100 protein-coding genes (1 of these 100 only partly in view) are annotated in these 114,913 nt (G+C 69.8%); 49 read left to right on the plus strand and 51 right to left on the minus strand.

The window, feature by feature from the left end; all coding sequences use genetic code 11:
• On the minus strand, positions 1-770 hold the start of the coding sequence (locus FCH28_RS07400; protein WP_246102564.1) for a sensor histidine kinase. Its footprint begins 1,624 nt before the window's first position; the window shows 770 of its 2,394 coding nt (coding positions 1-770); its start codon is at positions 768-770; the stop codon falls past the left edge of the window.
• Positions 771-1,296: 526 nt separating this feature from the next.
• Between FCH28_RS07400 and FCH28_RS07405 the strand changes: the two genes are divergently transcribed.
• Positions 1,297-2,433, plus strand: a complete 1,137-nt coding sequence (locus FCH28_RS07405; RefSeq protein ID WP_136738872.1) for a substrate-binding domain-containing protein — start codon at positions 1,297-1,299, stop codon at positions 2,431-2,433.
• Positions 2,434-2,570: 137 nt separating this feature from the next.
• Here the strand turns inward: FCH28_RS07405 and FCH28_RS07410 are convergent, their stop codons facing one another.
• From FCH28_RS07410 to FCH28_RS37960, 3 genes are all read right to left on the minus strand, one after another.
• Complete coding sequence (locus FCH28_RS07410) at positions 2,571-3,998, minus strand: amino acid permease (protein ID WP_136738873.1); 1,428 nt, start codon at positions 3,996-3,998, stop codon at positions 2,571-2,573.
• A gap of 166 nt (positions 3,999-4,164) precedes the next feature.
• Positions 4,165-5,559, minus strand: coding sequence for an APC family permease (locus FCH28_RS07415; RefSeq protein WP_136738874.1), 1,395 nt, complete (start codon positions 5,557-5,559; stop codon positions 4,165-4,167).
• 283 nt (positions 5,560-5,842) lie between these two features.
• The gene (locus tag FCH28_RS37960; protein ID WP_169314079.1) at positions 5,843-5,992 is read right to left on the minus strand and encodes a hypothetical protein; all 150 of its coding nucleotides are present in this window, start codon (positions 5,990-5,992) and stop codon (positions 5,843-5,845) included.
• Between the two features lie 143 nt (positions 5,993-6,135).
• Here FCH28_RS37960 and FCH28_RS07420 point away from each other — a divergent pair, with 143 nt between their 5' ends.
• Positions 6,136-8,094, plus strand: coding sequence for a LuxR family transcriptional regulator (locus tag FCH28_RS07420; RefSeq protein ID WP_136738875.1), 1,959 nt, complete (start codon positions 6,136-6,138; stop codon positions 8,092-8,094).
• Between the two features lie 170 nt (positions 8,095-8,264).
• Here FCH28_RS07420 and FCH28_RS07425 read toward each other — a convergent pair whose 3' ends face one another.
• The gene (locus tag FCH28_RS07425; protein WP_136738876.1) at positions 8,265-8,681 is read right to left on the minus strand and encodes a hypothetical protein; all 417 of its coding nucleotides are present in this window, start codon (positions 8,679-8,681) and stop codon (positions 8,265-8,267) included.
• Positions 8,682-8,701: 20 nt separating this feature from the next.
• Positions 8,702-9,388: an alpha/beta fold hydrolase gene (locus tag FCH28_RS07430; protein WP_136738877.1), complete on the minus strand. Its 687-nt coding sequence runs from the start codon at positions 9,386-9,388 to the stop codon at positions 8,702-8,704.
• Between the two features lie 182 nt (positions 9,389-9,570).
• Between FCH28_RS07430 and FCH28_RS07435 the strand changes: the two genes are divergently transcribed.
• Positions 9,571-11,907, plus strand: a complete 2,337-nt coding sequence (locus FCH28_RS07435; protein WP_136738878.1) for an ATP-binding protein — start codon at positions 9,571-9,573, stop codon at positions 11,905-11,907.
• Between the two features lie 74 nt (positions 11,908-11,981).
• A complete protein-coding gene (locus FCH28_RS07440; RefSeq protein ID WP_246102501.1) occupies positions 11,982-13,025 on the plus strand; it encodes a TAXI family TRAP transporter solute-binding subunit in 1,044 nt (347 codons plus the stop codon).
• Between the two features lie 28 nt (positions 13,026-13,053).
• Here FCH28_RS07440 and FCH28_RS07445 read toward each other — a convergent pair whose 3' ends face one another.
• From FCH28_RS07445 to FCH28_RS37965, 8 genes are all read right to left on the minus strand, one after another.
• The gene (locus FCH28_RS07445; protein WP_136738879.1) at positions 13,054-14,439 is read right to left on the minus strand and encodes a sensor histidine kinase; all 1,386 of its coding nucleotides are present in this window, start codon (positions 14,437-14,439) and stop codon (positions 13,054-13,056) included.
• The gene (locus FCH28_RS07450) at positions 14,436-15,137 is read right to left on the minus strand and encodes a response regulator transcription factor (RefSeq protein WP_136738880.1); all 702 of its coding nucleotides are present in this window, start codon (positions 15,135-15,137) and stop codon (positions 14,436-14,438) included. The genes FCH28_RS07445 and FCH28_RS07450 overlap by 4 nt, the downstream gene beginning before the upstream one ends.
• A 146-nt stretch (positions 15,138-15,283) precedes the next feature.
• Entirely contained in the window at positions 15,284-16,648 is a 1,365-nt protein-coding gene (locus tag FCH28_RS07455; protein ID WP_136738881.1) for an MFS transporter, read from the minus strand.
• A 225-nt stretch (positions 16,649-16,873) separates the two neighbouring features.
• Positions 16,874-17,290: a winged helix-turn-helix transcriptional regulator gene (locus FCH28_RS07460; protein ID WP_136738882.1), complete on the minus strand. Its 417-nt coding sequence runs from the start codon at positions 17,288-17,290 to the stop codon at positions 16,874-16,876.
• Between the two features lie 50 nt (positions 17,291-17,340).
• A complete protein-coding gene (locus FCH28_RS07465; protein WP_136739169.1) occupies positions 17,341-18,612 on the minus strand; it encodes a vWA domain-containing protein in 1,272 nt (423 codons plus the stop codon).
• 29 nt (positions 18,613-18,641) lie between these two features.
• A complete protein-coding gene (locus tag FCH28_RS07470) occupies positions 18,642-19,934 on the minus strand; it encodes an AAA family ATPase (RefSeq protein WP_136738883.1) in 1,293 nt (430 codons plus the stop codon).
• A gap of 59 nt (positions 19,935-19,993) precedes the next feature.
• On the minus strand, positions 19,994-21,514 hold the full coding sequence (locus FCH28_RS07475; RefSeq protein ID WP_136738884.1) for a hypothetical protein: 1,521 nt from the start codon (positions 21,512-21,514) through the stop codon (positions 19,994-19,996).
• Between the two features lie 184 nt (positions 21,515-21,698).
• Positions 21,699-21,854: a hypothetical protein gene (locus FCH28_RS37965; protein WP_169314080.1), complete on the minus strand. Its 156-nt coding sequence runs from the start codon at positions 21,852-21,854 to the stop codon at positions 21,699-21,701.
• A gap of 484 nt (positions 21,855-22,338) precedes the next feature.
• On the opposite strand from FCH28_RS37965, the gene FCH28_RS07480 reads away from it, so the two are divergent.
• Both FCH28_RS07480 and FCH28_RS07485 read left to right on the plus strand, forming a co-directional pair.
• Positions 22,339-24,201: an ABC transporter ATP-binding protein gene (locus FCH28_RS07480; RefSeq protein ID WP_136738885.1), complete on the plus strand. Its 1,863-nt coding sequence runs from the start codon at positions 22,339-22,341 to the stop codon at positions 24,199-24,201.
• Positions 24,198-25,124, plus strand: coding sequence for a serine/threonine-protein kinase (locus tag FCH28_RS07485; RefSeq protein WP_136738886.1), 927 nt, complete (start codon positions 24,198-24,200; stop codon positions 25,122-25,124). Before FCH28_RS07480 ends, FCH28_RS07485 begins: the two co-directional genes overlap by 4 nt.
• A 39-nt stretch (positions 25,125-25,163) precedes the next feature.
• On the opposite strand, the gene FCH28_RS07490 is transcribed toward FCH28_RS07485, so the two are convergent.
• Both FCH28_RS07490 and FCH28_RS07495 read right to left on the minus strand, forming a co-directional pair.
• Positions 25,164-25,910 (minus strand): zf-HC2 domain-containing protein, encoded by a 747-nt coding sequence (locus FCH28_RS07490; RefSeq protein ID WP_136738887.1) that lies wholly within the window; start codon positions 25,908-25,910, stop codon positions 25,164-25,166.
• Positions 25,903-26,487, minus strand: coding sequence for an RNA polymerase sigma factor (locus FCH28_RS07495; RefSeq protein WP_136739170.1), 585 nt, complete (start codon positions 26,485-26,487; stop codon positions 25,903-25,905). Before FCH28_RS07495 ends, FCH28_RS07490 begins: the two co-directional genes overlap by 8 nt.
• A gap of 200 nt (positions 26,488-26,687) precedes the next feature.
• Between FCH28_RS07495 and FCH28_RS07500 the strand changes: the two genes are divergently transcribed.
• A complete protein-coding gene (locus FCH28_RS07500; protein WP_246102502.1) occupies positions 26,688-27,188 on the plus strand; it encodes a cupredoxin domain-containing protein in 501 nt (166 codons plus the stop codon).
• Positions 27,189-27,224: 36 nt separating this feature from the next.
• On the opposite strand, the gene FCH28_RS07505 is transcribed toward FCH28_RS07500, so the two are convergent.
• Positions 27,225-28,187 carry a beta-propeller fold lactonase family protein gene (locus FCH28_RS07505; protein ID WP_246102504.1) on the minus strand — a complete coding sequence of 321 codons (963 nt, stop codon included), beginning with the start codon at positions 28,185-28,187 and terminating at the stop codon, positions 27,225-27,227.
• Positions 28,188-28,690: 503 nt separating this feature from the next.
• On the opposite strand from FCH28_RS07505, the gene FCH28_RS07510 reads away from it, so the two are divergent.
• The 3 genes from FCH28_RS07510 to FCH28_RS07520 all read left to right on the plus strand — a co-directional run bounded on the left by FCH28_RS07510 (position 28,691) and on the right by FCH28_RS07520 (position 34,513).
• Complete coding sequence (locus FCH28_RS07510) at positions 28,691-30,085, plus strand: condensation domain-containing protein (protein WP_136738889.1); 1,395 nt, start codon at positions 28,691-28,693, stop codon at positions 30,083-30,085.
• Positions 30,082-31,491 carry a condensation domain-containing protein gene (locus tag FCH28_RS07515; RefSeq protein WP_136738890.1) on the plus strand — a complete coding sequence of 470 codons (1,410 nt, stop codon included), beginning with the start codon at positions 30,082-30,084 and terminating at the stop codon, positions 31,489-31,491. The genes FCH28_RS07510 and FCH28_RS07515 overlap by 4 nt, the downstream gene beginning before the upstream one ends.
• Before the next feature lie 94 nt (positions 31,492-31,585).
• The gene (locus FCH28_RS07520) at positions 31,586-34,513 is read left to right on the plus strand and encodes an AfsR/SARP family transcriptional regulator (RefSeq protein ID WP_136738891.1); all 2,928 of its coding nucleotides are present in this window, start codon (positions 31,586-31,588) and stop codon (positions 34,511-34,513) included.
• A gap of 44 nt (positions 34,514-34,557) precedes the next feature.
• On the opposite strand, the gene FCH28_RS07525 is transcribed toward FCH28_RS07520, so the two are convergent.
• Entirely contained in the window at positions 34,558-35,316 is a 759-nt protein-coding gene (locus FCH28_RS07525) for a PE-PPE domain-containing protein (RefSeq protein ID WP_136738892.1), read from the minus strand.
• Positions 35,317-35,442: 126 nt separating this feature from the next.
• Positions 35,443-36,048, minus strand: coding sequence for a TetR/AcrR family transcriptional regulator (locus FCH28_RS07530; protein WP_136738893.1), 606 nt, complete (start codon positions 36,046-36,048; stop codon positions 35,443-35,445).
• Positions 36,049-36,123: 75 nt separating this feature from the next.
• On the opposite strand from FCH28_RS07530, the gene FCH28_RS07535 reads away from it, so the two are divergent.
• From FCH28_RS07535 to FCH28_RS07545, 3 genes are all read left to right on the plus strand, one after another.
• Entirely contained in the window at positions 36,124-36,816 is a 693-nt protein-coding gene (locus FCH28_RS07535; RefSeq protein WP_136739172.1) for an NAD(P)-dependent oxidoreductase, read from the plus strand.
• On the plus strand, positions 36,813-37,217 hold the full coding sequence (locus FCH28_RS07540) for a pyridoxamine 5'-phosphate oxidase family protein (protein WP_136738894.1): 405 nt from the start codon (positions 36,813-36,815) through the stop codon (positions 37,215-37,217). The genes FCH28_RS07535 and FCH28_RS07540 overlap by 4 nt, the downstream gene beginning before the upstream one ends.
• Before the next feature lie 106 nt (positions 37,218-37,323).
• Positions 37,324-38,196, plus strand: coding sequence for a haloalkane dehalogenase (locus FCH28_RS07545; RefSeq protein ID WP_136738895.1), 873 nt, complete (start codon positions 37,324-37,326; stop codon positions 38,194-38,196).
• Between the two features lie 13 nt (positions 38,197-38,209).
• Here the strand turns inward: FCH28_RS07545 and FCH28_RS07550 are convergent, their stop codons facing one another.
• The gene (locus tag FCH28_RS07550; protein ID WP_136738896.1) at positions 38,210-39,082 is read right to left on the minus strand and encodes an NAD(P)H-binding protein; all 873 of its coding nucleotides are present in this window, start codon (positions 39,080-39,082) and stop codon (positions 38,210-38,212) included.
• Between the two features lie 213 nt (positions 39,083-39,295).
• Between FCH28_RS07550 and FCH28_RS07560 the strand changes: the two genes are divergently transcribed.
• The 3 genes from FCH28_RS07560 to FCH28_RS07570 are packed head-to-tail and all read left to right on the plus strand — an operon-like array spanning position 39,296 to position 40,657.
• Positions 39,296-40,036, plus strand: a complete 741-nt coding sequence (locus tag FCH28_RS07560; RefSeq protein ID WP_136738898.1) for a helix-turn-helix transcriptional regulator — start codon at positions 39,296-39,298, stop codon at positions 40,034-40,036.
• A gap of 47 nt (positions 40,037-40,083) precedes the next feature.
• Positions 40,084-40,266 (plus strand): hypothetical protein, encoded by a 183-nt coding sequence (locus FCH28_RS07565; protein WP_136738899.1) that lies wholly within the window; start codon positions 40,084-40,086, stop codon positions 40,264-40,266.
• Positions 40,238-40,657 carry a GNAT family N-acetyltransferase gene (locus FCH28_RS07570; protein WP_136738900.1) on the plus strand — a complete coding sequence of 140 codons (420 nt, stop codon included), beginning with the start codon at positions 40,238-40,240 and terminating at the stop codon, positions 40,655-40,657. Before FCH28_RS07565 ends, FCH28_RS07570 begins: the two co-directional genes overlap by 29 nt.
• A gap of 1 nt (position 40,658) precedes the next feature.
• On the opposite strand, the gene FCH28_RS07575 is transcribed toward FCH28_RS07570, so the two are convergent.
• A complete protein-coding gene (locus FCH28_RS07575; protein ID WP_136739173.1) occupies positions 40,659-41,780 on the minus strand; it encodes a protein kinase family protein in 1,122 nt (373 codons plus the stop codon).
• 359 nt (positions 41,781-42,139) lie between these two features.
• Here FCH28_RS07575 and FCH28_RS07580 point away from each other — a divergent pair, with 359 nt between their 5' ends.
• Positions 42,140-42,523, plus strand: a complete 384-nt coding sequence (locus FCH28_RS07580) for a hypothetical protein (RefSeq protein WP_136738901.1) — start codon at positions 42,140-42,142, stop codon at positions 42,521-42,523.
• 136 nt (positions 42,524-42,659) lie between these two features.
• On the opposite strand, the gene FCH28_RS07585 is transcribed toward FCH28_RS07580, so the two are convergent.
• Both FCH28_RS07585 and FCH28_RS07590 read right to left on the minus strand, forming a co-directional pair.
• Positions 42,660-43,568 (minus strand): hypothetical protein, encoded by a 909-nt coding sequence (locus FCH28_RS07585; protein WP_136738902.1) that lies wholly within the window; start codon positions 43,566-43,568, stop codon positions 42,660-42,662.
• A gap of 145 nt (positions 43,569-43,713) precedes the next feature.
• Positions 43,714-45,120, minus strand: coding sequence for an amidase (locus FCH28_RS07590; RefSeq protein WP_136738903.1), 1,407 nt, complete (start codon positions 45,118-45,120; stop codon positions 43,714-43,716).
• A 458-nt stretch (positions 45,121-45,578) separates the two neighbouring features.
• Between FCH28_RS07590 and FCH28_RS07595 the strand changes: the two genes are divergently transcribed.
• Positions 45,579-47,048 (plus strand): hypothetical protein, encoded by a 1,470-nt coding sequence (locus FCH28_RS07595; protein ID WP_136738904.1) that lies wholly within the window; start codon positions 45,579-45,581, stop codon positions 47,046-47,048.
• Positions 47,049-47,221: 173 nt separating this feature from the next.
• On the opposite strand, the gene FCH28_RS07600 is transcribed toward FCH28_RS07595, so the two are convergent.
• Genes FCH28_RS07600 through FCH28_RS07620 form a run of 5 tightly spaced genes read right to left on the minus strand, consistent with a single transcriptional unit; the run spans position 47,222 to position 52,959 of the window.
• Positions 47,222-48,196 carry an ABC transporter ATP-binding protein gene (locus FCH28_RS07600; protein ID WP_136738905.1) on the minus strand — a complete coding sequence of 325 codons (975 nt, stop codon included), beginning with the start codon at positions 48,194-48,196 and terminating at the stop codon, positions 47,222-47,224.
• Positions 48,193-49,275 carry an ABC transporter ATP-binding protein gene (locus FCH28_RS07605; RefSeq protein WP_136738906.1) on the minus strand — a complete coding sequence of 361 codons (1,083 nt, stop codon included), beginning with the start codon at positions 49,273-49,275 and terminating at the stop codon, positions 48,193-48,195. The genes FCH28_RS07600 and FCH28_RS07605 overlap by 4 nt, the downstream gene beginning before the upstream one ends.
• Positions 49,275-50,261, minus strand: a complete 987-nt coding sequence (locus tag FCH28_RS07610; protein ID WP_136738907.1) for an ABC transporter permease — start codon at positions 50,259-50,261, stop codon at positions 49,275-49,277. Before FCH28_RS07610 ends, FCH28_RS07605 begins: the two co-directional genes overlap by 1 nt.
• The gene (locus tag FCH28_RS07615; protein ID WP_136738908.1) at positions 50,258-51,202 is read right to left on the minus strand and encodes an ABC transporter permease; all 945 of its coding nucleotides are present in this window, start codon (positions 51,200-51,202) and stop codon (positions 50,258-50,260) included. Before FCH28_RS07615 ends, FCH28_RS07610 begins: the two co-directional genes overlap by 4 nt.
• A gap of 14 nt (positions 51,203-51,216) precedes the next feature.
• Entirely contained in the window at positions 51,217-52,959 is a 1,743-nt protein-coding gene (locus tag FCH28_RS07620; RefSeq protein WP_136738909.1) for an ABC transporter substrate-binding protein, read from the minus strand.
• A gap of 131 nt (positions 52,960-53,090) precedes the next feature.
• Between FCH28_RS07620 and FCH28_RS07625 the strand changes: the two genes are divergently transcribed.
• From FCH28_RS07625 to FCH28_RS07670, 10 genes are all read left to right on the plus strand, one after another.
• On the plus strand, positions 53,091-54,464 hold the full coding sequence (locus tag FCH28_RS07625) for an aminopeptidase P family protein (protein ID WP_136738910.1): 1,374 nt from the start codon (positions 53,091-53,093) through the stop codon (positions 54,462-54,464).
• A gap of 58 nt (positions 54,465-54,522) precedes the next feature.
• Entirely contained in the window at positions 54,523-55,680 is a 1,158-nt protein-coding gene (locus FCH28_RS07630) for an NAD(P)/FAD-dependent oxidoreductase (RefSeq protein WP_136738911.1), read from the plus strand.
• A gap of 111 nt (positions 55,681-55,791) precedes the next feature.
• Positions 55,792-56,106 carry a (2Fe-2S)-binding protein gene (locus FCH28_RS07635; protein ID WP_136738912.1) on the plus strand — a complete coding sequence of 105 codons (315 nt, stop codon included), beginning with the start codon at positions 55,792-55,794 and terminating at the stop codon, positions 56,104-56,106.
• Positions 56,087-57,628, plus strand: a complete 1,542-nt coding sequence (locus FCH28_RS07640) for an FAD/NAD(P)-dependent oxidoreductase (protein WP_136738913.1) — start codon at positions 56,087-56,089, stop codon at positions 57,626-57,628. Before FCH28_RS07635 ends, FCH28_RS07640 begins: the two co-directional genes overlap by 20 nt.
• Before the next feature lie 73 nt (positions 57,629-57,701).
• Positions 57,702-58,610, plus strand: a complete 909-nt coding sequence (locus tag FCH28_RS07645) for a dihydrodipicolinate synthase family protein (protein WP_136738914.1) — start codon at positions 57,702-57,704, stop codon at positions 58,608-58,610.
• Positions 58,611-58,625: 15 nt separating this feature from the next.
• Positions 58,626-59,630 (plus strand): proline racemase family protein, encoded by a 1,005-nt coding sequence (locus tag FCH28_RS07650; protein ID WP_136738915.1) that lies wholly within the window; start codon positions 58,626-58,628, stop codon positions 59,628-59,630.
• A complete protein-coding gene (locus FCH28_RS07655; protein ID WP_136738916.1) occupies positions 59,627-61,009 on the plus strand; it encodes an aldehyde dehydrogenase family protein in 1,383 nt (460 codons plus the stop codon). Before FCH28_RS07650 ends, FCH28_RS07655 begins: the two co-directional genes overlap by 4 nt.
• Before the next feature lie 46 nt (positions 61,010-61,055).
• Positions 61,056-61,796, plus strand: a complete 741-nt coding sequence (locus tag FCH28_RS07660; RefSeq protein ID WP_136738917.1) for a GntR family transcriptional regulator — start codon at positions 61,056-61,058, stop codon at positions 61,794-61,796.
• 205 nt (positions 61,797-62,001) lie between these two features.
• Positions 62,002-63,273: an alpha/beta fold hydrolase gene (locus FCH28_RS07665; RefSeq protein WP_136738918.1), complete on the plus strand. Its 1,272-nt coding sequence runs from the start codon at positions 62,002-62,004 to the stop codon at positions 63,271-63,273.
• An 86-nt stretch (positions 63,274-63,359) separates the two neighbouring features.
• Positions 63,360-64,586 carry a M6 family metalloprotease domain-containing protein gene (locus FCH28_RS07670; protein WP_136738919.1) on the plus strand — a complete coding sequence of 409 codons (1,227 nt, stop codon included), beginning with the start codon at positions 63,360-63,362 and terminating at the stop codon, positions 64,584-64,586.
• Here the strand turns inward: FCH28_RS07670 and FCH28_RS07675 are convergent, their stop codons facing one another.
• A complete protein-coding gene (locus tag FCH28_RS07675) occupies positions 64,587-65,462 on the minus strand; it encodes a glycoside hydrolase family 26 protein (protein WP_136738920.1) in 876 nt (291 codons plus the stop codon).
• Between the two features lie 427 nt (positions 65,463-65,889).
• On the opposite strand from FCH28_RS07675, the gene FCH28_RS07680 reads away from it, so the two are divergent.
• Positions 65,890-66,450, plus strand: coding sequence for an HAD family hydrolase (locus FCH28_RS07680; RefSeq protein WP_136738921.1), 561 nt, complete (start codon positions 65,890-65,892; stop codon positions 66,448-66,450).
• Positions 66,451-66,610: 160 nt separating this feature from the next.
• Here FCH28_RS07680 and FCH28_RS07685 read toward each other — a convergent pair whose 3' ends face one another.
• Positions 66,611-67,939, minus strand: coding sequence for a serine hydrolase domain-containing protein (locus FCH28_RS07685; RefSeq protein ID WP_246102505.1), 1,329 nt, complete (start codon positions 67,937-67,939; stop codon positions 66,611-66,613).
• Positions 67,940-68,447: 508 nt separating this feature from the next.
• Here FCH28_RS07685 and FCH28_RS07690 point away from each other — a divergent pair.
• Complete coding sequence (locus FCH28_RS07690; protein WP_222852395.1) at positions 68,448-70,028, plus strand: phosphodiester glycosidase family protein; 1,581 nt, start codon at positions 68,448-68,450, stop codon at positions 70,026-70,028.
• 126 nt (positions 70,029-70,154) lie between these two features.
• Here FCH28_RS07690 and FCH28_RS07695 read toward each other — a convergent pair whose 3' ends face one another.
• Together FCH28_RS07695 and FCH28_RS07700 are read right to left on the minus strand one after the other, a co-directional pair.
• Positions 70,155-70,562, minus strand: coding sequence for a hypothetical protein (locus tag FCH28_RS07695; RefSeq protein WP_136738922.1), 408 nt, complete (start codon positions 70,560-70,562; stop codon positions 70,155-70,157).
• Between the two features lie 110 nt (positions 70,563-70,672).
• On the minus strand, positions 70,673-71,902 hold the full coding sequence (locus FCH28_RS07700; protein WP_136738923.1) for a serine hydrolase domain-containing protein: 1,230 nt from the start codon (positions 71,900-71,902) through the stop codon (positions 70,673-70,675).
• A 275-nt stretch (positions 71,903-72,177) separates the two neighbouring features.
• Between FCH28_RS07700 and FCH28_RS07705 the strand changes: the two genes are divergently transcribed.
• From FCH28_RS07705 to FCH28_RS07725, 5 genes are all read left to right on the plus strand, one after another.
• Positions 72,178-72,912, plus strand: a complete 735-nt coding sequence (locus FCH28_RS07705) for a GbsR/MarR family transcriptional regulator (RefSeq protein WP_136738924.1) — start codon at positions 72,178-72,180, stop codon at positions 72,910-72,912.
• Positions 72,913-73,058: 146 nt separating this feature from the next.
• The gene (locus FCH28_RS07710; RefSeq protein WP_136738925.1) at positions 73,059-73,871 is read left to right on the plus strand and encodes a YqjF family protein; all 813 of its coding nucleotides are present in this window, start codon (positions 73,059-73,061) and stop codon (positions 73,869-73,871) included.
• Positions 73,872-74,092: 221 nt separating this feature from the next.
• Positions 74,093-74,491: a luciferase domain-containing protein gene (locus FCH28_RS07715; protein ID WP_136738926.1), complete on the plus strand. Its 399-nt coding sequence runs from the start codon at positions 74,093-74,095 to the stop codon at positions 74,489-74,491.
• Between the two features lie 115 nt (positions 74,492-74,606).
• Complete coding sequence (locus tag FCH28_RS07720; RefSeq protein WP_136738927.1) at positions 74,607-75,734, plus strand: PP2C family protein-serine/threonine phosphatase; 1,128 nt, start codon at positions 74,607-74,609, stop codon at positions 75,732-75,734.
• Positions 75,735-75,870: 136 nt separating this feature from the next.
• Positions 75,871-76,500, plus strand: a complete 630-nt coding sequence (locus FCH28_RS07725; RefSeq protein WP_136738928.1) for a hypothetical protein — start codon at positions 75,871-75,873, stop codon at positions 76,498-76,500.
• A 236-nt stretch (positions 76,501-76,736) separates the two neighbouring features.
• Here the strand turns inward: FCH28_RS07725 and FCH28_RS07730 are convergent, their stop codons facing one another.
• Positions 76,737-77,120: a hypothetical protein gene (locus FCH28_RS07730; protein WP_136738929.1), complete on the minus strand. Its 384-nt coding sequence runs from the start codon at positions 77,118-77,120 to the stop codon at positions 76,737-76,739.
• A gap of 30 nt (positions 77,121-77,150) precedes the next feature.
• A complete protein-coding gene (locus FCH28_RS38635; RefSeq protein ID WP_342781583.1) occupies positions 77,151-77,849 on the minus strand; it encodes a DUF6191 domain-containing protein in 699 nt (232 codons plus the stop codon).
• 248 nt (positions 77,850-78,097) lie between these two features.
• Here FCH28_RS38635 and FCH28_RS07735 point away from each other — a divergent pair, with 248 nt between their 5' ends.
• Positions 78,098-78,736 (plus strand): S1 RNA-binding domain-containing protein, encoded by a 639-nt coding sequence (locus FCH28_RS07735; RefSeq protein ID WP_342781584.1) that lies wholly within the window; start codon positions 78,098-78,100, stop codon positions 78,734-78,736.
• Between the two features lie 173 nt (positions 78,737-78,909).
• Here the strand turns inward: FCH28_RS07735 and FCH28_RS07740 are convergent, their stop codons facing one another.
• Positions 78,910-79,296, minus strand: coding sequence for a MarR family winged helix-turn-helix transcriptional regulator (locus FCH28_RS07740; RefSeq protein ID WP_136738931.1), 387 nt, complete (start codon positions 79,294-79,296; stop codon positions 78,910-78,912).
• An 85-nt stretch (positions 79,297-79,381) separates the two neighbouring features.
• Between FCH28_RS07740 and FCH28_RS07745 the strand changes: the two genes are divergently transcribed.
• From FCH28_RS07745 to FCH28_RS37970, 3 genes are all read left to right on the plus strand, one after another.
• Positions 79,382-80,914 (plus strand): MFS transporter, encoded by a 1,533-nt coding sequence (locus tag FCH28_RS07745; RefSeq protein WP_136738932.1) that lies wholly within the window; start codon positions 79,382-79,384, stop codon positions 80,912-80,914.
• Positions 80,915-81,267: 353 nt separating this feature from the next.
• Positions 81,268-81,918 carry an HAD family hydrolase gene (locus FCH28_RS07750; protein ID WP_246102506.1) on the plus strand — a complete coding sequence of 217 codons (651 nt, stop codon included), beginning with the start codon at positions 81,268-81,270 and terminating at the stop codon, positions 81,916-81,918.
• A 270-nt stretch (positions 81,919-82,188) separates the two neighbouring features.
• Entirely contained in the window at positions 82,189-82,356 is a 168-nt protein-coding gene (locus FCH28_RS37970) for a hypothetical protein (protein ID WP_169314081.1), read from the plus strand.
• Positions 82,357-82,786: 430 nt separating this feature from the next.
• Here FCH28_RS37970 and FCH28_RS07755 read toward each other — a convergent pair whose 3' ends face one another.
• Both FCH28_RS07755 and FCH28_RS07760 read right to left on the minus strand, forming a co-directional pair.
• Positions 82,787-83,686 (minus strand): alpha/beta fold hydrolase, encoded by a 900-nt coding sequence (locus FCH28_RS07755; protein ID WP_136738934.1) that lies wholly within the window; start codon positions 83,684-83,686, stop codon positions 82,787-82,789.
• 97 nt (positions 83,687-83,783) lie between these two features.
• On the minus strand, positions 83,784-84,185 hold the full coding sequence (locus FCH28_RS07760; RefSeq protein ID WP_136738935.1) for a winged helix-turn-helix transcriptional regulator: 402 nt from the start codon (positions 84,183-84,185) through the stop codon (positions 83,784-83,786).
• 64 nt (positions 84,186-84,249) lie between these two features.
• Between FCH28_RS07760 and FCH28_RS07765 the strand changes: the two genes are divergently transcribed.
• Complete coding sequence (locus tag FCH28_RS07765; RefSeq protein ID WP_246102507.1) at positions 84,250-85,065, plus strand: NADPH-dependent F420 reductase; 816 nt, start codon at positions 84,250-84,252, stop codon at positions 85,063-85,065.
• Positions 85,066-85,227: 162 nt separating this feature from the next.
• Here FCH28_RS07765 and FCH28_RS07770 read toward each other — a convergent pair whose 3' ends face one another.
• The gene (locus FCH28_RS07770) at positions 85,228-86,748 is read right to left on the minus strand and encodes an adenosine deaminase family protein (protein WP_136738936.1); all 1,521 of its coding nucleotides are present in this window, start codon (positions 86,746-86,748) and stop codon (positions 85,228-85,230) included.
• A 331-nt stretch (positions 86,749-87,079) separates the two neighbouring features.
• Complete coding sequence (locus tag FCH28_RS07775; RefSeq protein ID WP_136738937.1) at positions 87,080-88,075, minus strand: isopenicillin N synthase family dioxygenase; 996 nt, start codon at positions 88,073-88,075, stop codon at positions 87,080-87,082.
• A gap of 190 nt (positions 88,076-88,265) precedes the next feature.
• Between FCH28_RS07775 and FCH28_RS07780 the strand changes: the two genes are divergently transcribed.
• Positions 88,266-89,282, plus strand: coding sequence for an Lrp/AsnC family transcriptional regulator (locus FCH28_RS07780; RefSeq protein ID WP_187363775.1), 1,017 nt, complete (start codon positions 88,266-88,268; stop codon positions 89,280-89,282).
• Between the two features lie 17 nt (positions 89,283-89,299).
• Here the strand turns inward: FCH28_RS07780 and FCH28_RS07785 are convergent, their stop codons facing one another.
• From FCH28_RS07785 to FCH28_RS07805, 5 genes are all read right to left on the minus strand, one after another.
• Entirely contained in the window at positions 89,300-90,454 is a 1,155-nt protein-coding gene (locus FCH28_RS07785; protein ID WP_136738938.1) for a substrate-binding domain-containing protein, read from the minus strand.
• Entirely contained in the window at positions 90,451-91,497 is a 1,047-nt protein-coding gene (locus FCH28_RS07790; RefSeq protein WP_136738939.1) for an ABC transporter permease, read from the minus strand. The genes FCH28_RS07785 and FCH28_RS07790 overlap by 4 nt, the downstream gene beginning before the upstream one ends.
• A 17-nt stretch (positions 91,498-91,514) precedes the next feature.
• Positions 91,515-92,984: a sugar ABC transporter ATP-binding protein gene (locus FCH28_RS07795; RefSeq protein ID WP_136738940.1), complete on the minus strand. Its 1,470-nt coding sequence runs from the start codon at positions 92,982-92,984 to the stop codon at positions 91,515-91,517.
• Positions 92,985-93,239: 255 nt separating this feature from the next.
• Positions 93,240-96,137, minus strand: a complete 2,898-nt coding sequence (locus tag FCH28_RS07800) for a SpoIIE family protein phosphatase (protein WP_136738941.1) — start codon at positions 96,135-96,137, stop codon at positions 93,240-93,242.
• 215 nt (positions 96,138-96,352) lie between these two features.
• On the minus strand, positions 96,353-97,378 hold the full coding sequence (locus FCH28_RS07805) for a cyclase family protein (protein ID WP_136738942.1): 1,026 nt from the start codon (positions 97,376-97,378) through the stop codon (positions 96,353-96,355).
• A 144-nt stretch (positions 97,379-97,522) separates the two neighbouring features.
• On the opposite strand from FCH28_RS07805, the gene FCH28_RS07810 reads away from it, so the two are divergent.
• The 4 genes from FCH28_RS07810 (at position 97,523) to FCH28_RS07825 (ending at position 102,470) form a co-directional block, all read left to right on the plus strand.
• Positions 97,523-98,731 (plus strand): aminotransferase class I/II-fold pyridoxal phosphate-dependent enzyme, encoded by a 1,209-nt coding sequence (locus FCH28_RS07810; RefSeq protein WP_136738943.1) that lies wholly within the window; start codon positions 97,523-97,525, stop codon positions 98,729-98,731.
• Between the two features lie 449 nt (positions 98,732-99,180).
• Positions 99,181-99,519, plus strand: a complete 339-nt coding sequence (locus FCH28_RS07815; protein ID WP_136738944.1) for a hypothetical protein — start codon at positions 99,181-99,183, stop codon at positions 99,517-99,519.
• Between the two features lie 93 nt (positions 99,520-99,612).
• Positions 99,613-100,290, plus strand: a complete 678-nt coding sequence (locus FCH28_RS07820; protein WP_246102508.1) for an ABC transporter ATP-binding protein — start codon at positions 99,613-99,615, stop codon at positions 100,288-100,290.
• A complete protein-coding gene (locus tag FCH28_RS07825) occupies positions 100,287-102,470 on the plus strand; it encodes a hypothetical protein (protein WP_136738945.1) in 2,184 nt (727 codons plus the stop codon). The genes FCH28_RS07820 and FCH28_RS07825 overlap by 4 nt, the downstream gene beginning before the upstream one ends.
• A gap of 38 nt (positions 102,471-102,508) precedes the next feature.
• Here FCH28_RS07825 and FCH28_RS07830 read toward each other — a convergent pair whose 3' ends face one another.
• Both FCH28_RS07830 and FCH28_RS07835 read right to left on the minus strand, forming a co-directional pair.
• Positions 102,509-104,506 (minus strand): hypothetical protein, encoded by a 1,998-nt coding sequence (locus FCH28_RS07830; RefSeq protein WP_136738946.1) that lies wholly within the window; start codon positions 104,504-104,506, stop codon positions 102,509-102,511.
• Positions 104,503-105,408 carry a leucine-rich repeat domain-containing protein gene (locus tag FCH28_RS07835; RefSeq protein ID WP_136738947.1) on the minus strand — a complete coding sequence of 302 codons (906 nt, stop codon included), beginning with the start codon at positions 105,406-105,408 and terminating at the stop codon, positions 104,503-104,505. The genes FCH28_RS07830 and FCH28_RS07835 overlap by 4 nt, the downstream gene beginning before the upstream one ends.
• 455 nt (positions 105,409-105,863) lie before the next feature.
• On the opposite strand from FCH28_RS07835, the gene FCH28_RS07840 reads away from it, so the two are divergent.
• Positions 105,864-107,309: a glyceraldehyde-3-phosphate dehydrogenase gene (locus FCH28_RS07840; RefSeq protein WP_136738948.1), complete on the plus strand. Its 1,446-nt coding sequence runs from the start codon at positions 105,864-105,866 to the stop codon at positions 107,307-107,309.
• A gap of 716 nt (positions 107,310-108,025) precedes the next feature.
• Here FCH28_RS07840 and FCH28_RS07850 read toward each other — a convergent pair.
• Complete coding sequence (locus FCH28_RS07850) at positions 108,026-109,267, minus strand: DUF418 domain-containing protein (protein ID WP_425471896.1); 1,242 nt, start codon at positions 109,265-109,267, stop codon at positions 108,026-108,028.
• A 255-nt stretch (positions 109,268-109,522) separates the two neighbouring features.
• On the opposite strand from FCH28_RS07850, the gene FCH28_RS07855 reads away from it, so the two are divergent.
• Positions 109,523-109,951, plus strand: a complete 429-nt coding sequence (locus FCH28_RS07855) for a nuclear transport factor 2 family protein (protein WP_136738950.1) — start codon at positions 109,523-109,525, stop codon at positions 109,949-109,951.
• A gap of 75 nt (positions 109,952-110,026) precedes the next feature.
• On the opposite strand, the gene FCH28_RS07860 is transcribed toward FCH28_RS07855, so the two are convergent.
• The gene (locus FCH28_RS07860; RefSeq protein WP_136738951.1) at positions 110,027-110,938 is read right to left on the minus strand and encodes an alpha/beta fold hydrolase; all 912 of its coding nucleotides are present in this window, start codon (positions 110,936-110,938) and stop codon (positions 110,027-110,029) included.
• 188 nt (positions 110,939-111,126) lie between these two features.
• Between FCH28_RS07860 and FCH28_RS07865 the strand changes: the two genes are divergently transcribed.
• Entirely contained in the window at positions 111,127-111,744 is a 618-nt protein-coding gene (locus FCH28_RS07865; protein ID WP_136738952.1) for a TetR/AcrR family transcriptional regulator, read from the plus strand.
• A gap of 80 nt (positions 111,745-111,824) precedes the next feature.
• On the opposite strand, the gene FCH28_RS07870 is transcribed toward FCH28_RS07865, so the two are convergent.
• Complete coding sequence (locus FCH28_RS07870) at positions 111,825-112,277, minus strand: hypothetical protein (protein ID WP_136738953.1); 453 nt, start codon at positions 112,275-112,277, stop codon at positions 111,825-111,827.
• A gap of 699 nt (positions 112,278-112,976) precedes the next feature.
• Between FCH28_RS07870 and FCH28_RS39050 the strand changes: the two genes are divergently transcribed.
• Positions 112,977-113,108, plus strand: a complete 132-nt coding sequence (locus FCH28_RS39050; protein WP_246102566.1) for a PDDEXK family nuclease — start codon at positions 112,977-112,979, stop codon at positions 113,106-113,108.
• A gap of 53 nt (positions 113,109-113,161) precedes the next feature.
• On the opposite strand, the gene FCH28_RS07880 is transcribed toward FCH28_RS39050, so the two are convergent.
• Together FCH28_RS07880 and FCH28_RS07885 are read right to left on the minus strand one after the other, a co-directional pair.
• On the minus strand, positions 113,162-113,668 hold the full coding sequence (locus FCH28_RS07880) for an SRPBCC family protein (protein WP_136738954.1): 507 nt from the start codon (positions 113,666-113,668) through the stop codon (positions 113,162-113,164).
• Entirely contained in the window at positions 113,649-114,551 is a 903-nt protein-coding gene (locus FCH28_RS07885; RefSeq protein ID WP_136738955.1) for an RNA polymerase sigma-70 factor, read from the minus strand. The genes FCH28_RS07880 and FCH28_RS07885 overlap by 20 nt, the downstream gene beginning before the upstream one ends.
• Between the last annotated feature and the right edge of the window lie 362 nt (positions 114,552-114,913).

A 114,913-nucleotide genomic window follows, 5' to 3' on the forward strand; every position in this document is an offset into this window, starting at 1 on the left:
TGGAGCTCCGCGAACTGGGCCTCGACGCCGTTCTCCTCGGCGGCTCGCTCGATCCCGCCCAGGCGCAGGACCTGGTCGGGGTCGGCGATCCTGCCGAAGCGCTCGGTCTGCTCCTCGTAGAGCTTGTGGGCGCCGACCGCGCGGGTGTACTCGGTGAGCGCGTTGGCATCCCGGGTCTGGGCGGAGAACACCCCGCTCTCGAAGGCCGCGTGGGCGGCGTCGGCACGCAGTACCGCGTCGAGAAGACGGGTGACCGAGGACGACGAGGTGCCGACGAAACGATCGAGGCCGATGCCGTCGATCAGGTAGCCGACCGCGGCGGCGTACGCGGGGTCGATGCCGGCGGCCGGCACCGAGCCCCGCTCGACCTTGTCGCGCAGCACGGCAAGGCCCCGGATGTACTCGAGGGCCTGTGCTTCCTTCTTCGGCAGGCCCGCCCCGAACGCCGAATGCACCGCGTTGACCTGCTCGTCGGTGTCCTGCTGCGTCCGACGGTAGTCGGCGGTGGACGGCAGCGCGGTGCCGGGCCTGGCCGACTCCTGCTCCACGGACAGCAGCAGCGCCTGCCGGTGTTCGGCCTGGACGTCGTTGATCAGCCTGGTGACCTGCTCGCTGTCGCGCACCAGCTCCGCGGTCCGCCTGGCGTCCAGGGCCTTGTCCACCTGGGTGTTGACGCCGATGCCGAGCAGCACGGCGACGACCGCGACGGGCGCGATCACCAGAACGTTGAGTTTCCGTCGGAACGGCCATCGGTCCAGGACGGCGCCCATCCGCTCACTGAACCGCGGCCGCAACGGTGAACGCCCGGACGGGTCCGGTTCGTGTGGTGGCGGGTCCACTGTGTCCACGGACACCCAGGCCTCCTTGCGATGTGCTTCTGAGCGGTGACCGAGGTGTGGTTGCCGACCGCCGACGACGGGGGAGTGACGCATGCGAAGTTCGCCGCAAATGCGAGCGAATAGATCACGCCACATGCCCGACCGGCCGCGAACATTACCGCTTGTGCATGCGCATGCAACACATGACCAGCAACGGTCCAGTGGTATTCAACTCTTTGTCACCTTTGGCCCATTGCCCCCATTGGATGTGCCATGCCGGCATTGGGGCGGTGTCCGTGGGGGAGCGGGGTGGTGTCCATAGGGGAGTGGGGCGCAGGTGGCTTGTTCCTCACCCCGGTTCGGCGCCGGAGACGTACGCGGTCCCTTCCGGAGGCCGATGCTCCGCTCCGCCTCGGCACCCGTAACCTGTCTCCCCCACCCCAACCCGTAATCCTCAACCTGCCCTGCGAGGAGACCCGTGCATCCCAACCGCAAGGCGGTCGCGACAACCGCCGCACTCCTGCTCATGGCCACCGCCGCCTGTGAACCCGGCGCCGGCTCCACCGCATCCCACACCAGCTCGTCCAAGCCCGGATGCCCCACCGTCCTCGCCAGGGCCAAGCACGCCGTCAAGAAAGCCGAGGAGGCCAACGCCCCCTGGAAGGGCCCCACGACCGGGCCCCAGGCCGTCCACGGCAAGTCCGTCGTCTTCATCGCCCAGACCCTGACCAACCCCGGTGTCGCCGGCGTCGCCCAAGGCGTCCAGGAAGCCGCCAAGATCGTCGGATGGCACGCCCGCACCATCAACGGCCAGGGCACGCCCAGGGGCATCCGGGCCGCGTTCAAGCAGGCCATCGGCCTCAAGCCGGACGGCATCGTCATCGGTGGCTTCGATCCCGAGATGGCCGCCGAGGAAGTCAAAAAGGCCAACAAGGCCGGGATTCCACTGATCGGCTGGCACGCCACCGCAGCTCCCGGCCCCAGTGAAGATCCGCGACTCGTCAGCAACATCACCTCCCGCGTCGAGGACGTCGCGAAGATCAGCGCCGACTGGATCATCGCCCGGTCCAACGGCCGCGCGGGCGTCGTCCTGTTCACCGACGCCTCGATACCCTTCGCGAAGCGCAAGTCCGATCTGATCAAGAAGGAACTCGCCACCTGCTCCGGCACCAAGCTGCTGAGCTACACCAACATCCCCATCCCTCAAGCCAGCAGCCGCTCCCTCAAGGAAGTCCGCTCGCTGCTCTCCCGTTTCGGCCGCAAGTGGACCTATTCCGCCGCCATCAACGACCTGTACTTCCGCGCCGCCGCCCCCGCCCTGGGCGCCGCGGGCAAGGACGGCGCCGGCGCCCCGTTCAACATCGGTGCCGGTGACGGCGACCCGTCCGCCTTCCAGCGGGTCAACGGCAAGGAGTTCCAGGCCGCCACCGTGCCCGAGCCGCTGTCCGAACAGGGCTGGCAGATCGTCGACGAGTTCAACCGCGCCTTCGCCGGCGCCCCGGACAGCGGATACGTCGCCCCGGTCCACATCGCCACCGCCGCCAACAGCGGTGGTGCGGTGTCCTGGGACTCCGAGGGCTACCGCCAGGCCTACCGCAGGATCTGGGGCGACTGACGTCATGAGGGTGCGCTGCGGTCAACCGGTAATGCTGTCCAGGTAGCTGAGGACTGCCAGGACCCGACGGTGCCCGCCGTCGGCGACCGGCAGTCCCAGCTTCACGAAGATGCCTCGGGATCCTGCTCTCCGGACCCTTACGCGGTTTTTGCGGCCCGCCGGTCGCGGCGCTGCTTGAGATGGCCTGCGGCGGCCAGCGCCGTCACCACGGCGGCCGTGCCGGCGAGTTGGTGACGGCCGTCGGGGCCGGCGGCCATGACGGCGAACACGCCGAGGATGGCGGTGAACGCGAGCCAGGTCAGGTAGGGGAACCCCCACATCCGCACCGAGAGCAGTTCGGGTGCCTCGCGCTCCAAACGGCGGCGCATCCTCAGCTGGGTGAGGCAGACGATGGACCAGACGACCAACACCGAGCAGCCGGCGATGTTCAGCAGCCAGGCGAACACGGTGGTCGGCCACACGATCCCGGCGACCACGGCCGCGAAGCCGAACACGCAGGACGCCAGCACCGCCGCCGCCGGCACGCCCCTGGTGACCCTGCCCAGAATACGAGGGCCCTGGCCCCGGTTGACGAGCGAGTACGCCATGCGCGACGAGCCGTAGATATTGGCGTTCATCGCGGAGAGCAGTGCCACCAGCACCACGATCTGCATGATCGTGCCGGCTGCCGGGATGCCGAGCCGGTCGAGCACGGCGACGTACGGGCCGTCCGTGGCGACCTTCGGGTTGTTCCACGGCACCAGGGTGACGACCACGGTCATGGAGCCGATGTAGAAAACGGCGATACGCCATACGGCGGTTCGCACGGCGCGGGCCACGTTCCGGCTCGGCTGGTCGGACTCCGCCGCCGCGATGGTGACGGTCTCCAGACCGGCGAACCCGGAGATGGTGGTCAGCAGCCCCGCGGCGAGACCGGCGGCGCCGGTCGGGAAGAAGCCGCCGTGGCCGGTGAGATGACTCGTACCGGGCGCGTTGCCGAACACCCCGAGAATGCCGAGCACACCGAGCACCAGAAAGGCGACGATCGTGGTGACCTTGATGGCGGCGAACCAGAACTCGAACTCGCCGAAGTTCTTGACCGCGGTCAGATTGCTGGCGCAGAAGAACGCCATGAAGATGGCCACCCAGCCGTAGGCGGGGATGAACGACACCCAGGTGTGCATGATCGCGCCCGCCGCGGTCGCCTCGGCGGCCACACCGGCGCAGAGCATCAGCCAGTACATCCAGCCCGAGGTCGCCCCTGCCCAGGAGCCGAGTTCCTCCTCCGCATGCACCGAGAACGAACCGGTGGAGGGCCGGGCGGCGGACATCTCACCGAGCATCCGCATGATCAGCATGACCAGCGCGCCGGCACCCACGAAGAGGAGGACGATGGCCGGCCCGGCCGCCGCGATGCCGGCTCCGGAGCCGACGAAGAGGCCCGCGCCGATGACGCCGCCGAGCGCGATCATCGACAGATGGCGCTGCTTGAGGCCGTGCGACAACACGGACTCGTCGTGCTGCACGGCCTGCGAGGGGGCGTGGGGTGACCGGGTCTGAGGTGACCCGGTGGTTGTCCGACTCATGGTCGTGCCTGTTCATTTGAGACGTTCGTAAGCCGCACGAGTCTGCGGGGAGGTGTGGCCCGTATGGCGTTAACGCCCGCTATTCGGACGAACCGTTCACACATGGTGAAGGAGCTGACACGTATGGAGATGTCAGATCTGAGGGGGAGTCAGCGCCGCCGTCGGATCAGTCCGCTTCGGCCTGGGCTTCGACGTCCTCGACGCCCCTGGGGCGTCCGGCGCGGGCCCATCGGACGTAGAGGGCTCCGGCGATGAGCAGGGTGGCGGCGAGGGAGAGCATCGGCCAGCCGCGCAGCAGGTTCACGACGAGGGTGAACGCGACCGCGGCCGCGGCGAGGGCGTTGACCCAGGCCAGGGCCGGTTTCTTTTCCGTGCGGGCGAAGCGGGCCATCGCCACCAGGCCGACCAGGAAGCTGACGAAGACGGCGACCGCGTAGAACAGCACCAGTTCCTGCTCCTGACCCGCCGCGGCCATGATGATCACGCCGGCGGCGAGCAGGTAGACGACGACGGACCAGTACGGGGTGTGGTGCCGGTTCGTACGGCCCAGGACCGGCGGCAGTACCCCGGGCGCACCGGCCGTACCGGCCAGGGCCTTGAGCAGACCGGGGCCCGCCTGGAACGAGGAACTGGCGGCGGCGAGCAGCAGCAGGGAGCTGGTCAGCTGGAACGCCCCGTAAAGCCAGCCGGGTCCGGCGGCGGAGCGTGCGATGTCGGAGATCTGGGTGGATTCGGCGACCGGGATGCCGATGTGCAGACGCAGCGCGAGGACGGTGAGCGCGATCGTCAGCCCGCCGACGATGACCAGGAGCAGGGCGAGGGTGCCGCGGCCGAACCGGCGGCGCCGGGCGTCGTCGAGCTGGCCGAGCTGGGCGATGGCGGTGGAGGGCGCTTCGACGCCGGTGGCCAGGGCCATCGCGACGGGGAAGGCGAGGACGACGGCCAGCGCGGCAGGCCGGCCCGCATCGGTACCGGCCGGGGCGTGGCCGATCTCGTGCGGACCGACGAAGCCGAGGACCAGGACGGCGACGGAGACCGCCACGAACAGCAGGGTCATCGCAGCGAACAGCAGACGACCGCCGTGCCCGAACCAGGTCAGCCCGCCGACCAGCACCAGCAACACCAGCGCCAGCGGGACACGGGCACCCGCGAGTGCGGGAAAGAGCGCGATCGCCGCACTGGCCGCGGCCGAGATCGAAATACCGATGGTCAGCACGAAGTCGACCACCAGCGCGCCGATCGGCAGGAAGGTCCACCGTGGCCCGAAGGCCCGCCCGGCCGCGGCGGCCGCGCCGCCACCCTTGGGGAAGCGGCGTACCAGCTGCCAGTAGTTGGCGGTCACCACTACGACCAGGCCGACCACCAGGGATATGGTGGGCAGCAGCAGCGCCAGGTCACCGTGGAGCGCGCGCAGGGCGGCCTCGATGGCGTACGCGACGGAGGAGACCGGATCCGCGATCACCGCGAACGCGAAGGCGATGAAGAGCACGGAGGTGCGCGGCCCGCGGCGGGACCGCACGGGCGGGGTGGCCGCGGCCACATCGGCCTGGGGGAGAGTCATACCAGGAAGGCCTTTCACGGCGGACGACGAGGACGAAGTCACTTCGTGCCGACCAGACTTCCCGGCTCACCTGGTGTCAACGATACGTCAGCGGATCGCTATGAATGCGCTGAGGAAGCGTCAAGATCGAGGGGGGAAACGGGCGGCTCCGCCGCAGGCAGGCGGGCCCAGTGGGTGGTGAGGTCCCCGTGGCTGCGGGTGCCGTGCGCGGTGGCCAGAGTGTGGACGATATCCATGCCGCGGCCACGCTCGTCCCGGTCGCACGAGGCCGCCCACGCCCCCTTCAGCGTGGCACCGAGGCGGCCGCGTCCTCGGCGAGCTGCCAGCAGTGCAGCAAGGACCCGACGATCTGGCGGGCGTGCCGGACCGCCTCCGGACGGTGCGCGAGCCGACACGACGTGTGGTGGGGGAGAGACGGGTGCGGGATTTCCATGATCGTCTGCCGAGGGTGGGGGCGCGGGTGAGCGAACACATCCAGCCTGCACAGCGCCGCCCGACGACACAGGCGGGGATATACGCGGACCACTACCCGGATCCTCGCTACCTGCCCCCGACCGGACGAGTGGTCGGTGCCTCATGGGTATCCCGCGAGCGCGTATCCGTACGGGTAGTTCTCCCCTCACAGGATTCGGGCCCGGCACGCATGATCGCGGACATCGCCGCCGGTGCCGCCGAGCGCATCGGGCTCACGACGCCGGCCACCCGCCCAACCGAGGGGGAATCATCAACGCGCCCGATCTGCCCGACGGATCCTGCTCGCCCTACCGGGCTGCCCGGCTGCTGCACGACCAGGACGGTCCGCTGGAGGAGGTCGCCGGGCATCTGCTCGCCGCCGAGCCCGCCGGCAGGGCATGGGTCGCCGGCGCATTGCGTGCCGCCGCACGCCTGGCCACCGCGGATGGTGACACCGAGACGGCCGTGACGTACCTACGGCGCGCGGTGCGCGAACTGCCCGCGGCAGGGCGGGGCGCGCTGCTGGCCGAACTCGGACGGACCGAGGCACCGGCCCACCCGGCAGCAGCGGTCCGCCACTTGTACGCCTCGCTGGACGAGCTCACCACCCCGTCGGCCCGCCTGGAAGTCGTGCCCGTACTCGCCGACGCGCTGGCACGAGGACAGCGCGGCTGCCAGGCAGGCGAGCTCCTCGAACGCGAGGCCCGGCTGCTGGACGCAGCCGATCCACCGCGCGGCGGCGCCGCGTTCGGCCTGCGGCTACGGCGTGCGCTGATCGAACTGAACGATCTGAACAAGCGGCCGTGGCCGACCGAGAGGCTGACCGAGCTGACGCCCGACGGCGATCACGACGGTGCGGGCGACCGCGCATGCGAACGGGCGGTGCAGGCGCTGCGGGCGGCTCTGGCGGTCGGCCGTCCCGCCGACGCGGCCACCGTCGCCAGGTGCGCTCGGGACGCGCTGGACGCGCTGGACGCCGCACAGCCGCACGACGACGCCTTCACGGCCGCGACCGGCCTGGCCGCCCTGGCCCTGGTCTGGTGCGACCGGCCGGCGGAGACGACGGACTTCCTCGACCGCCTGTCGGAACAGAGCCAATGGCACGACTGCGCTCCGGCGCAGAGGCTGCTCGCGATGGGCCGGTGCGAGGTGGCCTACCGGACCGGACGCCTTGCTGCCGCCCTCGACGCGGGACGCCGCTGGCTCTACCTGACCTCGGCCGTCCGCGGAGACGCCATGGTGCCCCTCGCGGCCGCCGGTGTCGTGCGGGTACTGCTGGAGACGGGCCGGCACACGGAGGCCGAGACGCTGCTCCTCGATGCCGACCCCAAGCGGTACGGCGGCGTGTGGCAGTGGGCGCACCTGCTGGAGGCGCGTGCGCGGCTGCGTCAGGCGCACGGTGACCACCAGCGGGCTCTGGAGGACCTGCTGGAGTGCGGGCGTCGTCAGATCGCCTGGCAACGCGACAACCCCGCCATCCTCCCGTGGAGATCCCTCGCCGCCCTCGCCCACCTCGCACTGGGCCGCCCAGGGCAGGCCGCACGCCTGGCGCACCAGGAACTGGAGCAGGCCCAGGACTGGGGCACACCGCGCACCCTCGGCATCTGCCTGCGCGCCGTCGGCATGACGACGCGCGGCCGGGCCGGCCTGAAGCCGCTGGAGGAATCCGTCGGCCTGCTCGAAGAAGCCGGCGCCACCCTCGAACAGGCACGATCGCTCGTCGAGTACGGGACGTTGCGCTTCGAGGCCGGGCACGCCCGGCTGGCCCGTGAGGTGGCCCTGCGCGGGCTGGTCCTCGCCCGGCAGTGCGGGGCCGTCGGCCTCGCCGACCTGGCCCGTGACCGACTGCGTGCCTTCGGCGCACGGCCCCGCAGAGCACATCTGGTCGGCGTGGCGGCGTTGACCGACGGCGAACGCCGTGTCGCCGTGCTCGCCGCCCGGGGGCTGACCAACCGGGAGATCGCCGAGACCCTGTTCGTCACCCGGCGGACCGTCGAGAACCATTTGACCAGTGCCTTCCGCAAGCTCGGTATCGGCGGCAGACGCGAGTTGGCGCCCTTGCTCGACAGCGGCGGGTCGTGACCGGGCGGCAGATCTCCGTCGGCGGCCGGGGGCTGTCACTGCCGGGGTGGCGGGCCCGTTTCCGTGTCACGGGCCGTTTCTGTGGGACGGTCCGTTTCTGTGACACGGTCCCGCCACCCCGCCCGTCGCCGACGGCCTCAACGGCCGTCGGGGCAGGGCCGGTTGTCGGCTTACCTGGCCCGCCCCAGCCCCGCGTACTGCATCGCGCCGAACACCATCACGGCGAGGCCGATGAGGCCGACGTAGGCGTCGCCGAGGACGGTGATCGGAAACCATGCGGGCCCGGCTGCGATGATCGCTATGCAGCCCACCGCCCATATCGCGTTGAGGACGACGGCGCCGGCGGCGATCCACCGGATGACGGCTGGGCGGGTGCCCGCGTACCAAAGCCCTGCGGCATAGACCGCCAGGAACCCGCCCTGGGCCCAGTGCAGCCACGACGGCAGACCGAGCAGCGGGTCCAGCGCCCTGGCGCCCAGCAGACTGAGCGCTGCGACGAGTCCGGAGACGGTGCCGTCCAGCTTGAGGGCGAAGCGCAGCAGCGCATCGTTGTTCGCCGCCCCCCGCGTGCCGGATCGCTTGATCACGTCAACCATCTGACGCCCCATCAGGCCGTGCTGACCGCGGCGCGGGTGATGAGGTCGGCGACCTCCCGCGCACGGGAATGCGGCGCGGAGTGGCTGGCCGGCACCGACGTGGTCACCGCCCCCATCCGCTCGGCCATGAAGCGCTGGGCCACCGGCGGCAGGGCACGGTCCTGCTCGGCCACCTGGTACCAGGAGCGGATCGAGCGCCATGCCGGCTCGCCGGAGGAAGTCTCCAGACACGTCAGAGCGGAGGGCTTCTGCACCGCCGCCAGCACCTCGGCGCGCACCGCCGGCAGGTCGGCAGCCCACACCTCCCGGTAGCGGTCCGGATCCAGCCCGCAGAGCCCGTCCTCGTACGGCTGGACCGCCTCGCCCACCGTGGCCCCGAAGTTCTGCAGGATCTGGAAGCTGCTCTCGCCCTTGTCCGGAGCGAAAGCCGCCACATACACCAGCGCCGACACGTTGGACGCCGCCACCGCGGCGTTGGTGATCACCGTGCCGCCGTACGACCAGCCGGCCAGGACGACAGGACCCGACATCCGCTCCAGCACCCGCCGGGTCGCCACCACGTCGTCCTCCAGGGAGGTCAGCGGCAACTGCACCGCCACCACCCGGTGCCCGGCGTCGTGCAGGAACGGGATGACCTCGCTCCAGCTGGATCCGTCGGACCACAACCCATGTACCAGCACCACATCTGCCACGGTCATCGATTCCTCTGTTCGTCTACGGACGGCCCCCGTCACCCGGCGGGAGAGGGGGCTTCTCACGAGGAACAAGACTGCCGAGACCAACGCCCCCGTGGATCACGGAAACACCGTGAGAATTGGCCTCCCCGTGGGCCGGTCGGCGGGAGATTGCCTGGTCCGCGGCGGACGTCTACGGTGTGGGCATGGGCGGCAATGTCCGGGGCGCCGGCACGCTGCCGGTTGAGATGACCCGTTTCATCGGGCGACGGCATGAGCTCTCACAGGCCAGGACGTTGCTGTCGCGCGGGCGTCTGGTGACGCTGACCGGGCCGGGCGGGATCGGGAAGACCCGGTTGGCGCTGCGGGTCGCCGCCGAGGTGCAGCGGTCCTTCCCCCGTGGAGTGTGGCTGGTGGAGCTGGCCGCGCTGGAGGACGGGAACCGTCTGACGCAGACCGTGGCGGCACGCCTGCGGCTGGGCAACGAAGCAATCGGTGATCCGCTCGCCAGGCTCGTGGACCATGTGGCCGGCGAACGGATGCTGCTGGTGCTGGACAACTGTGAGCATGTGCTGGACGCCAGTGCGGCGCTGGTCGCCACCTTGCTGACGGCGGCTCCGGACCTCCAGGTGCTGGCGACGAGCCGTCAGACGCTGGGGGTGGCCGGGGAGCAGGTGCTGCCGGTGCCCTCGATGGTGCTGTCCGGAAACGGCGGCCCGTCCCCCGAACTGTGCGACGCGGTGGCCCTGTTCGCCGACCGGGCGGCCGCCATGCGCCCCGACTTCGCCCTCACCGGGGAGAACACCTCCGTCATCCACGAGATCTGCCGTCGGCTGGACGGCGTTCCCCTGGCCATCGAACTGGCGGCGGCCCGGCTGCGGGCCCTGTCGGCGCAGGAGATCCTGCTGCGCCTCGATGACCGGTTCACCCTGCTCACCGCGGGATCCCGGGCCGCACTGCCCCGTCAGCAGACGCTGCGGGCGGCGATCGACTGGAGCCACGACCTGTGCACGGACCAGGAACGCCTGTTGTGGTCGCGGCTGTCGGTGTTCTCCGACGGCTTCGACCTGCCGGCGGCCGAGCGGGTCTGCAGCGGAGACGGCATCCGGCAGCGGGACGTACTCGACCTGGTCATCGGCCTGGTCGACAAGTCCGTCCTGGCCGGCGAGGAGCGCGGGGCGCGGATGCGGTACTGGCTGCCGGACACACTGCGCCAGTACGGGCGGGAGCGGCTGGCCGCGTCGGGTGAGGAGCAGAAGCTGCGGGAGCGGCACCGCGACCACTACCGGGCGGTCGCCGAGCAGGCCGAGGCCGAATGGTTCGGCCCCGACCAGTTGGCCTGGTTCACCCGGCTGCGAGCGGAACACCCCAACCTGCAGGCGGCGTTGGAGTTCAGTCTCGGCGAGCACGGGCAGGGGCGGGAGGCGATGGGCTTGGCCGCCTCCATGTGGATCCACCGGCTCGGCTTCGGATCCTTCGACGAGGGCCGCCAATGGCTGGGCCGCGCCCTCGCGATCGACGAGGAGCCGAGCCCGCAGCGGGCGAAGGCCCTGTTCGTCGACGGTCTGCTGGCCGTACTGCAGGGAGATATCAGCGCGGCCGACAGCCGGGTACAGCAGTTTCGGGTGCTCGAAAGCGCCCTGGGGGAGGACCCGGACCTGATCCGCGCCAGGGTGACGCTCGCCGGGCTCGTGGCACTGTTCCAGGGAGCCTTCGGCCAGGCCGTCCCGCTGCTGGCCGAAGCACTCACCAGACATCAGGCGGCCGAGGACGCCGGTAACGCCGCGGTCACCTCCTTCATGCTCAGCACCGCCTGCCCCGATCCCGACGATCCCGCCGGCACCGTCCACGCCGAGCGGTGCCTGGCACTGTGCGAGGCCCACGATGCCCAGTGGTCGCGCACCCACGCGCTGTGGGTCCTGGGGCTGGATCACTACCGGCACGGCCGTCACCGGCGGGCCGGCACGCTGGTCCGGCATGCGCTGAAGGACAAACCGCTCTCCCACGACCAGTGGGGTGTGGCCCAGTGTCTGGAGGTGCTGGGCTGGTGTGCGTCCTCGGCGGACCGCGCCGAACGAGCCGCCACGTTGCTGGGCGCGGCCGACGCGACCTGGCGGGTCGCCGGGTCCGCGCTCACCGGGCTCGGCCATCTCCAGGCCGGCCACCAGCAGTGCGAGGCCGCCCTGCGCAGCGAACTCGGCGACACCGCCTACGCCGCGGCAGTCGAAGCGGGCGGGCGGCTCACCCTGGAGCAGTCCGTCGCCTATGCCCTGGAAGAGTCCTCGGCCCCCACACCGCCACCGCCCGCCGACGAGGCGTCGGCGCCGCTGACCCGCCGCGAACGCCAGGTCGCCGGGCTGGTCGCGCAGGGCATGACCAACAAGGAGATCGCCGCCGAGCTGACGATCTCCAGGCGCACCGCCGAGGGACACGTCGAGCACATCCTGACGAAACTCGGCTTCACCTCACGGGCCCAGATCGCCGCCTGGGCCGCCAGGAACCACGGATCCGACGCCCACGACAGCGCTCCTACCGCTCCGTGACCGCGACGCAGCCGCCCGTTTCCGCCGCCCCGGAGCCATGGCCGCGTGGTGCGACCCGCGGTTACACTCCGGCCGTGACCAGCGCAGACGCGGCGCGGACAGCGTCACCCGGCGCACCGGCTCCGAGGGAACCCGAGAGGTGGGCCGGGGCGGAACCATGCCGGGGGCTCGACCGCCGGAGTCTGCTGGGGCTCGGCGTCGGCGGGCTCGCCGCCGTCCTGACCGGATGTTCGGCGGAGTCCGACCCCGTGCGTCGGCTGCGGTTCGCCACGGGGCCACCGGGCGGGCCGTACCACGCCTTCGGCCGGGCGTTGGCAGCGGCCGTCGGCAAGAGCGGTCACCGGCTGGAGATCGTTCCCGTAACCACCTCGGCGAGCGTCGACAACCTGCGCAGGCTCGAACGGGGTTCGGTGGAGCTGGCACTGGCGATGGCCGACGTCGCCGAGGACGCGGCGCACGGCCGGGCGGAGTTCTCCCGGCCGGTCCCGGTCAGGGCGCTGGCCCGGGTCTATGTGAACTACACTCACCTCGTCGTCCCCGCGCACGGACCCGTGCGAACGGTGCGGGATCTGGCCAGGCGACCGGTCGCCGCCGGGGCGGCGGGGTCGGGTGTCCAGGTGCTGGCCGGCCGGCTGCTGAAGGCGGCCGGGCTGACGGGTGACAGAGCGGTGCGCGAGCTGCGGCTCGGCCTCACCGAGTCGGCGCGGGCACTGCGTGAGGGCACGGTCGACGCGCTGATCTGGTCCGGAGGCGTGCCGACTGCCACGCTGTCGGAGCTCGCACGGACCATGCCGTTGCGCTTTCTGCCGCTGGACGGCTTCGTGGCCCCGCTGCGCGAGCGCTACGGCCCGGTGTACACGACCGTCACGCTTCCGGCAGGGGCGTACGGACTGCGGGAGCCCGTGGGCACCATCGGTGTCGGCAACTACCTGACGGCGCGGGCCGATGTGCCGGCAGATGCGGTGCAAGAACTGCTCCAGGTGGTGTTCGACCAATGGCGCGACCTGCTGCGGGACGTGACGGCGGGGGCGCGGCTGGAGCCCCGTTACGCCATCTCCACCGGCGGCGTGCCGCTGCACAAGGGCGCGGTCGCCTACTACCGCTCCGCGTACGGTTAGGGCCCTGCCCTGACCCATCGGACACGCCCTAGGCCCGCTCCTTGCCCTCCGGCAGCAGCAGTTCCACCGCGAGGCCCCGTGGAGTGTTGCGGCCGACGGAGAGCCGGCCGCCGCTGACACGGGCGATCTCGTCGGCGATGGCCAGCCCCAGCCCGCTGCCGGGCGTGTTCTGGTGCTGGGCGCCGCGGACGAAACGCCTCAGCAGCGTGGGCAGTTGCTCCTCGGGCACTCCGGGGCCGTCGTCGGCGACGGACACGACGACGTCACCGTCCCGGAGCGCGGCGCGCACCTCGACGCGGCCGCCCGGCGGTACGAACTTGGCGGCGTTGTCGAGCAGTGCGTCCAGTACGCGGCCCACCGCGTCGGGCAGGACCCGCACGCGCAGGCCGTCGCCGACGTCCTCCGTCAGATCGATACCGGCCTTGCGGAAGACGGAGCCCCAGGCCGTCACCCGCTCCCGTACCGCCGCCGACACGTCCTGGTCGGCCAGTTCGGCGGTGCCGGACTCCACCCGGGCCAGTGCGAGCAGTCCGTCGAGCAGTTCCCCCAGCCGTTCGGCCTCGTCGAGTGCGCGGGAGAACTCTGCCTGTCCGGGGCCGGGGCGAAGGTGCGGCTCGATGTTCTCCAACTGGAGCACGAGGGTCGCCAGCGGGTTGCGCAGCTGGTGGGAGGCGTCGGCGACGAAGTCACGCTGACGGCTGAGGGAGTCGGCAACGGCCTCCGCCATGCTGTTGAAGTGCCGCCGCAGACGACGTAGTTCGGGCGGTCCGGTATCGGAGGCGGCCCGCGCCTGCAGGCTGCCGGCGGCCAGGCCCTCCACGGCCCGGTCCAGGTCACGCACCGGACGCATCAGCCAACGGGTGATCCCCACCGCGACCAGCGCCGCCGTGGTGAACGCGGCGATCGCGCCCACCGCGATGAGCGTCGAGCGGACGGCCACATCCCGCCGCGCCGCGTCCGTGGGCGCGGCCAGCACAACGGCTCCGCTCACCCGCTCGTCCTGGCCCACCGGTTCGGCCAGCACCACGCTGGACGGGCCCCAGGGCCAGATCGTCGGCAACTGAGCCGTCGGGCGGCCGGTCAGTGCCTGGTTGCGGGCGTCCACCGCCAGGGCCGCGGCCGCCGCCCTGGCGCCCGGCCCGGCCCGCGCGACCGGGTGCCCCACCGCGTCCACGACCAGCACACCCGCCCCGTACAGCTCGGCGTACCGGCCGATTTCGGCGGACAGCTCGGAGCGGTCGGTCGCGGTGCGCACCCGGTCGGCGAGATCGGCGAACCGCGCCGCGTCGGCACGCCGCTGGAGCAGCAGACGCTCGGTCCTGCTCTGCGCGAGAGTGCCGGCCAAGGGCACGGAGAGCAGCAGCACCGCCGCTCCCATGAGCACGATCAGCACGGCCAGCAGTCTGCGCCTCATGGGCCGTCGTCCTGGTCTGCCGCGCCGAGCTGGTAGCCGAAGCCACGGACCGTACGGATCAGGCCCGGTCTGCCGGTCTTGGCGCGGACGCCCGCCACATGGACGTCCAGCGAGCGCGAGGCGGTCAGGTACACATCGCCCCAGATGCGGTCCAGGATTTCCTCGCGGGAGTGCACCTCGCCCGGCCGCGCGGCCAGGAACGCCAGCACGTCGTACTCCCGGCGGGTCAGCCGTACCTCGGCCCCCGCCACCGTGACGGTACGGGCGGCCGGGTCGATCTCGACGTCACCGGTGCGCACCGGCCCGCCGGTGTCCCCTCCGCCGATGTCCTTCCCGCCGGAGGAGGGGTCCGTGCGGCGGCGTACGGCGTCGATACGGGCCATCAGCTCGACCGTCCGGAACGGCTTGACCACGTAGTCGTCGGCGCCCGCGCGCAGCCCCTGCACGATGTCGCGCTCCCCGCAGCGTGCCGTGACGACGATCAGGGGCGCGTCGCAGACAGCGCGCAGTCGGCGCAGCAGCTCAAGTCCGTCCAGGTCGGGCAGCCCCAGGTCGAGCAACACGAACTCGGCCTCGTGCGCATGCTGCAGCGCGTCCGAGGCCCGGCCGACCCTGCGGACGGTGTGCCCGCGCTGAGCGAGAGCGGTGACGAGGGCGTGGGCCATACGGTCGTCGTCCTCGACGAGAAGTGCATGCATGCGACCCCTGTCATCCCCCTGTCACCTGGGACAGGTGTGCCTTCTGGCATATCCCATCGGCGGGCGTTGCGGAAGAGGCGGACGTGCCCGCAGGCTGCGGCACGGTCGGCGCCGCGCCACAGCCTGCAACCGCAGTCGCTGAAAGATCAGCTCTTGGCTTCTTGCAGGGGAGAGCCCGGCTCGACGGCCGATCCGGCCTCGGCCTCGGCCTCGGCACGGCTGAGCGCGACGTTGCGGGTGTCCGGCATCAGGACGTACGTGATCAGGGAGACCAGCGCACACCCGGACACGTACCAGAAGAACATGCTCTCGTGGCCCGCGTCCTTGAACCACAGCGCCACATACTCCGCCGTACCGCCGAAGAGCGCGTTGGCGATCGAGTAGGGCAGTGCCACGCCCAAGGCACGGACCCCGGTGGGGAACAGCTCCGCCTTCACGGCCGCGTTGATCGAGGTGTAACCGGTGACGATCACCAGGGCGAGCAGTGACAGGCTCAGCGCCGACCAGTACGACGACGCGGACCGCAGCGCGGTCATGATCGGGTACGTGCCGACGGTGCAGCCGACCGCGAAGGTGATCAGCAGCGGGCGGCGGCCTATACGGTCGGACAGCGCCCCGGCGAAGGGCTGCAGTACGGCGAAGACCGTCAGCGAGGTGAAACTCACCAGCGTCGCGGTGGACTTCTCCATGCCCGCACTGCCGATCAGGTACTTGGTCAGATACGTGGTGTACGTGTAGTAGGCCACCGTGCCGCCGAGGGTGAGCGCCATCACCAGGAACGCCTGACGGCGGTGCAGCCACAGCGCCTTCAGCGTGCCGCGCGAGTCGTCCCGCCGGCCACCGCCCGCCGACATCTCGGCGAACGCCTCCGTCTCCTGCAGACGTCGCCGCAGCCAGAAGACGACCACCGCGAAGAGCGCGCCCAGCACGAACGGGATCCGCCACCCCCAGCTCTCCAGCTCGTCCTTGCTGAGGGTGTGCTGCATGGTGATGAGGATGCCCAGACCGAGCAGCTGGCCGCAGGTCATCGACACGTACTGCATCGACGACCCCAGCCCCCGGCGCCCGCGGGCCGACGCCTCGGTCAGATAGGTGGCGCTCGCAGCGTATTCGCCGCCGATGCTCATCCCCTGCAACAGCCGGGCCAGCAGCAGGACCAGCGCGCCGAAGTAGCCGGCCTGCCCGTAAGTGGGGGCGACGGCGATGAGCAGGGCCGCCAGCGACATCATGGCGACGGTGAGGGTGAGCGCGCTCTTCCGCCCGTGACGGTCGGCGGCACGTCCGAGGATCCAGCCACCGACCGGACGCATCAGAAAGCCGACGGCGAAGATGCCTGCCGTGTTCATCAGCTGCGTGGTCGGGTTGTCGCCGGGGAAGAAGGAGTCGGCGAAGTAGATCGCGAAGGTGGCGTAGACGAACCAGTCGTACCACTCGACGAGATTTCCGAGCGACCCACCGATCAGGGCGAGACGGCGTTTCGCGCGCTCACCGTCGGGTCGTGTTTCGCGCATGCTGGCGGACGGTGACATGGCGGCTCCCGATGAGAAGACCCCTGGTCGGAGGGGTGATGACGTGCCCAGAGCATGCGCGCGTAAGGATGCCGTAACAAGGCCGTTCGGGCAGATCTAACATCCCGTTAAGAAAGGGTGTGAGGGAGCCAGGTACCCGCGTCAGGCCCCGCTGGTTGTCCGCGCAGCCCCCGCTGGTTGTCCGCGCAGCCCCTGCCGGTTGTCCGCTCAGCCCTCGGCCCAGGCTTCTTCCGCCTCGCGCGCGGCGTCGTAGGCGCGACGGGCGGCGGAGACTGCCGGGAGATGCGCCTCGGACCAGTCCGTGATGGCACGGAAGAGCGGCGACAGGGTGCGGCCCAGACCGCTGATCTCGTACTCCACCCGCGGCGGGATCTCGGCGTGGTAGGTGCGGATGACCAGGCCATCGCGTTCGAGCTGGCGAAGGCGCTGGGTGAGGACTTTGGGGGTGATGGTCGGCAGGTGCCGCTGCAGCTCGTTGAAGCGCAGCCGGCCGTGGTGTTCGAGGACCCACAGGATGGGAGTGGTCCAGCGGCTGAACACCAGGTCCACCACCGGGTTGATCGGGCACGCCTGCTCCACGGGGTCGGCCACGGCCGCCTCCTTCCGCTCCTGGCCCGCGATCATCGAGATCCGACAAGGGCACTTCCCTGCCGAAAACCACTATATCGAGGAAACTACCCCGCAGAAGTCGAGCCGAGGGGAGTCGAACCGATGGTCACCACTCGTGCCCAGGCGGGAGGCGAGTTCGGGATGTAGTCGGGGTTGTCCTCGTTCCACGACCGGGACTGCCGAGGGAACAGGCCCACCACTGTCCGGCACGCTGGTTGTCTGCTCGGCCAGGGCGTCTGTCCGTCCGTCAGGACCACGATGACATCCGGTCCAGGCCGCGCTCGGAGCGCCCTGGCGAAGCCCGTACGGAGATCCGTACCCCCACCGCCGATCAGCGGTATGCCCTCGGCACGGCACAGCGGGTCCGCGATCCTGGCCGCCGCGTCGCACGACAACACGGTGACCAGGTCGCGGCGGCCGCCCACCGCACGGGAGATCGCGGCGACCTCGAGGATCGCGCTGCCCAGTTCGGTGTCACTGACCGACCCGGACGTGTCGATGACCACGGACACCCGAGGCGGCCTGCGCCGCAGGCTCGGCAGCACCACCCCGGGCACCCCGGCCGAGCGCCGCGACGGCCGGCCGTAGGAGTAGTCCTCGCCCGCACCGGGGCCGGAGGCCGCCGAGCGGACCGCCGCTCCCAGCAACTCCCGCCACGGCTGCGGCGGATGGAACGCCTCCTCCGCCCACCGCCGCCACCCCTTCGGGGCGTTCCCCGGGCGGCCGTTGATGCCCTGCGCCACCCGGAACCGGACCGCGTCCCGTTCCTGCTCGCTGAGGCCGTGCGCGCCGTCCGGCCCCAGGTCCCAGTCCCGTTCCAGTCCGTCCGCGCCACTGCCGCAGTCCAGCCAGGCCAGGCTCTGCGTATACGGGCCGAGCCGGAACTGGCGCAGATAGTCCTCCATGAGCTCACCCGTGGGCAGCCCCAGGGACTCCGGATCGACAGCGCCTTCGGGCCGGGCCAGCCCGTCCCCGAACACATCGTCGTTGATCTCGAAGTCCGCGGCGATGTTCATCCGCAGGCGTTCCCCCGGGCCGGTCAGCCCGCGCTCGCGTGCGACCCGGTCACTGCGTCCGTGATGGTCGCGCAGCAGATGGGACACCTCGTGGACCCATACGCCCGCCAGTTCCTCCACCGGCATCTGGTCCACGAACGTCGGCGAGACGTAGCACCGCCAGTGCTGGTCGACGGCCATGGTGCGTACCCGCTGCGACTCCACGGGGTGCAGGGCGAACAGCGCGGTCGCCAGGTAGGGCCGGACCCGGGCGGCGTGCAGCCGGGCGGCGAAGAGCTTGTCGAGGTCCAGTGTCGGCGTCTCGGGTGCGTCCGCGGTCATCGGGCGAGGACCTCCATCGGTGTCCGTGGTCATCGGCCCACCTTCTGTCCGGCCCTCGTGCCCTGACCGGCCTTCGCGGTGACCGAGGTCCGGGCCGCCGCGTCGTCCGCCCGCCGGGACAGCGACACCACTCCGGCGAGCCGCTCGATCGATGCCGGAACGTCCCAGTCCGCACGACGCAGGCTGGCGAGAGTGTTCGCGGGCACGACCACCAGGTCGGGGGCTCCGGTCTCCACCGCCCGGACCAGAATCGCCCACGCCGCGTCCCACCGGGGCCTCTCGGGGCGCTTGCGGACGGCCTCCACCACACCGTCCAGCACGGCCTGGCGCAGATCCCCGCGCTCGGGCAGGTCGGCACCCGCCGGGTCGGCGAGCAGCACCTCGGGGTCCGGGAGATCCATCCGGTCCAGGCTCGCCAGCAGCTCCAGCCCGGGACCGTCTCCCACCGTGCCTCTGACCAGCAGGGAAAGTACGTCCCGGGAGGAGCCCGCCGCGGTCGCGAAGGCGATCAGGCGCAGGGTCATCTCCCAGCTGCGGGGGGACGGCCAGGCACCGCCCCGGCGGGCTTCGCTGCTGGGCAGTTGATGCACGAGTTTGGGGCGGGCGCCGAGGAGCCCGCACACCGCGCGGCGGGCGAAGTCCACGGCCTCCGGCAACTTCTCCGGGGCGAGCCGAGGCAGGGTCGCCCGCGGCCAGGTCCCACCCAGACCACGTACGACGACGTCGTGGTCATGGGCCCACTGAAGGTGAACGAACCGGTTGGCCAGCGGCGGACTCAGCTCCCAGCCGTCGGCTGCCGAGGAGCGCGGGTTGGCGGCGGCCACGATCCGGACCCCGGGCGGCAGTTGCAGGGCGCCGATCCGTCGCTCCAGCACCAGGCGGAGCAGGGCGGCCTGCACGGCCGGCGGTGCCGTGGACAGTTCGTCGAGGAACAGCAGCCCCCGGCCGGCTCGTACGAGTCGCACCGCCCAGTCCGGCGGGGCCATCGGGACACCGTGTTCCGCTGGATCGTCTCCGACGATCGGCAGCCCCGAGAAGTCGGACGGTTCGTGCACACTGGCGATCACCGTGGTCAGCGGAAGGTCCAGGGCCGCGGAGAGTTGTGTCAGTGCCGCGGTCTTGCCGATTCCCGGCTCACCCCACAGGAGCACGGGCAGGTCGGCGGCCACCGCCAGCGTCAGCGCCTCCAGTTGGGTGTCGGGGCGCGGTTCCGTGGTGGCGTCGCTCAGCAGGGTCAACAACTCGTCGGCGACGTCGAGTTGGGAGGCGGTGGCCGGGGCGGAGGCGGTGTCGGCCGGGGCGGACGGAGTGCATGTGGGCATGTTTGATCACCTGTGGGTTGGTGGGGAAAGTGAAGTGGGTTGCGGGGGAGGAGCCCCGGTCAGCTGAAGGTGGCGCGGCGTGGGCGTGAGCGGCGGTCACGGGGGCGGCGACGGTCAGGGTGGACGATGCGGCCGGGCGCAGGTCCGATCAGGCCCGCTCTGAACAGTCCGTAGGTGATGCGCCGCTGCGCGGCCGCCTCCAACTCGTCCCGGAGCGCACCGTTGCGCAGCAGCGCGTCGGGGCCCAACAGACCCTCGACGACGGCCAACGCACCGGCTGTGTCGCCATGGTCCAGGCGTTCACGTACGTCGGTGAGGCACTCCGGATGGCGGTGCGCTTCGTCGATCGCCTGTAGGCAGGGCACTGGAGTTCCGGTCAGAGCGGCCAGCAGTTCCTCCCGCCGGATCTCGGCCGGGTCGTGATCCAGCGGGGCCAGTACGCCGTTCACCAGGCCGATCCGATGCCGAGCTCCCCGGCACTCCACGAGGTGTGGTTGTCCTGCCCGATCCGCAATCCGGGGCGAGCCGGCCGGTGAGTGGTCCGGTGAGTGCTCTGGCGAGTGGTCCTGTGAATGGTCCGGTGAGTGGTTCGGGACGAGTGCCGAGGCGACCAGCGGGTGCAGCCGATCGACCTCGATCGAACCAGTGCGGAGCAGTTCCAGATCGGGCAGCACCCAGGTCGCCGCGTCGGGCAGTACGGGCAGCGCGGGCAGCGCGGAGACAACGCCATCCGCGGACGCCGCCGAGAGCCGCAACGCGGGCGGCCCCACACCGTCGTTGTCCGCGACCAGGTCCAGCACCAGCCGATGCCGGGCCCCGAACCGTACGAGGAAAGTGCCCTCGGACCGTCCCTCGGCGCGGAGCAGAATGCGCGCTTCGGCGGCCCAACGGTCAACGGCACAGCGACGCCCCGGCGGCACCATCCCCAACACCTCTGGGTCCACTGGCAGTTCCGGGTCCGTCGGCAGTTTTGGGTCCACCGGCAGTTCCGGGTCCGTCAAAAAACCGCCGTTGTCTTCGGCCGGCCGATCGGCCCCGGACCGGATCCGCAGTTCATCGGTCCTGCGTACGTCCCACAAGTGGCGGTGCAGGTCGAGGCGGAACCGCCGGTTGGGGCGGGGATGCGGATGGCGGCGGTCGCCGGCCTCGGAGTGGGATCCGTCCCACAGCGCGAGGCTGATCCGCTGACCGGCATCCGCCCAAGCCGGCGGAGTCCGGGCCACGAGGTGTACCGCGCATGTGCCATCACGCCCTGGAGCGTCGTACCGAGCCAGCGAGAGGGTAAGACCCGGGCGCAGCAGCCCGTCAGGAGCGATCCTCGGCATGTGCCAGCGCAACAGATCAGGAGCCAAATGGCGGAGATCGGCCCGGACTTGCGCTGCCAGTTCCTGGCCGTGGCTACGCGCCACGGAACGCAGATTGAAGTCGATATCGATGCCTGCGGCGGCACATGCCCCCGCCCAGTCCCCGGCACATCGGCGGGCGGTCGCAGTCTCGATCATGGAGGGCGGCACGGCGAACTCGCGCACGCGCAGCCAGAAGGAATAGCGGGAATCCCCAGTCGCGGTCTGAGTGAGCATCAGCACTCACCTTGCGCGGACGGGGCCCCCAATCTCACAACAGAAGGAGTCGTCATCGGTGTGATCATAACCATCCTCGCCTGGATGTGCCAGGGCCCCCGTTGTGCGCCACATCGTGAAGCGATGAGACTCACGGTGGGAGGAGGGAAGACGCCGAGGTGACCAACCGTCAGGCGATCGCCGACTACAGGGCGGGGAGTCCCCCCAGTGCGGGAATGATGCCGGCGTTGATTTCCGGACCTTCGTTGAAGGGCTGGGCCGGTGCGGCGAGGGCGACGCTTCCCAGGGAGAGCAGAACGGCGGTTGCCAGGACGGTGAAGGAACGGCGAATGTGCTTCATTGAGTCCTCTCGCTGCGTGCGCACTGCGCCAGTACGCACGGCATGTGGTTTCGGTTGAGAGGCCCCGGGGCTAGCGGAGCGACCGCCAGGAGGGTTTCCCTCACTCCACCTGCGCAAACGCACAGTCACTCGGGTGATGCAGAGGGTGAGGGAAGAGTGCGGGGGACCGCAGGCCCATCGGAAGAATTTCGCGGAAGCGCCATCCATTAGCCGCTCTCAGACGTATCTCCACACGGGGGGATGGGTTCAGGAGGGAAGCTCATGGCGATTTTCCATCACCTTATTCCCGCGAAACACAGGCACCACAGGAAGGACTTCTTCACCTCAAGCGGCAGTGACACCAGTGACCGTCGCCGTCGTCGTCGGCGCCGCCGTCGTCGTCGCCGTACCTCTCACGGCCGCTGGTAACCGTGTATGACGGCTGAGCGGGCCGGAGCCCGGAGTTCCGGCCCGCTGGGCCGCGATCTCTGAGGAATGCATGCCCATGGTGCGTGTCCCGCGGCATGTCCTGCGGCGTCTGCTCTCGGTGGGCGAGGATCCCGACGCCATCGTCGCCGCCGCCCCACCGGTGCCCCTGCGTGCGGTTTTCCGGCGTTTCTGGCCTTACACGCGCGGTGGTCGGCGCTGGATGGTTCTCCTCCTCTGCTTCAGCGTGATCGGGCCCGTGCTCGACGGTGCCGAGATCTGGCTGTTCAAGCTCGTGGTGGACGATGTGCTCGCGCCGCGCGATCTGAGCCCGTTCCTGTGGATCGCCCTGGCCTACCTGGGGCTCGTCGTCGGATCCGGCGTGCTGGGGTTCGCCGACGACGTGCTGTCCACCTGGGTCAGCGAGCGGTTCCTGCTGGCCCTGCGGGCGGATGTGTTCCGGCATGTCCAGAGTCTCTCGCTCGGGTTCTTCGAACGGCGCCGGCTGGGGGACGTGCTGTCGCGGGTCACGGGCGATGTCGACGCGGTGGAGACGTTCCTGCTCTCAGGCGTGGCGAACGCCCTCTACTACCTGATCCAGGTGGGCGTGTTCCTCGGCCTGCTCTTCTACCTGCAGTGGGACCTGACCCTCCTCGCACTCGTCATCGTGCCGCTGTTCTGGAGGGCGGCCCGCCACTTCTCCCGGCTGATCAAGGACGCCTCACGGGAGCGCAGACGCCGCAGCGGCTCGATCAGCGCGATCGCCGAGGAGTCACTCGGCAATGTCGCACTGGTCCAGGCGTACAACCGGCAGGGCTGGGAGCAGCGCCGCTTCGAACGCGAGAGTGTGGGCAAGTTCCGGGCGGCGATGACGTCGGCCCGGATCCGTGCCGTCTACGGGCCGATCGTCGAGGTCGTCGAGGTGAGCGGCGCACTGGCCGTCATGGCCTTCGGGACGTGGAAGCTGGCGCAGGGCCAGCTCACGCTGGGCGGTCTGCTGGTCTTCCTCGCGCTCATCAGCAAGCTCTACAGTCCGCTGCGCGATCTGTCCCGCCTCAGCAACACCTTCTACGCGGCGTCCGCCTCCGCCGAGCGCATCATCGAGTTGCTGGACCAGCGCCCCCAGGTCGTCGAGGCCACCGGCGCCCGGCGGATCGGGCGCGCCCGCGGCGATGTGGAGTTCGACGGTGTCTCCTTCCGCTATCCGGGCACATCCCGGTGGGCACTGTCCGGAGTCTCGTTCCACGCGGCGCCCGGCGGGACACTGGCCCTGGTCGGGGCGAGCGGCGCCGGCAAATCCACGGCCGCCAAGCTGCAACTGCGCTTCTACGACCCGGATCGGGGCGCGGTCCGCCTCGACGGTGTCGACCTGAGGGACCTGCGGCTGTCGGAGCTGCGCGAGAGCGTCGCGGTGGTACTCCAGGAGACGCTGGTCTTCCACGGCACCGTGCGGGAGAACATCGCCTACGGCCGCCCGGAGGCGACCGAGGCGGACATCGTCGCCGCGGCCCGCGCCGCCGATGCGGACGAGTTCATCCGGCTGCTGCCTGAGGGCTACGACACCATGGTGGGCCAGCGTGGCCGGATGCTGTCGGGCGGGCAGCGCCAGCGACTCGCCATCGCCCGCGCGATGATCAGGGACGCGCCCATACTCCTGCTCGACGAACCGACCACGGGGCTGGACGCCCAGTCCGGTCGGCGGATCATGGAACCGCTGCGCCGTCTCATGGCCGGCCGCACCACCATCGTCATCTCGCACAACCTGCTCACCGTCCGCGACGCCACCTGCATCGTGGTGCTCGACCACGGCCGGGTCATCGAGTGCGGCACACACGAAGAACTGCTCGCGCACGGTGGGGCCTACGCCCGGCTGCACCGCCTGACCGCGGCGACAGCTCCCACGCCTGTCGGCACGCCACCCATGGGGAAGGTGCTGTCATGAGCCGAACCATCGCACCGCCCGCACCGCCGGCCGCACCCCTGGCGCCCGGAACCCGACCCGTGCCGGGCTACGAGGTCCTGGTGCACCTGGCGCGGACCGGCTGGCTCGACCTGTACGACGCCTGGAGCGAGGAACGGGACTGCCGGTGCGTGGTCAAGGTCCTACGCCCCGACCGCCGCCACGAGGAACGGCTGCGCGCGCAGCTGCTGCGTGAGGGCCGCTGGCTGCGGGCCTTCACCCATCCGCACTTGGTCCGTGCGTACGAGACCTTCGAGTCGCCCGAGCCGCTCGTCGTGCTGGAAACACTGACTGGCGAGACGGTGTCCCACCTCATCGACCGATTGCGGCGCCGCCCGTCCGCCGAGGACATCGCCCTGCTCGGTGTGCACCTGTGCTCCGCGATCCACTACCTCCATGGGCAGGGCCTGCTGCACCTCGACCTCAAGCCGTCCAACGTCGTGGTCGACTGCGGGCACGCCAAGGTGCTGGACCTCAGCGTCGCGCGGCCGCCCGGTATCGCTCCGGCGGGCGTCGGTACGTTCTGCTATCTCGCTCCTGAGCAGGCGCGCGGTGGAATGCTGACGGCCGCGGCCGATGTGTGGGGCATCGGTGTCACGTTGTACGAGGTCGCCACCGGAGACCCGCCGTTCGACTGCGGTGAGGTGGTGGACGAGACGGGGGAGGGGACGGGGAGCGGCGACGTCACCACCGGCGATGACCCGACCGGCCGGGACGACTGGTATCCGCAGCTGGAGGAGAGTGCGCCACCGGTCGGGTCGCGCCGGCGCCTCCCGCGTGATCTCGCGGCGGCCATCGACGGCTGTCTGCGGCCCGATCCGGCGGCCCGGCCCACGGTCCGGGAACTCGCCGCCGCCCTCGACGCGATCCTGCCATGGCAGCGGCGCCATGTGGCACCTGCGTGACGGTTGGGCGTTCCCGAGTGACGGTCGCGGGTTCCCGGACTACCGTGCCGTTTCGAAGTGTGCGGTGGCGAGGAGAGTGCCGTCGGCGGAGGTCAGGCGAGCGCCCGAGATGGTGGACGGGTCGACCGGCACCGGGGCTCCCCAGTAGCCGTAGCCGTCGTGGAGCGCGAACGTCCCGACTCGCACGGTGGTGCCGTTCGTACGCTCCAGCACGCAGGTGACCTTCCCGCTGTAGGAGATCCCGGCCTCGTCGAGGTCGACGGACATGTACATCCAGGCCGGTGATTCGGTATGGACGAAGACCTCACCGCCCGCCTGCCGATCGGTACCGGCCACCGTCAGATCGCCGCGCAGCAGGCCCGAACCGACCACGACGGACCGCGAGGGGGACGCCAGGTTCTCGATCGCCGTGCCGACGGCCCAGCCACCGAACCCGAAGGCCAGCGCGAAGGCGGCGAAGGCGGAGGCGACCTTCAGCCGTACCCGCCCACGGGACCGCTTGCGCGCGCGACCGGGCCCGCTCGGGTGCCGACGGCCGTCGCGTGCCGCCGCGGACTGGGCCAGTGACCGAGCCACCCGGGTCTCGAACCCGACCGGGGGCTCGCGGTCCGGCAGCAGGCCGAGCAGCCCATCGCCGACAAGCGTCAGCTGCCCCACGTACTCCCGGCACTCCGCGCAGCGGTCCAGATGCGCGACGGCCTCCGCCCGCTCGCGCCCCGGCAGCACTCCCAGAGCCAGCTCGGCGCCGATCTCCATCAGCTTTTCGCAGGTCACGTCCTTAGCCATGGTCGCCTCGCTTCGGAGACGTGAGCGTGGTCCGCAGTTTGCCCATCGCCGTCCTGATGCGCGTCTTGGCCGTGCCCAGCGGGACCTGCTCCCAGTCGGCGATCTGCTGAGCCGTCATTCCGTAGATGCCCGCCATCACCAGGGCACGGCCCTGTTCGCGCGGCAGTTGTGCCACGGCCGCCCGGAGTGTGGACGACGCTTCGTCGGCGAGCGCATGCTCCTCCGGGGTCTCGCTCACCACACCGAGGAGCGCGTCGAGGTCTTCGGGTGCCACCGGCTCCGGCCGGCGCGAGCGCATGGCGTCGATGGCGAGGTTGTGCGCGATGGTCGTCAGCCAGGTCGCCACCGAGCCTCGCCGGGAGTCGTAGACCTGCGCGTGCCGCCAAGCTCGCTCGAACGTCTGCTGCGCGATGTCCTCGGCGAGCTGTGTATCGCCGAGGACGGCGAGGGCGACACCGAAGACCCTGTGCTGGAACCTTCGTACGAAGGTCACCGCGAGTTCCGGGTCACCGGTGGCCAGACCGGACAGCAGAGCTTCGTCCGGGAGGCGGCCCACTGGGAACCCAAACGCCTGCATACCCATATATACGGACCGTCCCGGCCAGCGGATTGCCTGGCGACGGCGAGAGCTCACCTCCCTATTCTCCTCCGGTCCCACCGCCCAATCCATGCGGCTCGGCGCTCCGTATCCCGTACGAGCCGTGCGAGTCGTACGAGCCGTATGAGTTATGCGAGCTATTCGAGCTCCACATGGGACAGAGCGCTTCGGAGGCCGAGATGCCAAGGACAACTGCCCGGACCCGGACCCGGACCCGAACCCGGATCGTGATGGGACTGACGGCCGGGGTACTCACCGGTGTGCTCGCCGCCTGCGGCGGCGGGGCGTCGACCGGCGGCGGGACGGCGCAACACGACGGATCGGCCGAGAAGCCGAAGGCCAGTGGTCGGCCGGCGGTGACGAAGGTCGACGTCACGCTGGCCGACTTCCACATCACGCTGTCGAAGAAGACCTTCACCGCCGGACACTACGACTTCACCGCCAGGAACAGCGGTCAGCATGTGCATGCACTGGAGATCGAGGGCCCCGGCGGCGAGCAGCGCACCCGGGCACTGAAGCCGGGGGAGTCCGCGAGCCTCGACGTGACCCTGAAGCCGGGCACGTACAAGGTGTACTGCCCCGTGGACGGGCACAAGGACCTGGGCATGCAGACGAAGATCACTGCCGGGGACGGTGGCGGGTCGACGAGCAACGGCACAAAGAACGGCGGTGGTTACTGAAGGTGGTCGGCTGATGGGGCATGGGGCATGTCGGGTTCATCGCGGAGTGATGGCGATGCCTTCGGGCTCGTGTCCGGTGGGCAGGGTGTCGCGGACCTCGGGTGCGAAGGGATCGATGACGGACACGGTGTCGGATTGTTCGTTGGTGACCCACACCCGCCGACCGTCAGGGGTGACGGCGACGCCCTGCGGCTGGACGCCGACATGAACGTGGGCGATGACGTGGCGGGTGGGAATGTCGATGATCAGCAGGCAGTCCTTGGCCGAATCGGCGACGTAAAGGCGCCTGCCGTCGGGGCTGACCGCGTTTCCCAGCGGCGCGTGGCCGCCCGGCAGAGTAGCCACCACGGCGTCCTTGCTGGTGTCGATGACCGACACCGTGCCGGATCCGGTGTTGGAGACGTACACCCGGTGGCCGTCGGGCAGCGAGCTGATCCCGCTGGGGAAGTCTCCCACCTCGATCTCGCGGATCGCATGCGAATGCGGGTCGAGCACGGTGACCGCACCATCGCCGTTGTCGGTCACATACGCGCGTCCGTCCGGCACCGTGGTGATGCTGTGCGGCAGCCGCCCCACCGGCACGGTGTCGACCACATGCGGGTCGGGATCCTGGACGTTGATGACCGAGACCGTGTCCGCGCCGAAGTTGGCCACCAGCACACGGTCGCCGTCGCGGGTCGGCATCGCCGCGAAGGGCCGGTGCCCGACCCGTACGGTGTCCGTCACCAGCCGGGAGGCGGTGTCGATGAAGGAGACGGTGTCGGCTCGGCCGTTGGCGACATAGACCTCGTCACCGTCCGGAGCCGCTCCTACGCCGGTCGGGCCGCGGCCCACTTGGACGGCACCGATCCGGCGTTCCAACCGGGTGTCATAGGCCGAGACGGTCGTCGAGCCGCTGTTGGCCACGTAGGCGCTGACCCGCAGGGGGTAGTGGCCCAGCTGCCGGGTCGTCGGGGTCGCCGGAGTGCCCGCCGCGACAAGTAACCAGGCCAGCAGCATGGCGGTGGCCGCGCTCCAAGCGAGGCGACGCCTACGGCGGGACCGTGGCGGTGTGCTCGGACCGTACTGGCAACGTGCCTTGCCGGGAGGGGCGCCGGCCAGGGGGAATCGATGCATGGCTCTCCTGGATCAGTAGTGATCATTGTGGCTCCACAAGATCAGGGATCTTGGGATCCCGCGGCGTGCTACCGGCCAGCCAGCCCTCGTCGGTACCCCGGGCGAGTGAATCGTCCCTGGGTCGTTGCTGCGGGCATCCACCTGGCCGGCCACCGGCAGTCGGCGGCCGGCCGGGCCACCGCCGAGCGGTCCGCGCCGCCCCGGTGGCCCCTTGTGCCGACCCGTATGGCCATGCCCCTTGAGTGCGTTTTCATCGCCCTTTCATTGGCCCTCGCCAGGCTGCACCTGTCCCGGGCGACTGCCCGGACTTTTCTCGCAGCCGTGACGCAGCGCGCGCCAAGTGATGCCGCGACGGCGGCTACCGGAATGCAAGGAAGCACCAGCACATGGAATTCACCGACATACCCGAACTGAGGGTCCGGCCAGGGCAGTTGAGCATCTGGCGCCCGGTGCCCGGCGAAGGTCGCGAGTCGTCCTGGTTACCCGATGCGCGGCCCCCGTCCTACGTCCAGGAAGCGCATCTCACCCGTCGGCCGGCGACGTCCCCTGCCGCACCGTCCTGGATCGCCACCACCTTCGAACTCCCGGGAGCCCTGAACACCCGGGCCCTGGAGACCGCACTGCTGGCGTGGATCGACCGGCACGAGTCGCTGCGCAGCCGCCTCCTGCCCTACGGGCCCCACCTGCGCCGGGCCACGCTGGAACCGGGAGCGGTGGCCATCCGGCGGACCGTGGTCGGCGGCCATCTCACCGGTGACGCGCTGTCCCGCCGTATCGAGGCGCTGTTCGACGGCGAAACGGACCCGCTGGCCTGGCCCTCGTACCTCTTCGCCACCGTGACACACGCCGACTCCAGCACGCTCTACCTGGGCTTCGACCACTCCAACGTGGACGGCTACTCGCTGGCTCTCGCCGCGTACGAGATCCGTCAGCTGTACGCGGCCGCGCTGCACGGGGTGCGGCCCGACCTCGACGACGTCGGCAGCTACCTGGACTTCGCCGCGTACGAGCGCCGAGCGGCCGTGCAGGTGGGCAGCGATCACGAAACGGTCGTCCGGTGGCGGGAGTTCATGACGGCGGCCGGCGGTGAACTGCCGGCCTTCCCCACACCGGTCGGCGGGGACGACGCATCCTGCTTCCCCCAGCTCAACGGCCTGGAGTGGCTGCTCGACGCGGCGCAGACGACCGCCTTCGAAGTCTCCTGCCGACAGGCCGGCGGGAGTTTCTGCGCCGGATTGCTGGCCTGCCTGGCCGGCGCGGGCGAGAAGAAGACCGAACTCACCACGGAGCAGGGGCAGTTCAGTGCCCTCATGCCGTTTCACACCCGCAACCAGGCGCGGTGGGCATGGTCGGTGGGGTGGTATGTGGGTCTGGCGCCGCTTCGGTTCACCGTGCGCGCCGAGGACGACTTCGCCGCGTTGGTGGGGCGTGCCATGACAGCGCTCAAGGCGGCCCGGCCGATGGCGGAGGTACCCATCACCAGGGTCACCGAACTGCTCGGAGTGCCGCTGGAACCACGGTTCGTGGTCTCGTACATGGACTTCCGGCACGTCCCCGGAGCCCGGCAGTGGGCCGAGTGGAAGGCCGCCATGGTGCGCAGCCGCCGCATCCATCCGTACGAGGTCTATCTGTGGATCAACCGCTCGCACGAGGGGACCTATGTGAGCTTCCGATACCCGAACACGGAACGCGGCAGGGAGACCATCCCGCGCTACGTCGACACCATCCGCCGGGCCATGGTGAACGTCGTCGCCGACGACCAGGAGGAGGCAGCCGCATGAGAATGATGGAGATAGCCGACTACATGCCTCGCCCCGGCGAACTGGTCGAGTTCCGGGCCGTCGGCGCTGCCGTGGCCGCCGCGGCCGCGGCGCCCGTGCACCCGGCCCCGCCCTCACATCTGCAGGAGAACCACATCCGCCGGATCCTGGCCAACCAGGCCGCCGGCAGAACCCACTCGCCCTGGGTCGGCGTCGTCTTCGACGTGCCCGGCAGACTCGACAGCGCCGCCATGGCGAGGGCCCTCGCCAAGTGGGCACGGCGCCATCCGACGCTGCTCACCTGGTTCACGCTGGACGACGACCGGCTGATCAGGCACGCCGTACCGGCGGACACCTTCGCCCTGGAACCCGTCCCGTGCGGGACGTACGACTCCGGCGCAGCGCTCCGGGAGCAACTCCTGACGCGCTTCACTTCGGGTACGCACCCCCTGCGCTGGCCGTCGTTCGTGGCGGGTGCGGTGCTGAGGGAGGAGGACAACGCGTCGACCGTCTGGTTCGGCGTCGATCACACCCACTCCGACGGATACTCCGCGACACTGGTCTTCCCTGAGCTGCGCGCTCTGTACGAGGCGGAACTCAGCGGCGGCGAGGCACACTTGCCGGCCGCCGGCAGCTATGTCGACTACTGCACCCTGGACCGGCAACGCACCGCGCTGATCGGGCCCGACGACCCGGGCGTGCGCCGCTGGGCGGACTTCTACCGTGCCGGGCCCGCCCCCGGGTTCCCGTTGGACCTCGGCACGGAGCCAGGTGTCAGCTACCCCGGAGTCCCCTTCGAAATGGATCTGTTCGACGCGACGGAGGCGGAGGCGTTCGCGGCGGCCTGCAAGCGCCGGGGAGCAGGAGCCATGGCGGGGATGCTCGCCGCGCTCGCCATCACCGGACACGAGCTCGGCGGTGTCGAGGACTACCGGGGGCTGAGCGTCATCCACACCCGGACCGAGCGGCGTTGGCAGCGCACCCAGGGGTGGCTCGTCAATCTCGTACCGGTCGAGTTCCCGGCCACGGACGGCTTCGGGAAGGCCGCCATCGGAGCGCAGCAGGCGATCGTGGCAGCGAAGGACCTCGTCGGGGTGACACCGATGAGAGTCATGGAGCTGGCGGCCGACCTGGCCGACACCGTGCAGTCCGACACCGCCGCCGCCTACCCCATGGTTTCCTACCTGGACGGCCGGCACGTGCCGGGCTCACGCGACTGGACCGCCGCGAACTGCAACGGTCTGGAGGGCCCTGCCACCAGCAGGGAGGTGCATCTGTGGATCAACCGGCTGTGGGACCGCACCTATCTCAAGACCCGCTACCCGGACACGCCCGACGCCCGGCGGAACGTGCCCCGCTTCCTGACCCATCTGCGCCGGGTGCTCCGTACGGTCGCGCGGACGGGAGACTGGCCGCCGTCCGGGTAACCGGGCCGCGGCGGGCCATGTCTCGGCGGACCAGGTTTCGACGGACAAGTGGAAACCGGCCGCATGCCCCTGGTGCGGCCATATACTCCTCTGCGTGTCGTCAACGGGGGCGCTGTCCAAGGGAGTTCACCAGCTCCGATTCACTGTGCTCGGTCCGCTCCAGGCATGGCGCGACGACGAGCAGCTGGAGCTCGGTCCGGTTCGCCAACAGGCCTTGCTGGCTTCCTTGTTGCTGCGACCGAACAGGACCGTAAGCCGGCAACAACTCCTCGACGGGGTATGGGGTTCGGAGCAGCCCGGCACGGGTGCCAAGGTGATTCCGGTCTATGTGCACCAGCTGCGCAGACGGCTGGGCGCCGGGGGAGAGGCCACGGGCGACTCCTTGATCGTCACCGATCGCGGTGGATATCGCTTCGTCCCACGGAACGTTCGGGTGGACGTGGCGCGATTGGAGGAGACCGTCGCCGAAGCCCGTTCGGCGAGGGAATCCGGCGACCTGGACGCCGCGGTCGACGCCTGGTCCACGGCGCTGGAGCTGTTCCGAGGTGATCCCCTGGCCGGAATCCCCGGCCCGTTCGCACAGGGGGAGCGGCTCCGGCTGACGGAACGCCGGCTCGCGTTGGCGCAGGACAAGCTGGCGTGTCAGCTCCGGCTGGGCCGGCACATCGAGGCGCTGGGCGAACTGTCCGCTCTGACCGCGACCCACCCCTACCACGAGGCACTGGCCGCCCTGTTGATGCGCGCCCTCTACCTCGGCGACCGGCAGTCCGATGCGCTGGACGTCTTCGCCGAGGTACGCGGTCGTCTGGTGCGGGAGCAGGGGGCGGAACCGGGCAGCGAACTGCGACGGGTGCACGAGGCGGTGCTTCGTGGCGATGACGCGTTCCTGCTCGGCTCCGCCGTACGACCGCACCGGCCGACGGATCAGCGGCCCGCGGCCGCACGCCGGAAGCGCCGGGTACGCAATGAACTGCCGGCCGACGTCGGCAACTTCACCGGCCGGGACCGCGAGCTCGAACTCCTCCTCGCACCGGCCGATGACCAGGTGGTGACGGTCCGCGCGGTGGACGGCATGGCGGGGGTCGGCAAGACCGCGCTGGCGGTGCGCGCGGCACGGGCGCTGCTGGAGCAGTGCCCGGACGGCTGCCTCTTCGTCGACCTGCACGGACACCGCGAGGGCCGGGAAACGGCGGTGGCACAGCGCGTGTTGCGCCGGTTGCTGCGGGCGGTCGGCGCCGATGAAGGCGACGAGTCGGAGGATCTGGACGAGTTGGCCGCGTCCTGGAGGACCGCGACCGCATCGCTTCGGCTGCTGCTGGTCCTCGACGACGTTTCGGGTGCCGAGCAGGTGCGCCCGCTGCTGCCCGCCGGTGCCGGCAGCATGGTGTTGGTGACGAGCCGTCAGCGTCTGCCCGGCCTGGACGTCGACCGCAGGATCTCGCTGGCGCCGCTCGACATCGACCAGGCGGTGGGCCTGCTGACCCGCATCGTGGGTGGTGAGGGGTCCGACGACGAGCGGGCGGCGGTGCGCGAACTGGCCCGCCTGTGCGATCAACTGCCGCTGGCCCTGCGCATCGTCGGAGCCCGGATCCAGAACCGTCCGCTCTGGGCGGTGGAACGCATGGCGGCCCGGCTGGCGGACGACGAGCGTCGGCTCGGCGAGCTCACCGTGGAGGACCGCAGCGTGGAGGCGGCCTTCCAGGTCTCCTACGACCAGCTGCCGGCTGCCGAGCGCCGTGCGTTCCGCGCACTGGGCCTGTCGCCGACCGTCGAGCTCGACCGGCTGACGCTGGCCGCCATGCTCGACCGGACACCGTCCGAAGCCCAACGCGCCCTGGACAGCCTGGCCGATACGAGCCTCGTACAGCAGGTGGCCGCCGACCGCTACCGGATGCACGACCTGGTGGCGGTCTACGCGCGGCGCGTCGCGGGCGCCTACCCCGACGAAGTCGCCACCTCCCGGGCCGGCGTGTTCCGGCTGTACGTCGTCGCCGCCCGCCGGGCGAGCGACTGGAGCCGCACCGCCTTCCCGACCGGTCCGCAGCCGGGCGACGCGCCCTTCGCCGGCTGGGCGGAGGCGTCGGCCTGGCTGGATGCGGCGGGCAGTGAGCTGGTCGACGTGGTGGGCCACGCGGCTGCCGCGGGCCACCTGGACGAGGCCTGCTGGATCGCCGAGGCCCTCTGCGACTACCTCACCCGGCAGGGCCGGTACCACGAGTGCCGTACCGCCATCGAGATCGCCCTGCCCCTGGTGGAACAGGCCACCGACCGGCGGATGGTCTCCACACTGCGCACCTGCCTGGGCATTTCACACGGAATGCAGGGCCACTACGCACAGGCACACACCTGGCTGGAAGACGCCCTGAAGCTCAGCCGCCGTGCCGGAGACCGTCTTGAGCAGGCTCGCGCCTTGGGCTGCCTCGGGATCTTCGCCAATGTGGTGGGGCAAACGACCGACGCCGCGGGCCACTTCGGCCAAGCGGCAGAGCTGATCCAGGGGGTGGACGACGACTGGCTCAACGTGCTCTACCTGGCCAACGTCGGCGCCATCCACCACCAACTGGGAGAGCACGAGGACGCGCACAACTGCTACGCGACAGCGATCATCCTCGCCGAGAAGATCGAAAGCCCCCGGGCACTGGGCAAGACACTGTTCCGCATGGGGGCGCTCCAACTCGACAGCGGCCGGCACGACGCCGCGGCCGACGTGCTCGGCAAGTCCGCCGAAATCGCCGAGCGCATCGGGGACGTCCCGCTGTACGCGGCTGTCCTCGGCAGACTGGGCACTGCCCAGGAACGCCTGGGCAACCTGGACACGGCGCTCGAACTCCGCCGCCGGGCACGCACAGTGATCAGCGAACGCAGCAGCTCCAGAATGAAGATCGAGATCCGCAACCTGCTCGGCTGGAGCAGCGCTGCGGTGGAGGACATCACCCGGGCCCGCGACCACTTCGAACTTGCCATCGCCCGACCCGAGAACGACGGCAACGGCCCGGCCGTGCATCGCCGGCCGGGCCGATAGCGCCACCCCCACCCCCGCGGGGCGCGGCGGTGCCTGCTGTCAGATCAGGACGCGTCGTACCAGAAGACCCCGTCATCGCCGTCGTGGCCGATGGTGCGGGCCATGATGCCGCCCTCCTTCGGATAGGCCGGGTGCTGGGCGAAGAAGCCGCCGACCGACTGGAGCGATGTCGCGTCGCAGACCGCGTCGGTGCGGATGCAGAACCGCGCCACCGGAACACCGGGGAACTTCTCCGGGCCCGCGCCGGTGGAGGTGAACCCCAGCGCGCTCAGGCCCTTCGGCGTACGGGCCCAGATACCGGTACCGGGCTGCATGGGGTCGGCGTAGAGCATGCCGTTCACCTGCTCGCGCGGAATGCTGGTCTCGTTGTTGGCGATCTTCTGGAGCACATGGTCGGCCGCCTGCGCACCTTGCGAGTAGCCGACGATGGTGAACTTGGCGCCCGGGTCGCGGCGGTAGGTGTCCTCCGCGGCGGCCAACAGACGCTCGTACCCCTCCTTCACGCTGGCGTCGAAGCTCGGTGCGTTCAGGTCCGGGACGTTCTGACCGTTCAGCCATGGCCCGGCGCTCGCCGGATAGCAGACCGGAACCGGGATACCACCGTCGAGGTGCTGGTTCGCGTACCCGAAGGTGATGCTGCAATCGGGCGCCGACGCCGCGGCGCCCGTGCCGCCGATCTCGATGTAGTAGTGGTGCACGGAATCGGCGTGCGCGACGGTGGGTGCGACGGCGGCAGCGGCCACCATGGCCGCCGTCATGGCCACAGCGGTGACCGCCCGCTTGAGCCTGCTGGGTCTCGACATTGCCCTGGGATCCCCTCGCGTTGAGGCACGCATGGTGGGACATGCGTGCACTTGACGGCGACGAAGCTAGCCACGGCCGTTGATATCGCGCTCACAAAGCGATGAATGCGCTGGTGGCGGGGGGGATCAGGGCCTGGTCCCGACCCGTCGTACAGGCCCCAGTGCCGCGCGCAGCGCCGGCGTGAGGACGCGGCGGGTCTCGGACGGAGTGAGGGCGGCCGGGGTGGGGAGGGGATTGAGGTAGCGGGTGTAGATGAGGCCGCCGAGGATCGTCACCACTGCCGTGGCGCGGGCGGTCGCGCCCCGGCCGCCGAGAAATTCAACAAGCCGGGTCAGCAGCTCGCGTTCCAGGTATTCGCGGATCACCTCGGCGGCCTCCTCGCCCCGGGTGGTCAGCTGCCGGAAGTCCGCGTCCTCCCACAGGCCCGTCACCGCGTCGATCAGCCGGTCGGGGAGGGTGGCCGGATCGCCGCCGAGAACAGCGTCCACCGTCAGCGCGTTCGCGCACTGGAACTGCATCACGTCCGCGAACAGGCCCTTCTTCGACCCGAAGTGGTACGCGATCAGCGCCGGATCGACCCCGGCGGCCCTGGCCACCGCGCGCAGGGTGGTGCGCCGGTAGCCGTGCTCCAGGAACAGCGCATGGGCCGCGGAGACGATGGACTCGCGGGTCTGCGGGTTGCCTCGGGGGCGGCCTCGGGGGCGGGCGGGGGCAGGGGCGGCGTTATTCATCAGCGTTGAGCCTGCGATTCATGATCGGCACAGTCAAGGGCATTCCGGGAACCACACGAAGGGATGACCGACACCATGCGTATCGCCGTCTTCGGCGCCAACGGACCGACCGGCCGTCAGCTCACCGACCAGGCCCTCGCCACCGGCCACGAGGTCGTCGCCGTGACCCGCCGACCCCGCTCGATCCCCGCACGGCCCGGCCTCACCGTAGCCGTCGCCGACGCCACCGATCCGGAGGACGTCGACGCCACGATCGGCGGCACGGACGCCGTCCTGTCCGCGCTGGGCGCGCGCTTCAGCAAGGAGACCATCACCACCTACTCGGCGAGCGCCACGGCCATCACCGGGGCCATGGCCCGCCACGGCATCAAGCGCCTGCTCACCGTCAGCTCCAGCATCGCCGACCCGAACTGGCGCCCCTCCGGCGCCCACTTCTTCAACCACGTACTCGACCCGCTGGTGAACCGACGCCTCGGCCGTACCCTCCACGAGGACATGCGCCGTATGGAGGCCGTGATCCGTCGTACGGACCTCGACTGGACCCTCGTCCGGCCCTCGGGCCTCTTCGACCACTCCGCCGTCACGACCTACCACACCGCCGAGGACAGCGCCGACGGCGTCTTCACCGCCCGTACCGACCTCGCCGCGAGCATGCTGCACGAGATGGCCGAGCAGCGATATGTCCGTACGGCCATGGGCGTCATCACCACGGCCGTGAAACCGAACATCGCCAAGCTGATCTGGAACGAGGGCGTGAAGAAGAAGTGAGCCGGGCGCGCACCGAACTCGCCGCCGCCGCAAGGGCATTCCTGGCCCGCCCCCACACGGCCACCCTCACCACCCTCCGCCCCGACGGCACCCCGCATGTCACCCCCGTCCGCTTCACCTTCGATCCGGCCTCGGGCCTGGCACGGGTGACCACCCGGGCCGGAGCCCGCAAGGCCCGGAACGTGGCGTCCGGGGGCCCGGCGGCCCGCGTCGCGCTCTGCCAGGCGGACGGCTTCCGCTGGATCACCGTGGAGGGTTCGGCCGTGATCAGCGACGACCCCGAGCGCCTGGCCGAGGCCGTCCGCCGCTACACCGGCCGCTACCGGGTGGCGCCGCCCGCCCCGCCGGACCTGGTCGTCCTCGAAATCACCGTCGACCGCGTCCTGAGCCTCAACCTCTGACTCCCCGTAACGAGTCTGGATCCCCGCACCGCATCTGGATCCCCGTACCGAACCTGCATCCCCATACCGAATCTCCATCCCGTACCGAAAGCGATGTGACACCGCGATGCCCACCACTCCGGTCCTCGACTCCACCCTCCACCACCGTGAGTCAGGCGACCCCGACGGGCTGCCGTTCGTCTTCCTGCACGGCAACCCCACCTCCTCCCACCTGTGGCGGAACGTCCTGCCGGGCGTGGCCGCGCCCGGCCGCCGCCTACTCGCCCCCGACCTGATCGGCATGGGCGACTCCGGCAAACCCGACCTCGCCTATTCCTTCGACGACCACGCCCGCTACCTCGACGCCTGGTTCGACGCCCTCGGCCTCGACGAGGCCGTCCTCGTCGGCCACGACTGGGGCGGCGCCCTCGCCTTCGACCGGGCCGCCCGCCTCCCGGGCCGCGTCCGCAGCGTTGCCTTCACCGAAACAATCATCAAGCCGCTTTACGGTGACGAATTCCCCGCGGCGGGAAGGGAGTTGTTCACCCTGCTGCGCACCCCCGGCGTGGGCGAGGCCATGATCCTGGAGAAGTCGCTGTTCATCGAGGGGCTCCCGGACACGCTCGCCACCCCGCTCGACCCCGCCGACCTGGACGTCTACCGCCGCCCTTTCCCGACCCCGGAGAGCCGCCGCCCGGTGCTGGCGTGGACGCGCATGATGCCGCTGGACGCCGAGCCCGCCGATGTCGTGGCCCGCGTCGAGCACTACGATGCCTGGCTGGCCGCCAGCCCCGAAGTGCCCAAGCTGCTGGCCGCGTTCGAGCCGGGCCCTGGCGCCATGACCGACCAGAGGGCCGTGGACTGGTGCGAGGAGAACATCGCGGCACTGGAGATCTCCCGCCACGGCCTCGCCGGCCACCACACCCCGGAGGACCGTCCCGAGGAACTGGCCGCGGCGATCAACGCCTGGGCCGACCGCCATGGACTGGCGCGCCAGTAGGCGCTGACGACGCCTACGCCATCTGGTGCCGGAGATGGTCGTAGGCCCAGGCGGCGAGGGTGGTCGGGGTGGTGGTCCGGAGGGTGCGGCGCTGTTCGGGGACGAAGTTCTCGCGCAGTCCGGTCGACATTCCGAGCACCGCCTCGACCAGGCTGTCGGCCATGCCCGCCTGCTGAAGCCGGGTGCGCATGGCGTCGTCGGTGATCCGCTCGACGCTGATCTGCCGACCCGTAGCAGCGGTGAGGGTCTCGCCGACCTGTCGCCAGGTGAGGTCGGCGGGCCCATGAACCGCCTGCACGCACCGTCCGGACCAGGCCGGAGAGAGCAGACGGGTGACGGCGACCTCGGCGATGTCGCGAGGCGCCACCCAGGCCATGGGCTGGTCGAGCGGGAGGATCACCTGGAGGGTCCCGGCGCGTAGCGCATCGAGTTGAAGTTCCAGGTTGGTGAAGAAGTAGCCGCAGCGGAGATGGGTGACGTCGACGCCGGTGCCGTCCAAAGCGGTCTCGGTGTGTGCCAGACCGTCGATCTCGCCGGCACCGTGGCGTTTCTCGGCGCCGACGCTGCTCTGGAAAACGACGCGGCCGATCCGGTTCTCGGTGACGGCACGTACCACGCTGCGGGTGGCACGGGCGCAGTCGGCGAGGGGATCCGCACTGCCCGTGGTCGGGTCCACCCAGAACAGCGCGTCAATGTCGCCGGTGGCGGCCACCACCGCGTCGGCATCGTATTGGTCGACCGGCACGGCATACACCTCGTCCCGTACGTCGGGAGCCAGGCGGCGGGGGGCGCGCAGCAGGACGCGCGGCCGGACCCCGGCGCGGACCAGCGTGGCGACGACATGGCGGCCGACGTTGCCGGTCGGGGTGGTGACAGCGATCCGCACAGTTTCTTCCTCTCGTTCAATGGCTCGCCTGCAGACGGTGGCTCGCCTGCAGACGGTGGCTCGCCTGCAGACGGTGACTCGCCTGCGGACGGTGACTCGACTGCAAGTGGTGACTCGCCTGGATGTGATGGCTCGCCGGGCTGTGGTGGCCCGAATGCAGGTTAGGAGCCAAGGCGGCCTGAACCTGTCCGCCTCTCCTGGGACGCTGAGGGCATGGACCTCGACCCGACGATCAGGACCTTGACCCTGCTGACCCTGCTGCAATCGGGCGGCGAGTGGACGGCCGCCGACCTGGCCGAACGGCTCGGCACGAGCGCCCGCACGGTACGACGCGACACCCAGCGGCTACGCCGCCTCGGGTACACCGTCGAGGCCCGCCCGGGACCGGGCAGCGCCTACCGGCTGAGCCCCGGGGTCAAGGTCCCGCCACTGCTGTTCACCGCCGACGAGATCACCGCACTGGTGGCCGGGCTGCACCTGATCCGTGCCTGGCTCCCCAACGAGGCGGTCGCATCGAGCGCCCTGCTCAAACTGGACCAGGTACTGCCGCGCCCGCTGCGCCGCCGCGCGGCCGCCACCGACCTCGCCACCGAGGTGCTCCAGCAGCCCGGCGCCATGGTCGCGGCAACAACCGTCGGCGTGATCGCCGACGCGGTGGCCGAGGACGGCAGGCTCCGGTTCCGCTACACCGACCAGCACGGCCGGCCGTCAACCCGTCTGGTCGAGCCGTACCGCCACTTCCTACGCGCCGGCCACTGGTACCTCGTGGCGTTCGACATCGACCGGGACGACTGGCGCACGTTCCGCCTCGACCGGATCACGGACATCTCCCGGGTGGCGGGCACCTACCGCCCCCACGCATTCCCTGACGCGTCCATCGAACACTGGCTGACCACCGACTTCGGCCGCACCACTGCTCCCTCGTCAGGCTCTGCCGCCAAGCCCGCCCGCTGATGTCGTCGGTCGCGAACGAACCACCCGGCCATCAACGTCATGCGCCCATGTCCGACGACCTGTTGCTCGTGCGCGCCCGGGAGATGTGGGTGGAACTGGCGGGCACACCTGTCGAGTTCTGTCCCTCGGGAGGGGTAGGGGAGTTCTCCCACGAAGAACTCGTCGACGTCGCTCGTCTGCGTGCGGTGCTGCCTGTGCTCGATGTCCTCGGGCCGGCATCGCTCTTCTAGGTTGCCGGTCGGTGGCGATAGCAGTGGCTTGTCCGCACTACTCGTCCTGTCCGGGGAGGAGGAGGCCGCCGAGAGCGGTCTTGCGGACATCTCCTCTCCCGCGTTCCTGCTCCGCCAGGGCGACGAGGTGGTGGCCGCAGCCGGGTACCGGTCCTGGCCTCGGTCGGTAGCCCACCTGAGTGTGCTGGTTGCCCCGCGCAGTCGGGGGCGACACCTTGCTCGGGCCGTGGCGTCCGCAGCAGTGGCACATGCCCTCGACGCCGGGCTGCTGCCCCAGTGGAGAGCACGGCTCCGCACCTCGCAGCGTGTGGCGGCAGCTCTGGGGTTCCAGGAGCTGGGTACCCAGCTCAGCGTCCGCCTTGGCGACACTCCAGTCGACCGGCACCACTGATTTACGTTCCGACACTTCCCGAAGGCCAAGCCAAGCCCCTGGCTCCGTCAGTAATGGAGGAGCTGTACATCCCGCCAAGCTGGTGGATCTCTTCCAGCGGGTACGGGGTCTGCCTGCTCTGACCCTGGAACTTGCGGTTGAAGTCGGACATCGCTGTGGCGATCGGCGAGTGCCGGGCGATGATCGCCGCGGCCTCCTCCGGGATTCCTGTGGGGCGCTTGCCCTCTGCGTAGGCATGCACCAGCGCGTAGCGGCCCTCCCGGTCCTCCCTCTGGTACCCGTACAGAGCGGTGACCAGCCAGTTCACCAGATACGTGGCGGTGTAACAGCGGTCGTAGGTCTGGTGCCGGTCGAAGAAGTCGGCCTCGTCCTGCGACAGCTCGAACCCGGAGGATAGGGCGAGGCCGTAGTCCGCGAAGTAGAGGCGCTGGCCGTCGGTCAGGATGTTCTCGAAGTGCGCGTCGAAGTGCAGGAGCCCGCGGCTGTTCATGAAGGAGGTGCCGGCTGCCAGTTCCCCCTCCACCATGGCACAGGCTCGGTTGGCGGTTTGGTCTCCTGCTTCGACCTGGGTGCCCAGCCACTGGTGCAGGTTCTGCGGGATGTACTCCAGGAACAGTGCGACGCTCGCCGAGGACTGCTGGAGAGCCTGGATCCGGTTGCGCACCTGCGATCCGCCGCCCCAGTAGGCGACGGCCCGTTCGATGTCGGCCAGTTCCTCGGGCAGGGGCGTCGAGTCGGGCAGTACCCGCCAGTGGTACATCAGGGGAAAGCTCTCGTATTCCGCCGCGAGCACCCAGTTCGTCGTCATGGCGTGCACGGCGAGTTCCCTCCAGGCCCCGAAGCCCGGCCCGCCTATGGTGCCGATGCCGTACTGGCAGAAGACGGGGAGATCGAACAGATTCGAAGTGGACCGGACGTGCTCAGGTTGCCTCTCCGGATCGGTGAGGGGCACCCGTTTCACGAAGACCGGGGTACCGGCGACCTCCAGCAGGGCCGACTTCCCGCCGATGCCGGATCCGATCGGCACGGCCGCGTCCACAAGCTCGCGCAGGGTGCGATCACTGCACAAGGCCAGGGATGTCGAGACAGCGCTATGGGCGGTCAGACGCGCACCGCGCGACATGTCAGGGCACTTCACTGCGGCCTCCACCTTGGTTCCGACCTCGACTCTGCAATGGCTACGCAGTCCCGTCGAGCGCAACGACGCCGGCTCTGCGGTACGGCCTCCGGAGCGAGCAGAGGGCGCCGCGCCCAAGATCCGTGTGTGACGACAGACCTGAACACCCTCCTGACCGCACTCTACGTAAAGATCGACGACGAAATTTTCTGGGCGATGTGTCACGCCCGCACACATCCGCGCCCCAAAAAAGTCCGGCGCGGTGTCATACAGACGGGCCTCGTCGTTCGTGTGGGGAGTGTCCGGCCGGACGCAGAACAGACCGTGTACTCGCCAACCTGAATCACCAAGAACGGGAGAACGAGATGACGAAGACCCGTGCCCGGATCGTCGGCACACTGTCGGTGTTGATGCTCACCGGCTCGCTGTTCGGCGCCGGTTCGGCCGCCGCCGCGGACGGTGCGGAGGCCAATGGCGCAGCCGACTGCGGAGCGAACGAGATCTGCTTCTGGGCCGACAACGACATGCCGGGGGCGCCGACTTGGCGCTGGTCGCCGGGCAGCGGCACCCTGAACCTGCCGCCCGAGCTGCACGACAACGTCGGTTCCTTCCAGGCCAACGCCGCCGGCTGTTTCATCGACACCGACCCGTCCGAGAAGCGCGGTGTGATCGTCGGTGATTACTCCAATGCCTACAAGGACGACGGCAAGTTCGGCAGCCGCATCGACCAGGTGGCACCCGGCTGCTGATCCGCGGAGTGTGACTTCGGTCCGGGGGGTGTCCCGGTGGTCCGGGCGGTGTTGAGGCAGAACCGGTGACGCCGTGGACAGAACGGCGGCGCAGACTTCATGAAGTCTGCGCCGCCGTTTCGGGATGCGGTGCGTGTCAGCCGGCGGAGCCGCTGCGCATCGCCTTGCGCAGGTCGCTCGTCTGCTGCGCGAGCGTCTTCAGGTCGACCTTCTTGAGGGAACGCGAGGACGCGTCGCCCACCCCGATCACGTCGCCGACCGAGGTGCTGTCGGCCCAGACGCACAGCGGTACGTAGAAGCCGTCGCCCTTGGAGATCCCGCAGCGCAGGACCGCTCCCTTCGCGTCGGGGTCCTGGAGATCGAAGTCCTTCGGCGCGACGGCCATGTCGTTCGGGGCGAACGCCGCCTGCACCCGCTGCGCGGGGTTGGACACCGTACCGGCGGCGGTGTGGACGCCCAGGGTGACCGAGGGGTTGTTCTTGGGGTGGTACGCCGAGTCGACCTGGGGCAGGCCCTTGAACTCCGGGTACAGCGAGGGGTCCCGCTTTTCCGGCGGATACATCTCGGCCGTGGCCTTCGCGTCGTAACGGAGTTCGGCCGGCGTCGACTTCACCACCTTGGGGGTAGTCAGCTTCACGCCCTTGGGAGCGTCCTGCCCCTGGCCCTTGTCCTGCCCCTGGCCCTGGTCCTTCTCTTGGCCCGGTTCCCGTTCCTGGCCCTGCTCCTGCCCCTGTCGCGCCTCGGTGTCGTCCCCACCGCCGAGGTTCGAGAACAGCAGAAAGCCGCCCCCGGCGAGCAACACGACGACAACCAGGACGACGGTCACTATCAGTCCGGTGCGGCGCTTGGGCGGAGCCGGGGGCTGCGGAGCGAAGCTCCCGCCTCCATAGTTCGGCAGTCCGACCGGCGGCGTCGGGCCGTGCTGCTGCGGCGTCGCCCCGTACGGCGGCGTCGCCCCGTTCTGCGGCGGAACCGGTGCGCCGGGATATGGCGGCTGCGGGGCGCCCTGTCCCGGCTGAGGCATCTGCGGTGGCTGGTGGGTCACGGTTGCTGGTTCTCTCACTTCATGGGTTGCAGGAGCCTGGACATCCTTCCTCATCCCACGAAACCGCAGGCGCCGGGGTGCTGGTGCGGGAAACCGGGCAGGCACCGAGGCCGGGGGCGGGACCGTTTTCGTCTGCCGGGTTTGTCTATCGGCGGCGAGGATCTATCGGTGCAAGGACGCCGAACCGGTCCTCGATCACCTCGGCGGCCTCCAGGCACAGGTCCTCGCGGTACATCTGCCCGATGAGCTGAACACCCCGCGGCATACCGTCCGCAAATCCGCAGGGCACGCTCACCGCGGGCACGCCGACGAAGGAGGTCGCCGTGCACAGGGCCAGCGGCAGCATCGCCTGGGCATGGCTCTCGGTGTCGTCGAACCGGACCGCCACGGGGACCGGCTGGGTGCTGGTCGCCGCGAGGAGCAGCGGGTAGTCGGCCTGGAGCCGGGACCAGTCGCGCTGGATCCCGAGGCGGACCGCGGTCTGCCGGACGTACTCGGCGAGTTCGGTGTGCGGGACACGTTCCAGGAACAGGTCGATGTGCCGGCGGCCTTCCTCGGAGAGCAGCTGCCTGGTGCGGTGCCAGTTCAGGCCGAACTCGGTCATGATGAGCTTGCCGTAGCCCTCCAGCGTCTCTGCCAGGCGGGGAATCTCCACCTCTTCCAGGACGTATCCCGCCGCTTCCAGCGCGGTGGCGGCCTCGTCGATTCCGGCGCGTATCTCCGGGTGGACGCCGGCACCGACCGGGTCGATCACCACACCGACCTTTACGGGTGTGGCGAGCTGGGGCCCGGCAAGCGGTGCGGGGACCGCCCGCGGGTCCTCCGGGTCGGTACCCGCGAGCGTCTCGAAGGCGGCCCGGAGATCGGCCACCGTACGGGCGAGCGGGCCGTCGACCGGGATGAGCTGGGAAGCGAGCGTGGGCTCCTGGCCCCTGACGCGGTGGTCGGCGGCGAAGCGGCCGTAACTGGGCTTCAACCCGGCCACCCCGTTGAAGGACGCGGGCAGCCGGACGGACCCGCCGGAGTCGTTGCCGAGGCCGAGCGCCGCCATGCCGACCGCCACGGCGACGCCGTCTCCGCTGCTGGTTCCGCCGGGAGTCTTCTCCGGGGCCCAGGGGTTGTACGTCTTGCCGTAGAGCTGGCTCGCCGGGTCCGAGGAGAGCGCCAGGTCGGGCATGTTGGCGTGGCCGATCGGAATGGCACCCGCGTCGCGCAGCCGACGCACCGGCGGGGAGTCGGCCTCGGGCACATGGTCGCGGAGCTTCTCCACGCCGTGGGTGGTCGGCCAGCCGGCCACGTGGATGTTCTCCTTGACGGTGAACGGCACTCCGGCCAGCGGTCCGAGCCGCTCGCCCGCCGCCCGGCGGCGGTCGGTCTCGCGCGCGGCCATGCGGGCGTCGTCCGCCATGAGTTGGGTGACGGCGTTCACGGCCGGATTCACCTCAGCGATACGTGCCAGGTGGCTCTCCACCACCTCGGCCGCGGTGACCTCGCCGCGGGTGACCTCCGCGGCCAGTTCAGTCGCCGTCGACTTCCAGAGTTCAGTGTCCATGGCTTCGTCGGGGTCCGGGCCCTTCGGCGGGCGTGCGACCCCTGCGCCCCCTTCTGTGCGTGGGCTCGGCGAGTTCCGATGCAAGTGCATCACATCGCATTCCGGGAAGCGATGTAAGCGCATCGCTATGTGGGCATGTGCCAGGGGCTGGTAGAGGGCGGCCAGTTGGTCGCGGAGCACGTCGAGAGGTGGGTGGCGGAAGCGCGCGGGGCGGCGGCAGAGCAGGACGGCCCCCCGACCACCGTCATGTAGGCGCAGCCCCCGGCGGCATGGCATGATCACGCAGTCGACCGCTCTCGAGCCAACCGCCGGGAAACGGCCGACCTCTTGTGCGTTCTTGTTCGTCCCCTTTGTTTGTTCCCTCTTTGTCCCGATGACGTGTGACGCGGACTCAACATCACCTTGCCCGTGGTGCCTTGCGGTCCGTCCCCACCTCACGCCCCCGAGGATCAGCCAACGTGCCCCACATATCCAGAACAGCCTTACTGCCGACGCTCACCGCCCTGGCGCTGCTCGCCGTCGGCTGCTCGGCGACCGGAACATCCGAGCCGTCCGACGGCGAAAAGCCCGCCGCGCGGTCCACGACCTCCGCCCAGGACGTCCCCGACTCGTCCGCGGCCGGGCAGCTCACGGTCGGCAGGGCGCCGGCCGCGTCGGCCACCCCGACCGCCGTCTCCCAGGCCGCGGTTGGCGGGCGCCGCGCTCAGAAGTCCTCGCTGAAGATCACCTCGTTCGACCGGCGCAGCGGCCGGGCCGTCGTCTCCGCCCCCGCCCGTTCGGAGAAGGCCACCCCCTCGGGCCGGCCCAGCCGGACCCCCGGGGCCGGCGGCGGAGCGGACGACCAAGGCCCCCTCGCGGTCGGCGACGTCGTCGCGAGCGGGCCCGCGCCCGGGGCCCCCGACGGTGTCCTCGCCAAGGTCACCGACGTGCTGGGCACGACCGAGCACAACACCGAGGTCCAGACGGCCCCGACCACCCTCAGTGCCCTCCTCGGCAGCCGCAAGGCTGCCGGCAAGGTGCCCGTCGACCCCGCGTCCGTGCAGGTCGAGCCGCTGGTCAAGGGCGTCAAGGTGTCCTGGTCGAAGAACGGCGGCGTGCACTCGGGGCCGCGCGGTACCAGCGTTCCGCTGGGCAACCTGCGGTTGGACGTCGGTGCCGCGATCGCCACGGCCCCGGATGCCCCGGCTTCCGCGGCCGCGTCGCTCTCGGGCTTCGTCCAGCTGGCGCCCGAGGTCGAGTTCTCCTACAACGGTGCCGACGGCGCCGGTTCGCCAGGGGGCGCCTACCTGGGGCTGTCCGGCGACTGGTCCTCGCAGTGGCAGCTGAAGGGCCAGGCCGCCGCACACACCCCGGACGGCAAGCCGCTGCGGCTGCCCTTCGCCAAACTGCACGCCGACCCGGTCATCCAGGTCGGGCCGGTCCCGGTCGTGGTCAACCTCGACCTCACCTGCTACGCCCAGGTGGATGCCGACGGCCGGGTCAGCGTCGAGGTCAAGGAGGACCTCAAGGGCGACTTCCGGGTCGGCGGCAGCTACAGCCGGGCCAAGGGCTGGCAGGCCATCAGCGAGTCCGACATCAAGGCGTCCCCGGTCAAGGCCACCGTCGCGGCGGCGGGCAAGGTCAAGGCCGCGCTCGGCGCCGAGGCGACCCTCGGGCTGTACGGCGTCACCGGAGTGACCGCCGAACTGACGCCGTATCTGCGTGGCGAGGCCGAGGGCAGCGCCACCGGAGCCGGCGACGGCAGCGGTTCGGCGGTGGGCCACTGGCTGGTCGCCGGCGGGGTCGATCTGTCCGGTGCGCTGCTGTTCCATCTGAAGATCTTCGGCACACCGGTCTTCGAGAAACGCATCCCGCTGGGCGCCCTCCACCGGGAGTGGAAGCTCGCGGAGGGCGGCGGATCGGCCTCGTCCGGCAAGCGCGGACGCTGACCGGCAGCGGCGGACGGCGGCGGAGGAGCGTCGCCGCCGTCCCCGAGCCCCTGGTGTCCCGAAGGTGATGGTGCCCCGGCCCCTCCAAGAGGAGCCGGGGCACAACCATGTCCGGGGCACAACCATGTCCGGGGCACAACCATGCCCGGGGCACAACCATGCCCCGGGGCGCTTCAGGCCGCTTCGGGGAAGTGGCACGCCACCTGCCGCGCCGCGCCCGGTTCCATGCGCCGCAGTGCGGGTGTCCCGGTGCGGCAGACCTCCTGGGCCTTGGGGCAGCGCGGATGGAAGGCGCAGCCGGGCGGGGGAGCGGCCGGGCTGGGCAGGTCCCCGTGCAGCGTGATCCGCTCGCGGGCCCGTTCGGCCGCCGGGTCGGGCAGGGGTACCGCCGACAGCAGCGCGCGGGTGTACGGGTGGGCCGGGGCGGCGTACACCCTTTCCTTCGGGCCGATCTCGACGATCCGGCCCAGGTACATCACGGCGACCCGGTCGCACACCCGCTTGACGACCGACAGGTCGTGGGCGATGAAGAGGTAGGCCAGACCGAGTTCGCGCTGGAGCCGGTCCATCAGGTTGACGATCTGGGCCTGGACGGAGACGTCGAGGGCGGACACCGGCTCGTCGGCGACGACCAGGCGGGGGCCGGTGGCCAGCGCGCGGGCGATGCCGATGCGCTGGGCCTGCCCGCCGGAGAACTCGTGCGGATAGCGGTCGATGTGCTCGGGGATGAGCCCCACCAACTCCATCAGCTCGGCGACCCGTTTGCGGGCGTCGGCCGCCGAACCGCCCTGCACCAGCAGCGGATCGGAGATGATCCGGGCCACCGTCTGGCGGGGGTTGAGCGAGGAGTGCGGGTCCTGGAAGACCATCTGCAGGTCCTGGCGGAGCGGTTTGAGTTCACGTTGCGAGAGATGGCTGATGTCGCGTCCGTCGTAGGTGACCGAACCGGCGGTGGGTTCCAGGAGCCGGACGATCATGCGTCCGGTGGTGGACTTGCCGCAGCCGGACTCGCCGACCAGGCCCAGTGTCTCGCCGGCCGCCACATGGAAGGTGACGCCGTCGACGGCCCGGACCGGCGCGGATCGCCGACGTCCGGGGAATGTCATCGTCAAGTCCACTACGGACAACAGGGGTTCGGTGAACGTCATGGAGCCACGCCTTCGTATGCGGGGAAGTGACAGGCGACCATGGGGGTCCCCCCTGTGCATGGGGGTCCCCCCTGCTCGAACGAAGCTGAGAGCTTGGGGGAGGAGTCGAGAACTTGGGGGAGCCCGGCCGGGCCGTCGAGGAGCGGAAGTTCGGTCTCGCAGCGTGCGCGCTCCTGGGCGGGGGCGTCGGCGAGCCGGGGGCAGCGGGGCGCGAACGCGCAGCCGGGGGCCGGGGCGAGCAGGGACGGCGGGCTGCCGGGGATCGCCCGCAGCGGTTCGTCGTCACTGTCGTCGAGGCGGGGCAGGGAGTCGAGCAGGCCGCGGGTGTAGGGGTGGGCCGGGACCGCGAACAGGGTGTCCACGTCGGCCCGTTCGACGGCTCTGCCCCCGTACATCACCAGGACCTCGTGGGCGACGCGGGCGACCACGCCCAGATCGTGCGTGATCATGATGACGGCCAGTCCCCGCTCCTCCTGGACCCGCGCGATGAGCTCCAGGATCTGGGCCTGGACGGTGACGTCCAGGGCGGTGGTCGGCTCGTCCGCGAGGAGCAGATCGGGTTCGCAGACCAGGGCCATGGCGATCATCACGCGCTGGCGCATGCCGCCGGAGAACTGATGCGGGTACTCGCGCGCCCGGCGTCGCGGGTCGGGGATGCCGACCTCGGCCAGCGCTTCCACGGCCCGCTCACGGGCGGCCTTTCTGCCGCTGCCGAAGTGCACGCGGTGGTGCTCGGCGATCTGTTCGCCCACGGTGTAGTACGGATGGAGGCTGGAGAGCGGGTCCTGGAAGATCATCGCCATCTTCCGCCCGCGCAGCCGGTTCAGCTCGCGCTCCGGGAGACCGGTCAGCTCCCGGCCGCCCAGGGAGATGGATCCGCTGACCGAGGCGCCGGTGTGCAGCCCCATCACCGCCAGGGAGGTGACGGACTTGCCGGAGCCGGACTCGCCGACGATGCCGAGGGTCTCGCCCCGCCGCACGTCGAAGCCGAGGCCGTCCACGGCCCGCACCGGACCGTGCGGGGTGGGAAAGGTGACCGTCAGGTCCCGTACCGAGAGCACGGGTTCGGGGGCGCCCATCAGTACCTCACTCGGGGATCGACGACGGCGTACAGCAGGTCGACGGCCAGGTTGGCGACGACGATGAAGGTGGCGGCGAGCAGGGTGACGCCGAGGATGACCGGCTGGTCACCGGTGGACAGCGCGCCGTAGAAGAGCCGTCCGATGCCGGGGATCCCGAAGATGGACTCGGTGATGACGGCGCCCGCGAGCAGGCCGCCCAGGTCCATCCCGAAGATGGTGAGGATGGGCGTCATCCCGGCCCGCAGCCCGTGTTTGACCACGACCGTCCGCCGCGGCAGACCCTTGGCGCGGGCGGTGCGGATGTAGGGCTCCGCCATCGTCTCGATCATCGAACTGCGGCTCTGACGTGCGTACATGGCCGCGTACAGGATGGCCAGCGCCAGCCAGGGCAGCAGCAGGTTCGAGGCCCAGGCGAGAGGGTCGGAGGTGAACTCCACGTACTTCGGGTAGGGGAGGAGGCCGGCCACCCGGATCAGCCCGTAGATGAGCATCACCGAGGTGAAGTAGACCGGCAGGGAGGCGGCGGCGACCGCGCCGACCATCAGGGTGCGGTCGGTGAGGGTGTCCTTGCGCAGCGCGGCGGTGACGCCCGCGGTCAGGCCGAGGACCAGCCAGAGCACCGCGGCGCCCAGCGCGAGCGAGGCGGAGACCGGCAGCCGGTCCATGAGCAGACCCCAGACGGCCTCGCTGTTCTCGTACGAGTAGCCCAGGCACGGGAAGTCGCAGTGCAGCTCGTACTGGCCGCTGCCCATGGTGCGGCCGGTGAAGATGCCGGTGGTGAAGTCCGCGAACTGCCGCCACAGCGGCTGGTCCAGGCCCATGTGCGCGCGGATCGCCGTCAGCCGCTCGGTGCTGCACGACTTGCCGCAGGCCGCGGCGGCCGGGTCGGACGGCAGTACGTAGAAGATGGTGAAGGTGACGGCGGCGATGGCGATCAGCACGCCGATCACTCCGAGCAGCCGTCGGCCTATGTAGACGGTCATATGCGGCTTCCCCTCGGGTCGAGCACGTCCCGCAGTGCGTCACCGAGGAGGGTGAAGGCGAGCACGGTGAGGAAGAGACAGATGCTGGGGATGACGAAGTACATGGGGTCGGTGTCGTAGAAGGCGACGCTCTCGGCGATCATCTGGCCCCAGGAGGGCGTGGGCGGCCGGACGCCGACCCCCAGATAACTCAGGGCCGCCTCGGTGGCGATCATCCCGGGGATGATCAGGGTGGTGTACGCGATGACCGGACCCGCGGCGCCCGGGAGGATGTCGCGGGTGAGGATCCGCCAGGCACCCGAACCGCCGACGCGGGAAGCGTCCACATACTCGCGGTGCTTGAGCGAGAGTGTCTGACCGCGCACCACACGGGCGATACCGGGCCAGCCGAAGAGCCCGATCACGGCGATCATCAGCGCGATCCGGTTGACGTCCCGGGCCACCGACATCATCGCGATCATGAAGATGAGGGAGGGGAAGGACATCGTCAGGTCCATCAGCCGGGAGAGCACCGTGTCGGTGCGCTCCCCGAAGTAGCCGGCCGCGATCCCGGCCGCCGTGCCGGTGAGCACGACGATCGCGGTGGCGGCGAAGGCGATGAGCAGGGAGACCTGGGAGCCGTGGACGACTCGGGCGAACAGGTCGCGGCCGGTGACGGGTTCGACGCCGAGCCAGTGGTCGGCGGAGATGCCGCCGAGCGGGCCGATCGGCTGCCCGCCGAGATAGGGGTCGACGGCGTTCTTGTCGAACTCCTCGGGGGACCAGCCGCCCAGCTTGCTGAGCAGCGGGGCGGCCACCGCCGTGATCACGAAGAGTGCGATCACGACGAGGGAGATCTGCACGGCGGGGCGGCGCCGCAGCTCCCGGCGGGCGAGCTGCCAGGGCCCGCTGCCCGCCGGAGTGGTCGTGGCGGCGGGTGCGGACATGGAGGTGGTTGCCATGGTGGGGGAGCTCCTCAGCCTTCGCTCTTGGCCGGGTCCTTGAGGCCGACGGTGGCGTAGTCGAGCTGGCCGCCGAAGGAGGTCTGCCCGTACGCGCCCGCGATGTTGGTCCCCACCACCAGCGGCCAGCGCCGGACCAGTACGGGAACGGTGGGGGCCTTGGCGAGGATCTCGCCGTCCAGCTCACGCCAGGCCGCCCCGGCCTTCTCGGCGTCGGTCATGGCGGCGATCTCGTCCATCCGCTTCATGGTCGCCTCGTCGCGGAAGAGCGAGTGGTTGCCGGAGTTGCCCTTCTCCTTGATGTAGCGGCCGTCGAAGACGAAGGGCAGGAAGGTGGAGCCGGACGGATAGTCCGGGCACCAGCCGGTGTAGACCATGTCGGTGCGGGTGGTGGTGTCGCCGATGGCGGCGTAGAACGCGGACGGGTCGACCGTCTCGATGACGACCTTGATTCCCGCCTTGGCGAGCGACTGCTGGATCGCCTCGGCCCTCCCCTTGTCACCGTTGGAGACCGTCATCTTGGTGGTGAAGCCGTCCGCCTTGCCGGCCTCCTTCAGCAACTTCTTGGCCTTGTCCGTGTCGCCGGTGGTGGGGATCTTGAGGGTGTCGGGCTGCTTGCCGTCGAAGAGGGTCGCGGGCATGTAGGCGGTCGAGACGTCGTTGAAGGCGGGGCCGCCGGAGGAGGTGATCACGACCTCCTTGTCGAGGGCGTACTGCACGGCCTGACGCACCTTCACGTTGTCGAAGGGGGCCCGCCCGGTGTGCATCTGCACCATGTCGGTGCAGTTGGTCGACTCGGCGAGCAGCCGCTTGCGTACGTCGGCGCGGGGCAGCACCTTCGCCGCGCTCTCCGGCCGCAGCGCGTACCACGGGACGGCGGAGGCGTCCGCGCCCTGGCTGGCGATCATCCGGTCGTCGATCTGGTTGGGCTTGAGCCCCATCACCATGACCAGCTTGTCCGGGTACGCCTTGCGTATGGGGTCCGTCTTGGGGTCCCAGTGGGAGTTGCGGACCAGGACCAGCTTCTTGTTGCGCTGGTACGTCTCGATCTTGTACGGGCCCGAGGAGAAGGGCCGGTTGTCGTACTGGGGCCCTTTGTCCTTCGCCTTCGGTACGGGGGCGAAGGTGGGCATGACCGTCGCGTTGGGGAACTCGGCGAAGGGTTTGCGCAGTTCGAAGACGATGGTCCGGTCGTCCGGTGTCTTGATGGAGTCCAGGTGCTCGCCCTTGGCCGGGCCCTGGTAGCCCTTGGCGTCCTTGAGGTAGCGGGCCGCGTAGTCGGAGCCGCCGGGCAGGTCGGGGGAGAAGGACCGTTCCACGTTGTACTTGATGTCCTGGGCGGTGATCGGCGTCCCGTCCTCGTACGTGATCCCCGGCTTGAGGTGGAAGGTCCAGGTCCTGGTGCCGTGCGAGGGCGTGCCGAGGTCGGTCGCGAGGTCGGGGACCAGCTCGCCGCCGGCGGTCCCCGGAGCCGCCTTGTAGGACACGAGGGTGCGGTAGAGCAGCCGGGTCCCGAAGTCCATGTCGTTCATCACCCAGTTGCGGGCCGGGTCGAGGTGGGTGAAGTCCTGGTTGGACAGCACGGTGAGGGTGCCGCCCCTCTCCGGTGTGCCGCCGATCGTCCGGCCGTTGTTGGCGGTGGCGAGGTTCTTGCGGCCGCGGGTGCCGTCCTGGGGTCCGCCGGAGCAGCCGGTCGCGCCGAGGGTCAGGGCCGCCACCAGGGCGGTGGCCAGAGCGGTACAGGTGCGCTTTTCCATGTGGGGTCACTCCGGGAAGCAGTCGGACAGCCTGGGGGAAGGCTGGAATGTGACCGGTAACATAGTAATGTGAAATTGCACTGACAAGGTGTCGGTCGCTTCGTTATCCACCCGTGCCCGAGGGGGCTGCCATGAACGACTCCATAACCACGGGAATCCGTACGGCAAGTCATGACCTGCCGGTCTCACCGGAACTCGCCGCGTTCCTCTCCGGCCAGTGGGCCCCGACGCCGCCGCCCGGCGACATCCGGCTCCCGGTCGCGGAGCTGACCCCCGCCCGCCGCGCCCGCCTCTCCGCCCGCTTCCCGGGCGAGCGGCTGATCATCCCCGCGGGCGGGCTGCGCGTCCGCTCCAACGACTGCGACCACCGCTTCCGGCCGCACAGCGGCTATGCGTGGCTGACCGGACTGACCGGCGAGGACCAGGCGGGTCATGTGCTGGTCCTGGAGCCCGACGGGCCGCAGCGGCACGAGCCGGTGCTGTACGTGCGCCCCCGCTCACCCCGCGGCGACGGCGACGAGTTCTATCGCGACCGCCGGTACGGGGAGTTCTGGGTCGGACGCCGCCCCGACCTCGCCGAGGCCGAGCGGATGACCGGCATCCGGTGCGCGCACCTGGACACCTGCCGTGCGCTGCCGCCCGGCCGCGACGCCTCATGCGACCCCGAACTCGCCTCCGCCCTCAGCGAGTTGCGGCTGATCAAGGACGCCTGGGAGGTGGCGCAGCTGCAACTGGCCGTCGACCACACCGTGGCGGGTTTCACGGACGTGGTGCGGGCGCTGCCGCAGGCCCTGGTCCATCCGCGTGGTGAGCGCTGGATCGAGGGGGTCTTCGGGCTGCGGGCCCGCGCCGAGGGCAACGGCACCGGCTACGAGACGATCGCCGCCTCCGGCGCCCACGCCTGCGTACTCCACTGGATCCGCAACGACGGCCCCCTGGACCCGCGCCAGCTGCTGCTGCTCGACGCGGGAGTCGAGACCAACTCGCTCTACACCGCGGACATCACCCGCACGCTGCCGCTCTCGGGCCGCTTCTCACCCGTACAGCGGGAGGTGTACCAACTCGTCCTCGCCGCACAGGAAGCCGGCATCGCCGCACTCAAGCCCGGCGCCCGCTTCCGCGACTTCCATCAGGCCGGTATGCGGGTGATCGCCGAAGGGCTCGCCGAATGGGGCGTGCTGAAGAGCGCCGACGTCGACTTCCATCGCCGCTACACCTTGTGCAGCAGCGGGCACATGCTCGGCCTGGACGTCCATGACTGTGCCCAGGCGCGTGCGACGGCGTATCTCGACGGGGTGCTGGAAGAGGGGCAGGTGCTCACGGTCGAGCCCGGTCTCTACCTCCAGCCCGACGACGAGACGCTCCCCGCCGAGCTGCGCGGCATCGGCGTACGTATCGAGGACGACCTGGTCATCACGGCGGAGGGCGCACGCTTGCTGTCGGGTGCGCTGCCGCGCACACCGGACGAGGTCGAGGGGTGGATGGGAGAACTGATCGGTGATTGAGCGCATTGGGCGCCGCAGCCTCTTGGCGTGCGGCAGTGCAATGTGAAATATTACTGAGGTGCTCACGAGGAACTCCGCAGACGTCATCGTCGTCGGGGCGGGTGTGATCGGCGCGGCCTGCGCCTACTACGCCGCCCGGTCCGGCCTCCGCGTCACCGTGCTCGACCGTGGCCCCGTGGCCGGCGGTACGACAGGGGCCGGCGAGGGCAACCTCCTGGTCTCCGACAAGGAGCCGGGCCCCGAACTCGAACTGGCCCTGCTGTCCACCGCGTTGTGGCGGGAGCTGGCCGAGGAACTCCCGCCGGAAATCGAGTACGAACCCAAAGGCGGGCTGGTCGTCGCCTCCGACGAGGCGGGGATGGCCGCACTGCGGGACTTCGCGGCCGGGCAGCGCACGGCAGGCGTCACGGCCGACGAGGTCACGGGCGACCGCCTGCACGACCTGGAACCCCACCTCACCTCAGGCCTGGCGGGTGGCTTCCACTACCCCCAGGACGCCCAGGTGATGCCGGCGCTCGCCGCCGCGCATCTGCTGCGCGCGGGCGGCGACCGTATCCGGCTTCGCCTCGGTGAGGAGGTCACCGGACTTCTCACCGGGGCGGCCGGCGAGATCCGGGGCGTACGGACGGCGACCGGGGAGCTCCACGCCCCGTATGTGGTGAACGCCGCCGGGTCCTGGAGCGGCGACCTCGCCCGCCTCGCCGGTGTGGAGCTGCCCGTACGGCCCCGCCGCGGTTTCGTCCTGGTCACCGAGCCGCTGCCGCGCGTCGTGCGCCACAAGGTGTACGCCGCCGACTATGTCGCCGACGTGGCCAACGGCTCCGCCGCGCTGCAGAGTTCGGCGGTGGTGGAGGGCACCGCGGCGGGGCCGGTCCTGATCGGCGCCAGCCGGGAGCGGGTCGGCTACGACCGCACGCTCTCCGTCGAGGTGCTGCGGCGCCTGGCGGCCCAGGCCACCGCGCTCTTCCCGGTGCTCGCCGGGGTCCGGGCGATGCGCACCTACGTCGGCTTCCGCCCGTATCTGCCGGACCACCTGCCCGCCGTCGGCCCCGACCCGCGCGTCCCCGGCCTGCTGCACGCCTGCGGCCACGAGGGCGCGGGGATCGGGCTCGCCCCCGCCACCGGGCTGGCCGTCGCACGCTCGCTGACCGACGGTGAACCACCGCTCGACCTCACCCCGTTCAGGCCGGAACGCTTCCCCTCGGCCGCCACCTGAGACCGCCCACCCGCCCCGACACCGACGTCACCGCCATGACGGCATTGACCGCACGACCGCAATGACAGCAATGACCGTACGACCGCAATGACCGCCAAGAGAGGACGACCCGTGGCCCGTACCCCCGCCGAGCTGGTCGGCGCCCAACCCGGTCCGCCGTTCCAGATCACGTTCGACGGGCGCGCCGTGACCGCTCTGCCCGGCCAGTCCGTCGCCGCCGCACTGTGGGGAGCCGGGATCCTGGCCTGGCGCACCACCCGCGGCAGCGGGCGCCCGCGGGGGGCGTTCTGCGGCATCGGCCAGTGCTACGACTGCCTCGCCACGATCAACGGAGAGCCCAACCGGCGCGCCTGCCTGGTACCGGCCCGGCCGGGGGACGCCATCACCACTCAGGAAGGACACGGCCGTGCCGCTCTCGGCGTCTGAACCGTACGATCTCGCGGTGATCGGTGCGGGCTCCGCCGGCCTCGCCGGAGCCGTCGCAGCCGCTGAACTCGGGCTGTCCGTAGCCCTGTTGGACACCGCCGTGCACACGGGCGGGCAGTTCTACCGCACCCCGGCGCCCGTCATGGGAGCCGTCCGGCCCGAGGCACTGCACCACGACTGGTCCCCCTACGCCGACCTGCGTCGACGGCTGGCGCGGAGCGACGTCCGGCATCTTCCCGGACATCACGTGTGGAGCGTGACCAAGGACGTGGACGGGGAAGGGACCGGGGAAGGGGCCGGGGAGGGGGCCGGTCCGGCAGACGGGCCGTGGGCGGTGCACGCCGTCACCGGGGCCGACGGCGGCGGCGAGCGCCCGGTGCGCCTACGGGCCCGCACGGTGCTCCTGGCGACCGGCGCCTACGAACGCCAACTCCCCTTCCCCGGCTGGACATTGCCCGGCGTCGTGGGCGCCGGAGGAGCGCAGGCCATGCTCAAGTCAGGGCTGGTGCTGCCCGGCCGGAGGGTCGTCGTGGCGGGCAGCGGCCCGCTACTGCTCGCGGTCGCCTCCTCGCTGGCGGCCGCCGGCGCGAGGGTGCCGGCCGTCGTCGAGGCATCCGGCTATCTGCGCTACGCCCGGCACCCGCGGGCGCTCGTCGCCAATCCGCACAAGGCGGCCGAGGCGCTGGTCCACGGTGCCGCGCTGCTGTGGCACCGAGTGCGGGTGCGGCTGCGCAGCGCGGTCACCGAGGTGCACGGCACCGATCGGGTGGAGGCCGTCACCGTCACACGTGTCGATCGCGACTGGCGTCCCGTACGGGGGACGGGACGGCGGATCGAGTGCGACGCGCTGGCCGTCGGACACGGCCTCGTCCCGCAGATCGAGCTGGCCACGGCGCTCGGCTGCACCACCCGCCCGCTGCCCGACGGCACCACGGCCCTCGCCCTCGACGGCCTCCAGGAGACCTCGGTGCACGGCCTGTGGGCGGCGGGCGAGACCGGAGGCGTAGGAGGCGCCCAACTCGCCCGAGCAGAAGGCGAGTTGGCGGGCATCGCGGCCGCTGCCCGGGTGCTGGACCGCCCCGCCCATGGCGGCCGGGTCAGAGAGCTCCAGCGCCGCAGGGACCGGATGCGTGCCTTCGCCGGCGCGATGGCCGCCGCCCACGCCCCCGGGCCCGGGTGGTCGGGCTGGCTCACGGACGACACCGATGTGTGCCGCTGCGAGGAGGTCACCGCCGGGCAAGTCCGCGAGGCGATCGAGGACCTCGGAGCGCGGGACGCCCGCACCGTCAAGCTGCTGACCCGAGCCGGTATGGGCTGGTGCCAGGGGCGGATGTGCGGTCCGGCGGTGGCCTGCCTCGCGGCCCGCGGCCGAGCCGCCGAACCGCTGGTCGAACGCCGCCCGTTCGCCGTGCCCGTCCCGCTCTCGGCGCTCGCCGCACTCGACGACCCCGCCATGCCTCGGCCCGACGACCAGGGCGAGACCCCGTCCGAGCCCGGAGCCGCCCCCGGCGGCGACGGCTGACCGCGTGCCGAGCCACCCTCGGAACGCCGCACCACTGAGTAACATGTCACATTACGAGAGAGGTTTCGTCGGCATGACCAACACCACCTGGAACACCGCCCGCCCCTGGCGCGGCATCATGGTCGCCACCGCCCTGCCCCTGCGCGACGATCTGTCCGTCGACTACGACGCCTACGCCGAGCATGTCCGCTGGCTGATCGCGAACGGCTGCGACGGAGTCGTACCCAACGGCTCGCTCGGCGAGTACCAGACCCTCACCGACGAGGAGCGGGCCCGCGTCGTGCGGACCGCCGTCGAGGCAGCGGGCGACGGGGCGCGCGTCATGCCCGGCGTCGCCGCCTACGGCAGCGCCGAAGCCCGGCACTGGGCCGAGCAGGCCGCCGAAGCGGGCTGCGGCTCGGTGCTCCTGCTGCCCCCGAACGCCTACCGGGCCGAGGAATCGGGCGTACGCGCCCACTACGCCGAGGTCGCCAGGACCGGGGTGCCGGTCGTCGCGTACAACAACCCCATCGACACCAAGGTCGATCTCACCCCCGGCATGCTGGCCCGCCTCCACCAGGACGGCAGCATCGTCGCCGTGAAGGAATTCACCGGCGACGTCCGCCGGGCCTACGAGATCGCCGAACTCGCCCCGGAGCTCGATCTGCTGATCGGCGCCGACGACGTACTCCTCGAACTCGCCCTCGCCGGTGCCGTCGGCTGGATCGCCGGCTACCCCAACGCCTTCCCGGACGGCTGCGCCACCCTGTACCACGCCGCCGTCGCCGGCGACCTGGGCACCGCACTGCCGCTCTACAAGTCCCTGCACGGGCTGCTGCGTTGGGACTCCAAGACCGAATTCGTCCAGGCCATCAAGCTGTCCATGGACATCGTCGGGCGGCCGGGCGGGCCCACCCGGCCGCCGCGTCTCCCGCTCACCGGGGAGACCGAGGCGGCGGTGCGGGCCGCCACCGAGAAGGCCGTCGCCGACGGCCACCGCTGACCCGGGAGTACACCCATGCGTACGCGTCACGTCTTCCATGCCGTCGACTCGCATACCGAGGGCATGCCCACCCGCGTGATCACCGGTGGCGTCGGAGTCATCCCCGGGGCCACCATGGCCGAGCGACGGACGTACTTCATCGAGCACATGGACCACCTCCGCACGCTCCTGATGTACGAGCCGCGCGGCCACGCCGCGATGAGCGGCGCCATCCTCCAGCCGCCCACCCGCCCCGACGCCGACTACGGAGTCCTCTACATCGAGGTCTCCGGGCTGCTCCCGATGTGCGGGCACGGCACGATCGGGGTCGCCACCGTCCTGGTCGAGACCGGCATGGTGCCGGTGGCCGAACCGGTCACCACCGTCCGGCTCGACACCCCGGCCGGGCTGGTGACCGTCGAGGTCCAGGTGACCGACGGCGCCGCCAAGGCGGTCACCTTCACCAACGTGCCCGCGTTCTGCGTCGGGCTCGACCGCAAGGTCCAGGTGCCCGGTCACGGCACGGTGACCTACGACCTCGCATTCGGCGGAAACTTCTACGCCTTCGTCGAACTCGACGCGCTGGGCCTGCCGTTCGACCGCGAGCGCAAGGGCGATCTGCTGGCCGCCGGACTCGCCATCATGGACGCGATCAACGCCTCGCCCGAGCGGCCCGTGCACCCCGAGCGGCCGGAGATCGCCGGAGTCAAACACGTCTACCTCGCCGCTCCCGGCTCCGGCGCCCGCCACTCGCGGCACGCGATGGCCATCCACCCCGGCTGGTTCGACCGCTCCCCGTGCGGCACCGGCACCTCGGCCCGAATGGCCCAGCTGTACGCCCGCGGCCAGCTGCCCCTCGGCCGCGACTTCGTCAACGAGTCCTTCATCGGCACCCGCTTCACCGGCCGTCTGATCGAGAAGACCACGGTGGCCGGACTGCCCGCCGTCGTGCCGACCGTCACCGGACGCGCCTGGATCACCGGCACCGCCCAGTACTTCCTCGACCCGGACGACCCCTTCCCCGGAGGTTTCCTCCTATGACCGACGCCGACTCCCTCATCACCTCACGCAACCCGGCCGACCCGACCGACGTGGTCCTCCAGGTCCCCGCACCCGGAGCCTTCGCGGTGGCCGACGCCGTGGAGCGGGCCCGTGCCGCCCAGCCCGACTGGCTGCTGGGCGGGGCGGCCGCCCGCTCGACCGCCCTCGGCGCGGTCGCCGACGCCATCGACGCGGCAGCGGCCGATCTGGCCGCGCTCGCCGTCCGCGAGGTGGGCAAGCCGCTCGCCGAAGCCAGGGCCGAAGTCGCCCGCACGGCCGCGATCTGGCGCTACTACGCCCAGGCCCCGTACGAGCCGGTCGGCGCCGTCCACGAGACCGCCATGGGCCCCGGCCTGCTGCTCACCCGCCGTCGACCGCATGGCGTGGCCGGGCTGATCACGCCCTGGAACTTCCCCTTCGCCATTCCGAGCTGGAAGGCCGCCCCGGCGCTCGCGGCCGGCAACGCCGTCGTCCTCAAGCCCGCACCCGAGGCCACCGCCTGCGCGCAGCGGCTGGCCGAGATCGTCCAACAGGCCCTGCCCGACGAGGTGTTCACCGTCATGCCCGGCGGAGCGACGGAGGGCGACGCGCTCGTATCGTCCGCCGACGTGCTCTCCTTCACCGGCTCGACCGCCGTCGGCCAGGCCGTCGCCCGCGCCGCCACAGAACGGGGCGCTCCGGTCCAGGCCGAGATGGGCGGCCTGAACGCGGCGATCGTCCTCCCGGACGCCGGCATCGAGCAGGCCGCGGCACACATCGCCGCTTCCATCGCCGGGTACGCGGGCCAGAAGTGCACCGCCACCAGCCGCGTCATCGCGGTCGGTGCGGCCCTCGACCCGCTGCGCGAAGCACTCTCCGAAGCGCTGCGCGCCGTCCCGGTCGGAGACCCGGCCGAGGCGACCACCGTGAGCGGGCCCCTGATCAACGGGCGAGCCCGCGATCAGGTCTCCGAGGCCTGGCACGGCCTGGGCGCGCTGGCGGGCGGCACCGTACCCGACGGACCCGGCTGGTACGCGGCCCCGACACTGGTCGAAAAGGTCCCCACGGGCCACCGCCTGCTGCGCGAAGAGGTCTTCGGGCCCATCGCGGCCCTGCTGCCCGCCGACGACCTGGCCCACGCGGTACGCCTCACCAACTCCGTGCCGTACGGTCTGGTCACCTCGGTCCACACCACCGAACTGGACGCGGCGCTGCGCGGACTCGACCGGCTCGACACCGGGATGATCCGGATCAACGCACCGTCCACCGGCGTCGACTTCCATCTGCCGTTCGGCGGCGCCAAGGCATCCAGCCAGGGACCGCGCGAACAGGGCCGGGCCGCGCTGGAGTTCTACACCTCCAGTCAGACCTACACCCTGTCGCCCGCCGGGGCAACGTGACATTGTACGGTGGTGGTCCATACCAGACCGAAGGGGCACGACCGCCATGGCGCACCTCAAGCATCGCGACCTCAACGTTGGCCGGGAGCGGCTGCGCGACCAGGTGAGCAACGCCCTGCGGGCCGCCCTGATCTCCGGCGAGCTGCGTCCGGGGGTGGTCTACTCCGCGCCCACGCTCGCCGATGACTTCGGCATCTCCGCGACCCCTGTGCGCGAGGCGATGCTCGACCTGGCGCGCGAGGGCCTGGTCGAGCCCGTCCGCAACAAGGGCTTCAGGGTGACCGAGGTCAGCGAGCGCGACCTCGATCAGTACACCGAGATCCGCGCACTGATCGAGATCCCCATGGTCGGCCGGATCACCCGCAGCGCCACGCACGAGGAACTGGAGACGCTGCGCCCGGTCGCCGAGGAGATCGTCCGGGCGGCGCGCGACCATGACCTCATCGGCTACCTGGAGGCCGACCGGCAGTTCCATCTCTCGCTCCTCGCGCTCTCCGGCAACGACCGCCTCGTCGAGACCGTCAGCGACCTGCGCAAGCGTTCCCGCCTGTACGGGCTCAACGGCCTGGACGAGCGCGGCGAGCTGATCCCTTCGGCCGAGGAGCACCTGGAGCTCCTCGATCTGATGCTCGCGGGTGACCAGAAGGGAGCGGAGAAGTGCATGGCCAAGCACCTGGGCCATGTCCGCGCCCTGTGGGCCAGCAGCGGCAGCTCGTCCTCCAGCGGCAGCTCGTCCTCGCCGGAGGCGAAGGAGCCGGCGCGGCGGACGCGGAAGCGCTCTGCCTGAGGGCTGCTTCTGAGGGCTGTGCCTGAGGGACGGCTTGAGGGGCTGCGGCGGGGCGGGGTCCGGGTGGCGCGGCGCTGTGCGTAGGTCAGTGCTCGTGGATAGGTCAGTGCTCGTGGGAAGGGGGCGGCTGGTCACGCCGACGTACACGCACCTATGCAATGTCACACATCACCAGTACTCAAGTCGCCAGCGAAAGGCCCCGCCCATGCACCCCGCGTACGCCACCACCGATCACTCCTTCACCGTCCCGCTGGACCACGCCCGTCCGGACGGCCCGACCATCGAGGTATTTGCACGCGAGGTCGTCGACCCCGCTCGCACCGGTGATCAACTGCCCTGGCTGCTCTACTTGCAGGGCGGCCCCGGCGGCAAATCGCCCCGACCTTCGGCGGGTTCGCCCGGATGGCTGCCCCAGGCACTGGAAACCCACCGGGTACTGCTCCTGGACCAGCGCGGCACCGGTCGCTCCACCCCGGTCACCGCGCGGATGGCCGCCCGGTTCTCCTCTTCCCCCTCCCAGCTGGCTACGTATCTGGCGCACTTCCGCGCCGACTCCATCGTGGCCGACGCCGAACTGATACGCCGTCAACTCTGTCCTAACGGGGAGCCCTGGGAAACCCTCGGCCAGAGCTACGGCGGCTTCATCACCCTCACCTATCTCTCCCAGGCCCCCGAAGGCCTACGGGCCTGCTACGTCACCGGCGGACTGCCCGGACTCACCGCGGCCGCCGACGAGGTGTACGCCCGCACCTACCCACGGGTGCGGGACCGGGTCCTCGACTTCTACGACCGCTACCCGGACGACGCCCCTCGACTCCGCAAGATCGCCGATCTCCTCGCGGCCGGCGATGTCCGGCTGCCCGGAGGCGACCGCCTCACCACGCGCCGCCTCCGCACCCTCGGCCTCGCCCTCGGCATGGGCGACGGCTTTGAGCGCATCCACTGGCTGCTCGACGAATCCCAGGACAGGGACGGCAAGTTGACCGACACCTTCCTCCACCAGGTGCAGGCCCTGACCGGCTTCACCGACAATCCGCTGTTCGCCGTCATGCAGGAGACGCTGTACGGGCAGGGGGCGGGCCCGACCGCCTGGGCAGCCTCCCGCGCCCTGGACGGCTCCCCGGGCTTCTCCGAGGAGGCCGACCCCCTCCTCCTCACCGGAGAAATGATCTACCCCTGGATGTTCCGGGAGATCGCGGGCCTGCGCCCCTTCGCGGACGCCGCGGATCTCCTCGCCCAGCGCACCGACTGGCCCCCGCTCTACGACGCTCACCGCCTGGCCGCCAACCAGGTCCCGCTCGCCGCGATCGTCTACCACGACGACATGTACGTCGACGCCGGCCTCTCCCTGCGTACGGCGCGCGAAGTCGGCGCCACCCGCGTCTGGGTCACCAATGAGTGGGAGCACGACGGCGTCGCCGCCTCAGGCGGCCGCGTCCTCGCCCGCCTGATCGACATGGCCAAAGGCCGCGCTTAGCCGAGGGCCCCCTGCCCGTCCGCAAAGCCGAATATCCCTGCCCATCCCCTCCCCATCCCCTCCCCATCGCCCCCAACGGGAGTGACATGTCTGCCTCTGCCTCTGCCTCTGCCTCCTCCTCTGCCTCACCGAGCCGCCTGCGCCGCTGTGCCGCGGCCCTCACCCTCACCTCCTGCCTCGCCGTCCCCGCGACTGCGGACGCCGCCCAGGCCCCGCCATCCCACCGGGACTCGTCTCCCGCCGCCGCTTGCGCGCTGCCCGGCAGGACCGGCTGGACCGACGAAGGCCATGACACGGACCGGGCCCAGTTCCAGCCCGCCACCGGCACCCGGCGCGTCCTGACCCTGTTCGTGGACTTCCCCGACGGCCGGGCCACCGACTCCACCGACGAGTACGCCGCTCAACTCGCCCCCGCCGCCAACTGGATGCGCACGGCCAGCTACGGCCGCGCCCACCTCGCCTTCACCTCCTTGTCCCGCTGGATCCGCATGCCGTCGACCTCGGACTCGTACGGCTTCGAGCGCGGCCTGACCTTCGAGGCCCACGAGAAGTACGTACGCGACGCGATCACTGCCGCCGACCCCCACGCCGACTTCTCGCGCTACGACATGGTCTATGTCGTCCCCACCAAGGCGGCGTCCGCGATCTCCTTCTCCCCGACCTATCTGTACGACCCCAGCACGTCCGGTGTGACCGCCGACGGCACCCGCATCAAATGGGCCGTGACCTTCGGTCAGGACCTGTGGCGGTGGGGCCCCAAGGTCGCCGCCCACGAGACCGGCCACACCTTCGGGCTGCCCGACCTGTACTCCTTCACCGGCGCCACCCACCAGTACGTCGGCGGCTGGGACGTGATGGGCAACATCGCCGGCCCCGCCCCGCAGTACCTGGGCTGGCACTCCTGGAAGCTCGGCTGGACCCGCGACACCCAGGTCAGCTGTCTGGCCGCAGCCGGCCGACGTACCGTGCACCTGACTCCGGTGGAACGACGCGGTGGCACCAAGATCGCCGTGCTGCGCACCGGCGAAACGACCGCATACGTCGCGGAGTCCCGCCGCGCCGAGGGCAACGACCGGAACGCGTGCTCAACCGGAGTTCTCATCTACAAGGTCGACTCCGCCTCCCCGACCGGCGAGGGACCGGTCCGTGTCATGCACGGCAACTCGCCCACGACCACACCCAGCGGCTGCACCGAGCTCGACCTGGCGGCCTACCAGCCCGGCCAGTCCTTCACGGACCCGGACAGCGGCGCCCGTATAGACATCCTCGCGGGTGGCAGCGCGGGCGACACGGTGCGGCTCACCAAGTCCTAGCTACCGATGTGTTTGGAAGTGGGGATTGCGGCCCATGGCGGCGAGGGCGCGCTGCGATGCGGGGTCCCTGTCGAGGGCGTAGTCGCACGAGTTGCCATGGCCGTGATCATTCCAATACAGGACGGCGCCGATCTTCGGATGGGCGACCACGTAGCGGGTCATCGCGTGGAGGTATGACGGCCGGACACTGCGGTCGGTGAACGGGACGCTGCCCCACTCCGGGATGAATACCGGCTTGCCCGGCGCGTGGGCGGTGCTCCAGGTAAGTGTGGGGCCGAAGATGTCGCCGGGTTTCGGGGCGCGTTCGGCAGGGTCCACGTACGTGCCGCTCGCCTTCTTCGTACAGCCGCCGGAGACGTAGCCGTCCGCCCCGACGACGTCCACGAATTGGGTCCCCGGCCAAAAGCTGTTGGCGATATCGGGCTTATGGAAGGCGCTCGCGGTCAGGATCCACACCCAACGCAGGCGGCCGCCGGATCGGGCGTCCAGCTGTGCCCTGGCTGCCAATTCACGGACATGGCGCCAGGCCGCGACGAAGTTCGCCGGACGCCCCTTCCGCGCGTTTATCTTCGCGTTGGGTTCGTGGTTGAACGACACGTAGATCGCGTCCAGATGATGCGTGGTGGCCGCCGTGTTCACCGCACGCAGGAATTTCAGCACGACGGCGTCCGACTTTCCTGCGGCGATCGACGCCCAATCCCGGTGCCGCCCCGTGCCGAGGCTGGTCAGCAGCGTGGCCCCAGAGCGCAGCGCACCGGTCTCATCCGCGGAGGGAAATGCGCCGGCGTTGTCGATGGTGTCGTAAGTACGCACCATCGCCGGCGACCGGCCGAGATGCGGCAGCCCGGACAACTGCGCGTCGCCACCGAACAGCACACCGGACGATGCTGCCCCCGATGCATCCGAAGCACCCGAAGTATCCGAAGCGCCCGAAGCGTCTGAAGTACCTGAAGTATGCGTGGCCCTCAGCGGCGCTCGTGACGTCCCGGACGGCATCAGCGCGTTACGGCCGGACCAGCTGGTGATGACTACCGCGACCAGGGCCAGGAACGCAGCCACAGCCAGGGCCTGCCGACGGATACGGAACAGTCTGCATCCATGCATGGTTCGCTTTTCCCCTCGGGGAGATCACCGATCGGGCTCTGGTCCGGAATCTGCGTTACCCAGATTGGGCTCCACAGGTCACGCGCCTGGCAAGAGTCGTCGCGCGATACTTCGGTGTCCCCTGGTGTGCTGGGGCCGAGCATGCTGCGGAGGGCTCCGAAATACCTAGGGAGCCGGGCTCAGATACCTACGGGGCCGGATGACGCGAGACACGCTCCCTAGCCTGGAGCGTGGTGCCGGGCTCGCGGAGGGCACAACAGCGAGAGTGGCATTCGCGCCGGAGACAGACCTGCCACTGCTCCTCGGCGCGATCACCAAGCAGCAGTGGGTGGAATCCATCGTGATCGGCCTCGCGGGGCAGGCACCGGAGGCACAGGCCCGCGAGCTGGGGACGGCGCTCGCCGAGGCGCCGTTCTGGGCAGACGACGTTGTGGTGGCCATGCTTCTTCGGGCGCGGGCGCACATGCCCTTGGTGCTGGTGACCAACGCGACCTTGGAATTGGAGGACGATCTGGCAGCGTTGGGTCTGGCGGATTTCGCAGACCATGTCGTCAGCAGTGCACGGATGGGGGTGGCCAAGCCGGACCGAAAGATCTACGAGATCGCGGCCCAACTGGCGGGTGTCGCCATGGACCGGTGCCTCTTTGTGGATGACCGGCTTGAGAACATCGAAGCCGCGGCCGGGCTCGGGATGACCGGTGTGCACTACCGCGAACCTGCCGACCTCCGCGGCCCGTTGGGCTTCCTGCTGGGCGGCTGAGTCACCTGGCCGCACTCCACGGCCGAGCAGACCCCCTCGGGGCCGACTTCGTCCCCGGCGGGCCACGTCGAGCTCAGCGACCTCGACGTAGCCCGGTTCGCACCCCGTCTGATGGGCGATCAGAGGAAGCCCACCGTCATGGCGTACAGGCCCACGGCGCTCAGCTCGTCGGCTGAGCCGGCTCGGCCCCGTACGCCGGCTCGGCCTGCCTGCCGCAGAACACCTTCTTGAGGAGCTTTTCCAGCACCTTCGGGAACACCTGCGCCTGGTCGATCGCGGCGTCCCCCATGGTTATCGAGGCGGTCATGGTCATCTTGCCGTCCGGCGTGCTGTACATCAGCGCCCCGTAGCCATTGTTGCTGCCGTTGTGGTTGAGGAGGGTGCCGACGCAGTTCGGGCCCGTGTCCTGCACGTACAGCCCAAGGCCGTAGCGGCCGAAGAGGCCGGCGCTCTTGGGGTGCGGCTTGCGCATCTCGGCCAGCAGCTCGGTCGGGATGAGCTTGCCACTGTTCAGGGCGGAGAAGAACGTGTGGAGATCCTTGGTGGTCGAGATCATCTCACCGGCGCTGGAGATCCAGGAGGGGTTCTGGCGGGTGACGTCGATGACCTTCCACTGGCCGGCGTCCTCATACCGGTGGTAGCCGTGGGCGTGCGGCCCGGGGATGTCCGTCCGGGTGCCCGGCACCATGGTGTCGCGTAGGTGGAGCGGCCGCAGGATCCGCCGCTTCATCTCCTCGCCGTAGGGTCGGCCGGTGACCTTCTCGATCAGCAGCCTGGCCAGCACGTAATTGGTGTTGGAGTAGCTCCAGTTCGTGCCCGGCTCGAACTTCGCCGGCTTGGACAGCGCCAGCCGTACCAGTTCTTCGGGCTGGTAGGTGTGGAACCGCTTGTCCACCCACTCCTTGCCCTGCCAGGGGATCCCCGGCACATACGTCCCGTCGTCGTAGACCTCGCCGCCGGCGAAGTTGAACAACCCGCTGGTGTGCTGCAACAGCATGCGCACCGTGATCCGCCGGTCCAGCCTGAACTCGGGCAGGTAGTCGGCCACCGGCCCGTCCAGCCTGACCTTGCCGTCGGCCACCAGTTGCAGCATCAGGGTCGCGACGAAGTTCTTGGTGGTGCTGCCGATCCGGAAGCGGCCGTTCGTCGGAGGCTTGGCGCTCTGGCCCAGCTTGCGCACCCCGGCGCTGCCGACCCACTCACCCCGCTGATCGTTCACGCGCATCTGCATCCCGGCGTAACCGGCGTCGACGAGTTCCTGGATGGCCTTCTGCAGCTCCGGGCGATCCTGCTCGGCTGCGGCCTTCGGCACGGCCCTGCTGCCCGCGGTGGCCACCGCGGGTGTGGCCGCCCCGGCCAGCAGCGTGATCGCCAGCGCCGTGATCCCTACTCGCCGGAAGATACGTGGCATTCGGGCCCTGTCGTTTTTGGCACCCCTGGCTATTCCTGAGACCTCGTGCCCGGCCTTGCCGAGCGTGGTGTGTGCCATGGCCCCAAGGTCGTTCACATTCGAGGTTAAGTTCATGGCGCCAAGATGGCACATGTGTGGCGCCAATGCAAGCCACTATGGCTCAGGTTGGCGTCGAAGTGACGTTCACTTGGCTTCGCGTAAAGAGAAGGCCCTGGTCAGTCGCGTGAAGGTTGGTGCCACGGTTCATGCCGGAGCCCAGTGCCGCAAAGCCGGCGTTGGGGTGGCGGCTGCGTCGCGTAACGCAGCAAGGTTCGCCTGGGGAAAGTTCTCTGGCCGGACTTCTGGTATTCACCCGTGGGATCGACCGCCGCTCGCGATCTCGCGTTCGCTGCGCATGAAGTTGCGTCTGGCGCGCATGGACGCGCGTTCCCGGCGCCATGTCAACTGAGCAAGCCATCCGTGCACTTGAGCCGTGCAAGTGAGTAGCCCGAGTGGGTTGCGCAGGTGAGTTGCGCAAGTCAATCGTGCAAGTCAGCCGTGGAGGCCAGCCGTGCACGCGATGTCCGTCCGCGATCCAGGAGTGCCCGTGGCCCTCGCACCTAGTTCGTTCAGAGTCGCCGTGAAGGCGTCGGTGGTTGCCGTCGCCGCGGTGGGACTCGTCGCCCCCGGTGTCGTCGTCGACCAGTACGGAGACACCGCGGTCGCCGCTTCGACGACCGTCGTTCCTCGGCCGATCGCCGGCTGGCAGCACGACCGTCTCACCTCCGGTGTCGATCTGTACCGGGGGACTGCCTCGGGCCGCCCCGGCGCGGACCACTGGACCGTCACGGTGCGGGCGAACGGCGCTCACCTCGCCACCGAGCAGGGCGCGGAGACGCTGACGGAGCGGCTGCGTGGCGCCGGGTTCAACGCTCGCAGCGAGCGGGTGGAATGGCCGCGGGGCTCGGACCGCAAGGGGCTGGTCGGTGTGCGGGTCCGGGTGGGGGAGTACGACATCCAGTCCGAGGCAGACGCCCAGCGTCAGGCCCTGGCGGCCGCGGGGTTCGAGGCGGTCAGTGAGTGGACCGGCGCAGACGGTGTGCCCGGCACCGGACTTGCCCAGGTCAAGGTGGCGATCGTCGACCCGAGGCGTTATCGCGGCGCGCTGGACGCCACGTACGGCACAGGTGTCGCCGGCCGGGAGAAGGTGAGCGACATGGCTGTTGCCAACGACGCCCTGCTCGGCGTCAACGCGGGCTTCTTCGTCATGGAGGGCAAGGACGGCGTACCGGGCGCCTCGGCCGGTATCGCCGCGTACGACGGGGAGTTGCAGAGCGCGGCGACCAACGGTCGGATCGCGGCGGTGCTGCGCGGTGACGGTCTCCGTCCGGAGTTCAAGAAGCTCAGTACGGAGCTCAGGGTCCGTGCCGGCGGGGCGACCGCGATGGTGGACGGCGTCAACCGCGTTCCTGGCCTGGTCCGCAACTGCGGTGGTGTCGGCGGCGACTCCCCGACCGAGCGGCCGCAGCACGATGTGACCTGCACCGACCCCGACGAGATCGTTGAGTTCACTGACGAGTTGGGCGCGAGCACCCCGGCCGGTGACGGCGTCGAGGCGGTGCTCGATGAGGGCGGCCGGGTGCGGGAGGTGCGTGCGCGCGGCGGTGCCGTGCCGAAGGGCGGCAGCGTGTTGGCCGGCATCGGCGAAGGCGCCTCCTGGCTGCGTACGCATGCGAAGCCGGGCACGGAACTGACGGTGCGACGGCGGATCCTGGACGAGCGCGGCCGCGAGCTGGAGCTCGGCCCGCAGGACGACATCGTCAACGGCGGCCCCGAGCTGGTCCGCAACGGCGAGGTCGCGGTGAACTACGGAGCCGACGGCATCGAGCGGACCGGCGACCCGTCCTTCGCGTACACCTGGGGCATCAAGCGCAAACCGCGGATGCTCCTGGGCGTCGACGGGTGGGGCCGAGTCCTCCTGGTCGCCGTGGACGGCCGCCGGCCCGGCCACAGCGACGGATTCGGGCTCAGCGAAGGGGCGGAATTGATGAAGTCGCTCGGCGCGGTGCGCGCCATGGCCCTCGATGGCGGTGGTTCGGTCAGCACGGTGGTGAACGGCAAGCTGATCAACTCGCCGTCGGACGGCACCGAGCGGCCGGTGGGCGACGCGTTGCTGCTCACCCGCTGAGCGAACGCATCGGCGTGAGCCCTGTTGGCGGGCGATCGCCGTCCGGGCCGGCCCCTGTAGTTGGCAGACGGGGGCCGGGGCCTGGGGGCCGGTGGTGTGCCTGCTGGCGACTCCGGCCCCCTCCCGTCAAGCGGCGTCGAGGGCTTCGGTGATCTTGCGGGTCATGTCAGCCAGCGTGGGGCTGGGCTCGCCCTTGTGGGCCCGGGTGGCTGCTTCGAGGGCGACGATGACGGTGCTGCGGAAGTTGTCGGCCTCCGCCGGATCCTGCTCCCTGAGCAGGCCCATCGCTGCCGTCAGGGCGGGCAGCACCTGGTCGGCGATTGAGGCTACGGACTTGTGGTTCAGCTTCGCGCCCTTCGGCTTCTCGGCGAGCACATGCCCGACCAGGCCGGTCGCGGAGTACAGGGCGATGGAGCCCTCGGTGGCGATCTTGCCGGGCGAGCTGGTGGCACCGGCGGCGCTCATCAGCTCGACGGCGCCGTAGGCGGCGGTCCGCAGGGTGAGCTTGTCCTGGTCGGTGAGGGTGATGGACATGGTGGTGTGCTCCTTCAGATCTGTTACGAGCGTTCATTGAACGGACGGGTACGGACGGGTGTGGAATGCCGGCCTCAGGCAGACCGGGCCAAGGCGACGCAGGCCCGGTGTCAGTCGTCGATCGCCTGGTACACCGTGGTCCAGAAGTCGTGGATGAGCCGCGCCGAATCCGCGGTGGTCATCCCGACCTGGGTGAGCAGGGTTCCGGTGAGCTGGTTGTCCGGGTCGGCGTAGGTCGTCGTGCCGGTTCCGCCGTCCCAGCCGAACTGGCCGATGGGCGCGTAGTCGCCGCGGTAGGTGCGCACCGCCATCCCGAAGCCCCAGCCGCCTTGCTGCCCCTGGCCGAACGACACATGGACGCTGTTGCGGGCGAGGGCGGATCGGGCGGCCTCCTGCTCGGGCGTGAGGTGGTTGGTGGTCATCAGCTCGACGGCGGGCCGGGACAGGACGCGTTCGCTCCCGTGCATCCCGCCATTCAGCAGCATTCGGAAGTAGGCGTGGTAGTCGTCGACGGTGGAGACCAGCCCACCGCCGCCGCCCTCGAATGCCGGAGGCCGGCTGTACCGTCCGCCCGCTGCCTCGTCCCATACGTGAAACTCTCCGGTCTGCGGATCGGGGACGTAGCTGGGCGGCAGTCGGTCGATCTTGCCCGCGGGCACATGGAAGCCGGTGTCCTTCATCCCCAGCGGATCGAGGACGCGTTCGCGCAGAAACTCCTCGTACGACTGGCCCGTGACCCGCGCGACGAGCACGCCCAGGACGTCGTGACTGATGTGGTACTGCCAGTGCTCTCCCGGCTGGCGCATCAGCGGAAGCGTGCCCAGGCGGCGCATCCACTCGTCCGGCTCGGGCATCGGCTCCTCTCCCTGGGGGGTGAGGTTCTGCTCGAAGATCGCGTTCATGATCGGGGCGCCCAGCGACGTCAGATCCATGCCGAGCCCGAACGTGGAGGTCAGTAGGTCCCGTACGGTGATCGGCCGCCGCGCCGGCACGGTGTCGTCCAGTGGGCCGTCGATCTGCTTCAGCACCTGTCGGTCGGCGAGTTCGGGCAGCCACGGGTCGACCGGGTCGTCCAGCCGCAGCCTGCACTCGTCGAGCAGGACCATCACCGGCGCCATCGCGACCGGCTTGGACGTCGAAGCCATCCGGAAGATCGTGTCCCGGCGCATTGGCGCGCCACCGTCATGACGCATCGTCCCGATCGCTTCGACGTGCGTCTCGTCGCCCCGGCTGACCAGCGCGACGAGTCCGGGAATCTTCCCCGACTCGACATGCCGTGCCAGCACCTCGCGCATCCTGCGCAGCCCTGTCTCGGAGAAGCCGCTGTTGTCTTTCCCCATCGTGATCCCCCTTGCGTGCAGATCTCCAACGTTCAGCAATCGCTGAACGACTGCGACAGTACATTGCGTTTACCGATCCGTCAAAGTTCAAAGAGGCCAACGAGGCCTGAAATGCGAGCTGAATCGGCTTACGTTGCAATGGGCCTGAAGCTGAACGCAATGAGGTCGGGGTCCCGTATTGCAATGGGCTGTGCGTGAACGCATACTGAGCAGCGGGGTGCTGCGGACACGGGCCCCGCACACGTCGACAGTCGACAGATAGGAGACGAGCGCCGATGCCCGGAGGCAGGCTCACCAACGAGGAACGTCAGCACATCGCCGCGGGGTTGGCCGAGGGACTCGGATACACAGAGATCGGCCGGCGTCTGGGGCGGCCCGCCTCGACCATCATGCGGGAGGTCACCCGCAATGGCGGATCCGACGATTACGGGGCGGACCGGGCACAGGAGGCCACACGGCATCGTGCGCGCCGGCGCAAGCAGGCTCCGCCTCCGACGCCGCCGGTCCTCGACAGCGGGCACGGGCGTGACCCCCAAGAGGTCCAGGACTTCACGGAGTCCTTCACCGCTCTCCTCGTTCAGCAGGGCCTGCCCAAGATGGCCGCCAGGGTGCTGGCCTGCCTGCTCGTCACCGACTCCGGCACCCTCACCGCCGCTGACCTGGTCCAGCGGCTTCGCGTCAGCCCGGCGTCCGTCTCACACGCCGTCACCTTCCTCGAACAGCAGGGAATGCTCAGGCGGGAACGAGCTTCCGGCGCGCGCCGCGAACGCTATGTCATCGACGACGAGATCTGGCTCCGGTCCACCCACGCAGCTCTGCAGATGAACGACGCCCTGACGGCCGCATTGCAGCGCGCAACGGAAATTCTCGGGGCCGCAACCCCGGCGGGCGCCCGCTTCGAGTCCTCCGCCGAATTCCTTCTCCTCGTGAGCGAGTCCCTCCAGAAGGCCATGGAACAGTGGCGGCAGAGCCGGCCCGCCCAGAGCGCCGGGAGCGCCGGGCGACAGTAATGGTCTCTCGCTGGACGCCCGGGAGTCCGTAACGGCCCGGAACCCCGCTGCCACGACGTCGCCCGGCTCCCGACTCCCGGCTCCCGGCCGAGTATGACTTCAGGCCGTCCGGGGGCGGTCGTGGCGGCCCGTGCGATGCTGACGGCATGTCTGTCCTTCCGGCGCCGCCTGAACCGATATCTGCCGACCCTCCCGGTTCCACGTGCCGCGCGTTTCTTACCCAGTCGTGGCTCGACCTGGCCTTCCTGCACTGGGCCGTCGATCCCACGGACGTGTCCCAACTCCTGCCGACAGGCACCGTTCCCGACACGCTTGACGGAGCCACTTACGTGGGGCTCGTCCCCTTCCGTATGCACCGCGTCGGCTGGTTTCGTCTCCCCGGTGTGCCCTACTTGGGTACCTTCCCCGAGACCAACATCCGTCTGTACACGGTGGACGCCCAGGGCCGCCGCGGCGTGGTCTTCCGCTCGCTCGACGCCTCCCGCCTCATACCGGTGGCCATCGCCCGTACCGTCTTCCAACTGCCGTACCTCTGGTCCCGTATGACCATCCACCGCAGTCGCGACACCATCACCTACACCAGCGCCAGGCGCTGGCCCGGGCCCCGAGGCGCGTACAGCCGGATCACGGTCCGCCCTGGAGAGCGGATCCACCAGCCCACCGAACTGGAACACTTCCTGACCGCCCGCTGGGGGATGCACAATTACGCATTCGGACGTACGGCATACCTTCCGAACACCCACCCGCGCTGGCCCCTGCACCGGGCCGAGCTGATCGAGTGCGACGAGGACCTCACCCTGGCCGCAGGGCTTCCGAGATCGCTCGGCGCCCCGGTGAGTGTGCTGTACTCGCCCGGTGTCGCGGTCCGATTCGGTCGCCCCAATGCCTCAGCCGGCGCCTGCGCAGACCGGCGCGTACAGGAACCCGGCGACGTTCCCCCATCCGCCTCCAAACGCTGAGATGCTGCGATGCTGCTGCGATGCGGCGGAAGGCATGGCATGGCACGGCATGGAATGGAATGGCCGGCGTGGCACTGCACGGTTGCCCCAGACGAACACGGCCTCCGCAGCGTGAACTTCGACCCGTCCAAGTCCTGACGGGCCGCACGGTCCTTCGGTTCTTCCGAAATCCTTTGACCGCGGCTCTTTCCTCCCTGGTCCGGGACGGGCAGGCTGGGGACATGAACCTGGCCGAACACGCGAACGCGCGTCTCGCCGACTGGCCGGTGCTCTCGCGGGGGAGTGCGTGCTGCGGAGCACAGCACTGCCTATGCGCCGGCTCCCAGGAAATCGTCCACTTCCATGGCGACAACGAGGTTGACGTTCACCTGACGCACAACATGATCGACAAGCTGCGTCCGGCTCTCCGGAATTCCAGCGCCCTCAAGCTGTCCGCGGCATCCGGATGGATCACGGTCCGGCTGGAAATGGGCTCCGACATCGACCTGCTCGCCACGCTCGTCAGTGCCGCACTGCTGGCGACCGGAAGCCAGCCGGGGGCGGCCGAATCGGCTCGACCCGACCCCTGCACCCGGGGATTCTCGCAGGCGTCCCATCACCTTCATCTTCCCTCGCGCTAGTCGCGGCGGCCCCCCGGCCGGTTTCGGAGGCAGCGGGAGAGTCGTCTCCGGCTGACGGGTCGGCGGCTGGCATGGCGTCGGGAGAGCCAGGTCCCGCGTGGTGTATGTAGGAGGCATGGACCTTCGTCGACTCCGTGGTGCTCATCGATGGCCGGGACAGGCGAACCGTGCGCTGGTGGCTGTGCCGCTCATGCTCATCCTGGTCGTCACGTTGGTCGACATCCTGGCTCCGCCCGAGGTCCACCTCGGTCCCTTCCTGGTCGCCGCTCCCGCCATCACGGCGTCGTTCGGCAGCCCGCGGATGACGGCATTCGTCGGCGCGGTGGCAGTACTGGCACAGGCTGTCGTCGCCGTCACGAGGACCAGCCTGACGGATCTCAACCACTCCTTCCAGATCACCGCTCTGATCCTGATCTCAGCGTTCGTCACGTTCTTCGCGTACCGCCGTGAGCGGCACGAGCGGGAACTGACGCAGCTCAGATCGGTGGCGGAAACGACCCAGGAAGTGTTGCTGAGGCCTCCTCCGGAGCGGATCGGCCCGCTGCGTATCGCGTCGGTCTATCTCGCCGCCGAGGCCGAGGCGCAGATCGGCGGCGATCTCTATGCCGTCGCCCGCACCGCCCACGGTACGCGGATCATCATCGGAGACGTGCGGGGCAAGGGGCTCGAGGCCATCGGGGACGCCGCCCTCGTACTCGGTGCCTTCCGAGCTGCCGCCCACCGGCAGGCGGAGCTGCCGGCCCTGGTCGAATACCTGGATGGAGTCGCCTCCTCAGAACTGACGGACCCCGGCACTCCCCAGGACGAGCAGGCAGACCAGGGGGAGAGCTTCATCACCGCGGCGGTGCTGGACGTGCCTGACATCGAGTCGGCCCTGCGTCTGATCAACTGCGGACACCCCCCGCCTCTGCTGCTGAGGGACGGCCGGGTCACACCGCTGGAGGTGAGCCAGCCCGCGCTCCCTCTGGGGCTCACCGAATTCGTCCGGCCCGACTTCGCCGTGGAGTCCTTCCCCTTCGAGGACGGCGACGTCGTCCTGCTGTACACCGACGGCATCATCGAGGCGCGCGACCATGCCGGCGCGTTCTATCCTCTCGCCGAACGAATGACCACCTGGTCAGGCGACGGGCCTCGGGCCCTCCTCCGGTACCTGTGCGCGGACCTGATGACACACTCCGGCGGAACCCTCGGCGACGACGCTGCCATGGTCGCCCTTGAGCGCCATCCAGCAGCGGAGACCTGAGACTCTACGGAACGCCCACTCCCGAAGAGGAATGTCCCGGGCAGGCAAAACCGCTCATGAGGCGGGAGGTTACGGGGCGCAGGGCCACCAACCGGGGGACGGGGGAGCTCCGAGGCGGGCCGTACACTTCTGGATCATGCCCATGCCACGATCGGCCCCTGCCCTCGACGCGACCGTTGTACCCACGGGACGCCGGAAGCTGAAGATCCGCCTCCTCGTCAGCCTTTCGCTGGCCGCCCTCGGGCTGGGGGCGGCCACCGTACTCCTCCTGATGGTCTTCGGTGTGCTGGAGAAGGCCAAGGGCCCGGCGAGTGCGTGTGCGCTGGCATTGTTCTTCGGGCTGGGCGGCGTGCTCGTCGGTCTGGTGGCCTGGCAGGGCCGAAACATCGCGGTGATCATCGATGGCGCCGGCCTGTGGCTGGACACCGGCAAGGCGCGGCAGATCATCCCCTGGGTCGCACTGGCCGGAGTCGGCATGCACTGGAGCGACATGGGCAAAGGAGCGCGTCAGTACTCCGTCGAACTCTGCCCGAGCGGCCCGATCGAGGGCCGTGATCCGGTGCTCTGGGCCCTGATCCGCGACGAGGAACCGATCGCCCCCGGTCTGCCGAGGCTCCGCTACCGGCTGACGGTTCACGCGGACCACCAGGAACAGATCATGGTGGCCATCCGCCGCCATGCGCCGTCGCACCTGTGGCTGGGTGTGGCCCAGCGCGAGCGTGGCCACATCGGCCGACCGGACCTCAGCCGTCGCCCCCGGCGCTGACAGCGGCAGACGTCACCGCTTTCGAAGAGGGTTCTGTTTCACCGGGGTGCTTGGCGGCGGATCTGATCGTCGGCACTTCGGCGGGCGCGGCCTTGGGGCGCCCGCCATCCGCGCGAACCACTGACGGTGGTCAAGTCCCCGCTGTGCAGCCTCAGTTCTTGCTCGGATCGCTACCGGCTCCGGCTTGCCCTGCGTTCCGTACGCTCGAAGCGCCGACCACAGCAGACTCAGGGAGGTCAGTCGGTGATCGTCACGCAGGGCAGGCCGACGCTGTCGTCGCCGCGGAAGCCTTCCGCGCACAACCGGGTGCCCGCCGGGAAGTGGCGCTGCGGATATGCCTGGTCGCGGTAGGTCCGGAACGCTGCAACGTCCTCGACCTTGGTGTTGGCGCTCCACCCATTGGTGGCCCATACCCTCGCGGAAATCCTGTGGGGCTGGTTGGTGTTGGTGACGGATACCTCCACCCTGCCCAGGTACGTCCCCGTGTCATAGGTTTCAATGCAGACGGAGTTGTTGCACCACTTGCCGGCGGCTGTCGCGGGCGGCCCGGCGGCGAAGACGATACCGACGGCCGCAGCCGTCGTCCCAATTCCTGTGACGATCTTCCGAAAGGTATTCATATCTGGATCAACGACTACCCCAAGCCCGTGTTACGTACGGTCAGCCACTGCCTGGATGAACATCTGCCACCTACCGAATCGGGCCGGTGGATCAGTCCCTGGAATCCCCGAGTGCAGCCGGAACAGGACCCGTTGACGACCCTGCGGTGACCTCACACGGCCCACCTCGGACGACCCGGCACGACTCCCGAGTCGTTCGGACGTGTGCCTGGGCTCGGCGAGGGCGATGCCTCCCGGGCGAATCACTGCTACACCGGTGTGCAGGTCCACGGAGCTGCGCGGCGGCGCACCGGACTCCGCATCGTCACGGAGGACGAGCCGGCGTTCCCTCTCCTCCTGGACATGTTGTCTTGAGGGTTGGAAGAGCTCGTCCCATGCGCCGGACGTTGCGCCGCGCGCTCCGAACTTGCGCCGACGCCAGGGGGCTTCGCTTCTGAAGGCCGGTCTCCTGGGAGCTGGAGACCGATGTCCTGGTCGCTGCTTGTTCGTTGCTCCCTCGCGGGAATCGTAGAGGAGCTGGCTGGCCTCGGACGATCTGAGGGGCTGTTCGGGGATGTGGCACGCACCTGAGACGCTGGGGCGCGATCGGATACAGCGCCTCGTGCGACGGGCCTGGGGCCCAGCTCTTCGACTATCGGCCTGGTCAACGGTGCGGAAAGATCGTGGTGTTGCAGCGGCGGCCCCCTCGCCGCCTCTCTCTCCGACCATCCGATCCGGCGGCAGTCTCATCACACCTCCCTCCGGATCGGAGCACGGCTCCTCATGAGAGGCTGAACGGCATGGGCGGAGTGTCGGACGAGCAAGCTTCCCGGACTTTCCTGGCAACGATCCGCGTCGGTGACCTGTGCAGTGGGACCGTAGCGGAGGTGACACGCTCTCACGGGGGGGGGACGGTGACCCTTGACGGCTTTGCCGCGCGACCTCTGGGGTTGGTTGGGCCGTTGGACCGGTCCTGGGGGCGGCATCCGGATGCGGCTGTGAAGGTCGGCCAGCGGATCACCGCCGAAGTGACTGCGGTTGATCTGGATGAGGGGCGAGCCTCGCTGTCACTGGCTGCCACTGAGCACCCGGAACTCTGGGCGTTCCTGAAATCGCTTCACGATGGCGAGATCCTTTCCGGCACGATCGCGGCGATCGAGCGGTTCGGTGTGTTCGTGGCGCTGGACGATGGCCCCGATCACCCGGTCTTTCCCGGCGTCGGGTTCATCACCATCCCCGAGCTGTCCTGGCGACGCTTCGAAGCAGCCTCGGATGTCGTTCAGGTCGGGCAGCGCGTGTCCTGCGAGTTCCTGCAGTTCGACACATGGAACGGGGAGGCCAGGCTGTCCTTGCGGGCGATGCAGCCGGACCCCTTCCAGACGTTCGCCGATGGCGCTGCGGTGGGCCGGACACTGCGTGGGCAGGTCACCAAGCTGGTCCCGTTCGGCGTCTTCGTTCAGGTCGCCGATGGGATCGAGGGACTGGTCCCTCTGGGGGAGCTCACTTGGACGCCGGTGGAAGCTCCGGGTGATGTCGTACGGGTCGGCGACGAGGTTACGGTCGTTGTTGTCGAAATCGACCGAGAGCGGCGCAGGCTGGTCCTCTCCCGACGACAGGTGCCACCCGACCTTCGTTGATTCCTGCCGGGAACTCCTGCCGAGGAGCCTGCCTGCCGAGACCTCCTCGCGTCCACATCACACGGAGGTCCGGTCAGGTCGGCGGCCTGCTCCGATGTTCCCGCAGCATCAACCGTCGTCGAATCACCGTCGCCGAGTCACCCTCGTTGAATTGCTGCGGGGGCGGGGGCGGGTCAGTGCTCTCCGCGGAGTGTCCGCGCAAGCACGGAGCGGTGGGTCGGCTTCGCGTCGCTGTAACGCTGGTGGCCTTCGTCGGTGAGGACGACGAAGATGCCGCGGCGGTCGAGATCGCACATGACGCGCTCGACGAGGCCGCCTCGTTCCAGCCTGGCGACCAGCCGGGATGCGGCGCTCTGGCTCAGGTGCACCACATTGGTGAGGTCCTGGCCCCGGCACTTGCCGTGGTCCGAGGAAGCGAGGAGTTCGAGTGCCTCGAACTCGCTGACGCTGATGTTGTGCTGCGCCTGTAGCTCGGTCTCAAGAGCGTTGTGCACCGTGGCGTGACGGGCGAGAAGCCCACGCCACTCCTCGACCAGTTCCTGCTCCGAGCCAGCGTTCATGCGGCCAGAGTAGCATGCGCCAGCATTTGATGCACGAAGATTAAATGCACTTGCATTCGATGCGCGTGCATGTGAGAGTCATGGCATGACTTCCTCCGCACCCCTGTCCGCCTCCACACCTACGTGGAACGCCAAACTCTGGGGAGTTCTCCTCACCGTCTCCCTGGTGATCGGCCTCGACGCGCTCGACGTCTCGATGGTGGGCGTCGCACTCCCCTCCATCCAGGCCGACCTGGGCCTGTCCACCAGTGCACTTCAGTGGATCGTCAGCGGCTACGTCCTCAGCTACGGCGGACTGCTGCTGCTTGGCGGACGCGCCGCCGACCTGCTCGGACGCCGCAGGGTCTTCCTGACCGCGGTTGCCGTGTTCGCGGCCGCCTCGGTGCTCGGCGGTCTGGTCGACGACGGAGCCCTGCTGATCGCCACCCGCATACTCAAGGGCATGGCGGCAGCGTTCACCGCGCCTGCGGCACTGTCCATCATCACCACGACGTTCGCCGAAGGACCGGCGCGCAACAAGGCGCTGGGCGTCTTCTCTGTCTTCGGCGCCAGTGGTTACTCGGCCGGCCTGGTGCTCTCCGGCCTGCTGACCCAGGTCGGCTGGCGGTGGACGTTCTTCCTGCCGGTGCCCGTCGCGGTCATCGCGTGGATTGCGGCCAACCGCCTGCTGCCCAAGGACGGCCCCCGCTCCTCCGGCGGCTACGACATCCCCGGCGCGATCACCTCGGTCGGCGCGATGCTGCTGCTCGTCTACACCGTCGTCGAAGCGCCGGAGGCCGGCTGGGCCGCGCCGAACACGCTCATCCAGTTCGCGATCGCCGCGGTGCTGCTGGTCGCCTTCGTCGTGATCGAACGTCGCAGTGCCCACCCGCTGGTCCGCCTCGGCATCCTTCGCTCGGGCTCGTTGGCACGTGCCAACCTGGGTATATCGGTGTTCTTCGGCGGCTACATCGGCTTCCAGTTCGTGGTCATGCTCTACTTCCAGTCGGTGCTGCACTGGTCGGCGCTCCAGACCGCGCTCGGCTTCCTCCCGGCCGCAGTGATCGTGGCCTTCGGCTCGCCGCGGATGGATCCCCTGATCGAGCGGGTCGGCACCTCGCGCACCATCGCGGGCGGTGTCATCGCTCACCTCATCGCCTACGTGCTCTTCCTCGTCATCGACCGGGACGCCCCGTACGCCGTCGGTGTGCTGCCCAGCATGATCCTGCTCGGTATCGGCTTCACCCTGGCCTTCGCGTCCTTCAACATCCAGGCCACCGCCGGCATCCCGGACCATGAGCAGGGCCTGGCAGGCGGTCTGCTGAACACGTCGACGCAGGTCGGCGGCGCGATCGGACTCGCCATCGTCACGGCCGTCCTCACCGCTGGAGGCGAAGGCAAGACCGGCTCCGACGCCCTGCTCGCGGGCTTCACCCCGGCGCTGCTGACGATCACCGTCCTCTCGGCCATCGGCCTGCTCATCGGACTGTCAGGAGTGCTCGGACGGCGCAAGATCGACAAGCCGGAGAGCGAGTCGACGGCCAAGGTGGACGACAAGCGGGAGAACGAGTCGGCGGCCAAGCCGGAGGGCGAGTCCGGCAAGCCGGCGGACGAGCCGGAGCTCGCCCTCGTCGACTAGCCAGTCGGTCATGTGGACCGCGATCACGGCACATCCCGGGGTACGGCACCAGCCGACGCCGGGATGTGCCGTTCTGGGCAGGCACCCGTACGACCCCCGCCGACGGCTCACTTCGAAGACGGGCTTCCCGCTTCCCGCTGCCGGCGCGGTCGGCGCGGTCGGCGCGGTCGGCCAGGGGTCTGACGTGGAGTCAGCAGGGCAGAGAGGCGCAGTCGTCATGAGCGCGATCGTGCCAATCGGGTCTGGCCTGTCGGCCGAGGCTGGGATAGGAAGCTCGAATGAGTCGTATGCCTGTCTGCGGTCCGGAAGGGCCCATCCGTGCCACAGCTGCCCCGGAGGGGCGCCGAGTCGCCGTGCGGGCCGTTCTCTTCGACTTCTCCGGCACGCTGTTCCAGGTCGCCCCGTACGCGGACAGAATTCGAGCCGCGCTGTCGCAGCCGGTGGACGACGCGGCGATGGACCTCATGTTGAGCGGGCTCGAAGCCGGCCTGTCCGACCCTGGTGTGGTGGAGGCCCAGCGGGCCAGGGACGTGTCGTCGAAGGCGCATCGGCACGCCTTCACCACCTGGTATTCCTCCGTCCCAGAGCTGGCGCCGATCGCCGACGCGCTTTATGCGCAGCTGAAGGCTCCTGAGTGCTGGGTACCGTATGCGGACGCCGAGTCCACCCTGCGCCAACTGACGTGCACTGGCCTGGCCCTGGGAGTGGTCAGCGATGTGGGCTGGGATTTGCGGGCCACCTTCGCCCATCACCGCTTGGACCACTACTTCACATCCTGGGTCCACTCCTACGAACACAACACGGAGAAGCCGGACCCCCTGCTCTTCGATCACGCATGCCGTGAGCTGGGCGCCGAACCGGCCCAGACACTCATGGTGGGCGACAATCCGGCCAAGGATGGCGGCGCCGCCGGGGCGGGGCTGCGGTCCTTCGTATTGCCCGGGGGAGCCACCCCCGGCTCGTATCGGGGACTGGAAGCCGTGTTGCGGCTGGCCGGCCTGTGAACGGAGGAGGGTGAAGCCGTCAGTTGGAGTGCTGGCGAAGAGCTGAGGCAGGCCGCCGTCGAGGACGTAGGTGCCGTACGGGGTGGTGACGACGGTGGTCGGGGTGGTGTCGGCTGAGGGGCTGTGGCGGTCCGTGATGGTGGCTGAGGCCCAGTGGTCGGTGGAGCGCAAGGTTGTCACTGCCGTGGGGCTGCTGGAGGCGAGGCGGTTGGTGACGACGGTCAGCGAGCCGTCGGGGCACAGGGTGAGACCGTCAGCACCGGTCAGGGGATGGGGCAGAGTGACCGGGCGGGCGCGGTGCGGGGCGTGGACCGGGATGCGCAGCAGGGTGCCGGCGTCGTAGCGGGCCACCAACAAGTGGCGGGCAGGGTGCCAGACGATGCCGTTGGGGCCGACTCCTCGATGGCCCAGCAGGTCCGGGTCGCGGAGGAGCAGTGACGGCTGCCCCGCGGGGTCCACACGGTGGAGCTCTCCGGTGACGATGTCGGTGACGTATGCGTGGCCGTGGGCGTCCACGGTCACGTCGTCGGCGCCATGGATACCGCGCGTGGAACCCGGTACCGCGCTCAGGTCGACGTGGTGCAGGGGAGTTCCGGTGCTGAGGTCGAAGATGCCGAGAGACGGTGCCGTGACGGACGGATCCGGCGAGGTGGCGGGCGAGGGCACGGTGGGGGAGTGCAGCCACCGCTGCGGCGCCGCCCAGCGCGGCGAGCACTGCGCGTCGGGTGAGTGAATGGGGAGCCATGGTCATATGGCAACTCCCGGGCAGGTACCGGGCGCTCGGGATGGTTGTGGTGGCTCGCCCCGGGTCGGCCGAGGCGGGGTCGTGCGCTGCCCGGCCGGGCAGGCCGGGCAGCGCACGAATTCGTCAGTGAGTGAGCCGCGCGACCTGCTCCAGTTCGTCCACGAGCAGGCCGGGGTCTCGGGGGCCGATGTGAGGCGCCGCCAGAGAACGTATGCGGAAGTGGTTCGTCGGGGTCAGTTCGTCGGCCTCCTTGATCATCAGGTCTTGGAGTGCGAGCGGGATCGTCCGGTCCTCCGTGAACCGCAGAAAGGTCCGCGGGATTCGGCCCCACTTCCCCGGCAGGCCACGGGCGTCGGTGCCCGATATCGCGGCCGACTCATCCGGCTCCAGGGTGTTGAGCAGGGCCCGGGCCTCGTCGTCCGTGAAGTCGGCGGCCAGCCCTTCCTTGACGACCTCGAAGAACGCCGGGTCTCCGGAACGCCAGTTGACCCGGTTGACGCCCAGCTCCGGCGCTGTCTCGACGCTGGCTATCCGGAAAATGGCGCTGGAGGACCCCTCCGGGGTCGTCATGAGGTCCGTTATCGTGGCCCGCTTCGTCGGGCAGAAGGCCGAGGCGTAGACAAGATGCGAGATCAGCTCGGGCACCTCGTTGGCGACCGCGTTCAGGGTCACCCCGCCCATGCTCTGACCGACCAGGATCACCGGACCGTTGCGGTGTGCCCGCCGCACCACACCGACCACATGCTCGGCGAAGTCGGCCAGCGTGACCTTGCCGAGCGGAGAGCGCTCGGTACGCAGTCCCGCCAGGTCCTGCGGCGCCTGATAGGAGACCGGGAAGTGCCCGCCGAAGCCATGTCCGGGCAGGTCGACGGCGGCCGCGCGGTGACCGCGTAACGCCAGCTCCGCCAATACGGGTGACCAGCCGAAGGAGTTGCTTGAGGCGCCGTGCACCAGCACGAAGGTGGGCGTGGAGGAGTGGTGGTGTGGCGTGGTGTCGCCGGTGGATTCAGTAGTGAGACTCATACGGCCAACACTACGATTGTGGTGGTCTGTTGAGGGCCTGTGTCTGTGCCTGTGCCTGTCAGGTGCCTGCGTCTGTTTTTGAGTGTGTGGTCAGCCCTTACGGACGGCCGAAGCGGTCTTGGGCCGCCAGAACAGCGTCCGCGTGGGCCCCTGCCCACGCACCCAGTGCGCGGATCGGGTCGAGCAGAGCGGTGCCGGCCTCGGTGAGGGTGTAGTCGACGCGGGGCGGGGCCTCGGCGTAACGGCGGCGCTCCACCAGGCCGTTGTATTCGAGCCGCCGCAGCGCCTCGTTCAGCACCTTGGGGCTGATCCCCCCGATCCGGGACAGCAGGGCGCGCGGTCGCATCGGTCCCCCCTCGCCGAGGACGAAGACCACCACACTGTCCCAGCGGTTGGCCAGCACCTCGAAGGCGATACGGGCCCGGCAGTCCGCCGCGAACGGATCCCCGCCCAGGTCGTCCGTCGCATAGGCCTCGTCCTGCTCTCCGAGCTGTCCCATGCGTACATCCTGCCGTGCCGATGCCTACCAAGCGGTAGGTATCGGCCCGCCTACTGTCCCCGGCATGACATCCCACAACGGCATGACATCCCACAACGCGAACGATGTGAACGACGCCGACGGCGCCACCGACCTGGACAGCGCGAAAGACCTGAACAGCACGAACGACCTGAGCAGCGCGAGCGCTGCGGACGACGAGATCAGGAGCAGGACTCTGCGTATCGGCATTCTTGGTACGGGCGCCATGGCGGTGGCGCTGGGCGGAGCCTGGGTACGGGCCGGACACGAGGTCATGGTGGGTGGTCGGAACGCTGCGGCCGCGGCCAAAGCGGCGGCCGGCATCGGAGCCGCCGGCCATGGCAGCCTGGTCGAGGCGGCGCGGTACGGCGAGGCAGTGCTGGTCGCCGTACCAGCCGACGTAGCACCGCAGTTGGCCAAGGAACTGGCCTCCGACCTCGCCGGGCGGACCGTGCTCGACTGCACGGTGCCGATGGCCCTTGCCGCCGACGGTCCTGCTCTGACGACGGCCGGTGGCACGGATTCAGTCGCCGTACGTCTCGCGGACGCCGCACCGGATGCCGGCGTCGCCAAGGTCTTCGGGGTCCCGCACGAGAGCATCTGGACCCTGCGGCGGCCCGCCTTCGAAGGGGCGCCGCTGGCCGTGCCCTTCTGTACGGACGCCCCGCTCGCCGCCGCACTGACGGCAGAGCTGATCACCTCGATGGGCTGCGTCCCGCTGCCCTGCGGCGGTCTGCACCGTGCGGCGCTGCTGGAGGCGGCCGCGGTCTTCGCCATCGGCGTGTGGTGGTCCGGGGGCGAGGCCCGGCACGCGTTCCCCGCCCCCGCACTGGCCCCCGGCGCCGTCGACGACGCGCCCTGAGGTCTGTCCGGAGGCTGAGGCCTGTCCGGCGGCTGAGGTCTGTCCGGCGGTTGAGGACTGTCCGAGCGTTCCAGTTCCAGGGCCTGAGACGGGCGGTGCCACCTGCGACCGGTGCACCGCCCGTCCATCAGACGCGCTCTGCCTCGCCCACGCAGGCGCGCTTTAGCTCGCCCGCGTCGCGTACGAGGCTTCGAAGGCGGCGAGGTCGGTCTCGTACTGCCACTGCAAAGTGGCCTTGGGGCTGGAGAGGAGCAGGGAACGGCAGATGGGGGTGAGGTGTCCGGTGTGGGGATCGCTGGTGGCGCACTCCCAGGTGGGCCGGTGATCGCCGGGGGAGCGCCACAGGCTGCGGCCTTGGATGAAGGCGTGTTCCAGCGACGTGCGGGCGCTGTCGCGCAGTTGCCGGTAGGTCAGGCCGTGGACGGTGGTGGCCTGCCGGTATTCATCCGTGATGTCGATGCGGGAGACGCCCTGGTCGTCGGTGGACAGCGCGACGGGGACCCGGGCGGCCAGGTAGCGGCGTAGCGGGTGTTCGGGGCCGCAGACCTCGAGGATCTGGCAGTTGCTGGTCAGCGGCACTTCGACCGCTACCTGCCGGCGGGCCATGGTGGCCAGCAGCTGCTGCGGTCGGTCCTCGTTCATGACGTCCACGCCGTGCCCGATACGTTCCGCCTGCGCGGTTTCGATGGCGTCGCGGATGTGGAAGCGCAGCTCCTGGCGTGGCACGAGCTGTTCGGTGAGTTCGCCGGCGTGCAGGGTGACGTGAGCCGTGCGGTAGACGCTGCGGAGGTAGCGGATCATGCGCATGTGCAGGCGGTAGTCGCGCAGGGCGACGGGGTGGTCCTCGGCCTGCACCATGTTGACGCCCACGTAGCGGGGGTCGTGTTCGGCGAGTTCGAAGCCGGCGAGCAGCTCGGTGAAGATGTACTTCGGGTCGTAGGTCCGCCCGACCTGGAAGTCGAAACGCACCTTCACCGCACACGCGGGCTGTGGGGTGGCCGTGTCGCAGCCCAGGGCGGCGCGGTGTTCGGCGAGTTCGGAGTCGGTTTCCTTCTTGGCGGCCCGGATGATCTGCTGCATCCGGTCGCCGGCGAGCAGGGAAGCACGCATGCGGTCAAGGTCGGGATTCCATCCGACGCTGTCGGCAAGCCCGACCAGGGCCGGGCCCTGCGGGGTGAACAGCGGCTCCACGTAACTCTGGCGGTTTGCGGCGGCGACCTTGGCCACCTCTGCGAGCAGTCGGCCCCGATGCTTGGCGGTCACGGCCTTGAACTTGCTGAAAGCGGCGAAGAAGTGGTCGTGTCCGGTCTCGCCGCCGGTGTCCTTGAAGTCCTCCATGGACCAGGCGCGGATCACTTGCTGACGGAAGTCATGGTCGCTTACGGCGTCCTGGGCCGGGCGCGCACCGGCGGGGCACGGTGCCGCCACCGCCTTGGACGTGGTGCTGTCGATACACAGCCCGTCGTCCGCGGCGAAGGCGATCAGCGACTCGGCCGGCACCGCGCCGGACAGGTGCGTATGCAGGTCCCCGCCCTTGGGCATCGACCGCAGGAAGGCCCGCAGCCGGGCCGGGTTGTCCCGTACTTGCTCGAAGAACCGCTCGACGCCGGAGTCCTGAACAGGCCACGATCTGCCGGTCGTTGGGGCGTTCGGTGAGAGAGCGGAGGATGGCGAACTGGGCATCGCCACGAGTGCGGCGGCCGCGGCTCCGGCGAGCAGTGCCGTCGCCAGGCGTACGGCGGGGCCGCGCTTGTGTGAGTGAGTCGAGCCATGAGGGCGGAGACCGGGAATGTTCACGTGGACAGGGGTATCGGATCTGCCGGGGGCCCTCACCCAAATGCGGAGAAATATCACCCGATCGGCGGCGTGCTGAGGTTGTTCATGGCGCGAACTTCGGCTGCTGGGTGGCGCATTGGAGGGGGTCTTGGTTCCCGGCGCGGGCCGCCCGCCCCCGGCTCGGGGCATGGGGCCACGATGACAGGGGCGGGCAGGCCGACGTCGTACGGCCGCTCCGTCAGCCGAGGGTGATCTTGTCGACCTTGGACTGGACGTAGGCGCGCGCCGTGACCGGCGGATATGCCACCCGGCCGGTCGGTGCGGGCAGTGAGTCGATGATGGTGTGCGGGTCGCAGTCGTAGAAGTAGACCAGCGACGTCAGCTCTTCGGTCGTGGCGTCGGCGGGCGGTGGCAGTACGCGGTGTCGGCCGGATCGCCAGCGGTCACCGGTCCACCGGGCCATCAGGTCACCGATGTTGATGGTGAGAGCCTCCGGATCGTAAGGGGCGTCCTCCCAGCCGCCTTCTTCTGTGTGGATCTGCAGGCCGCCCTTGCCCGATTGGCGGTTCAGGACGGTGACCGTACCGAAGTCGGTGTGCGGGCCGACACGGAACTGGCCAGGCTTCGGCGCTCCGATGGTCTGCCTCGGGGGGTACCAGTTGAGGGTCAGAGTCCAGTCGGGGTGGGCGGTGTGACGGGTGAAGAAGTCCAACGGCTGTCCCAGCGCGGCGGCCAGCAGTGCCAACAGTTCGTCGGCGAGCACACGCATCCGCCGTGTGTAGTCCGCGACCAACGAGTGCAGCGATGGGACCTGGGGCGGCCAGGCCTCCGGCAGCAGCCGCTCGGCAGCGGTGTCGCTGGGGCTGGGGCTGGGGCTGGGGTTGGAGTTGGAGTTGGGGGTGGGGTTGGGGCCAACCGTCCAGGTCTCGACAAGGTCGGGCGGCGTCTCCGTGCCTTCCGCCCGGCCGGCGGCCACCGCCCCCGCGCCGCTCCAGCCGCGTCCTCCCGTCCGCCCCAGGAACGGTTCCTTGGCGTCGGCGGGCAGATGGAAGAACGTGCGGGCTGCCGTACGAAGGCTGTCGGGCAGGTCCGGGTGTATGCCATGACCAGTGACCAGCAAGAAGCCCGATCGCTGTAGTGCCTGGTCGACGGTGGTGGCGAGCTGGTCGCGGTCCGAGTGGCGATCTGCCCGCCACAGGGAGAGGTCGATCGTGGGAATTCTGGAAGCGCTCATGTTTCCCTCTGTTGCTGGTGTCCTGGCAGTTGTTGGCCTGTGCATGGTCGTCGCGGGAGTCGGTCCCACCCGAGCCATGCGCCTGGAAACGGGAGGATCAGGCGCGTCCAGGCGAGTAGCCGTCAGATTCCGTCAGGTGAGGGGTGAGGGGTGAGGGGTGAGGGGTGAGAAGTCAGGGGCGGCATCTGGGATGTTGGACACCGGCGGTGCGGCACAGCAACGGGAGGTCACATTGGTTTCGGTCACGCTCGACGCCCTGGACCGAGGTCTGCTCCAGGTCCTGCAACTCGACGGGCGGGCCGCGTTCAGTGGCATCGCCCGGCAGCTGGGCGTCTCGGAGCGGACCGTGGCCCGCCGCTACCGTCGGCTGTGCACACTGGGGCTGCGCATAGTCGGTCAGCCCGTCCCCCTCCGGCTGGGGATGACCCGGTGGCTGCTGCGTATCCACTGCACCCCCGACGCCGCCGGTACCATCGCCGAGGCCCTGGCTCGCCGCCCCGACACCAGCTGGATCTCCCTCGCCTCCGGCGGCACCGAGCTCTACTGTGCCGTCACCGCCCGCACACCGCACGACCGTGACGCCCTGCTCCTGGACAAGCTGCCCCGCACCCCGCGTCTCGTCTCCGTCAGTGCACACTGTCTGCTGCGCCTCTTCACCGGCATCACCAGCACCTGGTACGCGTCCGGGCTCCCCTTCGGCCGCGCCCAAGAGACCGACGTCCTTCTCCCGGCAGCCGAACTCCACGAGCCCGTAGGCCCATTGACGCTGGACGCCACCGACCGCGCGCTCCTGGCCGCGCTGGCCAAGGACGGCCGTGCCGGCCTGCCCGAGCTCGCCGCGGCCACCAGCCGCTCAACGTCCAGCGTCCAACGCCACCTCGACCGTCTCAGGGCCGACGGCGCGTTGGGCTTCTCCGTGGACTTCGACCCCCAGCACCTGGGCTACCAGATGATGACCCATCTCTGGCTACGGGTGGCTCCGGGTGAACTCTCGACGATCGGCACCACGTTGGCCGCCCACCCCGAAATCGCCTTCGCCGCCGCCACGACAGGTCCCCACAACCTGGTCGCCAGCGGTGTCTTCCGTGGCAGCGACGACCTCTACCACTACCTCGACCACCGAGTCGGCTCCCTCCCCGGCATCCAGGCCATCGAGACCGCTCCCATCCTCCGCGAGGTCAAACGACTCACCCCCGCGGTCGCGTAACGCTCACTTCCCCCAGTTCACTTTCCCCAGTTCTTCCGGTACGCCGCGCGATAGCCCGGCGGATCCCATTCAGTGGCGCCGGCGCTGTTGGCGGCCGTGGCGATGTGCACCGGAGCGATATATCCGCTGGCGGGCTTTCCGGAGAAAGCCCGGTTGAACTCGTCGAGGATTTGCCAGCCCTGTTGGGAGAGCGGCTCGGGAACGGTGGCCGCCTGGAACTGCCTGCTGTTGATGCGTTGGAAGGCAGAGGGATCGCCGTCGCCCGCGCCGATGTTGAAGGGGGCGGCATCGCCCTTCTTGCCCGCTGCGCGCAGGGCCGGGGCGGCGTCGGCGAAGTACACGTCGTTGATGGCGACGGAGTGGGTCCACTTGTCGGGGAAGCGGGAGAGGAGTGAGGAGACCTTCTGCGGAGTTCGGCTGCTCGAGTCGGAGATCGGGATGTTTTCCTCTGACAGAAGTTTCACGCCGGAGCAGGTGGCAAGTCCCTTCTTGATGAGTTCGGACTTGTTCTTGGCGAACGGGATCGAGGCGTCGGTGAAGACCACGGTCCCGGCGCGGCCGTGGGAGTGCGTGATGATCCAGTCCGCGCTGATCTTCGCGACATCCTCGACCCTGGTGGTGATGTTGCTGAACAGTTCGGGGTCCTTGCTCGGACCGGGCGCGTCGACCGCGTGCCAGCCGATGAGCGGGATGTGTTGTGCATGGGCCTTTGCCACCTGTTGCGACGTCAGGTGGGGATCGAAGCCGCCGATGACGATGCCCGAGGGCCGGAGGGCGATGGCTTGACTGAACGCGGCCTGGATCCCGGCGGGGGTGCCTTCGCCGTCGATCACCCGGACGTTCCAACCGATGGCCTTCGCGGCTTCCTGCACGCCCTTGGCAGCGCCCGCGACACCGGGATTGGTCATGGTCTGCGCGACGTAGACGATCTTCTTGCCGGAGACTGCCGTGGGGCCGCCGATGGGGCCGTGCCATGTGAAGTTGGTCTTCTCGGCCTGCCGGACGGCTGCTTTGGCTCTGGCCAGGACGGCGGGGCAGCCGGTCTTCTCCGGTCCCGCCGAGGAGCCGGTGCCGTTCGACGCGCCGTGCTGGCAGCCGAGGATCACGGTCGACGCCACTGCCACTGCCAGTGCGACTGCGCCGCCGAGGGCGGTCCTGCGGACAGCGGTCATGACGCGGCCTTGGACATCTCATGCGGTGTTCGCGGAGGCTCCGTCCGTCGCAGGCGCAGCTGCCGGCGCGCCGCATAGCCGGCCATGCCGACGGCGATGAGCAGGGTGACCCCGTTGAACAGCGGGGTGACCCAGAACTGGGCGCCGAACTGGCCGATACCGGCGAGGCCGATGGCGAGGACGGTGACGGCGACCAGGGTGCCCAGGGCGTTCGGGCGGCCGGGTCTGATCGCGGTGGAGCCGAGCAGCGCACCGACGAAGGCGGGCAGCAGGTAGTCCAGGCCGACGCTGGGGTTGCCGATGCGCTGCTGCGCGGCGAGCAGGACCCCGGCGATGCCGACGACCAGGCCCGACCCGGCGAAGGCATAGATGACGTAACGCCTGGTGGGGATGCCCACCAGGTCGGCGGTACGGGGGTTGGAGCCGATGACGTACAGGTACCGGCCGAGGGGCAGCCGTTCCAGGAGCAGCCACAGTACGGCGGTGAGGGCGAGGACGTAGAAGGCGGGCACCGGCAGGCCGAGGAACCTGGCGTCGTAGATGTCGGTGAAGGCGGCCGGCAGGCCGTGTGGGCCGGGGACGATGCGGGCCCCGTTGGTGATCCAGCCGGTGAGGGCGTACAGGATGCTGCCGGTGCCGAGGGTGGCGATGAAGGAGTCGATTCTCGCGAATTCGACGACGACACCGTTGAAGATGCCGAAGACCGTCCCGCCGAGGATCACCACGAGACAGGCAAGCGGCCAGGACCAGGCTTCGTTGACGATGAGCTGCATCGTCATGACGTGCGCGAGGCCGAGGCCGTAGCCGATCGACAGGTCGAACTTGCGGGTGACGATGGGGATCATCGCGCCGAGCGCGAGGATGGCGGGGATCGACTGGTTGGACAGGACCGCGGAGATGTTGTCCAGGGTGGGAAAGGTGTCCGGCAGGGCGAGGGAGAAGGCCAGGAACAACAGGGCGGTGAGGGCCAGGAGGCCGTAGGCGCCGACAAGGTGCCCGATCCGGCGGGCCAGCGGGGAACGGGGGGAGCGCGGCGTCGTCATGTCGTCCCGGTGAGGCATCATGACGTCCCGGTGAGGGGGGCCATGGCCGACGAGGCGCGGGCGAGTCCGGGGACGGTGAGGGTTTCGCCGCTCAGCTCCACCGTCATCGCTCCGCGGACGAATACCAGGGCCCGATGGCACACATTGGCGACCTCCTCGAAGTCGGTGGAGATGAGCAGGACGGCGAGGCCGTCGGCCAGCGCGTCCTGGAGCAGGCGGTAGATCGAAGCCTTCGCGCCGACGTCCACGCCGGCGGTGGGCTCTTCGAGGATCAGCAGGCTGCGGCTCAGCCCGAGCCACCGGCCGACCATGACCTTCTGCTGGTTTCCGCCGGACAGGGTGGCGAACGGCGCCTCGCTGTCCTGGGGGTGCACCGCGAACCGCTTGACCAGGGCGGTGGCCTCGGCCCGCTCGCGCCGGGGGCCGATCCAGGTGAAGGCCGGCAGACCGCCGGCCCGGGGGTTGGCCAGGAAGTTCTCCCGTACGGTCAGTTCGGCGGCACAGCCCTCTTCCTGACGGTTGCTGGTCACGAAGCCGACTCCGGAATCGACGGCGGCTGCGACCGTGCTCGGTTTGTACGGCCGGCCGTTGAGGAGGGCCCGTCCGTCGACGAGGTGCCGAGCGCCGGCGAGAGCGCGGCCCAGTTCCATGTGTCCGGCGCCGGTGAGGCCGACCATGCCGAGGACCTCACCGGCGCGCAGTTCCAGGCTGACCGGTGCCGTGTTCTCGGTTCGTACGCCGTCGAGGCTGAGCACGGCCGGGCCCGCGGGCGGGGCGAACCGGTAGCCGCGCGGGTGGCGGCCCACGATGTCGTGCACGAGCCGGGTGGGGCTGTAGTCGGCGAGCGGGCCCTGGCTGATGAGGCGGCCGTCGCGCAGGACGGCGAAGACGTCGGCGACCTTGTACACCTCGTCGAGCCGGTGGGTGACGTGGACGATGGCATGCCCCTGGTCGCGCAGGGTGTGCAGGACGTCGAAGAGGCGGGCGCAGTCCGCCGCGGGGAGGCTGGCGGTCGGCTCGTCGAGGACGATGAGTTCGGCCTGTGTGGACAGTGCGCGGGCGATGGCCACCAGAGAGCGTTCGGCGCGCGGGAGGTCGGCGAGGGTGGTGCGCGGGTCGAGGTGCGCGGCGACGATGGCCAGCGCCTCGGCGCATTGTTCGCGGGTCTTTCGCCAGGACAGCAGCCCTGCGCGGCGGGGATAGCCGGTGCCCAGCGCGATGTTTTCGGCGACGGTCATCCACTCGACCAGTCCCAGGTCCTGATGGATGAAGGACATGCTGCGGGCGGCCGCCTCGGTGCCGAGCGGGTGCCCGGCGACCGACACCTCGCCCTCGTCCGCGTGGTGCACGCCGGCGAGCACCTTGATGAGGGTGGACTTTCCGGCGCCGTTGGGACCGAGCAGGGCGAGGATGCTGCCGGAGTTGATGTCGAGGTCGACGGCGTCCAGCGCGAGGGTGCCGCCGAACCGCTTGCTGAGACCTCGCATGCGGACGAGAGGCGCGGGGCCGTGGCGCGGGGGAGGGGGGAATTCAGGAGGGTCATGCACAGACTTCTCCGGAGGTCGGCCTCTTGGTTCTTCCGAGTTCTGTCCGAGTTTCGTCCGGGGTCTTCCGGCGGTCTTCCGGGGGCTTTCCGAGTCTTTCCGGCCGAATCGGCAATGCTGCACCTGTTGTCGCCCAGCACCCGCCATCACGTTTCCGTCATGCTACGGCCCCTTTTGGCTCCCAGGCCTGATAGGCCATTAGATGGCGGGAATGTCGTCGAAATCCACTTCGACCGCGCCGGGTTTTCCGCCGGGCACTTCCAGAGCACACTCGGCCCATATGACCTTGCCGTCGGCGGTGTAGCGGGTGCCCCAGGCCTGGCTGAGTTGTGCCACGAGGAACAGGCCGCGGCCGCCCTCGTCGGTGGTGGCCGCATAGCGCAGGTGCGGGGCGGTGTTGCTGGTGTCGGAGACCTCGCAGATCAGCGTGCGGTCGTAGAGCAGCCGCACCCGGATGGGGCCGGTGCCGTAGCGAATGGCGTTGGTGACCAGCTCGCTGAGCAGCAGTTCGGTGGCGAAGGCCAGCTCGTCCAGCCCCCATGCGGCCAGTTGGCGGGTGACGGCGGCGCGGACGCCCGAGACGAGCGCCGGGTCGGTGGGCAGCTCCCAGGTGGCGATGCGGTGTGCGTCGAGGGCATGAGTGCGGGCGACGAGCAGTGCGATGTCGTCGGCCGGGTGGTCGGGCACCACGGTTCGGAGAACCGCCTCACAGGTGTCCTCGGGTGGCCGGTTCGGGTGGGCCAGGGCGTGGCGCAGTTGGCCGAGGGCCGTGTCGAAGTCGCGCCGGCGGTCTTCGATGAGTCCGTCGGTGTAGAGGACGACCTGGCTGCCTTCGGGGAGGTGGAATTCGGCGGTCTCGAAGGGGAGTCCGCCCAGTCCCAGAGGCGGTCCTGCGGGCAGGTCGGGGAAGGTGACGAGGCCGTCCGGGCCGACGAGCGCGGGCGGCGGGTGGCCGGCCCGGGCCATCACGCACTGCTGCGAGGTGGGGTCGTAGATGGCGTACAGGCAGGTGGCGCCGATGATGCCGGTGCTGCTCCCGGAGGGATCCTCGCCGCCTTCGTCCCGGTCGAGGCGGCCCACCAGATTGTCGAGCTGGGTGAGGACTTCGTCCGGGCCGAGGTCCAGTTCGGCGAAGTTGCGTGCCGCGGTGCGCAGCCGGCCCATGGTCGCGGCGGCGTGCATCCCATGGCCGACGACGTCCCCGACGACGAGGGCGACACGGGTGCTGGAGAGGGGAATGACATCGAACCAGTCTCCGCCGACACCCGACTCGGCGGGCATGTAGCGGTAGGCGACCTCGACGGCGTTCTGCTCGGGGAAGCTGGTCGGCAGCAGGCTCCGCTGCAGAGCGAGGACCATGGTGTGTTCGCGCGTGTAGCGGCGGGCGTTGTCGATGCAGATGGCGGCGCGGGTGGCCAGTTCCTGGGCCAGCGAACGGTCGTCGTCTCCGAAGGGTGCGGGGTCCCGCGAGCGGTAGAAGCTCGCGATGCCCAGGGCGATACCGCGGGCGACGAGGGGGACGGCGATGAGGGAGTGGACGCTGTGTTCGAGGAGCCGCTGGGCATGCAGGGGATCCTGGGCGATCCAGCCCGTGGCGGTCCTGAGGTCGGGCTCCAGTACCGGCTGCCTGCTGGCCAGACAACGGACCTGGGGTGTGGTGGGACGGAGGTCGACCGGCTCACCGGCGGGGTAGAAGGGGCAGTCGTCGCGGATGCCGTGGACCACCGTGCGGTGGAGGCCGGTGCGCGGGTCGGTCGGCTCCTCGCCGCGCAGTACCGCCTCGGGAAGGTCGATGGTGACGAAGTCGGCCAGGCGCGGCACGGCCATCTCGGCGAGTTCCGTGGCGGTACGGCTCACGTCCAGGGTGGTGCCGATGCGGGTGCTGGCTTCGGACAGCAGCTCCAGACGGCGCCGGGCCGCCACCGCGAACGTCCCCACGCCCGGCTCTCCGACCAGCACCAGGCCGCTGGTCACCCGGTCGGCGGTACTGCTGGGGGTGCCGGGGCCGCCGGGCCTGTCGGGCTCTCGGGTCGTCGTGGTCGTCGTGGCCGTGCTGGTCGTCGAGGCGGTGGTGGCCGTCAGGCCGGGTGCGGCGCCGGGAAGGTGCCCCGGCAGCCGGACGGTGGGCGCAACGGGCTGCCGCGACGGGAGCCGGGGCGCCGCGCCGGCTTCGGCGGGGACGGCGAGGCGCTGACGAGAGGAGGGGAGGATCGCTTCGATGACGAGCCCCGCCACCCCGCAGGGGCTGGTCATCGGTCGGCTCAGCAGGGTGACCCGGCGGCCGCCGGGCAGCGATACTTCGACGGCGGCTCGCTGGCCCGAGGAGATCAGATCGGCGGCCGTCTCCTTGAGGATCATCTGGTCACGCCAGTCGAGTCCGCTCTCGGCGAGCTCGCCCGGCTGTCCGTCCGCCGTCGGATCGTCGGCCGACGTGCGGCGCCTGGCGTCGAGGTACGCCCTCAGCAGCGCGCGCTCCCGCGTGGAACTCTGCTCCAGCATCCGCCGTTCGATGGCGCCGGCCGCCCTGCGGATCACGGTGTTCAGCGTCAGGTCCGCGTCGGTGAGCGGAAAGCCGAGGCAAAGGATGCCTTCTATACGCCCACTGAGCAGGTCCCGGACGGGAATTGCGGCACACGCACTGGACTGGGAGCGTTCGGCGAAGTGCTCGGCGCCGTGCACGTTGACCAGTTGCCGTTCCGCGAGCGCCAGACCGATTCCGTTGGTCCCACCGAATTCCTCGGCGAACACGAAGCCCGGGACGCTCTGGATCGCGGCCAGATGTCTGACCAGGGAGGCGTCGCCGAAACGGCGTTGCAGTACGGCGCCGCGCCCATCGGCAAGGGAGACGTTCATGTTCCGGCCGGCGAACATGGACTCCAGCCGGTCCAGTACGGGCTCGGCAGCGTGGACGAGCCGGCCGTGGAGATCGAGATCCTGGCGGTACGGAAGCTCGCATCCCTCCGGTGAGAGCCCCAGCGACCGGGAACGCTGCCAGGAACTCAGGATCGGGCCGCGCACCGTCCCCTCGACCGCTCCACCTTGCAGGAACTGCTCACGGGCGCGCGCGGGGCTGATGCTGTCTCCCACGAGCCCCATCCCAATCACTTCCCGTATCGGCACGTGCCGCCATGGCCGCCCGTACGTCGGAGCAGCCGCACCGTTTGATCCAATTGTAGAGCTTTGCACTATTAACGGCACTTATCGTGGAGTGGCGCAGGCGGTCCGAGGTGCCTCGGCGCCCAGACGATCAAGGCGATGACCTGGCCTTTTGACCGGACATTTGCCTCGGCCTTGCGGTGTGCTGTCGGCCGTCACAGCACCGCGATCGGGTTGACGGGTGAGCCCGTGCCGCCAGGGATGTTCAGCGGCGCCACCACCAGGAGGAACTCGTATCGGCCCGTCTCCGCGCCCGCGGCGGAGAGCGCTTCGAGGTCGAGGTTGTCCAGCAGCGGCACCCCCATCGCGACGATGGCGAGCACATGGACCGGCGAATGCACACCGTCGACCGGCGACGGCCGTACGTCACTGTCGCCGTCGCCGCCGAGCAGCGCGATGCCGCGCTCGGCCAGTAGGGGCATGGCATCCACGTGGAAGCCCGCGCCGGCCGCGCCGGGGTCCCAGGCGCCCAGTTCCCGGCGGCGGCGGAAGCGGCCCGACCGCAGCAGCACCGCGTCGCCCTCGCCGATCGTCACGTCGAGTGCCCGCTCCGCCGCAACGATGTCCGCCGCGTGCACGGCCCGCCCGGGTTCCAGCCATTTGTCCCCCAGAACGGCGGGCAGATCGAGCAGCACGCCTTTGGTCACGAGCGGGCCGAGCGCCGACACGGCGCCGAAGCGGGCGCCCCCGGCGTCGATGAGCTCACGCGCCGTACGGCCGTCGTAGAGCTGCCCGCGGTAGGCGACGTGGGACAGTGCGTCCAGATGGCTGACGGCCTTGCCGTGGTAGTCGACGGCGATGAAGTCCTTGTGAGTGGCGGGTTCAGGAGCCTCCACGTCACCGAGGTCGGACATGTAGTGCAGGGCGGGCCTGGTGTTGTCCGGTCCGGGGGCCGTGTCCCAGGGGCGCGCCATCGGGACGACCGTTCCGGACCGGACCAGGGAGGTGGCCCGCCGTACGTGCTCCGGAGTCACCCGATTCCAGGCACCGCGGTCGGCGGGGGCCCAGCGGTCCCACGCACGGACCGTCTCGAACAGTGCGTCGAAATCCCGGCGGGAGACGGCGGGCCCGTTGCCGGCACCGTCCGGCGGCGGGGGAGTCGGTGCATCGAGGGGAGTCGGTACATCGCTGGGAGTCGGAGCATCGCGGGGAGTCGGTGCATCGCTGGGATTGCTGGTCATCGCTCGTCAGCACTCCAAACACGGCCGTGGCCATGGTCATTGCCACACAGGCACGCCCCAAGTCTCCCTCAGGTCAGGCGTCCGTGCGGTGCCGGGCGGGTACGCTCCCGGCGCCCACAGCCCCTGATCTTGAGGAGTGGTGACGTGCCGCCCCAGCCCGCCCGTCGCATGGCGTCCACCGACGACTACCTCTTCGCCTTCATCGACCGCGCGCGGGCCCTGGCCGAGGCGGCCGGACGGCAGCCCGTTCCGCTGGCGGTCGGCGACTGCGACCTTCCCACTCCGCCGCATATCGTCGCGGCGATGCGCACGGCCGTACGGGACCCCGCGCTGCACCGGTACCCGCCCTACGAGGGCGCGGCCGAGCTGCGGGAGGCGGCGGCCGGGTTCCTCGCCCGGCGCTTCCAGGTCGCCGCGGACCCGGACACCGAGTTACTGGTGACGCTGGGCAGCAAGGAGGCCATGGCCCACCTGGCCCTCGCCTACCTCGACCCCGGCGACCTGGTCCTCGTACCGGATCCGGCCTACCCGGTGTACGCGACCTGGTCGCGGTTCTGCGGTGCCGAGGTCGTTCCGGTACCGCTGCGGGAGAAAAACGGATTCCTCCCCGACCTCGACGCGATAGACCCCGAGGTGGCGCGACGGGCGAAACTGTTCTGGGTCTGCTACCCCAACAACCCCACCGGGGCGCTGGCCACCCCGGCCTTCTACGACGAGCTGGCCCGCTTCGCGCTGCGCCACGACATCCTGGTGGCCTCGGACGCCGCGTACAGCGAGATCTACTACGACTGCCCGGCCCCGCCCTCGTTCCTCCGCTCGCCGGGCGCGATGGACTGCGGGATCGAGTTCCATTCCCTGTCCAAGGCGTACAACATGCCGGGCTGGCGGGTCGGCTTCGCGGCCGGAAACCGGGACGCGATCGCGGCGCTCCGGACGGTCAAGACCCACACGGACTCGGGCACGTTCGGCGCGATCCAACAGGCGGCCGTCGCGGCACTCACCGACACCACCGGCTACCCGGATCGGCTGCGGGCCGTTTACGGGGCACGGATGCGCCTGCTGTGCGACGGCCTGGAGGCGGCCGGCCTCGAAGTCCTGCGCCCCCGTGCCACCTTCTACGCCCTCGTCCGCACGCCCGCAGGTACCACCAGCGAGGAATTCGCCCGCCAACTCCTCCACAAAGCCGGAGTCCTGACCATCCCCGGCACCGGCTTCGGCCCCGGCGGCGAAGGCTACATACGCCTCACCGTCTGCGCGGGAAACGACCACATCGAAGAAGCGGTACGGCGGATAACCGAAGCAATGGTGCGGTCAGGGCACACCGAGGACAGGGCTTTGTCGAATGACCACTGACTCGGCCCCGCGTTGTGCCGAACGCGGTCGCCGGGCACTGTCCATTCAGGCCAGATGCGGTAGGACACCGCGAGATCGCACACATGAACGGAGCGACTGCTTCAGGCGAGGAATGAGCCCCGAGCAGGCTCGGATTTCCCTTGCGGGCTTGGGGGAGAGAAGACCACACAGGGGGAGCCCGGGACGGTCGGTTTCCACTCTTCCTGGGGAGGGGGTGGGACGGCCGGAGTGGATGTTGGCCGGGAGCGCGTACTTCCGTTTCATGATCTGTGCAGGAACAAGCGCCGAATCCGCGGAAAGACATGCCACTCGGCTGAGCGATGGCCGGAAGGTGACTTCATACCCCCATTGCCAGCTGTAAAGATCGTCAACGTTCATCCCCCCGACCTCTGTCGGTGGGTGTCTGCACGTCAACGGGAGGACGTTCCATGAAGAGAGCCGGAAAGTTAGTGTCACGGGCAGCTGTGGTGATCGCGGGGGTCGCCATAGCGGCAGGGTCCACTACCGCCTTCGCGGACATGGACCGCTACACGTCCGGTGCGCATTCCTGGCGTACGGGGGGCGGCTATCAGGTCGGCCTCCAGGACACCAAGGGAGACGGCAACTCCGTAAAGGCCGAGTACAACCGCAACGGCCATGGCAGTGAGGTGTACACGCTGTGGAATCACAGCGGAGAGGGCACCAAGGCCTACAGCAACAAGGGCGGCAAGGTGTGGGACATGCGAGTCTGCACCGAAATCGACAAGTGGCCCGACGACTGCTCCAACTGGTGGAGCGACGACCACTGAGCCATAACGGCCCGCTGTGACATCGCGCTGCCCGGGACGCTTTTCGCCCCGGGCAGCGCACTGCTGATTCTCATCTCCTGAAAGGCCGATGGCGTGTCGGATGCGTTTGCGTTGCCCCTTGAAGTACGTGAACTGGGGTACGAGGTAGGGGGCCGGCGCCTGCTCGACGGACTCGAACTCGCCGTGTGCGCCGGCGAATCCGTCGCCGTAATGGGCCCTTCCGGATCAGGGAAAAGCACTCTGCTCTCCATCCTCCTCGGCCTCGTGCGACCTGATTCCGGATCGGTCATGGTCGCCGGCCGCGATGTCGTCGCTTTGCGCGGCCGCCACCTGGCAGAGCACCGTAGAAAGCGCCTGGGGATGGTGTTCCAGTTCGGGGAATTGCTGCCTGAGCTCTCTCCTGTCGAGAACGTGGCGTTGGCCGCCCTGCTGGACGGTGTGGAACGCGACCATGCGTACGACGAAAGCCGAAAACTCCTGGACGAACTCGGTGTGCCCGTCACCGAAACCGCCACCAGCGAACTCTCCGGTGGTGAACGTCAACGAGTGGCCGTGGCACGGGCGTTGATCGGCAATCCCGTGCTGCTTTTGGCGGACGAGCCCACCGGCGCACTGGACGAGTCGTCGCGCGACCATGTGGCCGAGACACTGTTCGCCGTGCCCGGCGCCCGCGGGTGCGGACTGCTCGTCGTCACCCATGACCCCGCCGTGGCAAACCGGGCCGACCGGGTCATGCACCTGGAACAGGGCGCCCTGGCAGGTGCCCGATGAAGCGCGGTCGCATCCGCCACATGCTGCACATCGGCAGGGCAGCCGGCCGGACCGCCGAGGGCGGCCGGGCGCGCTTCTGGGCACTGCTGGCCGCTACCGCGGTCGTGGCCGTGACGCTCAGCTCGCTGTCCGCCACGGCCGCGACCTGGCAGGGGCGTGAGCAGCGCGGAGCGGCGCGCGTACCCACGCTCGCCCAGCACGGGCAGCAGGGCTCGGCCCTGTGGAGCCGGTACTGGGACAGCTACCAAGGGCGCCAGTTCACCGTCGTCGTCATCGCTCCCCTGACGAAGGACGCGCCCCTGCCGCCTGGGGTGGCACGCTGGCCGGGCCCCGGCGAGGTGTTCCTGTCGCCGGCGCTGGCCCAGGGGCCCGCGGACGAGGACTTCGGCCACCGGTACGGCACCCGTGTCGGAACCATCTCGGCCGAGGGACTGGCCTCACCCGGCGAACGGCTGGCCTACGTCCGACCCACCACGTCCATGCTCGGCACGGCGCGGATGGAGAAGATCACCGGCTACGGAGGCGCCGGCGCGGCCTTCGGGGACCTGCGGATCGTCGGCCCCCAGTCGTCGATGCTGGCCATCATCGGCGTACTGCTCGGGCTTCCTGCTCTGGGCCTCGCGGCAGCGGCCGCCAGGATGGGCGCCGCCGGACGCGACCGGCGCGATGCCCTGCTGCACACCCTCGGCGCCGGGCGGGCGGCACGCGCCTGGATGGACATCGGAGCCGCGATCCGACCCGCCTGTATCGGAGCGGCCGTCGCGGCCCTGCTCACCGCTCCTTTCCTGCTGGTGGACGTGCAACTGCCGTGGATCGACTACACCCTGTACGCGCCGGACCTGCGCCGCGTCGGTGTGACACTGGCGGCTGCGATCGCCGCCTCCATGGTGATGATGCTCGGGCTGGTCCTCTTGTTGCGTCCCGCCGCGCGCACGGGAACATCCACCAGGCCACGCTCGGCGGGCAGCGGTCTGTTACGCCTCCTCGCCCTGGGTTCCTGTCCCGCGTTTCTCGTCCTGGCTCTGACGTCGCGGTCCTTCGGCGCACAACGCTCCGCGGCGGCCTATCTGTTCGCGGTCGTCGGTGTGTGGATGACGCTTCCGTGGGTGATCGGCTGGGCGGCTTCACACATCAGCCGCCGGGCGTCGAAGTCGCCGCACCACAGTGGTACCCCCGCGCGGTTGATCGCCGCCCGCACCACCGCGGCCCGGCCCGGAATGGTGGTCCGCCTGGTCGCCGCGATGATCATTGCCATCGGTGTCATCGGGCAGACCCAGATCATCACCAGCCTCCTCTTCGCCCGTTCCGGGGACGAGGAACAGCTGAACTCCGCGCAGGGCCGGACCATGGCACTCGTACAGACATCGGCGACGCGGCTCACCGACGCTTTCACAGCCGCACTTCCTCATGGCGCGCACACGGTCGCCATCGGAACGGGGAACATCCAGCCCGACGGCTCCAGCGGCAGCCGTGTCCTCCAAGCGCCGTGCAGCAGCCTCCACGCTCTGCGGCTGCCCTGCCCCGCCGCCGGTCAAGAGGCCGAGGTGCCGTACGGCGCCCTCGACAAGCGCCTCAGAGTCACCGGCTACCAGACGTTCGGCGAAACACCCGCAGTGGTCCGCACCGGCCCGGTCAGTGCCATCGGCTCCGCCCAAGGCCTTCAGGCCGTGGTCTTCACCGCCCTCGACGAACCCATGAACATCCCGGCCGTCAAACGGGCCGCACACCTCTACCTGAGCGTGAAAGCCCTCACCGAGCCGGTGGCCGAAGACGGAGCCAAATCCTTCACCGTCGGCTATCAGTCCCGCTGGATTCCCTTCCTCGGCACCATCGGCACGCTCGTTCTGCTCACGGCCATGGCACTCGCCGCCCTCTCGGAATTTCTGCGATTCTCCCAAACGCTCGCCCCGCTCACCGTCCTCACCGGACGCGGCCAGGTGTTCCACACCACGGCCTTCTGGTGTCTGGGAGCTCCGCTCCTGGGCGCCGGTGCCATCGGCACGTTCGTTCATGTCGTCCTGGTCCAGCCCGTCACCGGAGGAGAGAGCGGAGCAACCCTGTCCTGGAACCTCATCACGGCTGTCCTGACCGTCACGGCCCTCCTCGCCGCAGCCGCCACTGCCGCAGGCGGTGCGACGGCCGCACGACGCGCACTGACGTGGCGGCCCCGTGCCGACTGACGCCCAGGAGTGGATGCCCCGGCCTCCTAGCCCGGCCCCTAGCCTTCCTCTTCCTCCTTGTCTTCGTCCTTGTCATCTTCGTAGTCGTCGTGGTCGCCGTAGTCGTCGCGTTCGGTGAGGAAGTCGTAGAGCTCGTCGACGAGTGGAGAGTCGTCGGCCCACCAGAGCTTTGCCGTGCGCTTGCCGGAGCCGCCGACTACCAGTGAGGGATCGACGGCGTCCATCCACGGGTAGGCCTCGTCCTCGTCGAATCCCTCGTCGAATTCCTCGATGTCGGCCTCGGAGACCTGGCGGATCATGGGGACGGGGACGGTCGACTGCTGGTGATTCACCATCCAGGTGTTCCGGAAGAAGTCGAACTGCAGGTGGTAGCAGTCGTCCGACTCGGTGAAGAGGATCGGCGGGACGAGGAAGTGCGCAGCGCCGACGGTGGCTGCGACGTCGATGTAGTTGTCGGGGGTTCCGCCGGAATTCCAGCAGGCGGCAAAGTTCACGGGTGTGAGCGGCTGCTTGCCGAGCACATGAATCTGGTTGCCTCGAATCACGAACTTCTCCGGATCGAGGACCACGTCTTCCCCGAGCATCAGGATCGGCGCAGGCATGATGTGCGCCTTCGCGAAGGTCTGAGTGCGCTCGTAGAGGTCGACGATCTCGTCGAGTCGCGTGGGATCGAACCGGCCCCCGTCGTGGAACGGGCAGCACACGTCGTCCGTCTCCTCCGGCTCGGGGAAGAGCCCGGACTTGTCGAACGGCGGGACTGCCGACTCGCCGCGCCTGGCGTCGAGGAAGGCGGGTATCCAGCTGCTGTCCGCGCCCTCGGCCTCGATCACCTCCGAGTCGCACAGATCGTGGAACGCGGCGTCGCCGAGCTTGCAGTTGAAGTAGTCGAGCAGCGTGATCGCGGCGCACTCGGCGAGCGAGAGCGCCTCGCTCTTGGGGAACCAGAAGTCATAGCCGTTCGCGAGGAAATGCACCCCGCGGAACTGCTTGTGGACGAAGGGCTCGCGCGCGGCACCGGGGACGAGGCCGCTCCAGTGTGCCGCGGCGACCTGGTTGTAGTACGCGTCGGCGTGGCGGGCGAGCTCCGGAGCGAAGACGCTCTCGCCGGTCCAGTAACAGGCCTTGCTGAACTGCGCGCCGATGTCGGGATCGTGGGTGACCTCGGGCTGGCTGAAGACGAGTTCGGTACGCAGGAAGACCTTGCGGCCGTCACGGTAGGGCGCGCCCTCATGCTCGTACCGCTGATCGAAGATTACGCAGGTGAAGGGCTCGATGTCCGTGACGGCCGGGCCGCCGGTGAGGTCCAGGGCGGGCTCGGCCGAGCCGCCGGTGAGGTAGAGCAGAACTGTGTATCGGGAGACATGCCCGCGGGCGGCGTCGTAGTAGGGCGTGTCACGGTGGTGGTGGAAGTTGCTGTCGCCGGGCTCGAAGCGATTGCAGCGGAACACGGGGTTCACATGCGAGAAGCCGTCGAGCATCGCCTCCGGCAACCCCGCCGCCACGGCTCTGGTGAGGGCCTCGGCGAGCAGCGCCGAGTGGAAGATGAACCGTTCGCCGCCGCGCGAGGAGGCGTTCAGCGGCGGGACGTAGAGGTCCAGCGAGTCGAGGCGTTCCAGGCCCGCGCGGGCGGCATCCGGCAGCTGCACCGACGACGCGTACGCGCCCTTGCCAAGCTCGTCGGGCTCGGTGAGCCCGAGCTCCAGAGGGACGTCCGCGAACAGGCGGTCCAGCGGAACGATGTTCTCGAACGTACGGAACGACAGCTCGCGTGGGTCGACGAAGACGGCCGCCAGATGCGGCGCGCCCTCGCTGGGCCGGGCGAACAGCTCGCGCACATCGGCGTCGATGCGCTCGGCCTCGATGAAGCGCACGGCTTTGTGGCGCGAGGTGGGGTGCCAGGAAATCCCCAGCCCATCGAGCGTCGCGGCGGGCTCGCTGTCGGTCGCATCGACCTCGGCGCGGTAGCGGGCAACCTCACCGTCGGCGGCCTGACCGGACGACAGGGCAAAGAAACGGTCGCGGAGTTCGACGCTCACACGCTCCTCCAGAAGCTGCGCAGGGCGGTAGGAAGCTGAGGGGCAGACGCCAGTTTCTGCACGCCTGTATCGGAGACATCGTCGCGGTACAGCAGAAGGCGCTTGAGCGAGCCAATGAACGGCGCTGCCAGCAGAGCGTCCACCCCGTCCTCGCCGATCCGGTTGTACCGAAGGTCAAGCTCGACGAGCTGCCGGAGACCGCCCAGCGAGCGCACGCCCTCCGCGGTGACCGTGTTGCCCTGCAGGTGCAGACGACGGACCGCGGCGAAGTTCGGGGACGCGGTGAGGGCCGCCAGGCCGACGTCGCCCATGCCGCAGTACCGCAGGTCGAGCGTCTCGATCCGTCCGTCGCCGGCCGCGGCCGTGAGGGCCTTGGCGCCGGGGTCGCCGATGCGGAAGTACGAAAGGTCGAGTTCGACGAGCCGGCCGAGGTCGAGGGTCGCGAGGGCGTCGGCCTCTATGGGCGGCGGCGCGATCGGTATGCCGTCCTCGTCGTAGTGCTCCTCCTCGTTGCCCCAGTCCTCACCCACCTCGTCAACGCCCGGCTTGATCCGCAACGCGGTCACAAAGCGGCTCCGCAGGGCCCGCTCAATCAGTGCGGGCGCCTCGTCGGACCATTCGACGGCGACCTTCGTGGCGAACCCGTGCCGGCGCGCCTCGACGGTCACGTCCGTTGGCAACTCCGCATCCCAGCCTGCTCGGTGTTCCTCCATCAGCAGCCCGATCTCACCCGCCAGTTCCTCGCGCCGGGCGGTGTCAGCGACGCACGCGTGCCGCTGTTGCAACTCGATCAACTTGCCCCGGGCATCGCCCTGTTCCCGCAGCGATACGCCGTAGGCGCGCCACGCGGCAACGTCGTCGGGGCGGTCTCGAAGTCTCTGTTCCAAAGCCGTGGCGTCCATGTCGATCACACTACGACCGACCACTGACAATCGAGTTCGTTGCCGGTTGCCGGTTGCCGGTTGTGGGTGGGGGAGGGGAGAGCGTCGAGTCGCTCCGCAAACGCCCGGAGCGTCACCACCGACGCCCTCGACCACCGGACCACCGAACCGCCGGACCACAGGTCTGCCGGGTCTCTGGTCCGCTCGACACGCTGCCGAGCGTCGGCCGACCAGCCGCGCCGGCACCCCGCCCGGCCCGGCAGGGCCCGCCGAGCCGGCTGATGACGCGGACCACGTCGACACCGGGCTCAACACCGGGCTCAACGCCGGGCTCGACAACGCCGATCAATCGGGTGTCTTTGTCGCGACAAATCCGCACAAACAGGAATGCTCGTGCCGGCTCAAGGGGCACCGATTAAAAGATCAAATTGGCAGGGGCTAGCATATGAGCACCGCCTAGCTCGAAAGATGAACCTGTGACTGTCAACGACGACTCGTTCACCAACTGGAAGACCCGCGAGGAGATCGCGGAGTCGATGATCCCGCTCATCGGGAAGCTGCACCGCGAGCGGGACGTCACGGTCCTGCTGCACAGCCGCTCCTTGGTGAACAAGTCGGTGGTCAGCATTCTCAAGACCCACCGTTTCGCCCGGCAGATCGCCGGCGAGGAGCTCTCGGTCACCGAGACCCTGCCGTTCCTGCAGGCGCTGACCTCGCTTGACCTGGGCCCGTCGCAGATCGACATCGGCATGCTCGCCGCGACGTACAGGACGGACGACCGCGGTCTTTCGGTGGAGGCGTTCACCGCCGAGGCCGTCGCCGGTGCCACGGGCGCCAACAAGATCGAAGGCGGTGAGGGGCGCGACGTCGTCCTGTACGGCTTCGGTCGCATCGGCCGCCTCGTGGCCCGTCTGCTGATCGAGAAGGCCGGCTCCGGCAACGGCCTGCGGCTGCGCGCGATCGTCGTGCGCGGGGGCGGCGACCAGGACATCGTCAAGCGGGCCTCGCTGCTGCGCCGCGACTCCATCCACGGTCAGTTCCAGGGCACGATCACCGTCGACGAGGCGAGCAGCACGATCTTCGCCAACGGCAACGCGATCAAGGTGATCTACGCGAACGACCCGTCCGAGGTCGACTACACGGCGTACGGCATCAAGGACGCCATCCTCATCGACAACACGGGCAAGTGGCGCGACCGCGAGGGCCTCTCCGAGCACCTGCGCCCCGGCATCGACAAGGTCGTCCTGACCGCGCCGGGTAAGGGCGACGTCCCGAACATCGTGCACGGCGTCAACCACGACACGATCAAGCCGGACGAGCAGATCCTGTCCTGCGCGTCCTGCACCACCAACGCGATCGTGCCGCCGCTGAAGGCGATGGAGGACGAGTACGGCGTCCTGCGCGGCCACGTGGAAACCGTCCACTCGTTCACCAACGACCAGAACCTGCTGGACAACTACCACAAGGCCGACCGCCGCGGCCGCTCCGCGCCGCTCAACATGGTGATCACCGAGACCGGCGCCGCCTCCGCCGTCGCGAAGGCACTGCCCGACCTCAAGGCGAAGATCACCGGCAGCTCGATCCGCGTCCCGGTGCCGGACGTCTCGATCGCGATCCTCAACCTGCAGCTCGCGCGCGAGACCACCCGTGAGGAGGTCCTCGACTACCTCCGCGACGTGTCGCTGACCTCGCCGCTCAAGCGCCAGATCGACTTCACCACGGCCCCCGACGCGGTCTCCATGGACTTCATCGGCTCGCGCCACGCCTCGATCATCGACGCCGGCGCCACCAAGGTCGAGGGCGACAACGCGATCCTCTACCTCTGGTACGACAACGAGTTCGGCTACTCCTGCCAGGTCATCCGCGTCGTCCAGCACGTCTCCGGGGTGGAGTACCCGACGTACCCGGCCCCGGCGGTCTGACGTCGGCCGAATGCCCGATCCGACGTCCCAGTAGGCGGGCGGCGGCCACCAGCGGCCGCCGCCCCCCACTTGCGGGGCGTGGCGGCCGGCAGCGGGGCGGGCCCGCGGAGCCGAACGGCTCGCCGCCCGCGTCCAGTGCCTCGGTCGCCTCGGTCGCCGATTCCACACAGCGATGCAGACGCCGCGGCTCAGCGCCGTTCGCGATCTTGCCCCCGCACGCGATCTTCAACGGACGCCAGCGGATCCGCGCGCCCCAGCATCTCCACAAGTGGAGTGCCGGTTCGTGCTGCCGCGATTCGACGTGCCCGCAGCTGCGCTCGGGTGCGGGGGCGGAACTTGGGTTCCTTGCCGCAGCCGCATGGCTCCCGGCCCTCGTAGCGCAATCCGGCGTTCAGGACCGCGGCCACGACGTTCCATGCCTTGGTGTCTCGGCGGCGCGGTGCCGCGAAGTCGTGACCGGCACAGGCCATCGGTCGGCAGCATCGGGGGCATCGGTGCTCGTCGAGGCCGGGGTGCCGCTTGAAAGCGATGCGGCAGCTCACGCACGCGTAGTGCAGTTTGTAGGGCTTCGCGGCGTAGTAACACACAGCGCGACCGTACCCGGCGATGTGGCGCGACGCATCCAGCCGGCCGTACGCAAAGGCGCCGCGCTGAGGAGCCGCACTGAGAACTCAGGGCATCGCACTCAGCCATCGCACTCAGGCACCGCACTGAACTCAGCGCCGCAGCAGCCTCTTCTGTACCGATTCCAGCGGCCCGTGCTCAAACCGTCGCAGCCACAGGCTCGCCCCCGTTACGAGCACCAGGCAGATCGCCGCCCAGAGTCCCATCACCCACCACGGGCCGTTGTCCGCCCAACGGGACGCCAGGCCAAGGCCGATGCCGTAGCAGGCCAGCATGGCGAGCACGTTCTGCAGTACGTAGCAGGACAGGGCCGTACGGCCGACGGAGGTCAGTGCGGAAGTCACGGCGGAGGCCAGTGGGCCCGGGTGACGGAGCCGGTCCATCACCATCCCGATGAGGCCCAGGTAGCCGATCGCCAGGACCGGCGCCGCCCCGTATCGCTCCAAGAGGAAGAAGTCCGAACCGCCCAGCACCGTAAGGGTGGTGAGGGGAAGGCCGATTCCCAGTCCCCACCCGGCCAGCCGACGCCGAATCCGTCGTCCTGCCTCATCGCCCTGAAAGGCTCCCGCCCTGAAGAGCCGTACGCCGAGCAGGAACAGGAAGACCAACAGCGCGAAGGAGAGCACCGGTTCCATGCGCAACGCCAGGGCATGCGACAGCCGGAAGGCGATCTGCTCCGTGTAACCCCCCTCGGCGTACAGCTTCACGGTGCTGGCATCGGGGCCACTCCCTGCACCACTGCCCGCACCATCACCCGTCTTCCCGCCCGGGGCGAGCAGGGTGGCAGCTGTGAGCAGCGTCATCGCCGCCAAGTGGAGCCCGCCCATGGCGATCCACGTGACGCGCTGGGCTCGCGCGGAACGCGTGAGCAGCCAGGCCACCAGCAACGCGACCACCGCGTACCCCATCAGTACATCCCAGGCGAAGACGAACACGAAGTGCACGGTGCCCTCGGCGAAGAGGAACAGCGCCCGCCACTTGTACCGGCCCGGCCATGGCTGCCCGCGCTTGGCGGCCGACCGGAACTGGATGGCCAGCCCGACTCCGAAGAGAATCGTCAGCATCGACAGGAACTTGCCGTTCGCGAGCGATTGGAAGACCGTCTCTGCCATCCCGGCCAGGGAAGTCAGGTCTGCCCCCGCCGATATCCCGGTGTTCCCGCTGAGGACGCCCCACTCGGCGCCCGGCCCGGCGAAGATCCAGACGTTGCTCATCAACGTTCCGAGAATTGCCACCCCGCGCAGCACATCGAGTAACGGCAGGCGCGCCCGTGCCACGCCGCCCGCATCGCCGGCGGCCCCCTCCGCCGCCGCGACCGCCTGCGTTTTCCCCACCTCGACCACTCCAACTCCCTCCCCTGATACTCGCTTTCGCACCATGATCGGCGCGCCCAGGGCCGGAATCCTCGTCCGCAGCGACGAATGCCGGCTACATCCTTCGATGCAGTGCGGACGAAGAGTGCGGGACGTGGACCTCACAGGGAAACATCTAATCAAACTTGACTAGAAGGCTCATGTGTCCTACCTTCTCCTGCGTAGTCAAGTTTGTCGAGTGCGCTGAGGCGCATCCGAAGACCATGAGGAGTCTGTGTGACCTTGCTGCCCGACACCGGGTATGTCCCGACCGCTGAGGACCGCGCGAGCCTGGACGCCTGGTTCGCCGAGTACGACGCGCAGAGTGCGCAGCGCAATGTTGAGCGCATGGCCGACATGGCGGTGTTCCCCCTCAATCTCGTGAGCGATGACGCGGCCGGCAACGGACGTTCGGCGCAGTGGGACCGCGAGCAGTTCGTCGCGACGATGACGCAGGTGATGGGGGAGGGGAGCGCGGACATCACGTTCGAGTCGACGCGGACGCCCGTCTTCCTCTCGTCCTCGATGGCCGTGGTCTTCACGGACTCGGTCATGACGATGGAGGGGCAGGCCCGGCAGCTGCGCTACGCCGACATTCTGATCAGGCGGAATGGGGTGTGGGCGTTCCAGACCATGATTCAAGGCGGCTGGGGAGACAACCTGTAGCCGAATCCGTCACCCACTGGGCGGAACTGCCCACCCTGCCGGGCGTGACCCGGAACGCCTGGGATGGATGAGGGATCAGTCGACGGAGTCGATGAAGGCCAGCATCCGCCCGTTGGTCAGCTCCGCGTGGTCGATCTGCGGTCCGTGACCGGTGTTCGAGATGACCTCGGCGCGGGCGCCCGGTATCAGGCGCGGGACGCGCTCCAGTTGGCGTTGCGGGTGCACGAGAAGGCTTCGCCTGCCGAGCAGGAGGTGGAGCGGGGTGCGGATGGTGCGCAGCTCGTCCTCGGTGAGGGGGAGGGGGGCCGGGCGACGAATGCGGTAGGCGCGTACCGCGAACCTGATCATCGTGCGCAGCTCGGACACGGTGATCACCTGCTGCTCCAGCCAGGCCGCCAGGCGCGGGCGCAGTGCCTTGGGCGCGGAGGTCGCGATGAGGCTGGCGAATATCCAGACGAAGAAGCGCAGGCCGACCTTTTCCAGGCCGCCGGGGTCGAGCAGAGTCACCGAGGCGAGGCGGCCGGGCCTGCGGTGTGCCTGGTTCAGTGTGAGCCAGCCGCCGTATGAGGACCCGATGAGGTGGACACGGTCGAGGTCGAGAGCGGCGAGCGCCTCGTCGAGCCATTGGGCGGCGCGTTCGGGCTGGTGGATGGGCTCGCGCTGGATGCTGCGGCCGGGGTCGCCGGGAGTGTCGAGCGCGTAGACGGGGCGGTCGGCGCTGAGTGCGGCGGTGTTCGGGTACCACATGGCGGAGCAACTGCCCGCGCCGTGCACCAACACGATCGGCGTGCGGGATTCGGCAGCGGGGTCCGTGGGTCCGTACCGGTAGACGTGCGTCGTCCCGAAGCTGGTCTCCACGTCGAGTTCCGCACGAATGGGTGCGCCCATCGCGTAGACCGCGTCGCAGGCCGTGAAGTAGCGGTCGCGCAGGGCGTCGTCGACGTAGCGGCCGACATCGGCGCGGGTTTCGGTCCTGGTCACGGGCACGGCAAGCCACCTCCGGAAGCGTTGGTTTTCGTGGTACGAACGTATCACGTTGATGATACGGCTGTACCATGACGGTCCCTGGTAGGGACGTGGCGTGGCCTAGCAGGGACGTGGCGGTGGCCCAGCAGGGACATGGCGGTGGCCTGGTAGGGCCCCAAGTCAGCAAGCGACGAGCGGAGATCCAGCCGATGCCCAAGCGTGTGGACCACGAGGAGAGGCGCACCGAAATCGCCGAGGCGCTCGTCCGGGTCGCCGGACGGCGCGGCCTGCATGCGGTGGGGATGCGCGATGTGGCGGCGGAGGCGGGGGTGTCACTGCGGCTGGTTCAGTACTACTTCCAGACCAAGGAGAAGTTGCTGCTCTACGGACTCCAGCACCTGGCCGCCGGATTCGGCGAGCGGGTCGCCGCACGGGTCCGGTCCGCCGGCGAGAATCCGGGGCCGCGCGCGATGATCGAGGCAATGCTCCTGGCCTCGCTGCCGACCGACGAGGAAAGTCGCACCTTCCACCTCGTCTACACCTCGTACGCCGTCCTCGCCGTCACCGACGACGCGCTTGCCGCGCAGCCCTTCATGAAGAATCCCGAAGCCGCGGAGGACGCCGTGACCGCCCTGCTCCAGCAGGCGCACGAAGCGGATCTCACCCGGCCCGGTATCGACTCACGTGTGGAGGCGATCAGCCTGCTCGCCATGTCGGCGGGACTCGGTACCAGCATCCTCGTCGGCCAGCGCAGCCCGGAGTCCGCCGCCGCTGTCCTGAACCACCACCTGGACCGGATCTTCCAGGACGGCGGACGCGACGACTGAGCAGGGAATGGACGGTCGGGCGAACTCGTCGCTGCCCTTCCGACGGGTTCCGGACGACGCGCCGGCGACACGATGGGTTCTCAACTGAGGGACTCATACGGCACTACGAGGTGGGTGGGATCCTCCTCGATCCGGATGTCTTTCGCTCCTCTGGCGAACCGGTGACAGAACTCCACGTCCTCTTCGAAGGCGACCGACGGCACGGCCTCTTCACCTGGCATGGGTATCGCAGGCCCCACGGTGTAGTGATGGCGCGTCACTTCGTCCACCTGTCGCACCGACGCCGTCGAGCCGAACGCAGGGAAGCCGTCGTCCTCGCTGGATGCTTCCTCCACGACCCACTTCGCATGCAGCTCTACAACCCCCGGCTCAGGACACCTCCAGCTCAGCCGGGTGACACACAGCGAGTCGAAGTTGAACCACACGCTCCACCCCTGACCGTCGGGGAGAAACCCCAGCTCGGAGGCTTCCATGACCCCGTAGGAGAACGGAACGCTGCTCCAGTGGCCTACCAGCACATCATCCAAGTCCATCCGCGGATTCTCGCTCACCGGGGGATTGCCCTTGTCGGACGCCCACCTCGGGTTCGGTGACCGGGCGCGTCTGCGGAATCCGGCCACGGGCGCGCTTTACTGCCAATCACCGGCAACTCGGTCACAGCAGTGCCGGGATCGGGCTACACAAGAGGACTGCACGCGACGGCTACGCACGAGGACTGCACGCGAGGACTGCACAAGAGGGCTGGAGTGGGCGTCCGCTGCCTTCGGGGCAGGGCGGTCGTGGTCTGACGGGAGGTCTGGGCTATTGCTGACGATCAATGTGACCCAGCTCGTGAACGGCTTTTCGCGAGCCGGCCAGTGAGTGCGGTAACGGACGCTGCAACAACCCAGCACTTCACCCGGGGGACGCATGACCGCACCGGCACGACGACGCTCATCCACTCGAACCCGCCGCTCATCGACTCGTACCCGCCGCCCCGTCACGAGGCCCAAGCGCCGCACCGTCCGGACAACTGCCAGGCGCCGTAAGCGTGAGACCGCCACCGGCCGCCTTGTCGCTGCCGCCATCGTTCTGGCCACCATCATCGCAGCGGCCCGCGAATACCCCGTCACCGTCAGCATCCTGGCCGCCTTCTGCCTGGCCGCGACCGTACTCGTTCTCCTCGTCCGCAGCGGCCGCATCCAGCTACCCGCGCTGCCTACCGCTGCGCGGGCGGACTTCACCAGGCCCTCATCGTCACCACCAGTTCGTTCACCCCGGACGCCCAGCGCGCCAACGCCGAACTCGACCACCCCCTGCGTCTTGTCGACGGCCGCGCCCTCGGCCGCTGGGTCTCCGGAGGCCGCCCACCCTGGCTTGCTTGAAGGCCTGAAGGCCTGACGGGAGGGTGCGCGTGGGGGTGCGCAGGGAGAGCCGGTCAACGGGGCTTGTTTCCGTTCGTTGGCGCGTCTGCGCTCGTCAACCCCCTTTCCCATCGGGGGTGTTGGGTCAAAGCGGCGTTCGCGGCATCGAGGATGTTGCCGAAAGTGCGGGTGATGATCGGCCGGGCGATGTGCCGGGTGAGGAGGGTGCCGAGCAACGGGACGGGGATCTCGGCGCGGGTGGTCCAGCGCACCTGGGTGCCGCCGTCGACCTCCGTGAACGTCATGCGCCCGAGTTCATGCCTGGAGGGCGGCAGACTGCGTTCGACGACGTAATCGGTGGCGTACGGCGGGTCGTAGTGGGTGATGCGCTCCCGGAACCAGCCGATCAGCCAGAGGTGGTTGCGCACCGCACCGACGCCGTAGGGCGCGGTCTCACCGTGTCGAGTCAGGCGGCAGCGCAGCACCAGGGGCGAGCTCGTGTAGTTGGTGGTCGTGGTGAGCCAGGCGAACACCTCGTCGATCGGGGCGTCGATGACGCGTTCAACGGTCATGGTTTCCATGTGTGGGTCCTCCTCTGTCGAGCGCCCGCACCGTATCGGCGCGGTGCAGCTTGTCCGGATTGCGCATGCCGTAGAGACCGGTGATCCGTCCGTCGTGGATCTCGAACGCGACCAGCCAGTCGAGTTCGCCGCCGGTGAGGAACCGTGCTGCGGGCATGCCGTTGTAGGTGGCGGGCTCGACGCGGGTCGTCGCGGCGCTGGTGCGGATCACACCGAGAACGAACCGGGCGACCTCGTCGCGGCCGATGATCGGGCGACGTGCGGCGACCACTTTCCCGCCGCCGTCGGAGATCTGCACGACATCGGGCGCCAGCAGGTCCATCAACGCCTGGACTTCGCCGGTCGACGCCGCGAGCAGGAACCGCCGGACGATCCCTCGGGTGGCATCGGAGTCGGGTTCGAAGCGGCGACGCCGCGCGTGGACGTGCTGACGTGCGCGGTGGGCGATCTGCCGGACGCTGACCTCGGTCCTACCGATCGAGGCGGCGATCTCGCCGTGGGTGTAGCCGAACACGTCATGCAGCACGAGCACCGCGCGCTCGGTCGGATTCAGCGTCTCCAGGACGAGCATCATGGCCATCGACACCGATTCGGCCAGGATCGCGTCCTCGCTCACCTCGGGTGCGGTGCGGATGGGCTCGGGCAGCCAGGTCCCCACGTACTCCTCACGCCGTGCCTTGACCGCGCGCAGGTGATTGAGGGACTGCCGGGTCACGATGCGGACCAGGTAGGCGCGTGGATGCTCGACCGTGGCCGGATCGACCGCTGCCCACCGCAAGTAGCTCTCCTGCAGCACGTCCTCGGCGTCGGCGGCACTGCCCAACAGCTCGTAGGCGATGGTGAACAGCAGCGGACGGTGCTCGGTGAATGCGTCGTCAGCCATGACCTGCCCTCACCTTGCATACGTGTTGGCTGGCCACGAGAACACGTGGGCGCCCTGTGAGTACGCTGTGGCGTCCCGGCATCAGACCCGGCTCCTCTCTCCCGATGTCCATCGAGTCTCTTCGGATGTCCATCGAGACACCCCACACCCGAAAACCGTGACAGCCCAGCACTGTGATGTGCTTCACAGGATGGGTTCGATGCGGGTGCAGCCTCCAGCTGCCGGTTCGCGTCCGGGCTCGGGCTCGTCCACTACGCTGCGCCCCACGGCGCGCGATGCCCCCGTCCCAACTTGCCGCCGCGCGCTGGTGGTTGACCGGGCGAGCCACCTGGGCGGCGGGCCCGGCGATGTCAGTCCCCTTC

The sequence above is a fragment of the Streptomyces piniterrae genome (assembly GCF_005048155.1).
In the GTDB taxonomy this organism is placed as follows: domain Bacteria; phylum Actinomycetota; class Actinomycetes; order Streptomycetales; family Streptomycetaceae; genus Streptomyces; species Streptomyces piniterrae.

Bases quoted from the DNA above. Each gene is read 5' to 3' on its own strand.
- FCH28_RS07410 (WP_136738873.1), bottom strand. From the start codon at position 3,998: ATGAGTCGGACAACCACCGGGTCACCTCAGACCCGGTCACCCCACGCC.
- FCH28_RS07415 (WP_136738874.1), bottom strand. From the start codon at position 5,559: ATGACTCTCCCCCAGGCCGATGTGGCCGCGGCCACCCCGCCCGTGCGG.
- FCH28_RS37960 (WP_169314079.1), bottom strand. From the start codon at position 5,992: ATGGAAATCCCGCACCCGTCTCTCCCCCACCACACGTCGTGTCGGCTC.
- FCH28_RS07420 (WP_136738875.1), top strand. From the start codon at position 6,136: ATGGGTATCCCGCGAGCGCGTATCCGTACGGGTAGTTCTCCCCTCACA.
- FCH28_RS07430 (WP_136738877.1), bottom strand. From the start codon at position 9,388: ATGACCGTGGCAGATGTGGTGCTGGTACATGGGTTGTGGTCCGACGGA.
- FCH28_RS07435 (WP_136738878.1), top strand. From the start codon at position 9,571: ATGGGCGGCAATGTCCGGGGCGCCGGCACGCTGCCGGTTGAGATGACC.
- FCH28_RS07445 (WP_136738879.1), bottom strand. From the start codon at position 14,439: ATGAGGCGCAGACTGCTGGCCGTGCTGATCGTGCTCATGGGAGCGGCG.
- FCH28_RS07450 (WP_136738880.1), bottom strand. From the start codon at position 15,137: ATGCATGCACTTCTCGTCGAGGACGACGACCGTATGGCCCACGCCCTC.
- FCH28_RS07455 (WP_136738881.1), bottom strand. From the start codon at position 16,648: ATGCGCGAAACACGACCCGACGGTGAGCGCGCGAAACGCCGTCTCGCC.
- FCH28_RS07460 (WP_136738882.1), bottom strand. From the start codon at position 17,290: ATGATCGCGGGCCAGGAGCGGAAGGAGGCGGCCGTGGCCGACCCCGTG.
- FCH28_RS07465 (WP_136739169.1), bottom strand. From the start codon at position 18,612: ATGACCGCGGACGCACCCGAGACGCCGACACTGGACCTCGACAAGCTC.
- FCH28_RS07470 (WP_136738883.1), bottom strand. From the start codon at position 19,934: ATGCCCACATGCACTCCGTCCGCCCCGGCCGACACCGCCTCCGCCCCG.
- FCH28_RS07475 (WP_136738884.1), bottom strand. From the start codon at position 21,514: ATGCTCACTCAGACCGCGACTGGGGATTCCCGCTATTCCTTCTGGCTG.
- FCH28_RS37965 (WP_169314080.1), bottom strand. From the start codon at position 21,854: ATGAAGCACATTCGCCGTTCCTTCACCGTCCTGGCAACCGCCGTTCTG.
- FCH28_RS07480 (WP_136738885.1), top strand. From the start codon at position 22,339: ATGGTGCGTGTCCCGCGGCATGTCCTGCGGCGTCTGCTCTCGGTGGGC.
- FCH28_RS07485 (WP_136738886.1), top strand. From the start codon at position 24,198: ATGAGCCGAACCATCGCACCGCCCGCACCGCCGGCCGCACCCCTGGCG.
- FCH28_RS07490 (WP_136738887.1), bottom strand. From the start codon at position 25,910: ATGGCTAAGGACGTGACCTGCGAAAAGCTGATGGAGATCGGCGCCGAG.
- FCH28_RS07495 (WP_136739170.1), bottom strand. From the start codon at position 26,487: ATGCAGGCGTTTGGGTTCCCAGTGGGCCGCCTCCCGGACGAAGCTCTG.
- FCH28_RS07500 (WP_246102502.1), top strand. From the start codon at position 26,688: ATGCCAAGGACAACTGCCCGGACCCGGACCCGGACCCGAACCCGGATC.
- FCH28_RS07505 (WP_246102504.1), bottom strand. From the start codon at position 28,187: ATGCTGCTGGCCTGGTTACTTGTCGCGGCGGGCACTCCGGCGACCCCG.
- FCH28_RS07510 (WP_136738889.1), top strand. From the start codon at position 28,691: ATGGAATTCACCGACATACCCGAACTGAGGGTCCGGCCAGGGCAGTTG.
- FCH28_RS07515 (WP_136738890.1), top strand. From the start codon at position 30,082: ATGAGAATGATGGAGATAGCCGACTACATGCCTCGCCCCGGCGAACTG.
- FCH28_RS07525 (WP_136738892.1), bottom strand. From the start codon at position 35,316: ATGTCGAGACCCAGCAGGCTCAAGCGGGCGGTCACCGCTGTGGCCATG.
- FCH28_RS07530 (WP_136738893.1), bottom strand. From the start codon at position 36,048: ATGAATAACGCCGCCCCTGCCCCCGCCCGCCCCCGAGGCCGCCCCCGA.
- FCH28_RS07535 (WP_136739172.1), top strand. From the start codon at position 36,124: ATGCGTATCGCCGTCTTCGGCGCCAACGGACCGACCGGCCGTCAGCTC.
- FCH28_RS07545 (WP_136738895.1), top strand. From the start codon at position 37,324: ATGCCCACCACTCCGGTCCTCGACTCCACCCTCCACCACCGTGAGTCA.
- FCH28_RS07560 (WP_136738898.1), top strand. From the start codon at position 39,296: ATGGACCTCGACCCGACGATCAGGACCTTGACCCTGCTGACCCTGCTG.
- FCH28_RS07565 (WP_136738899.1), top strand. From the start codon at position 40,084: ATGTCCGACGACCTGTTGCTCGTGCGCGCCCGGGAGATGTGGGTGGAA.
- FCH28_RS07570 (WP_136738900.1), top strand. From the start codon at position 40,238: ATGTCCTCGGGCCGGCATCGCTCTTCTAGGTTGCCGGTCGGTGGCGAT.
- FCH28_RS07575 (WP_136739173.1), bottom strand. From the start codon at position 41,780: ATGTCGCGCGGTGCGCGTCTGACCGCCCATAGCGCTGTCTCGACATCC.
- FCH28_RS07580 (WP_136738901.1), top strand. From the start codon at position 42,140: ATGACGAAGACCCGTGCCCGGATCGTCGGCACACTGTCGGTGTTGATG.
- FCH28_RS07590 (WP_136738903.1), bottom strand. From the start codon at position 45,120: ATGGACACTGAACTCTGGAAGTCGACGGCGACTGAACTGGCCGCGGAG.
- FCH28_RS07600 (WP_136738905.1), bottom strand. From the start codon at position 48,196: ATGACGTTCACCGAACCCCTGTTGTCCGTAGTGGACTTGACGATGACA.
- FCH28_RS07605 (WP_136738906.1), bottom strand. From the start codon at position 49,275: ATGGGCGCCCCCGAACCCGTGCTCTCGGTACGGGACCTGACGGTCACC.
- FCH28_RS07610 (WP_136738907.1), bottom strand. From the start codon at position 50,261: ATGACCGTCTACATAGGCCGACGGCTGCTCGGAGTGATCGGCGTGCTG.
- FCH28_RS07615 (WP_136738908.1), bottom strand. From the start codon at position 51,202: ATGGCAACCACCTCCATGTCCGCACCCGCCGCCACGACCACTCCGGCG.
- FCH28_RS07620 (WP_136738909.1), bottom strand. From the start codon at position 52,959: ATGGAAAAGCGCACCTGTACCGCTCTGGCCACCGCCCTGGTGGCGGCC.
- FCH28_RS07625 (WP_136738910.1), top strand. From the start codon at position 53,091: ATGAACGACTCCATAACCACGGGAATCCGTACGGCAAGTCATGACCTG.
- FCH28_RS07645 (WP_136738914.1), top strand. From the start codon at position 57,702: ATGACCAACACCACCTGGAACACCGCCCGCCCCTGGCGCGGCATCATG.
- FCH28_RS07650 (WP_136738915.1), top strand. From the start codon at position 58,626: ATGCGTACGCGTCACGTCTTCCATGCCGTCGACTCGCATACCGAGGGC.
- FCH28_RS07655 (WP_136738916.1), top strand. From the start codon at position 59,627: ATGACCGACGCCGACTCCCTCATCACCTCACGCAACCCGGCCGACCCG.
- FCH28_RS07660 (WP_136738917.1), top strand. From the start codon at position 61,056: ATGGCGCACCTCAAGCATCGCGACCTCAACGTTGGCCGGGAGCGGCTG.
- FCH28_RS07665 (WP_136738918.1), top strand. From the start codon at position 62,002: ATGCACCCCGCGTACGCCACCACCGATCACTCCTTCACCGTCCCGCTG.
- FCH28_RS07670 (WP_136738919.1), top strand. From the start codon at position 63,360: ATGTCTGCCTCTGCCTCTGCCTCTGCCTCCTCCTCTGCCTCACCGAGC.
- FCH28_RS07680 (WP_136738921.1), top strand. From the start codon at position 65,890: ATGACGCGAGACACGCTCCCTAGCCTGGAGCGTGGTGCCGGGCTCGCG.
- FCH28_RS07685 (WP_246102505.1), bottom strand. From the start codon at position 67,939: ATGGCACACACCACGCTCGGCAAGGCCGGGCACGAGGTCTCAGGAATA.
- FCH28_RS07695 (WP_136738922.1), bottom strand. From the start codon at position 70,562: ATGTCCATCACCCTCACCGACCAGGACAAGCTCACCCTGCGGACCGCC.
- FCH28_RS07700 (WP_136738923.1), bottom strand. From the start codon at position 71,902: ATGGGGAAAGACAACAGCGGCTTCTCCGAGACAGGGCTGCGCAGGATG.
- FCH28_RS07705 (WP_136738924.1), top strand. From the start codon at position 72,178: ATGCCCGGAGGCAGGCTCACCAACGAGGAACGTCAGCACATCGCCGCG.
- FCH28_RS07710 (WP_136738925.1), top strand. From the start codon at position 73,059: ATGTCTGTCCTTCCGGCGCCGCCTGAACCGATATCTGCCGACCCTCCC.
- FCH28_RS07715 (WP_136738926.1), top strand. From the start codon at position 74,093: ATGAACCTGGCCGAACACGCGAACGCGCGTCTCGCCGACTGGCCGGTG.
- FCH28_RS07720 (WP_136738927.1), top strand. From the start codon at position 74,607: ATGGACCTTCGTCGACTCCGTGGTGCTCATCGATGGCCGGGACAGGCG.
- FCH28_RS07725 (WP_136738928.1), top strand. From the start codon at position 75,871: ATGCCCATGCCACGATCGGCCCCTGCCCTCGACGCGACCGTTGTACCC.
- FCH28_RS07730 (WP_136738929.1), bottom strand. From the start codon at position 77,120: ATGAATACCTTTCGGAAGATCGTCACAGGAATTGGGACGACGGCTGCG.
- FCH28_RS38635 (WP_342781583.1), bottom strand. From the start codon at position 77,849: ATGAGACTGCCGCCGGATCGGATGGTCGGAGAGAGAGGCGGCGAGGGG.
- FCH28_RS07740 (WP_136738931.1), bottom strand. From the start codon at position 79,296: ATGAACGCTGGCTCGGAGCAGGAACTGGTCGAGGAGTGGCGTGGGCTT.
- FCH28_RS07745 (WP_136738932.1), top strand. From the start codon at position 79,382: ATGACTTCCTCCGCACCCCTGTCCGCCTCCACACCTACGTGGAACGCC.
- FCH28_RS37970 (WP_169314081.1), top strand. From the start codon at position 82,189: ATGGGGCAGAGTGACCGGGCGGGCGCGGTGCGGGGCGTGGACCGGGAT.
- FCH28_RS07755 (WP_136738934.1), bottom strand. From the start codon at position 83,686: ATGAGTCTCACTACTGAATCCACCGGCGACACCACGCCACACCACCAC.
- FCH28_RS07760 (WP_136738935.1), bottom strand. From the start codon at position 84,185: ATGGGACAGCTCGGAGAGCAGGACGAGGCCTATGCGACGGACGACCTG.
- FCH28_RS07765 (WP_246102507.1), top strand. From the start codon at position 84,250: ATGACATCCCACAACGGCATGACATCCCACAACGCGAACGATGTGAAC.
- FCH28_RS07770 (WP_136738936.1), bottom strand. From the start codon at position 86,748: ATGCCCAGTTCGCCATCCTCCGCTCTCTCACCGAACGCCCCAACGACC.
- FCH28_RS07775 (WP_136738937.1), bottom strand. From the start codon at position 88,075: ATGAGCGCTTCCAGAATTCCCACGATCGACCTCTCCCTGTGGCGGGCA.
- FCH28_RS07780 (WP_187363775.1), top strand. From the start codon at position 88,266: ATGTTGGACACCGGCGGTGCGGCACAGCAACGGGAGGTCACATTGGTT.
- FCH28_RS07785 (WP_136738938.1), bottom strand. From the start codon at position 90,454: ATGACCGCTGTCCGCAGGACCGCCCTCGGCGGCGCAGTCGCACTGGCA.
- FCH28_RS07790 (WP_136738939.1), bottom strand. From the start codon at position 91,497: ATGACGACGCCGCGCTCCCCCCGTTCCCCGCTGGCCCGCCGGATCGGG.
- FCH28_RS07795 (WP_136738940.1), bottom strand. From the start codon at position 92,984: ATGCGAGGTCTCAGCAAGCGGTTCGGCGGCACCCTCGCGCTGGACGCC.
- FCH28_RS07800 (WP_136738941.1), bottom strand. From the start codon at position 96,137: ATGGGGCTCGTGGGAGACAGCATCAGCCCCGCGCGCGCCCGTGAGCAG.
- FCH28_RS07805 (WP_136738942.1), bottom strand. From the start codon at position 97,378: ATGACCAGCAATCCCAGCGATGCACCGACTCCCCGCGATGCTCCGACT.
- FCH28_RS07825 (WP_136738945.1), top strand. From the start codon at position 100,287: ATGAAGCGCGGTCGCATCCGCCACATGCTGCACATCGGCAGGGCAGCC.
- FCH28_RS07835 (WP_136738947.1), bottom strand. From the start codon at position 105,408: ATGGACGCCACGGCTTTGGAACAGAGACTTCGAGACCGCCCCGACGAC.
- FCH28_RS07865 (WP_136738952.1), top strand. From the start codon at position 111,127: ATGCCCAAGCGTGTGGACCACGAGGAGAGGCGCACCGAAATCGCCGAG.
- FCH28_RS07870 (WP_136738953.1), bottom strand. From the start codon at position 112,277: ATGGACTTGGATGATGTGCTGGTAGGCCACTGGAGCAGCGTTCCGTTC.
- FCH28_RS07880 (WP_136738954.1), bottom strand. From the start codon at position 113,668: ATGGAAACCATGACCGTTGAACGCGTCATCGACGCCCCGATCGACGAG.
- FCH28_RS07885 (WP_136738955.1), bottom strand. From the start codon at position 114,551: ATGGCTGACGACGCATTCACCGAGCACCGTCCGCTGCTGTTCACCATC.